At 61.2% G+C, this 115,343-nt stretch carries 103 protein-coding genes and 3 tRNA genes (2 of these 106 only partly in view); 54 read left to right on the forward strand and 52 right to left on the reverse strand.

Annotation, left to right across the window (positions count from 1 at the left end; translation table 11 throughout):
• Positions 1-117: the end of a MalY/PatB family protein gene (locus FPL22_RS08765; RefSeq protein ID WP_144229848.1), read on the forward strand. 1,053 nt of this gene lie to the left of the window's left edge; only the last 117 of its 1,170 coding nucleotides appear in the window; the start codon falls outside the window, past its left edge; it ends in the stop codon at positions 115-117.
• Here the strand turns inward: FPL22_RS08765 and FPL22_RS08770 are convergent.
• Positions 114-542 carry a thiol-disulfide oxidoreductase DCC family protein gene (locus FPL22_RS08770; RefSeq protein ID WP_144229851.1) on the reverse strand — a complete coding sequence of 143 codons (429 nt, stop codon included), beginning with the start codon at positions 540-542 and terminating at the stop codon, positions 114-116. The genes FPL22_RS08765 and FPL22_RS08770 overlap by 4 nt on opposite strands.
• Before the next feature lie 162 nt (positions 543-704).
• Between FPL22_RS08770 and dusB the strand changes: the two genes are divergently transcribed.
• Positions 705-1,814, forward strand: a complete 1,110-nt coding sequence (gene dusB / locus FPL22_RS08775; RefSeq protein WP_144229853.1) for a tRNA dihydrouridine synthase DusB — start codon at positions 705-707, stop codon at positions 1,812-1,814.
• Between the two features lie 4 nt (positions 1,815-1,818).
• Here dusB and FPL22_RS18105 read toward each other — a convergent pair whose 3' ends face one another.
• The 3 genes from FPL22_RS18105 to FPL22_RS08790 all read right to left on the reverse strand — a co-directional run bounded on the left by FPL22_RS18105 (position 1,819) and on the right by FPL22_RS08790 (position 4,990).
• Positions 1,819-2,922, reverse strand: a complete 1,104-nt coding sequence (locus tag FPL22_RS18105; RefSeq protein WP_144229855.1) for a flagellar basal body-associated FliL family protein — start codon at positions 2,920-2,922, stop codon at positions 1,819-1,821.
• A gap of 154 nt (positions 2,923-3,076) precedes the next feature.
• Entirely contained in the window at positions 3,077-4,402 is a 1,326-nt protein-coding gene (locus FPL22_RS08785; RefSeq protein ID WP_144229857.1) for a DEAD/DEAH box helicase, read from the reverse strand.
• 207 nt (positions 4,403-4,609) lie between these two features.
• Positions 4,610-4,990 (reverse strand): RNA recognition motif domain-containing protein, encoded by a 381-nt coding sequence (locus tag FPL22_RS08790; protein ID WP_144229859.1) that lies wholly within the window; start codon positions 4,988-4,990, stop codon positions 4,610-4,612.
• Positions 4,991-5,335: 345 nt separating this feature from the next.
• Between FPL22_RS08790 and FPL22_RS08795 the strand changes: the two genes are divergently transcribed.
• The 4 genes from FPL22_RS08795 (at position 5,336) to upp (ending at position 7,922) form a co-directional block, all read left to right on the forward strand.
• The gene (locus FPL22_RS08795; protein ID WP_144229861.1) at positions 5,336-5,554 is read left to right on the forward strand and encodes a hypothetical protein; all 219 of its coding nucleotides are present in this window, start codon (positions 5,336-5,338) and stop codon (positions 5,552-5,554) included.
• A gap of 10 nt (positions 5,555-5,564) precedes the next feature.
• On the forward strand, positions 5,565-6,503 hold the full coding sequence (locus FPL22_RS08800; protein WP_144229863.1) for a gluconokinase, GntK/IdnK-type: 939 nt from the start codon (positions 5,565-5,567) through the stop codon (positions 6,501-6,503).
• 77 nt (positions 6,504-6,580) lie between these two features.
• Complete coding sequence (locus FPL22_RS08805; protein ID WP_238991352.1) at positions 6,581-7,294, forward strand: nucleoside 2-deoxyribosyltransferase; 714 nt, start codon at positions 6,581-6,583, stop codon at positions 7,292-7,294.
• Positions 7,295-7,307: 13 nt separating this feature from the next.
• On the forward strand, positions 7,308-7,922 hold the full coding sequence (gene upp / locus FPL22_RS08810; protein ID WP_144229868.1) for a uracil phosphoribosyltransferase: 615 nt from the start codon (positions 7,308-7,310) through the stop codon (positions 7,920-7,922).
• Here upp and FPL22_RS08815 read toward each other — a convergent pair whose 3' ends face one another.
• On the reverse strand, positions 7,923-10,505 hold the full coding sequence (locus FPL22_RS08815) for a DEAD/DEAH box helicase (protein ID WP_144229870.1): 2,583 nt from the start codon (positions 10,503-10,505) through the stop codon (positions 7,923-7,925).
• A 134-nt stretch (positions 10,506-10,639) separates the two neighbouring features.
• Between FPL22_RS08815 and FPL22_RS18210 the strand changes: the two genes are divergently transcribed.
• Positions 10,640-11,530 carry a phage tail protein gene (locus tag FPL22_RS18210; RefSeq protein WP_203235132.1) on the forward strand — a complete coding sequence of 297 codons (891 nt, stop codon included), beginning with the start codon at positions 10,640-10,642 and terminating at the stop codon, positions 11,528-11,530.
• A gap of 191 nt (positions 11,531-11,721) precedes the next feature.
• Positions 11,722-12,681: a calcium/sodium antiporter gene (locus tag FPL22_RS08830; protein ID WP_144229872.1), complete on the forward strand. Its 960-nt coding sequence runs from the start codon at positions 11,722-11,724 to the stop codon at positions 12,679-12,681.
• 10 nt (positions 12,682-12,691) lie between these two features.
• Here the strand turns inward: FPL22_RS08830 and FPL22_RS08835 are convergent, their stop codons facing one another.
• On the reverse strand, positions 12,692-13,006 hold the full coding sequence (locus FPL22_RS08835; RefSeq protein ID WP_144229874.1) for a hypothetical protein: 315 nt from the start codon (positions 13,004-13,006) through the stop codon (positions 12,692-12,694).
• Positions 13,007-13,117: 111 nt separating this feature from the next.
• Between FPL22_RS08835 and FPL22_RS08840 the strand changes: the two genes are divergently transcribed.
• Entirely contained in the window at positions 13,118-13,849 is a 732-nt protein-coding gene (locus FPL22_RS08840) for a YebC/PmpR family DNA-binding transcriptional regulator (RefSeq protein WP_144229876.1), read from the forward strand.
• 74 nt (positions 13,850-13,923) lie between these two features.
• Here the strand turns inward: FPL22_RS08840 and FPL22_RS08845 are convergent, their stop codons facing one another.
• The 4 genes from FPL22_RS08845 to FPL22_RS08860 form a co-directional block, all read right to left on the reverse strand.
• Entirely contained in the window at positions 13,924-14,706 is a 783-nt protein-coding gene (locus tag FPL22_RS08845) for a succinate dehydrogenase/fumarate reductase iron-sulfur subunit (RefSeq protein WP_343160874.1), read from the reverse strand.
• Positions 14,707-14,776: 70 nt separating this feature from the next.
• Positions 14,777-16,762: a fumarate reductase/succinate dehydrogenase flavoprotein subunit gene (locus tag FPL22_RS08850; RefSeq protein WP_144229881.1), complete on the reverse strand. Its 1,986-nt coding sequence runs from the start codon at positions 16,760-16,762 to the stop codon at positions 14,777-14,779.
• A gap of 12 nt (positions 16,763-16,774) precedes the next feature.
• The gene (locus FPL22_RS08855) at positions 16,775-17,578 is read right to left on the reverse strand and encodes a succinate dehydrogenase cytochrome b subunit (RefSeq protein ID WP_144229883.1); all 804 of its coding nucleotides are present in this window, start codon (positions 17,576-17,578) and stop codon (positions 16,775-16,777) included.
• A gap of 264 nt (positions 17,579-17,842) precedes the next feature.
• Positions 17,843-19,570 (reverse strand): tetratricopeptide repeat protein, encoded by a 1,728-nt coding sequence (locus FPL22_RS08860; RefSeq protein ID WP_144229885.1) that lies wholly within the window; start codon positions 19,568-19,570, stop codon positions 17,843-17,845.
• A 220-nt stretch (positions 19,571-19,790) separates the two neighbouring features.
• On the opposite strand from FPL22_RS08860, the gene FPL22_RS08865 reads away from it, so the two are divergent.
• Complete coding sequence (locus tag FPL22_RS08865; protein WP_162525241.1) at positions 19,791-20,891, forward strand: PEP-CTERM sorting domain-containing protein; 1,101 nt, start codon at positions 19,791-19,793, stop codon at positions 20,889-20,891.
• 12 nt (positions 20,892-20,903) lie between these two features.
• On the opposite strand, the gene FPL22_RS08870 is transcribed toward FPL22_RS08865, so the two are convergent.
• The 3 genes from FPL22_RS08870 to FPL22_RS08880 all read right to left on the reverse strand — a co-directional run bounded on the left by FPL22_RS08870 (position 20,904) and on the right by FPL22_RS08880 (position 23,381).
• Complete coding sequence (locus FPL22_RS08870; RefSeq protein ID WP_144229889.1) at positions 20,904-22,160, reverse strand: phenylacetate--CoA ligase family protein; 1,257 nt, start codon at positions 22,158-22,160, stop codon at positions 20,904-20,906.
• A 66-nt stretch (positions 22,161-22,226) separates the two neighbouring features.
• The gene (locus FPL22_RS08875; protein WP_144229891.1) at positions 22,227-22,802 is read right to left on the reverse strand and encodes an NUDIX hydrolase; all 576 of its coding nucleotides are present in this window, start codon (positions 22,800-22,802) and stop codon (positions 22,227-22,229) included.
• A 60-nt stretch (positions 22,803-22,862) separates the two neighbouring features.
• Positions 22,863-23,381, reverse strand: coding sequence for a LysM peptidoglycan-binding domain-containing protein (locus tag FPL22_RS08880; RefSeq protein WP_144229893.1), 519 nt, complete (start codon positions 23,379-23,381; stop codon positions 22,863-22,865).
• 145 nt (positions 23,382-23,526) lie between these two features.
• On the opposite strand from FPL22_RS08880, the gene FPL22_RS08885 reads away from it, so the two are divergent.
• Positions 23,527-23,603: transfer RNA gene (locus FPL22_RS08885), tRNA-Pro, on the forward strand.
• A 60-nt stretch (positions 23,604-23,663) separates the two neighbouring features.
• Here the strand turns inward: FPL22_RS08885 and FPL22_RS08890 are convergent.
• The 5 genes from FPL22_RS08890 to FPL22_RS08910 all read right to left on the reverse strand — a co-directional run bounded on the left by FPL22_RS08890 (position 23,664) and on the right by FPL22_RS08910 (position 31,251).
• Positions 23,664-24,395 (reverse strand): tetratricopeptide repeat protein, encoded by a 732-nt coding sequence (locus FPL22_RS08890; protein WP_144229895.1) that lies wholly within the window; start codon positions 24,393-24,395, stop codon positions 23,664-23,666.
• Between the two features lie 92 nt (positions 24,396-24,487).
• Complete coding sequence (gene purU / locus FPL22_RS08895) at positions 24,488-25,351, reverse strand: formyltetrahydrofolate deformylase (RefSeq protein ID WP_144229897.1); 864 nt, start codon at positions 25,349-25,351, stop codon at positions 24,488-24,490.
• Positions 25,352-25,366: 15 nt separating this feature from the next.
• Positions 25,367-28,612: a carbamoyl-phosphate synthase large subunit gene (gene carB / locus FPL22_RS08900; protein ID WP_144229899.1), complete on the reverse strand. Its 3,246-nt coding sequence runs from the start codon at positions 28,610-28,612 to the stop codon at positions 25,367-25,369.
• A gap of 142 nt (positions 28,613-28,754) precedes the next feature.
• On the reverse strand, positions 28,755-30,014 hold the full coding sequence (locus FPL22_RS08905; protein ID WP_144229901.1) for a sigma-54-dependent transcriptional regulator: 1,260 nt from the start codon (positions 30,012-30,014) through the stop codon (positions 28,755-28,757).
• Positions 30,015-30,066: 52 nt separating this feature from the next.
• The gene (locus FPL22_RS08910) at positions 30,067-31,251 is read right to left on the reverse strand and encodes a type II secretion system F family protein (protein WP_144229903.1); all 1,185 of its coding nucleotides are present in this window, start codon (positions 31,249-31,251) and stop codon (positions 30,067-30,069) included.
• 157 nt (positions 31,252-31,408) lie between these two features.
• On the opposite strand from FPL22_RS08910, the gene FPL22_RS08915 reads away from it, so the two are divergent.
• From FPL22_RS08915 to FPL22_RS08925, 3 genes are all read left to right on the forward strand, one after another.
• Positions 31,409-31,482 (forward strand) — tRNA-Gly (locus FPL22_RS08915).
• A 61-nt stretch (positions 31,483-31,543) separates the two neighbouring features.
• On the forward strand, positions 31,544-32,533 hold the full coding sequence (gene mgrA, locus FPL22_RS08920; RefSeq protein WP_144229905.1) for an L-glyceraldehyde 3-phosphate reductase: 990 nt from the start codon (positions 31,544-31,546) through the stop codon (positions 32,531-32,533).
• On the forward strand, positions 32,530-33,255 hold the full coding sequence (locus FPL22_RS08925; protein WP_144229907.1) for an RsmE family RNA methyltransferase: 726 nt from the start codon (positions 32,530-32,532) through the stop codon (positions 33,253-33,255). The genes mgrA and FPL22_RS08925 overlap by 4 nt, the downstream gene beginning before the upstream one ends.
• Here FPL22_RS08925 and FPL22_RS08930 read toward each other — a convergent pair.
• From FPL22_RS08930 to FPL22_RS08970, 9 genes are all read right to left on the reverse strand, one after another.
• The gene (locus FPL22_RS08930; RefSeq protein ID WP_144229909.1) at positions 33,252-33,827 is read right to left on the reverse strand and encodes an RsmD family RNA methyltransferase; all 576 of its coding nucleotides are present in this window, start codon (positions 33,825-33,827) and stop codon (positions 33,252-33,254) included. The two genes, FPL22_RS08925 and FPL22_RS08930, sit on opposite strands and share 4 nt — an antisense overlap.
• Before the next feature lie 21 nt (positions 33,828-33,848).
• On the reverse strand, positions 33,849-34,610 hold the full coding sequence (locus FPL22_RS08935) for an MlaA family lipoprotein (protein ID WP_144229911.1): 762 nt from the start codon (positions 34,608-34,610) through the stop codon (positions 33,849-33,851).
• A complete protein-coding gene (locus FPL22_RS08940) occupies positions 34,607-35,215 on the reverse strand; it encodes a Tgt2/MlaC family protein (protein ID WP_144229914.1) in 609 nt (202 codons plus the stop codon). The genes FPL22_RS08935 and FPL22_RS08940 overlap by 4 nt, the downstream gene beginning before the upstream one ends.
• Complete coding sequence (gene mlaD, locus FPL22_RS08945; RefSeq protein WP_144229916.1) at positions 35,212-35,739, reverse strand: outer membrane lipid asymmetry maintenance protein MlaD; 528 nt, start codon at positions 35,737-35,739, stop codon at positions 35,212-35,214. Before mlaD ends, FPL22_RS08940 begins: the two co-directional genes overlap by 4 nt.
• Positions 35,736-36,560 (reverse strand): ABC transporter ATP-binding protein, encoded by an 825-nt coding sequence (locus FPL22_RS08950; RefSeq protein ID WP_144229918.1) that lies wholly within the window; start codon positions 36,558-36,560, stop codon positions 35,736-35,738. Before FPL22_RS08950 ends, mlaD begins: the two co-directional genes overlap by 4 nt.
• Positions 36,557-37,342: an MlaE family ABC transporter permease gene (locus FPL22_RS08955; RefSeq protein WP_144229920.1), complete on the reverse strand. Its 786-nt coding sequence runs from the start codon at positions 37,340-37,342 to the stop codon at positions 36,557-36,559. Before FPL22_RS08955 ends, FPL22_RS08950 begins: the two co-directional genes overlap by 4 nt.
• A 199-nt stretch (positions 37,343-37,541) precedes the next feature.
• Positions 37,542-38,975: a glucuronate isomerase gene (uxaC, locus tag FPL22_RS08960; RefSeq protein WP_144229921.1), complete on the reverse strand. Its 1,434-nt coding sequence runs from the start codon at positions 38,973-38,975 to the stop codon at positions 37,542-37,544.
• 54 nt (positions 38,976-39,029) lie between these two features.
• Positions 39,030-39,803, reverse strand: coding sequence for a sugar phosphate isomerase/epimerase family protein (locus FPL22_RS08965; protein ID WP_144229923.1), 774 nt, complete (start codon positions 39,801-39,803; stop codon positions 39,030-39,032).
• Between the two features lie 29 nt (positions 39,804-39,832).
• The gene (locus tag FPL22_RS08970) at positions 39,833-40,993 is read right to left on the reverse strand and encodes a Gfo/Idh/MocA family protein (RefSeq protein ID WP_144229925.1); all 1,161 of its coding nucleotides are present in this window, start codon (positions 40,991-40,993) and stop codon (positions 39,833-39,835) included.
• 117 nt (positions 40,994-41,110) lie between these two features.
• Between FPL22_RS08970 and FPL22_RS08975 the strand changes: the two genes are divergently transcribed.
• Positions 41,111-42,211 carry a substrate-binding domain-containing protein gene (locus tag FPL22_RS08975; protein ID WP_144229927.1) on the forward strand — a complete coding sequence of 367 codons (1,101 nt, stop codon included), beginning with the start codon at positions 41,111-41,113 and terminating at the stop codon, positions 42,209-42,211.
• A gap of 63 nt (positions 42,212-42,274) precedes the next feature.
• Here FPL22_RS08975 and FPL22_RS08980 read toward each other — a convergent pair whose 3' ends face one another.
• Positions 42,275-43,501: an argininosuccinate synthase gene (locus tag FPL22_RS08980; RefSeq protein WP_144229929.1), complete on the reverse strand. Its 1,227-nt coding sequence runs from the start codon at positions 43,499-43,501 to the stop codon at positions 42,275-42,277.
• Positions 43,502-43,670: 169 nt separating this feature from the next.
• On the opposite strand from FPL22_RS08980, the gene FPL22_RS08985 reads away from it, so the two are divergent.
• Positions 43,671-44,144, forward strand: a complete 474-nt coding sequence (locus FPL22_RS08985) for a type II secretion system protein (RefSeq protein ID WP_144229931.1) — start codon at positions 43,671-43,673, stop codon at positions 44,142-44,144.
• Between the two features lie 34 nt (positions 44,145-44,178).
• On the opposite strand, the gene argF is transcribed toward FPL22_RS08985, so the two are convergent.
• The 3 genes from argF to argB form a co-directional block, all read right to left on the reverse strand.
• Positions 44,179-45,129: an ornithine carbamoyltransferase gene (gene argF / locus FPL22_RS08990; RefSeq protein WP_144229933.1), complete on the reverse strand. Its 951-nt coding sequence runs from the start codon at positions 45,127-45,129 to the stop codon at positions 44,179-44,181.
• Positions 45,130-45,198: 69 nt separating this feature from the next.
• Positions 45,199-46,422: an aspartate aminotransferase family protein gene (locus tag FPL22_RS08995; protein ID WP_144229934.1), complete on the reverse strand. Its 1,224-nt coding sequence runs from the start codon at positions 46,420-46,422 to the stop codon at positions 45,199-45,201.
• Between the two features lie 7 nt (positions 46,423-46,429).
• Positions 46,430-47,314 carry an acetylglutamate kinase gene (gene argB, locus FPL22_RS09000; RefSeq protein ID WP_144229936.1) on the reverse strand — a complete coding sequence of 295 codons (885 nt, stop codon included), beginning with the start codon at positions 47,312-47,314 and terminating at the stop codon, positions 46,430-46,432.
• A gap of 148 nt (positions 47,315-47,462) precedes the next feature.
• On the opposite strand from argB, the gene FPL22_RS09005 reads away from it, so the two are divergent.
• Complete coding sequence (locus FPL22_RS09005) at positions 47,463-48,779, forward strand: bifunctional ornithine acetyltransferase/N-acetylglutamate synthase (protein ID WP_144229938.1); 1,317 nt, start codon at positions 47,463-47,465, stop codon at positions 48,777-48,779.
• 199 nt (positions 48,780-48,978) lie between these two features.
• Here the strand turns inward: FPL22_RS09005 and rpsI are convergent, their stop codons facing one another.
• The 3 genes from rpsI to FPL22_RS09020 all read right to left on the reverse strand — a co-directional run bounded on the left by rpsI (position 48,979) and on the right by FPL22_RS09020 (position 50,642).
• A complete protein-coding gene (rpsI, locus tag FPL22_RS09010; protein WP_144229940.1) occupies positions 48,979-49,377 on the reverse strand; it encodes a 30S ribosomal protein S9 in 399 nt (132 codons plus the stop codon).
• A 5-nt stretch (positions 49,378-49,382) separates the two neighbouring features.
• Complete coding sequence (gene rplM, locus FPL22_RS09015) at positions 49,383-49,811, reverse strand: 50S ribosomal protein L13 (protein ID WP_144229942.1); 429 nt, start codon at positions 49,809-49,811, stop codon at positions 49,383-49,385.
• Positions 49,812-49,943: 132 nt separating this feature from the next.
• Positions 49,944-50,642 carry a TorF family putative porin gene (locus FPL22_RS09020; protein ID WP_144229945.1) on the reverse strand — a complete coding sequence of 233 codons (699 nt, stop codon included), beginning with the start codon at positions 50,640-50,642 and terminating at the stop codon, positions 49,944-49,946.
• Between the two features lie 189 nt (positions 50,643-50,831).
• Here FPL22_RS09020 and FPL22_RS09025 point away from each other — a divergent pair, with 189 nt between their 5' ends.
• The 6 genes from FPL22_RS09025 to FPL22_RS09050 all read left to right on the forward strand — a co-directional run bounded on the left by FPL22_RS09025 (position 50,832) and on the right by FPL22_RS09050 (position 59,228).
• A complete protein-coding gene (locus tag FPL22_RS09025; RefSeq protein ID WP_144229947.1) occupies positions 50,832-51,218 on the forward strand; it encodes a DUF423 domain-containing protein in 387 nt (128 codons plus the stop codon).
• Between the two features lie 15 nt (positions 51,219-51,233).
• On the forward strand, positions 51,234-52,637 hold the full coding sequence (locus tag FPL22_RS09030) for a CCA tRNA nucleotidyltransferase (RefSeq protein WP_144229949.1): 1,404 nt from the start codon (positions 51,234-51,236) through the stop codon (positions 52,635-52,637).
• Between the two features lie 46 nt (positions 52,638-52,683).
• On the forward strand, positions 52,684-53,631 hold the full coding sequence (gene tal / locus FPL22_RS09035) for a transaldolase (protein WP_144229951.1): 948 nt from the start codon (positions 52,684-52,686) through the stop codon (positions 53,629-53,631).
• Positions 53,632-53,799: 168 nt separating this feature from the next.
• Positions 53,800-56,124 (forward strand): cation:proton antiporter domain-containing protein, encoded by a 2,325-nt coding sequence (locus FPL22_RS09040; RefSeq protein ID WP_144229953.1) that lies wholly within the window; start codon positions 53,800-53,802, stop codon positions 56,122-56,124.
• 11 nt (positions 56,125-56,135) lie between these two features.
• Positions 56,136-58,052: a family 20 glycosylhydrolase gene (locus tag FPL22_RS09045; RefSeq protein WP_144229955.1), complete on the forward strand. Its 1,917-nt coding sequence runs from the start codon at positions 56,136-56,138 to the stop codon at positions 58,050-58,052.
• Positions 58,053-58,118: 66 nt separating this feature from the next.
• Positions 58,119-59,228: a nitric oxide synthase oxygenase gene (locus FPL22_RS09050; protein WP_162525242.1), complete on the forward strand. Its 1,110-nt coding sequence runs from the start codon at positions 58,119-58,121 to the stop codon at positions 59,226-59,228.
• On the opposite strand, the gene FPL22_RS09055 is transcribed toward FPL22_RS09050, so the two are convergent.
• Together FPL22_RS09055 and purE are read right to left on the reverse strand one after the other, a co-directional pair.
• Positions 59,225-60,364 carry a 5-(carboxyamino)imidazole ribonucleotide synthase gene (locus FPL22_RS09055; RefSeq protein WP_144229959.1) on the reverse strand — a complete coding sequence of 380 codons (1,140 nt, stop codon included), beginning with the start codon at positions 60,362-60,364 and terminating at the stop codon, positions 59,225-59,227. The genes FPL22_RS09050 and FPL22_RS09055 overlap by 4 nt on opposite strands.
• 82 nt (positions 60,365-60,446) lie before the next feature.
• Complete coding sequence (gene purE, locus FPL22_RS09060) at positions 60,447-60,935, reverse strand: 5-(carboxyamino)imidazole ribonucleotide mutase (RefSeq protein ID WP_144229961.1); 489 nt, start codon at positions 60,933-60,935, stop codon at positions 60,447-60,449.
• 104 nt (positions 60,936-61,039) lie between these two features.
• Between purE and FPL22_RS09065 the strand changes: the two genes are divergently transcribed.
• Positions 61,040-61,435: a DUF3568 family protein gene (locus FPL22_RS09065; protein WP_144229962.1), complete on the forward strand. Its 396-nt coding sequence runs from the start codon at positions 61,040-61,042 to the stop codon at positions 61,433-61,435.
• Between the two features lie 106 nt (positions 61,436-61,541).
• Here the strand turns inward: FPL22_RS09065 and FPL22_RS09070 are convergent, their stop codons facing one another.
• Positions 61,542-62,981: an ammonium transporter gene (locus FPL22_RS09070; RefSeq protein ID WP_144229963.1), complete on the reverse strand. Its 1,440-nt coding sequence runs from the start codon at positions 62,979-62,981 to the stop codon at positions 61,542-61,544.
• A gap of 212 nt (positions 62,982-63,193) precedes the next feature.
• Here FPL22_RS09070 and FPL22_RS09075 point away from each other — a divergent pair, with 212 nt between their 5' ends.
• The gene (locus FPL22_RS09075; RefSeq protein WP_238991354.1) at positions 63,194-63,748 is read left to right on the forward strand and encodes a DUF456 family protein; all 555 of its coding nucleotides are present in this window, start codon (positions 63,194-63,196) and stop codon (positions 63,746-63,748) included.
• 8 nt (positions 63,749-63,756) lie between these two features.
• Here the strand turns inward: FPL22_RS09075 and hemN are convergent, their stop codons facing one another.
• From hemN to FPL22_RS09090, 3 genes are all read right to left on the reverse strand, one after another.
• Positions 63,757-65,166 carry an oxygen-independent coproporphyrinogen III oxidase gene (gene hemN, locus FPL22_RS09080; protein WP_144229964.1) on the reverse strand — a complete coding sequence of 470 codons (1,410 nt, stop codon included), beginning with the start codon at positions 65,164-65,166 and terminating at the stop codon, positions 63,757-63,759.
• Between the two features lie 171 nt (positions 65,167-65,337).
• Positions 65,338-67,164 (reverse strand): phosphoenolpyruvate carboxykinase (GTP), encoded by a 1,827-nt coding sequence (locus tag FPL22_RS09085; protein WP_144229965.1) that lies wholly within the window; start codon positions 67,162-67,164, stop codon positions 65,338-65,340.
• A 121-nt stretch (positions 67,165-67,285) separates the two neighbouring features.
• On the reverse strand, positions 67,286-68,185 hold the full coding sequence (locus tag FPL22_RS09090) for a cation diffusion facilitator family transporter (protein WP_238991355.1): 900 nt from the start codon (positions 68,183-68,185) through the stop codon (positions 67,286-67,288).
• A gap of 150 nt (positions 68,186-68,335) precedes the next feature.
• On the opposite strand from FPL22_RS09090, the gene FPL22_RS09095 reads away from it, so the two are divergent.
• From FPL22_RS09095 to FPL22_RS09120, 6 genes are all read left to right on the forward strand, one after another.
• Positions 68,336-70,117, forward strand: a complete 1,782-nt coding sequence (locus FPL22_RS09095; RefSeq protein ID WP_144229966.1) for an ABC transporter ATP-binding protein — start codon at positions 68,336-68,338, stop codon at positions 70,115-70,117.
• Positions 70,118-70,143: 26 nt separating this feature from the next.
• Complete coding sequence (gene creC, locus FPL22_RS09100; RefSeq protein WP_144229967.1) at positions 70,144-71,586, forward strand: two-component system sensor histidine kinase CreC; 1,443 nt, start codon at positions 70,144-70,146, stop codon at positions 71,584-71,586.
• Positions 71,587-71,665: 79 nt separating this feature from the next.
• Positions 71,666-73,675, forward strand: a complete 2,010-nt coding sequence (locus FPL22_RS09105) for a VIT and vWA domain-containing protein (protein ID WP_144229968.1) — start codon at positions 71,666-71,668, stop codon at positions 73,673-73,675.
• Positions 73,672-74,466 carry an archaeosortase/exosortase family protein gene (locus FPL22_RS09110; protein ID WP_144229969.1) on the forward strand — a complete coding sequence of 265 codons (795 nt, stop codon included), beginning with the start codon at positions 73,672-73,674 and terminating at the stop codon, positions 74,464-74,466. Before FPL22_RS09105 ends, FPL22_RS09110 begins: the two co-directional genes overlap by 4 nt.
• The gene (locus FPL22_RS09115) at positions 74,463-75,002 is read left to right on the forward strand and encodes a hypothetical protein (RefSeq protein ID WP_144229970.1); all 540 of its coding nucleotides are present in this window, start codon (positions 74,463-74,465) and stop codon (positions 75,000-75,002) included. The genes FPL22_RS09110 and FPL22_RS09115 overlap by 4 nt, the downstream gene beginning before the upstream one ends.
• Before the next feature lie 42 nt (positions 75,003-75,044).
• Positions 75,045-75,500, forward strand: coding sequence for an acetolactate synthase (locus FPL22_RS09120; protein WP_144229971.1), 456 nt, complete (start codon positions 75,045-75,047; stop codon positions 75,498-75,500).
• A 22-nt stretch (positions 75,501-75,522) separates the two neighbouring features.
• Here FPL22_RS09120 and FPL22_RS09125 read toward each other — a convergent pair whose 3' ends face one another.
• Positions 75,523-77,382: a hypothetical protein gene (locus tag FPL22_RS09125; protein ID WP_144229972.1), complete on the reverse strand. Its 1,860-nt coding sequence runs from the start codon at positions 77,380-77,382 to the stop codon at positions 75,523-75,525.
• A 93-nt stretch (positions 77,383-77,475) separates the two neighbouring features.
• Here FPL22_RS09125 and FPL22_RS09130 point away from each other — a divergent pair, with 93 nt between their 5' ends.
• Both FPL22_RS09130 and FPL22_RS09135 read left to right on the forward strand, forming a co-directional pair.
• Positions 77,476-78,849, forward strand: coding sequence for an acetylxylan esterase (locus FPL22_RS09130; protein WP_144229973.1), 1,374 nt, complete (start codon positions 77,476-77,478; stop codon positions 78,847-78,849).
• Between the two features lie 22 nt (positions 78,850-78,871).
• A complete protein-coding gene (locus FPL22_RS09135; RefSeq protein ID WP_144229974.1) occupies positions 78,872-80,032 on the forward strand; it encodes an FAD-dependent monooxygenase in 1,161 nt (386 codons plus the stop codon).
• On the opposite strand, the gene FPL22_RS09140 is transcribed toward FPL22_RS09135, so the two are convergent.
• From FPL22_RS09140 to FPL22_RS09155, 4 genes are all read right to left on the reverse strand, one after another.
• A complete protein-coding gene (locus FPL22_RS09140; RefSeq protein WP_203235133.1) occupies positions 79,998-81,026 on the reverse strand; it encodes a hypothetical protein in 1,029 nt (342 codons plus the stop codon). The two genes, FPL22_RS09135 and FPL22_RS09140, sit on opposite strands and share 35 nt — an antisense overlap.
• A complete protein-coding gene (locus tag FPL22_RS09145) occupies positions 81,023-81,841 on the reverse strand; it encodes a fatty acid desaturase family protein (RefSeq protein WP_144229975.1) in 819 nt (272 codons plus the stop codon). Before FPL22_RS09145 ends, FPL22_RS09140 begins: the two co-directional genes overlap by 4 nt.
• Positions 81,842-81,986: 145 nt before the next feature.
• Positions 81,987-85,214, reverse strand: coding sequence for a tetratricopeptide repeat protein (locus FPL22_RS09150; RefSeq protein ID WP_144229976.1), 3,228 nt, complete (start codon positions 85,212-85,214; stop codon positions 81,987-81,989).
• Positions 85,215-85,296: 82 nt separating this feature from the next.
• On the reverse strand, positions 85,297-86,421 hold the full coding sequence (locus FPL22_RS09155) for an alpha/beta hydrolase (RefSeq protein WP_144229977.1): 1,125 nt from the start codon (positions 86,419-86,421) through the stop codon (positions 85,297-85,299).
• Positions 86,422-86,504: 83 nt separating this feature from the next.
• Here FPL22_RS09155 and FPL22_RS09160 point away from each other — a divergent pair, with 83 nt between their 5' ends.
• The 6 genes from FPL22_RS09160 to FPL22_RS09185 all read left to right on the forward strand — a co-directional run bounded on the left by FPL22_RS09160 (position 86,505) and on the right by FPL22_RS09185 (position 92,841).
• Positions 86,505-87,200, forward strand: a complete 696-nt coding sequence (locus tag FPL22_RS09160) for a pseudouridine synthase (protein ID WP_144229978.1) — start codon at positions 86,505-86,507, stop codon at positions 87,198-87,200.
• Positions 87,190-89,208: a TonB-dependent receptor plug domain-containing protein gene (locus tag FPL22_RS09165; RefSeq protein WP_144229979.1), complete on the forward strand. Its 2,019-nt coding sequence runs from the start codon at positions 87,190-87,192 to the stop codon at positions 89,206-89,208. The genes FPL22_RS09160 and FPL22_RS09165 overlap by 11 nt, the downstream gene beginning before the upstream one ends.
• 98 nt (positions 89,209-89,306) lie before the next feature.
• Positions 89,307-90,089 (forward strand): SGNH/GDSL hydrolase family protein, encoded by a 783-nt coding sequence (locus tag FPL22_RS09170; protein ID WP_144229980.1) that lies wholly within the window; start codon positions 89,307-89,309, stop codon positions 90,087-90,089.
• 55 nt (positions 90,090-90,144) lie between these two features.
• Positions 90,145-90,453, forward strand: a complete 309-nt coding sequence (locus FPL22_RS09175) for a YhbY family RNA-binding protein (RefSeq protein ID WP_144229981.1) — start codon at positions 90,145-90,147, stop codon at positions 90,451-90,453.
• A 53-nt stretch (positions 90,454-90,506) separates the two neighbouring features.
• On the forward strand, positions 90,507-91,622 hold the full coding sequence (gene rsgA / locus FPL22_RS09180; RefSeq protein WP_144229982.1) for a ribosome small subunit-dependent GTPase A: 1,116 nt from the start codon (positions 90,507-90,509) through the stop codon (positions 91,620-91,622).
• Between the two features lie 166 nt (positions 91,623-91,788).
• Entirely contained in the window at positions 91,789-92,841 is a 1,053-nt protein-coding gene (locus FPL22_RS09185) for a PRC-barrel domain-containing protein (RefSeq protein WP_144229983.1), read from the forward strand.
• A gap of 123 nt (positions 92,842-92,964) precedes the next feature.
• Here FPL22_RS09185 and FPL22_RS09190 read toward each other — a convergent pair whose 3' ends face one another.
• Positions 92,965-93,177: a hypothetical protein gene (locus tag FPL22_RS09190; RefSeq protein WP_144229984.1), complete on the reverse strand. Its 213-nt coding sequence runs from the start codon at positions 93,175-93,177 to the stop codon at positions 92,965-92,967.
• Positions 93,178-93,244: 67 nt separating this feature from the next.
• Complete coding sequence (locus FPL22_RS09195) at positions 93,245-93,988, reverse strand: BON domain-containing protein (protein ID WP_144229985.1); 744 nt, start codon at positions 93,986-93,988, stop codon at positions 93,245-93,247.
• 276 nt (positions 93,989-94,264) lie between these two features.
• Here FPL22_RS09195 and FPL22_RS09200 point away from each other — a divergent pair, with 276 nt between their 5' ends.
• A complete protein-coding gene (locus FPL22_RS09200; protein ID WP_144229986.1) occupies positions 94,265-94,804 on the forward strand; it encodes a DUF4118 domain-containing protein in 540 nt (179 codons plus the stop codon).
• A 14-nt stretch (positions 94,805-94,818) separates the two neighbouring features.
• On the opposite strand, the gene FPL22_RS09205 is transcribed toward FPL22_RS09200, so the two are convergent.
• Positions 94,819-96,894 carry a DNA gyrase/topoisomerase IV subunit A gene (locus FPL22_RS09205; protein ID WP_144229987.1) on the reverse strand — a complete coding sequence of 692 codons (2,076 nt, stop codon included), beginning with the start codon at positions 96,892-96,894 and terminating at the stop codon, positions 94,819-94,821.
• 18 nt (positions 96,895-96,912) lie between these two features.
• Positions 96,913-98,754 carry a DNA topoisomerase IV subunit B gene (locus FPL22_RS09210; RefSeq protein WP_144229988.1) on the reverse strand — a complete coding sequence of 614 codons (1,842 nt, stop codon included), beginning with the start codon at positions 98,752-98,754 and terminating at the stop codon, positions 96,913-96,915.
• 129 nt (positions 98,755-98,883) lie between these two features.
• On the opposite strand from FPL22_RS09210, the gene FPL22_RS09215 reads away from it, so the two are divergent.
• From FPL22_RS09215 to FPL22_RS09235, 5 genes are all read left to right on the forward strand, one after another.
• Entirely contained in the window at positions 98,884-99,651 is a 768-nt protein-coding gene (locus FPL22_RS09215) for a DUF748 domain-containing protein (protein WP_144229989.1), read from the forward strand.
• A 144-nt stretch (positions 99,652-99,795) separates the two neighbouring features.
• Positions 99,796-100,698 (forward strand): TrhA extension/companion domain-containing protein, encoded by a 903-nt coding sequence (locus FPL22_RS09220; RefSeq protein WP_144229990.1) that lies wholly within the window; start codon positions 99,796-99,798, stop codon positions 100,696-100,698.
• 262 nt (positions 100,699-100,960) lie between these two features.
• A complete protein-coding gene (locus FPL22_RS09225; RefSeq protein ID WP_144229991.1) occupies positions 100,961-101,179 on the forward strand; it encodes a hypothetical protein in 219 nt (72 codons plus the stop codon).
• Complete coding sequence (locus tag FPL22_RS09230; protein ID WP_238991356.1) at positions 101,176-102,417, forward strand: aminotransferase-like domain-containing protein; 1,242 nt, start codon at positions 101,176-101,178, stop codon at positions 102,415-102,417. Before FPL22_RS09225 ends, FPL22_RS09230 begins: the two co-directional genes overlap by 4 nt.
• Positions 102,418-102,473: 56 nt before the next feature.
• Positions 102,474-103,052: a DUF2937 family protein gene (locus FPL22_RS09235; protein WP_144229992.1), complete on the forward strand. Its 579-nt coding sequence runs from the start codon at positions 102,474-102,476 to the stop codon at positions 103,050-103,052.
• Between the two features lie 40 nt (positions 103,053-103,092).
• Here the strand turns inward: FPL22_RS09235 and FPL22_RS09240 are convergent, their stop codons facing one another.
• Positions 103,093-103,395, reverse strand: coding sequence for a DUF3817 domain-containing protein (locus FPL22_RS09240; RefSeq protein WP_144229993.1), 303 nt, complete (start codon positions 103,393-103,395; stop codon positions 103,093-103,095).
• 195 nt (positions 103,396-103,590) lie between these two features.
• Between FPL22_RS09240 and FPL22_RS09245 the strand changes: the two genes are divergently transcribed.
• Positions 103,591-103,676: transfer RNA gene (locus tag FPL22_RS09245), tRNA-Leu, on the forward strand.
• A gap of 53 nt (positions 103,677-103,729) precedes the next feature.
• Here FPL22_RS09245 and FPL22_RS09250 read toward each other — a convergent pair.
• Positions 103,730-105,136, reverse strand: coding sequence for a glycoside hydrolase family 30 protein (locus FPL22_RS09250; protein WP_144229994.1), 1,407 nt, complete (start codon positions 105,134-105,136; stop codon positions 103,730-103,732).
• Positions 105,133-106,416, reverse strand: coding sequence for a glycoside hydrolase family 2 TIM barrel-domain containing protein (locus FPL22_RS09255; RefSeq protein ID WP_162525243.1), 1,284 nt, complete (start codon positions 106,414-106,416; stop codon positions 105,133-105,135). Before FPL22_RS09255 ends, FPL22_RS09250 begins: the two co-directional genes overlap by 4 nt.
• A gap of 263 nt (positions 106,417-106,679) precedes the next feature.
• On the opposite strand from FPL22_RS09255, the gene FPL22_RS09260 reads away from it, so the two are divergent.
• The 8 genes from FPL22_RS09260 to FPL22_RS09295 form a co-directional block, all read left to right on the forward strand.
• Complete coding sequence (locus FPL22_RS09260) at positions 106,680-107,747, forward strand: LacI family DNA-binding transcriptional regulator (RefSeq protein WP_144229996.1); 1,068 nt, start codon at positions 106,680-106,682, stop codon at positions 107,745-107,747.
• 155 nt (positions 107,748-107,902) lie between these two features.
• Positions 107,903-108,427 (forward strand): beta-glucanase precursor, encoded by a 525-nt coding sequence (locus FPL22_RS09265; protein ID WP_144229997.1) that lies wholly within the window; start codon positions 107,903-107,905, stop codon positions 108,425-108,427.
• 102 nt (positions 108,428-108,529) lie between these two features.
• Positions 108,530-109,957, forward strand: a complete 1,428-nt coding sequence (locus tag FPL22_RS09270; RefSeq protein ID WP_144229998.1) for an ABC transporter substrate-binding protein — start codon at positions 108,530-108,532, stop codon at positions 109,955-109,957.
• Positions 109,957-110,862, forward strand: a complete 906-nt coding sequence (locus FPL22_RS09275) for a carbohydrate ABC transporter permease (protein WP_144229999.1) — start codon at positions 109,957-109,959, stop codon at positions 110,860-110,862. The genes FPL22_RS09270 and FPL22_RS09275 overlap by 1 nt, the downstream gene beginning before the upstream one ends.
• Positions 110,859-111,731, forward strand: coding sequence for a carbohydrate ABC transporter permease (locus FPL22_RS09280; protein ID WP_144230000.1), 873 nt, complete (start codon positions 110,859-110,861; stop codon positions 111,729-111,731). Before FPL22_RS09275 ends, FPL22_RS09280 begins: the two co-directional genes overlap by 4 nt.
• 4 nt (positions 111,732-111,735) lie before the next feature.
• On the forward strand, positions 111,736-113,043 hold the full coding sequence (locus tag FPL22_RS09285) for a glycoside hydrolase family 2 TIM barrel-domain containing protein (protein WP_144230001.1): 1,308 nt from the start codon (positions 111,736-111,738) through the stop codon (positions 113,041-113,043).
• Positions 113,044-113,070: 27 nt separating this feature from the next.
• Positions 113,071-114,366: a glycoside hydrolase 5 family protein gene (locus FPL22_RS09290; RefSeq protein WP_144230002.1), complete on the forward strand. Its 1,296-nt coding sequence runs from the start codon at positions 113,071-113,073 to the stop codon at positions 114,364-114,366.
• Positions 114,367-114,630: 264 nt separating this feature from the next.
• On the forward strand, positions 114,631-115,343 hold the 5' portion of the coding sequence (locus FPL22_RS09295) for an AAA family ATPase (RefSeq protein ID WP_144230003.1). The gene runs 358 nt beyond the window's last position; the window shows 713 of its 1,071 coding nt (coding positions 1-713); it begins with the start codon at positions 114,631-114,633; its stop codon lies beyond the right edge, outside the window.

The following is a 115,343-nucleotide window of genomic DNA, read 5'->3' on the forward strand; positions in this document are numbered from 1 at the left end:
TGCGCTTTCTTCGGCGCAAAACGTGGCAGCCACGTGCGCATCAACTTCGGTTGTCCGCGCGCAACCCTGACCGAGGCGCTGAAACGCATGAAAGCCGCCGTCGACGCTCTCCGTTAATCGAGGATCCGCTTCCGCCATGCCGGATCGGGCAACGGCGTGGGGTGATAACGCCCGAATATCCGGTAACGCGTTCGCGCGATGATTTTGTAAACCACGTCGCGTAAGGAAGCCGGCACGACGCTCAATACTCCCGCCAGTTTTCCATAAAAACCACCCAACGTTCCCAGCGCTTTCAACGCACCGGTCGTCCGCAAATAAAACGGGGTGTCGGCACGCCCGAGGTCCTCAATAAATACAATGCTGTCGAAATTGCCGGCATCGAGCCCATGTCCACGCAGAAAATCCTGCCCCGTGCGGCCCTGCAGCGGCGCAAACATCAGAACGCCCCGGCGATCATTTTTGAGCATAAAACGCATCACTGCATTACAAAGCCCGCATTCCCCGTCGTAGAGTAAAACGGGTTGTGACGGGGCGGCTTCCATAAAGCCCGACAGTGATCGTTTCACTAACGACGCGCCAATGTCATTTTTTAGGGCCTCTGCCGCTGATCATCCTAGCTCGCGGCGGACGATCCGTCCGGGCAGATCGGATTTTGCATTTGTCGCGCGCGTTCCAAGGGGCAACGTGCAAGACGATCTTCGTCCATGCGCATTGGCCCTCACCTCCTTTCCTCCAACTTATTCCTGTCTCCGCTGGCCGGATACACGAATCTCCCCATGCGGCTTACCGTGCGGGAACTGGGCGGGCTTGGCTGGGCAACCACCGACTTGGTCAACGCCCGTTCGCTCATCGAGCGTAATCACGTCGCCCTGAAACTGGTCGAATCCAGCGCTGAAGATCGCCCGCTCGCCATCCAGCTCTTTGGCTCCGTGCCCGAAGAAATGCGCGATGCCGCCGTCATCTGCGAGCAACTCGGAGCCCAGTCGGTGGACATCAACATGGGTTGTCCCGTGAAAAAGGTCGTCAAGATCGGCGGCGGTTCCGCCATGATGACCGAACTCGATAAAACCGCCGCACTGGTCAAAGGCATGATCGACGCCGTCAAAATCCCCGTGACCGCCAAGATGCGCCTTGGCTGGGACGACGACAACCTCACCGCCCCCGATCTTGCGCGCGTGCTTGAGGACACCGGTGTCGCCGCGATTTTTGTCCACGGCCGCACGCGTGCCCAAGGATTCGCCGGTCAGGTCAATCTCGCCGGCATCCGGTCCGTCGTGCAGGCCGTGAAGACGATTCCCGTGATCGGGAATGGCGATGTCACCACACCCGAAGCCGCCAAACACATGATCGAGCAGACGGGCTGCGCCGGCGTCTCCATCGGACGCGGCGCGTTCTACGATCCTTGGATTTTCCGCCGCACCGACCACTACCTGCGCACCGGTGAACTGTTGCCCGAGCCCTCGCTCGACGAACGACTGCGCGTCCTTCGCCGCCACTTCGAGCGTTACTGCGAATTCTACGGTGAGGAGCGCGGCTCCGTGCATTTCCGCAAAGTCGCGCCGTGGTATGCCAAGCGTTTTGGTCCGGCCAAGCCCTTCAAGGCGCGCATCATCACCATCAAATCGCGCGCCGACTTCGAGGCCGCGATCGCGGAGTTCCTCGAGTGGCGCAAGCCGTTCTGCGATGAGAACGGTGTATTGAAACCTCAATACGCCCCGGGCGCGATGATCGCGTCGTTCATGCGTGATCCCGACGATCCTGTATTCTCCCGCGAATCAATCCCCGTGCCCAAAGGGCCGGTGGATACCTGGTAAGCGCTCAATACGATTTCTCGGCAAAAACGCCGGACGCTGTGCGGAAAATCAACTTCTTCCGCCCCACATCCAGTCCGTCAAAAATGATGCCTTGAGTGGCATCGACCATTTCACCCGGGCGAACCAGACGATTATTGATGATCGCGCGCGGCGAGGCACCGTCGACGACACCGGTGATACGCGCCTCTTCCACCCAGGCACGGAGGGCCGCGGTCTGCGCTGCATTGGTCGGCCCCCTGGGCTTATTAGACGACAAAACCGGAGCCGGCATCTGCGAAGGTTGAATGGGCAGCGGGGCGATTTGCGGACCGGCGCCCTGAGTGTCCGTCCCGACGACCTTAATAGCTGCCGGCTGCGCTGAAGTGGCCGCGGGATTCGTCGAGGCAGACGCTCCCGCCGGCGACGCATCGCGATACATGAAAAAGTAAATGGCGGCCCCAAAAATGACCGGCACGGCAATCAGCACGCTGATCACCACCACCATTTTTTTAGGTGAACCTTTGGCCGGAGGTTTGGATCTCGCACCGGCCGGAGGTAAAACCACGGGAGGCGGCGGCATCACCGAAACCGCACGCGGGATCGGCGGCGGTGCCGAGACCGGTTTCACGACGACAGGCGGCAAAGCTCCGACCAGCAGTGATCCCGGAATCTCGGCCGGCAGCTGAATCGATGCCGCAGATACAATCACCGGTGGCGGCGGAGGAATAGGCGGCACCGGCGGCAATGCGGGCAGCGGCGCACCCGACGGCGCTTCGATCGCACCCGGAGCCAGTGACTTAAGCTTCAACCTCGGCACGCCCGCCGAATCTTCGACAGGGGGCATGGTGAACAATGAAGGCGTCGTGGCAGGAACGCTCGGAACCGATGGTGCAGGCTCAATCACCGCGTCGACCTTTTGTGCTTCGGGCTCGGATGTAAGCTTGGGCTTAAGCCGAAAACGCACGGGCGCATCCGTCGATTCAGCAGGAGCCGCTATCACCGGCGTTTCGACGGGAGCTGGCGTGGCATCCACGGCAACCGGTGCGGCTGGCGGGACAGGCAGAGTCGGCTCGTCATCACGCTTGCGGGGCCGCAGGCGTAGTTGAGGAGGTGGTGACTCGTCGCTCATGATGGCAGGAAAATAGGTTTTTTAGAGATGAGCGGAATCAAATTATTAGCAGAACCGCCCCATTCGCATTGATTTTCGCGAGAAGAGAGAGCCATTGGCGTGCCGACCAAGGGCTCTCTGCGATGATTCCTCTCAGGGACGATGCCTGTCCGCGTTAGCGACGGCCGCGAAACCCGCCTCCGCCCGAACGGTTGCCACCACCGGGACCACCGGATTGACCACCTCCGCCCCCTCCACCGCGCTGACCAGATGAACCCTGCTGCGGACGACGGCCGCCACCACCGCCTCCGCCGCCACCACCAGCGGGTCTACGCTGCTGTTGCTGGCCTTTTTTCGGATACGAGGGGTTCATGACAAACGGCTGATAAGGGAAACCCTCAAGACGGAGCTCGGGGATCTTCGCACCGATGAAGCGCTGGATGTCACGGATGTCGTCGGCGTTCTCCGGCGAGACGAGCGTGAACGCATCGCCCACGGCCATCGCACGACCCGTGCGACCGATACGGTGGACGTAATCCTCCGGGTTTTCCGGCACATCATAGTTGATGACGTGGGTTACGCCGGCGACATCGATGCCGCGTGCAGCGATATCCGTGGCGACCATGATTTCGTATTTGCCGCTTTTAAAACCGGCGAGCGCCTCGATGCGCTGATTCTGGGAACGATTCGCGTGAAGCACCGCAACGGTGTGCTTGGCAGCCTTGAGACGGGCGGCGATTTTATCGGCTCCGTGTTTGGTGCGGCTGAACACCAGCACACTTTGGAAATCGGTTTTTTCGAGCAGCGCGACCAACAGGTCGAACTTCTGGGCCCAGGCGACGGGATAGAGAGCGTGATTGACCGACTGGTTGACGGAGCGATTGACGCCGCATTCGACGCGATCGGGGTTCTTCAACGCGAATGATGCGACGGCAGCAATCTCCGGAGGAACGGTCGCCGAGAAGAACAGCGTCTGGCGGCCTTTCGGGCAGCGGGCGATAATGTCTTTGACCACAGGAAGGAAACCCATGTCGAGCATGCGGTCCACTTCGTCGAGAACGAGAATCTCGATGGTGTTGAGCGAGAGTTCGCCGCCCTTGATGTAGTCCATCAGGCGACCCGGAGTGGCGGAGATCACATCGACGCCGCGCTTGAGTTCGTTGCGCTGGGCACCGTAACCAACGCCGCCGAACAGGGCGACCGTGCGGATATCGGTATGGCGTGCGAAATCGCGGAACGCCGTCTCGACCTGCGCAGCGAGCTCACGCGTGGGCTCAAGGACGAGCACACGGGGCGCGCGGCCGTGGGTGCCGAGCCGGGAAAGAATGGGAAGGGCGAACGCGGCGGTCTTGCCAGTGCCGGTTTGAGCGGAGGCGATCAGGTCGCGTCCGGAGAGCACCACGGGAATGGCGCGCAATTGAATGGGAGTCGGATCGGTGTAACCGGCCGAGACAACGCCTCGGAGGATATCCGGAGCGAGATTGAGATCTTTAAAGGACATGGATGCAAAAACGGGTCGGACTGAATACCCGCGCACAAAGGCGCCGGCAGAGGGACGCGCGACCCGCGCGCCCACGGACAGGCGAAATGCCCATCCTAAAAATGTGACCACCGAAGCGGTCGGAATTTGAAAAACAAAAAGGGCGAGTCGCAGTTAGGCGACTCGCCCTCGAAAAGTTCGTGATCAGCCATTTAGGCCGAAACAGAATTAGTAACGACGATCGCCGCCGCCGGAGCGGCCGCCACCACCGAAGCCGCCACGGCGTTCGCCGCCGCCGCCGCCACCGAAGCCACGGCCACCGCCGCCGCCGCCACCACCGAAGGAACGGCCAGCGCCTTCCTCTTTCGGACGGGCTTCGTTAACAGTGAGAGCGCGGCCGCCGAGATCGACGCCGTTGAGCTTCTCAGCAGCAACCTTGGCCTCTTCAGGAGAAGAGAAAGTGACGAACGCGAAACCGCGGGGGCGGCCGGTCATTTTGTCCATGGCGACATAGACGTCGGTGACGTTACCGAACTGGCCGAAAGCCGAGCGGAGCTCGTCTTCGGAGGTTTTGAAGGACATATTGCCAACGTAGAGTTTGGAACTCATAGGATGATTCGTCGATTCCCGTCCGCTGCCAGTCCGTTCCCGACTATCGGGTTTCAAATCATCCCGGGTCCAATACCCACTGACGACTCACCAGTTCCTGTCATCTAACGCTTCTCTGACGATAAGCCTCATGAGATGAGCTGTAATTTCATAAACGCAATAAAAATCGCGACATACCATATCCATGTTCACTGAATAAAGAGCAGCAACACGTTTGAAATCAGGCATTCCCTGATTCTTGTAGAGCCTGTTCGCCACGCCGCGATTTAATCACCGCGAGCACATATTTTGGCCTTATTTGCGCCATTCCGCCTCTATTCTTTTATTTTAATCCCATCTAGCTTTGTGAAAACCATTCACACTTCCCCTCAACCTGCCCCAGAAGCTCGCAGCCAACGCTCGGAACGCTGGATTGTCATCGGCTGGGCCTTGATCGCCGTAAAATGCACCGCCCTGTGGTGGCTGATCGAAACCTATCACGTGCCGATTCATCCCATGTGGCTGGTCGGCCCCACCGTATTATTCGGTTTACTGGCGACCGCGCTGTATATCTGGAGAGATTAATTCGCCCAACATGCCCCACGTTCCCGGACTTCGCAGCGAATACTCACTCACCGGCCGTCTGGTCCATTTCGGCCGGATGCTCGATAAAATCCGCCTTCAATCAGAAGGCCGGCTGCCGGCGGATTATCAGTCCAACCTCGGCATCGGGTTTGACGGGCGCACCTGCAGTTTCCTTGGGATTGATTACGCCACGCTGAAAACACGCACGCTCGCGGAGGGCTGCGATGAAGACGTCTTGCATTGGGCTCACGCCGAAGGTGGCTCACGTTCGGACGAACAGTGCACCATCTGGAACCGTTTCATGATGAAGCTGGGTTGGCGCGACGATCGCACGCCCGTCCTGCTCGAACGCATCGCTTCGAGCGGTCTCATCGGCAAACAGATCGAGACCATGTTTGATTTTAACGATTTCGACGAAGGTCGTGATCCCGTGACTGCTCGCTCGTGGGAACTCAATGAACCTCGCGTGCTCCTCCTGATGGGCGTCAGCGGTAGCGGCAAGTCCACGGTCGGCCGGCTGCTCGCCGATTCGCTCGGCTGGGCATTCATCGATGCGGACGACCTTCACCCGCCCGCCAACATCGCCAAACTCTCCGCCACCATCCCGCTCACCGACGCCGACCGCGCACCTTGGCTGGCAAATGTCCGACGCCACATTGATGCTTCGATCGCCGCGCGCAAAAACACCGTGCTCGCCTGCTCTGCGTTAAAAGCAACCTACCGTGAGTTGCTGGTCGACGACCCCGGCTGCGTGAAACTCATTTATCTCAAGGGCTCACCCGAACTCCTCGCTGCGCGTCTGTCCGCCCGTGCCGGACACTTTGCACCGCCGGCTCTGCTCACCAGCCAGCTCGAGACCCTTCAAGCGCCCCGGCATGCATTGACGCTCGATGTCTACGCGAGCCCTGAAGCTCTCGTCTCGTCGGTCCGGCGTCACTACGGGATCTGAGCTGTGTCCGCCGGCATGGTAAAAAACATTGTGCGCTCCATCGGCGTGCCGCTTGCTGTGCGCTCATGGCACGCGGCATGAAATCCAACAAGAAGAGCTACACCGTTTATTTTGCGAGCGAGCTTTTCAGCCTCAAGCACCTCATCGGCAACGCCTATCTGGCCGAGGCCATTTACGAGAAATCCCACGGGAAATATCTCTGCGTTCTCCCGCAAAACATCGAGCAACGCCGCACCACCGCCCACAGTATCCGCGACGTGGATATCCGCACGCTGCTGGCCTGCGATCTCGCGCTCTTCAACTACGATGGCACCGAACTCGATTCGGGCACGGTGATCGAATTCATGTTCGCCAAGTTCGCCGACATCCCGGCGGCGATTCTTCGCAGCGATTTCCGCCACGGCGGCGACCAGGTCGGCGACCCGTGGAACCTCATGTCGAGTTTCTATCCGCGCACGACCAGCGTCGTGGTCAACAGCATCGGCCTCTACAAGACCGCCACCCAGACCCGCCGCCGCGCCACGACTAATCGAGCCAAGGCCGACGAAGTCGTGCGCCTCGCCGGACAACACAGTTCGGCCGATGCCCAAAAGATGTGTGAACACATCGCCGAGGCCTGTGTGCGCGCCCTCGATAAAGTCACCGCCATCGAGCCCGTCATGCCCAAGCATCTGCGCGAGGAAGTCTATCAATGGCTCGCCCTCATGCCGAATCTCAAAGGCAACAAAAAGGATCTGCGCCGCGAACTGGAGATCATCCTGAAGAACAAAGTGGAGCGTGACTTGCTCTGAGCGGTCTACCGCCATGCTGCACATTCTCAATCATCCGCTCGGCGCCCACATCATCACGCAGCTGCGTGATCGCACCACGCCACCGGCCACGTTTCGCACGCTCTGTTACCGCATCGGACTCTTGCTCGCGCTCGATGCCACGCGCGATCTCGCTTTGAAGGATGAGGTCGTCGAAACCCCGCTCGAAAAACACACCGGGCAAGCCCTCGCCAAGCCGCTTGCCGTCATACCCATCCTCCGCGCGGGTCTCGGCATGGTCGAACCCTTCACGGATTTGTTTCCCGATGTGAGCGTCGGCTATGTCGGTCTGGAGCGAGACCATGAAACCGCGCTGCCGCGCAGTTACTACCAGAAGCTCCCTCCCCTCGCCGATAAACGCGTGCTCGTCGTCGACCCCATGCTCGCGACGGGCGGTTCCGCCGTGCTTGCGCTGGATGCGTTGATCGCCGCCGGCGCCACCGATATCAGCCTCGTGTGCATCGTCTGCTCGCCCGAAGGCGTAAAGGTCGTCGAAGCCGCTCATCCGACCGTGCCGATTTTCACCGCCGCCCTCGACCGCGAGCTCAACGCGAAGAAATACATTCTCCCCGGCCTCGGCGATTTCGGCGACCGCCTCTACGGCACCTGATCACGCGCCAATCGCGACCGCATCGTCGAACCGCACCACCGCCCTCGCCTGCGCACGCGACTCGGCCAGCGACACCGTGAAACGCACTTCCCAATCGTTAAGCTCATCCTTGTCCACGAGCATCTGGGCAACCGGCCACGACAACACGCCATCCGCATCGCGCTCCTCCGCGAAATGCGTGTGCTTCGCCGCACGTCCTTCCGGGTCCAAGCGGAAACGTCCGCGCGCATCGAAGTAAGCGCCAAACGCCTTCTCAATCCGTTTCGCCTCGGGTGACATCAACGTATTCTCACCCTCGGCCAACGCCTCTCCCGTCGTGAGCCGGGATGCCGCGCTTTCCCAATCCCGCGCCGCGACTTCCTGCAAAAACCCAAAGATCGCCGTGCGCACCAAGCGTCGGAACGCCACCGCATCCCGCGTGATGTCGTAGCTCGAAGGACGCGCCGGCTTATCGCCCGCCAGCTCCGCCGCCACGTAATCCGGATCACGCAACCGCTCCCACTCTTCCAGCAGACTCGAATCGATCCCGCGGATCAGCTCGCGGAAATACGTTTCCATTTCCACGACTTCCTCGGTCTTCGCGTCATCCGGCACCGTCTGCGCGAGCACCTTCCACACCTGCGACAGATGCCGCAACAACAGCCCCTCGCCGCGTTGCAACCCGTAGTCGCGCACGTAATCGGCAAACGACATGTAGCGCTCATACATTTCGCGCGCGATCGACTTCGGCCGCACGTTCTCCTGCCCCACCCACGGATGCACCGCCGCGAACGCATTGAACGTGTCGTATAGGAATTCCCGCAGCGGCTTAGGATGCTCGATGGTCTCCAACTTCTCCATACGCTCCTCGTAAGGAATCCCCTCCGCCTTCATCTGCTCGACCGCATCGCCCTTCAAGCGGCTGACCTGCTGCCTTAAAATCTGATCCGGATCCTCGACGATGGCCTCGCACAACGTGAGCACGTCATACGGATAATCCGGCGACGCCCGGTCCAGCAGCTTCACCGTATCGAGCAGGTAGAGCGACAATGCCTGGTGCAGCGAAAAGTCATCCTGCAGTTCCACGTTCACCCGCAGCTTGCGCCCCGTCGCCGTCACCGGAATCCACGACACGATCTTCCGCTCCAGCAACGCGCGAAACAACTGGAACGCCCGCTTCCACAGCCCGCGTTTTTTGTGCGGCGTCTCATGACAGTCCGCGATCAGCTGCCGCATCACTTTGCAGCCGTCCTCATCGCGCCCGAGCACCTGCAACAACATCCCATGCGATACATCAAACCGCGACACCAACGGCTCCGACGGCGCGACCATCAGCTTCTCGAATGTCTTCGCGTCCCAACCCACCTCGCCATCCGGTGCACTGCGTTTGGCCGCTTTCTTTTTCTTCGGATCCTTTGCCGCCTTTTCCTCCGCGCGTTTGTTTTCGATCACGTGCTCCGGCGCCTGCACCACGACATAACCCACTGTGTCGAATCCACGTCGTCCCGCGCGTCCCGCGACCTGACGAAAATCCCGCACGCTCAAAATCGCCGCTTTCTTCCCGTCGTATTTCCACAGCTGAGTAAACACAACCGTTCGGATCGGCACGTTGATCCCCACACCGAGCGTATCGGTGCCGCAGATCAATTTGAGCAGTCCCTTCTGCGCGAGCTGCTCCACGAGGATGCGATACTTCGGCAGCAGCCCCGCGTGATGCACGCCCACGCCATGCCGCAGCCAGCGCTTCACTTCCTTGCCATACGGACTCGTGAACCGCACGCCCTCCAAGGCAGTCGCGATAGCCGCCTTTTCGTCCTTCGAACACACGTTGAGGCTCATCAGGCTCTGCGCCGCCTCCGACGCCGCGCGCTGCGTGAAATGCACCAGATAAACCGGCGCACGCTTATCCTCCAACAACGCCGCCAGCCGCTCGACCAGCGGCGTCTCCGAATACTCGAACTCCAACGGCACCGGACGCCGGTCGCTTTTCACCGTCACCGTCGGCGCGTGAGTGATCCGTGTGAGTTCCTTCTCGAAAAACTCCGTCGATCCCAGTGTGGCCGACATCAGCAAAAACCGCGTCCACGGCATCGTGAGCAACGGCACCTGCCATGCATAACCACGCTCCGCATCCGAGTAGTAGTGAAACTCGTCCATGATCACGACCTTGATGGCCGCCGCGCGCTCGCCTCCCGCCAGCGCGAGATTGGCCAAGATCTCCGCCGTGCAGCACAAGATAGGCGCATCGGAGTTCACACTCGCATCACCCGTCATCATGCCCACGTGATCGGGACCGAATTCACGACACAGCGACAAAAATTTTTCGTTCACCAACGCCTTGATCGGACACGTGTAAACCGACCGCTGCCCCGCACAGATCGCCTTGAAATGAAACGCCGCCGCCACGAGCGATTTCCCCGACCCGGTCGGCGTGTTGAGAATCACATTCCGCCCCGCAAACAGCTCCAAAATCGCTTCCTCCTGCTCGGCATAAAGTTCAAGCCCGCGCTCCTTCGATGCCTCTATGAAACGGTCGAGCACGACATCCGCCACCGGAAACCCGGTGAGAGGCGTGAGAGGAGCAGGTGCAAGCGGCAAAGACATGTCGCCCCACAAGGGCGGGCCTCCGCCGGAGTGACAAGCTCGGTGGTATTTTAGCTGCTACCGCAAAAAGTTTTTCAGGATTTGGGATCGGCATTGCATTCACCCAACGTTGTCACACAGGTCGTTGTTAACCAGTGAGCAATCCAGCCCCCACTAAATCCCTACCCTTCGAGATTGTCCTGCCGCCCGACTCCACGTTGCCGCCCGGACACTTTTTTTGCGATGGCCGGGAGTTGCTCATCGCCGATCATTTGGCGCTGTTCGCGGTTTTGGGCCCGACCCACGGCGGTAATGGCGTAACGACGTTTGCACTACCGGATAGACGAAAAGAGGAGCAGGATTTGGCGGGTAGTCGTTACGCTATTTGCGTGACCGCCCCTTCCACCGCCGACGGGCAGATACCAAACACCGGCCAAACGCCGCTGCGAAATGGCCATCTCGAAGGCGCACTCGCAATCTGGCACTCGTTGTCTCCCCGAGTGGGCCTCGCGGCATTTAACTTCGCTCCCGCCGGGTTTGTCTCGTGTGACGGCACTCACCTGGAGGTAGAAAAATATCCGGACTTGTTCGGTTTATTGGGTGCGCGATTCGGCGGCGATGGGGTGAGCACTTTTGCGACGCCCGACTTGAGCGCACTGCGTGAATTCACGGCGACGCTTCCGATCATCTCAACCGAGGCGAACAACGATCAGGATGTCCTCGGGGTGATCCGCAACGCGGGCGGTTGCGGCAATCTAGCCGCTTATCACCGATGCGATGGCACTCTGCTCGATATCACCGCCAACACCGCGCTTTACGCTCTGCTTGGCCATGCCTACGTCGTCGCGCCGCTTGCGATGCCTCCCGTCGCCGCCGAGCCGAATCCGCCTTGGTGGAAAAAATGGCTGGGCGCAAAACCCCAGGTCACTCGGCAGACAGTGCAGAGCACTTTCGCCCTGCCGGATTTGCATGCGCTGGAAGCTTTGTCGGGGGAGCGTTACTTGATCTGTATTTCGGGATTTTTCCCCTCGCGCACCTCCACTTAAGGGAGGCAGCACTGGACCGGATCGTGGTGTAAAGCCGCGCCAACAGTTGGATAGACCGATGACGAAATCCCCATCGCCAACACGGGAGCAGCACATCTGCATGGTTCCCCCGGTTATACTCGTGCGCGAAATTTCCACGCGCCCGTCCGCCGGTTGACACCGTGTGCACCGACCCGCTTCGTCAGCGGCTTATGAATCCTTGGCTGGCTCTCGTTATCGGTCTGGTCGTTCTCTATTTCGGCGCGCAAGCGCTCGTCAAAGGTGGTGCAAGTCTCGCGCTGCGGCTCGGGCTTACGCCTCTCGTGATCGGGCTCACGGTCATGGCGTTTGGCACCAGCAGTCCCGAGATGGTGGTCAGCGTGCAGGCCGGTCTCACCGGCAACGGTGCGATCTCCATCGGAAACGTGGTCGGCTCCAATATCTGCAACATCGCGCTGATCCTCGGCCTGTGCGCGCTGGTCACTCCGCTCACCGCAACCGCACAGGTGATCCGCCGCGAAGTGCCGATCATGATCGGCGTGTCGGTTGTCGCGTTGCTCATGTTGATGGACGGACACCTCGCCCGCTGGGAAGGCGGCATCCTGCTGGCCGGCCTCCTCGTTTATACCGTGCTCACGGTGAAACAGGCGCGCGCCGAAACAGCCGCCACCAAAGCCGCCAAAGAATACACGGAAGAGATCGGCCCCAAACCCGACGGGCTCGCCAAAAGCATCGCGCTCGTCATCGGCGGACTCGGGGCGTTGATCGTCGGCTCGCACTTCTTCGTAACCGGTGCGGTGACGCTCGCCGAATCGTGGGGCATGAGCCAGGTCGCCATCGGCCTGACCATCGTGGCGGTGGGCACCAGTTTGCCCGAGCTGGCGACTTCGCTCGTCGCCGCGCTCAAGAAGGAAAGCGACGTGGCCATCGGCAACGTGGTCGGCTCAAACATTTTTAACGTGCTCGGCATTCTCGGCATCGCCGCATTGATCAAACCGATCGACGCACCCGGCTTGGAATGGGGTGACTTGATTGTGATGCTGGTGATCGCGATCGCCCTGTTGCCACTCGCCAAATCCGGCGGACGCGTGAATCGCTGGGAAGGCGCCGCGCTGCTGGCGTCTTACATCGGCTACACGACATGGCTGCTGCTGCGCACGGGCGGGAGTTGAGCCAAGCGCGTCAGGGCACGGAGCGGCCGCCGTCATCCAAGGTGAATTCATAAACCCGGGTGTCACCGATTTCAGAGTTCAGCAAACGCATCACATCCGTATGGGACAGTGGAATGATTTCTTCGTGCGCGGGCCGGCCATTCATGTCGCTACGCTCGGGATAGCTGACCACAATCTCGATCTTCACAATACCTTGGTTGGTGGGCAGCTCATGCACGCGAATCGTGCCCCGTAATCCGACGGCATTCTGATCGTCCGGACGGGCCGGTTTGACCAACACGTTACAGCCGTCCAAGTGGCGGAATTTTTCGAAATCAATATCCATGGGAACGAGGAGTTGTTCCCTCCATGGTGGCCCAAGAGACGACGAGGTTCCCGCCATGCCCCTATTCCGCATTGATTCGCAGGACCTGATTCGTTAATTCCTTGGCTTCTTATGGGACGCCAATGGCTTCACGCGAAACGCGCTATCGTTAACAACAAAAAAGGTCAGCTCGTCGGCGGGCTGGTGAAAGAAATCACGGTCGCCGCCAAAATCGGCGGCCCCGACTTGGGCGCCAACTCCCGACTGTCTGCCGCGGTCGAAAAAGCCAAGAAGGCCAGCGTCACCCGCGACGTGATCGAACGCGCCATCAACAAAGGCGCTGGCATCGGCGGCGAGAAGATGGTCATGGACCACATTGTTTTCGAGGGCTATGCCCCGCACAAGGTGCCGATCATCGTAGAAGTTTATACCGACAACGTGCAGCGCACGACGCCCGAGATGCGCGTCTTGTTTAAGAAGGGCATCCTCGGCACGGCCGGCAGCAACAAGTTTTTGTTTGAGCACGTCGGAATCGTCGAAGCGCATACGGTGGCGACCGATGTGGATCTGGAAGGCGCGGCAATCGAAGCCGGCGCGAACGATTTTGAGGCCATCAGCCACGAGCAGAACGACGACATTCCAGAAGGCACAACCGGCGCGCGTTTTCACACGGATCGCACGCAAGTCCACGCCGCCTCGACGTGGTTGAGCGCGAATGGCTGGACGGTCGTCACGAGCGAAATCGGTTACGTCGCCAAGATGTTTCCCGAACTCACTGACGAATATCGCGTCGAAGTCGGCGAGTTCCTCCAGGCGCTGGAAGAGCACGAAGACGTGCAGCGTGTGTGGGCGGCGGTGAAATAATTTAGTCCGCAAAAAAGCCGCGTCGTGAATGACACGGCTTTTTTGTGCACGGATGCAAAGCGAACTCTGACGGATCAAGCGCCGCCGCTGCCGCCGGCGGGTTTGTGTTTGAAGGCGGCACGGAAGCTTGCGGCGATGTAGTCGCGGTTCATGCGGGCGATGAAGTCGTGGCTGATGAGCTTCGGGCACGCGGCGCTGCACTCGTATTGGTTGGTGCAGTTGCCGAAACCAAGCTCGTCCATCTTGGCGACCATGTTGAGCACGCGGGTGTCACGCTCGGGCTGGCCTTGCGGGAGGAGTCCGAGCTGCGAAACCTTTGCCGAGACGAAGAGCATCGCGGAGGCGTTTTTGCAGGCGGCGACACAAGCGCCGCAGCCGATGCACTGGGCGGCATCCATCGCGAGGTCGGCGACGTCCTTCGGGATGGGCGTGGCGTTGGCGTCCTGCGCAGAACCGGTGCGGATGCTGATGAAGCCGCCGGACTGCTGAATGGCGTCGAACGCGGAACGGTCCGAGATGAGATCCTTGATGACCGGGAACGGCTTGGCGCGGAAGGGCTCGATGGTGATGATCGAGTTGTCCTCGAAGCTACGCATGTAGGTCTGGCAGCTGGCGACACCGGTGTGCGGGCCGTGGGGCTTGCCGTCGATGACGAGCGAGCAAGTGCCGCAGATGCCTTCACGGCAGTCGTGGGCGAAGGCGATGGGGTCCTCGCCGATGCGCTCGAGCTGGTCGTTGACGACGTCGAGCATCTCGAGGAGCGACATGTTCGGGTTCAGATCCTTGGCGGGATAATCGACGAACTTGCCGGCTTGGTCCGTGGCGGCTTGGCGCCAGACGCGGATGGTGACGGAGATGTTTTTGGAAGTTTCGGCAACCATGATGGGTGTGCTTTTGAGTGGTTAGCGTTGGGTGTGGCTGCGCGGCTTACTTGTAAGAGCGCGTGCTCATCTTGGTGAACTCGTAGTTGAGCGGCTCGATGTTGCGGAGCGGGATGTTGCCTTCGCCTTGGAATTCCCAGGCGGCGACGTGGGCGTAGTTGACGTCGTCACGTTTGCACTCGCCGTCCGGATACTGGTGCTCTTCACGGAAGTGACCGCCGCAGCTTTCTTCGCGGGTGAGCGCGTCGCGGCACATGAGTTCACCGAGCTCGATGAAGTCGGCGACGCGGTTGGCGCGCTCGAGAGCCTGGTTCATGTTGTCGCCGGAACCTGGGACGTTGACGTTGCTCCAGTATTCCTCGCGAAGGGCCTGGATCAGGCGAATGCCTTCTTCAAGGCCCTCCTTGGTGCGGGCCATACCGCAGTGGTTCCACATGATGAGACCGAGCTTCTTGTGGTAGTAATTGACGGGCTCTTTGCCCTTGGCGGCAAGGAGGCGCTTGATGATGGAGGAAGCGTTTTCCTCGGCGGCCTTGAACTCGGGCGCGTCGGTGGACGGGCGGGAGTTGGGCTTCACGGTGGCGAGGTAATTGCCGATCGTGTAGGGAACCACGAAGTAACCGTCGGCCAGACCCTGCATGAGCGCGGAGGCGCCGAGGCGGTTCGCGCCGTGATCGGAGAAGTTGGCTTCGCCGAGCACGAAGAGGCCCGGGACGTTGGACATGAGGTTATAGTCCACCCAGAGGCCGCCCATGGTGTAGTGCACAGCGGGATAGATGCGCATCGGCTGCTTGTAGGCGCTCTCGTTGGTAATCTCGTGATAGATATCGAAGAGATTGCCGTAGCGTTCCTTCACGGCGGCTTCACCGAGTTCGAGGATCTTTTCGTCGGAGGGGTTGTGAAGGTTGGCGCGGTTGGCGACCTGCTTGCCGTAGCGCTGGATGGCTTCGGCGAAATCGAGGTAAACACCGAGGCCGGTTTCACCGACGCCGCGGCCTTCGTCGCACATGCGCTTGGCGGCACGGGAGGAGACGTCGCGCGGGGCGAGGTTGCCGAAGCTCGGGTAGATGCGCTCGAGGAAATAATCGCGGTCGGCCTCGGGGATGTCGGCCGGCGGCTTTTTGCAGTCGGCGGCTTTCTTAGGAACCCAGATGCGTCCGTCGTTGCGGAGCGACTCGGACATCAGCGTGAGCTTCGACTGATAATCGCCGGACACCGGAATACACGTCGGGTGAATCTGCGTGTAGCACGGGTTGGCGAAGCAGGCGCCGCGCTTGTAGGCACGCCAGATCGCAGTGCAGTTGGAACCGCGCGCGTAGGTGGAGAGATTGAAGACGTTGCCGTAGCCACCGGTGCCGAGGATGACGGCTTCGCCGGAGTGACGGTGGAATTTGCCCGTCACGAGGTCACGTGTAATGACGCCGCGGGCGTGACCATCGACGACGACGAGATCAACCATCTCGTGCTGCGTGATGAGCTCGACCGCGCCCGCGCCTACCTGCTTCGAGAGCGCGGAATAGGCGCCGAGCAGGAGCTGCTGACCGGTCTGACCGCGGGCGTAGAACGTGCGGGACACCTGCGCGCCACCGAAGGAACGGTTTGCGAGGAGACCGCCGTATTCGCGGGCAAAGGGGACACCCTGCGCAACGCACTGGTCGATGATGTTGACGGACACCTCGGCGAGACGGTGGACGTTGCCCTCGCGAGCGCGGTAGTCGCCGCCTTTGAGCGTGTCGTAGAAAAGGCGGTGAACGCTGTCGCCGTCGTTCTGGTAGTTCTTGGCGGCGTTCACGCCACCCTGTGCGGCGATGGAATGCGCGCGGCGGGGCGAGTCGTGAAACACGATGCACTTCACGCGATAGCCGAGTTCGGAAAGCGTGGCGGCGGCGGAAGCGCCGGCGAGACCGGCGCCGATAATGACGACCTCGTATTTACGCTTGTTGGCGGGGTTGACCAACTTGAGGTTGGACTTGTAGGTGCGCCATTTGTCAGCGAGCGGGCCGGGGGGAACGTTGGAATTGAGAGTGGCCATGACGGGTAATGATCAGTTGTGGGCGGCGGGGGCGGTGACGGGGAGGCCGGCGGAGATCTGCGCAGCGGCAGAGCCTTCAGCAGGTTTCGCGATGCCGGTGAGGATCGCGCCGGGGATGATCAGGTTGCCCAAAAAGTAGAAGACCACGATGAGGGTAACGACTTTGCGGAGGCAGCACGCCCACGTGCCGTTGCGCCAGCCGATGGTCTGGAAGAGCGACTCGATGCCGTGAAGGAGGTGCACGGAAAGCAGCGAAGTGGCGACGATGTAGAAAATCGAGACAACCGGGTTTTGAAACCCGAGGAAGATCATGCTGTAAACGTCGTGAACAACCTCGCCCTGCTTCGCGAGGGTGATGCCGAGTTCCTTGGCGTCGTGCTGCATCGTCCAATTAAAATTGGACTTGAAGGTATCGTGGTCGACGACGCCGAGCGTGAAGTGCGCGAGGTGATAAAGAATGAAGAAGAACACGATCACACCGGACCAGCGCATCGCGCGGGAAGCCCAGGTGGCCTTCAGCCATTTCTTGACGCCATAGGCTTCATGACCGCGGGCGGCGCGGCTTTCCATGGTGAGGACGACGGCGGCCCAGATGTGGAGAGCGGCGGCAATGAGCAACACGATGCGCACGATCCAGAGCGCCGGCCCGAGCGACTGCAGGAAGTGCGCGTAGCCGTTGATGTGGTCGGGCGACAGGAAGATCTGGAGGTTGCCCACCAGATGGCCGAACACAAAGCCCACGAGCACGAGGCCCGTGATGGCCATGATGAATTTTCGTCCGATGGACGAAGAGAAGAGGTTACCGATAAGGCTCATCGCGAAGGTTGGTCAGGGTCGAAACAGGGTCAGTGGGTCAACAGATTCAGCCGGACATTCCTAGATGTCGACTGACGTGTAACCCGTAGGGCGCACGCCCAACCTTGTAAAGGCATCGCTCAGCAGGCTTTGACAATCATCTCGTGTATTAGTCTCACTAACCTGCCCAAGAAGCCTGCATCCCGATGCACGATCACACACATCCTGATTTAAACAGGCAGGGCGCGTCGTGTTGCCTTCGTCCGGCAAGCGACGCGACGTGGTTCACGGCACACCCTGACGCGGGCCGTTTTTTATTTGGTTAAACAATTTGATATCTTCATCCAGCGTGAGTTGCGCGGCATTAATACCGGCGGCCCAACGCGCACTGTTCGCAGTATCACCCGCGCCAGCTAGAAGATAAGCCACCACCAATCGAACGCGCTGGGGGTAAGATGCAACGGGCTGCGAAAGCCCCTGAATCATCTCCAAGGCCGCCGGCCTTGAGCCCAACTGATAGCTTCTCAACGCACGGGCCGCGATCATCGCTGGCTCCGTCTTCAGGGTCTCATCGGTCAACCATTCACGGGTAGGAGCATCCACGGACCCCACCAGCACGCCCAACAAAGCCGTCCGTGCTTTCACGGACGACGCAGCCAACGGAGTGCGCGCCCAATTACGGTAATGCTCCAGTGCGGCATCTGCCTCACCCAGACTTTCCGCAACCGCTATTAAGTCGGCCCGCACAGTCTGGTCTTCAGGCTTCAACACCACAATACGCGCCAGCGTCACCTCCAGCTGTTCCATCCATGAAAACACATGGGCCAGACGCACCAGCACCTGAAGCGATCCGACGGATTTGCCCGCCGCATCGATTGCCCGCTGCCATGATTTGGCCTCGGCCTCGGCGGCGGCCGAACCGCCTTCCTGCCGGATATCTTGAGCGGCAAACGCATGATCGACCAAGCTCGGCGGCAACACGCCCCACGCCCCGGCCTCGAGTGTTTTTTTCAAGACCGGCCAATCCCTGGCGCTGGCGGCACACTCCGCCCACACGCTCAAAATCACCGGATGGCTGCGCGTCGCCTCCGGCAGTGTTTCAATCCACGCCAAGGCAACCACGCCCCTCCCGTTCGCCTGCAACCAACGGCATAAATCCGCTGCATCCTGTGACGATGGATCCGGCTGTGCCTGCATGTGCTTCACGAGATCATCCAACCCGGCTCCGTTTTTCGCGGGCAGAACGGCCTGCGCCACCTCGGTAATCGTAACAGATAATCTGCCCGCTTCCATCAGGCGTAACAAAACCAGCGTGGCCTTGATCTGCATCGGGCCCGTGCGGGCGAGTTTTTCCAATTCCTGCCTGGCCGCGCCACGATCCTCGGCGCGGGCACTCAAGATATCGAGCGCAGCCAGATTGAACCGCGCACGCACGTTGGCCGGATCGCTTTGCACCAGATCGAGCAAAGCCGCCCTCAACGCCACCTTGTCGCCCTCGGCCAGCGCCAGCGCGGCGACATAACGCTTGTAGTCGATTTGAGTGCGCCCGGCGGAGGACACGCCTGCCACGGCCTCACGCACCGTCTTGAGATCGCCAAACTGTAACGCCGTGTTGGCCAGACCCAACCAGTTGGCATCATTGCCGGGTTCGCGCCTCGCGACTTCACGCCACTGGAAGAGTGCCTCGGGAGATTTTCCCAATGCATAAAAATCCGCCAGCAACCGCCTCGCTTGAAAATGATCGGGGTGCAGCTGGACGACTTGCTCGTAGAGCAACTGGGCCTGTCGGTAATCCTTGGATGCGATCAACTCGCTTGCCCGACTCAGCGCTTTCTCGGTTCCGCGCTCCTGGAGCTTCGGCCATCCCCAAAAGACAGCTAGCAACACCAGTAATACAACGCCCCCCAGCAGTCCCAAACCCCACTGCCAAGTGCGGTCGCCCTCCTCCTGCATATGATCCGCCGCGTCCGGAAATCGGGACCAAGGCAAACGGGGCAAGCGAGGAAAACGCATGATATCAAAGACCTATGAGGGCACTTGATCACTTCAATCACGATCTTGGAGTCGCATTTCAGGACTCAAACTCAAACCCTTGTTCCCGTAAAAAAATATAAATAACCCGCTCATTTTAAATCTCATACAAAAGCAGCCCATCACTTTAAGGCCGTTGCCTGATTTTTATCTTCACCCTAACAACCCACCAATACTAGGGTGTATTACCTAGATGAACCTTATGAAGCATAACTATGACTTTGGATTTCTGCGCAGCTGCCGCGCAGGGATGCTGGTCTGTGGTGCACTGGGTGCTCTGTTGTCTTCAGTTCAAGGTCAGACGGCTGTCACGGGCGTCACGTATGGAACCACCGTGGACAGCAGTAACTCGACAGCGGACAACATCCGTTATCTTAACACCTATACGCCAGTTGCTACGATCTCGACTGCGGCGGGCTCGTATAAATTCGATGGGCCACTGGCCGACAGCGTTTACATCCGCCGGAATACGAGCTCGGGCAATCCCAACAACTCCAGCGTTTTTTACCAGTATCAGAGCGATAGCAACGGGGTCACCAGCGTGTATTCCAAGGGCGACACCACCCCGACGCTGAGCGAAGTGATGTTGAGCAACGACCTTACCCAAGGCTTGCGCAACCCCTTCGCCAACGATGGCGGCACCGAGTCGCTCACCAGCAACATCGAGCGTATCGATTTTCGCTACAATGGCGGCTATACCGTGCAAGCGGGTGATTCGCTTGTATTCTTCGATTTGGAAAACGTCGGAAATTTCGGTGACGGTTTTCGCATCGCGGCGGTTACCTCATGGGGAACTTACAACGGCACCTCTGCCCCCACCGCTTACGCCAATTCAGGACTGCTGATCGACCCCGATTCTTACGGCTCACCGGTCGCCACGCCCTTGGGCGGCAATGCCAGTTACGTCCGTTCCACCACCACCAACGGTGACAATATCTCCAGCAATCAGTCCGTCACCTTTCTCGACTCCAACACCGGCAGCGCAAACAGCAGCGACCTTTACCTGGTTGGTATCATGATCACTTTTGCTGATCTCGGCATCGCTCCAGGCACGGTCATTCAGGGCTTCTCCTTGATGGCGGGCGATGTCGCCGCGACCACTTCGGGCAGCCTGCTCAACTGGAACAACTCCAGTGTTTATAAAACCGACACCGATGCCACCACTTGGGGCAACGTGGACTTCATGGGCTTTGGCGGACAGATTTCCCGCCCCGTGCCGGAGCCGGCCACCTATGGAGTCATTTTCATGAGTCTGTGCACCGGCGGATTTCTGCTGCGCCGCCGTCATTTCGCCCGCCGTTAAGCGGGAACGAAATCAACGGGCCAGCGGCTTCAGCAGTGCGAATTTCCCACTCGCGGCCGGAGCGATGAACCGGCGGCGAAACGCCACCACACGCGAGCCTGCCCCGAGGACGGCGGCCAACGCAGATTCCACCGAAGCGGGCGCGACTGCATCGGCCACGTAATGGAAATCCCAGCGGTTTTCCGACGTCTGGATCAGGCTATAATGCCAGCAGGCGAAATCTGCCGGCAGCGCTGCATCGATCTCGGACGGCGATACCAACGAGCCATCGGGACGGAAATAAAGTCCGCCTTCACGACCTAGCAATCGATACCCCGTCGGCGTGCGGCGAACGATGTCGCCCGTATGATAACGTAACAGCGGCATCGCCTCGCGGTCGCGCGTGGTCACAAAAATCTGAAACACATCGGGCAGATCCCGGAAGGGCGCGAGCTCGACAAACACGTTCTCGTCGATGACGCGAGAGTCGTCCTTGAACGCCTCGCCAATAAAAATGTAACCCGCCTCGGTCGATCCATAGAGATCGACCTGCGGGGCGGGAAACGCCTCGGCGATCCGCTTTGCATGCTGAACACTCGCCTTGCCGTAAGTGAGGATGACGACCTTGACGCTCGGGACCTTGACTCCGCGCTTTTGCACGGCTCTCGCCAGCAGCGAAAGGTAAACCGGCTCGCCCTCGATCACCTCGGGCTGCACCGCTTGAACCTCGGTCACGATGCGATCCCATTCGCTTTCAGGAAACACGAACGGATCGCTCGTCAGATTGAGATACACCGTGCCGTCGAAATACCGGTGCGGGAACGGCTGATCCTCGTAAGGACAGATGTTGCTGGAGCAACCCACCGGCGCGAGAACGCACTTGCGATAGGGTCGATCCGCATAAGCCGCGAGCAACGCATGCGCCCGATAAGCCCGGGCGGTCTGTGAGTTCCACCAGCCGTCCTCCATGATGACGGTCATCGGCGACTGCGTGGTGCCGCCGGTCGACTCGTATTCAAACTTCCGTGACGCGAGACCGCGTTCGATCACCGCGTAATCGTCAAAAAATGCCTGATGCCCGCGCTCGACGATCTCCTTCTTGGAGAGAGCGGGAATCTCGCGATAGCAACCCCATTGAAGAGGCTCGGAGTGCAGAGGAAAGCGTTGCGTGTAGAGCGGGCTGCGCTCGTAGATCTTGCGGATCTCCGACTCTAGGGAAACAGGCAACCGACCATCGGTGACGGTCTCCAAAAGGTCGGGGTGATTGGCAAACGTGGGCGCGGACTGCATGTCAGGAAGAGCGCAGGCTATCCCTCGTCACAAGCCTGTCAAATGCCGCAGGCCGATGGTTGGCACTTACCGGCCGGCCTTCATTTCCGCCCACACGGGAGCGAATAACAGCAAGGCGTTTAAGACCAGTGAATGCGTGATGCGGCCTGACCGGGCCCAGGCGTATGCTTCGTCCACAGGTAAAGTCGTCACCTCGATTTCCTCATCCGCATCCCACTCCTGCTCAGTGGTGCGCACGCAGCCCTCCACCAATACGAGATGGCAGCGATTGTTCAGAATCGCAGGATTGGGATTCACCGAGCCCAATAACCGCGAGGACTTCCCTACGTATCCGGTCTCCTCCTGCAGCTCTCGCACGCCGGCCACGACCGGATCTTCTCCCTTATCGATCACACCACCCGGAATTTCCCAGGAAAAATCATTCGTGCCGTAGCGGAACTGATTAACAAAAACGAGATGCCCGTCCGGTGTCAGCGCGAGCACATTGACCCAATCCGGTGCATCGATGACCACGAACTCGCGTTGCGTGCCGCGCACCGGATGGCGGAATTCGACGCCACGCACATCAAAAATGCGAGTGGCCGCGAGCGAACGACTGGCCCCTTTTTCCCAACGAGACGGCGATCCTGATGAATGATTCATGGGCAAAAAAAACCTCCCGGCCTTGCGGGGCGGGAGGTCGGAAATTTCGGAGGGCCGAAATTACTTTTTGGCGGGCAGCTTGATCTTCTGACCGACCTTGAGCTTTCCAGCGTCAACACCGGGATTCACAGCCTGCACATCGGCGAGGGTCGCACCTTGGGCGCGAGCGATCTTGGCGAAGGTGTCACCCGATTTGATGATGTATTCATCGGCACCGGCGACCACCGGACCGGCGGCAGCTTTGCCAGGGGCGGCCTTGGTAACCTTGGCTTCCTGAACCTTGGTGATCTCACCACGGATGTTGCCCAACTCTTGAGCGACCTGCTGGAAAGCGGACTGGGTGTCAGTCGCGAGCTTGTTGATGTTGCCGGAAGCCTTGTCGGCGGAGGCGGCGGCATTGCGGGCCTGGCCTTCAGCTTCGTCGATCTTGAGGCTCAGAGGTTCGACTTGGGCGGAAATTTCCTTTTTGGCCGAGGAGATCTTGGCCAGAGCCACGCCGGAAAGCACGAGGGCAAGAACGCCGACGATTACGCCAGCGACCGGCAGATAGCTGTTATTCTCACGAGAGATGGTATCCATTTAGATAAAGAAGATTGAACGGTGAGCGTTAGGTGAAAAAAAAGCCTAAGCAAGCAGAGATTGGGTCAACTTGTTCAGACCAACATCATATAGCCCAGAGTTTACGTTGACAGGTCGTCTTTTACAGGGCCCTTATCTGCCCCCTCGGGGTGTAGCTTAGCCTGGTAGAGCGCCTGGTTTGGGACCAGGAGGTCGTAGGTTCGAATCCTATCGCCCCGACCATTTCCCACAAAAAAGCCCGCCATTTGGCGGGCTTTTTTGCGAATAGAGGGCCAAGCAAGATCACTTAAAGCTAATCGAAGGAACGCTTTCCGTAGATTTAACTGAAGCCGAATCTGTCGCGGCAGGCAGAGACGTGCGCAGCATGGAAGCGCGATCAGCCCACTGGCCTTCGGGATCGATCACCGTAACCTGTTCGATCAAACGAACGGCTTCAGCCGTGTTGCCTGTAACGGCAGCCATGGAAGCGAGATGGTAGGTCGCTTCGGAACGGATGACTTTCCCGAACGAGAGATCGGCCGAGATTTGCTTCAAGGCGGCTTCGCCATCGGCGTTCGCACCGGTCTGCACGGCGGCAATCGCCGAGCCAAGCCGGGCGCGCTGGCCAAATGTATCGGATTTCAGGATACCAGCGGCCTTGTCGTAGGCGGAGCGGGCATCGGCAAAGTTGCCGGCGGCATACGCCTGGTCGGCGAGGCGGAGTTGGGCGAGCCCGCCAAGGATATGGTCACCATGCGAGGCGACGAAGGACTTGAGCTGATCGTCGGTGGTCGCAGCCGCGTAATCGGCGGCCACAGCCTTCTCTTGACGCGCGTGGATGACCTCATAAGCGCCCTTGCCGAGAATCACGACCAGCACGAGTGCGCACGCAGCCAGAACGGAGCGGGAGTTTTTGCTCCAGAAGATGCGCAGGCGGTCTTCAAACGTGGGAGCCAGGTAGTTTTCATCGATCGAAACGAGATTGCGGTCATCGCCGGAGGAAGGGGAAGAGGCGTGCTGGGGGTGCGTGGACATGTCTTAAAATTGAATGAACCGTGACCGAAACACATCGGCCGGATGGCGTAAAGGCGGGATTCTCCCCTGCCCCCCTGCAATACCGCGGAAACTCAGTCGAACACGACCGTCTTGTTTCCGTAAACGAGCACGCGGCTTTCGAGATGCCACCGCACCGCCTGGGCGAGCACGATTTTTTCGAGATCTCGACCTTTGCGCACAAGATCTTCGACGCCGTGACGATGGGTCACCCGCGTCACGTCCTGCTGAATGATCGGACCGTCATCGAGCACGGCGGTCGCATAGTGCGCGGTGGCTCCAATGAGTTTCACGCCTCGCTCGGCCGCTTGGTGATAGGGCTTTCCGCCGGCAAACGCGGGCAGGAATGAGTGATGAATATTGATCACCGAGCGTGAAAATTCCTTCAAGAAATCGTCCGACAACACCTGCATGTAACGCGCAAGGATCACCAGCTCGACATCCAGCGAGCGCAACAAGGCGAGTTGCGCAGCCTCTGACTCCGCCTTCGTCGCCGCAGTGACGGGAATATGGTGAAACGGAATTCCGTAGCCTTGAGCAATGGATTCGAGCTCCCGGTGATTGGAAATAATGGCGACCACGTCACAGGTGTATTCGCCCGATTTCCAACGGAGCACGAGGTCGTGCAAACAGTGATCAAACTTGGAAACAAAGATCGCCACACGAGGGCGATGAATCGACGAGATCACGCGGGCCTGCATGCCGATGGACGCGGCAAACGCATAGAACGCCACCGTGTCGGCCGAAGCAGCGCCCTCTGACGGAACCCATTCAATACGCTGAAAAAAAACACCGGAGACCATATCCCGATGCTGGTCTGCGTGGATGATGTTGCCTCCCTGTTCAAAAATCCAGCCGGCCACACGCGCCACCAAGCCCGGCCGGTCAGGGCCGTGCAACAAGGCGACTAACATGGGCGCGGTGGTGGCGGACGACATCGAGACGACGAACCGTTAGACGAACGCCACGTTGCCCACGTATTTCTGGATGGGGCGAACGCCCACGCGCTTGTTCTTGAGCGCTTGGATACCCAGAACCGCGGCTTGCGCGCCGGTGATCGTCGTCATGATGCACACACTGTGGGTGTAGGCGGCCTGACGGATCTTGTTTTCATCCTTACGGGGAATCATGCCGCCGGGCGTGTTGATCACGAGCTGGATCTGACCGTTCTTGATCATGTCCACGGCCGTGGGGCGGCCCTCATCGATTTTGCAGAGGCGATTCACCTTCACGCCGCTGGTCGCGAGATGATCGGCGGTGCCGCTGGTGGAATAGATGGAGAACCCGAGGCCTTCGAGCTGACGGGCGATGTCGACAACGCGATCCTTGTCACTGTCTTTAACGGAGAGGAACACGTTGCCCTTGACCGGGAGGCCGGGCTTGGCGGCGGCCTGAGCCTTGGCGAAAGCAATACCCAGATCTTCATCGAGACCCATGACTTCGCCGGTGGAACGCATCTCGGGCGACAGCACGATGGCGGCACCCGGGAAACGAACGAACGGGAATACGGCTTCTTTGACGCACCAGTGCTTGGGCGTCTGCTCGCGGGTGAAACCGAGATCCTTGAGCTTGGCGCCGGTCATCACCTTGGCGGCGAGTTTGGCGAGGGGAACACCGATAGCCTTGGCAACAAACGGCACGGTGCGGGAAGCACGCGGATTGACTTCAAGGATGTAGAGTTGGTTGTCCTTGATCGCGAACTGGACGTTCATGAGGCCGATGACCTTGAGCTCCTTGGCGAGCGCGTAGGTGGCCTGGCGAACGGTGTTGAGCATGTCCTTCGACAAGGTGTGCGGAGGCATGACCATCGAGGCATCGCCGGAATGCACGCCGGCGAACTCAATGTGCTCGAGCATACCGCCGATGACGGACGTCTCACCGTCGCTGATGCAGTCCACATCAAGCTCGATGGCATCTTCGAGGAACTTGTCGATGAGCACGGGCTTGCCGGGCATGACATCGAAGGCCTGGCGCACGACATCGCGGAACTCCTGTTCGCTGTAGACGATGAACATGCCGCGTCCGCCGAGCACGAAGCTGGGACGGAGCAACACGGGGAAACCAATCTCGTGGGCCGAGGCCAACGCGTCGGTTTCATTGAGCGCGGTGCGGTGCGCGGGGGACTTGAGGTTGGTCTTTTCCAGAATGGCGGAGAACAACTTGCGGTCTTCGGCGGCTTCGATCGATTCGGGGGAGGTGCCGATGATATTGACGCCATTGGCCTTGAGCTGGGTGGCAAGGTTGAGCGGGGTTTGTCCGCCGAACTGCACGATCACACCGTCGCACTTTTCCTGCTGATAGATTTCGAGGACGTCTTCGAGCGTGAGCGGCTCGAAGTAGAGACGATCAGAAGTATCGTAGTCGGTTGAAACAGTCTCTGGGTTGGAGTTCACCATCACGGTCTCGAAACCGATCTCACGAAGGGCAAACGAAGCGTGGACGCAGCAGTAATCGAACTCGATACCCTGACCGATACGGTTGGGGCCGCCGCCGAGAATCATGATCTTTTTCTTTCCGTCCTTGGACGGCATGACCTCGTTTTCGTCGCCGTAGGAAGAGTAGTAATAAGGCGTGAAGGCCTCGAACTCCGCCGCACATGTATCCACAAGGCGATACGTGGTGTTGATGCCGCGCTTCTTGCGGTCGGCGCGCACGGTATTCAGGTCGCTCTTGAAGAAGTGGGCGAGCTGCACGTCGGAAAAACCAAATTGCTTGGCGCGACGGAATGCCTCGGGCGTGACGGATGCGAGCGTCTCTTTCTTGAGCGCCTGCTCCATCTCGAAGATCTCGTAGAGTTGCGTGAGGAACCAAAGATCGATCTTGGTGAGATCGAAAACCTGCTCGACGTTGTAACCGGAGAGGAAGGCGTAGCGGATGTAGTAAACGCGCTCGGCATTGGGCGTCGCGAGTTTGCTGCGGATGGTCTTTTCGTCCGGCAGTTCATCGCCGCCCCATTTGCCACCGCCGCCGCCAAAGCCGCGCGCGCCGGTTTCGAGCGAACGCAGGCACTTCTGGAAGGACTCCTTAAACGTGCGGCCAATGGCCATGGCCTCGCCCACGGACTTCATCGCGGAAGTGAGCGTGGCGTCGGCATCAGGAAATTTCTCGAAGGTGAAGCGCGGCATCTTCGTGACGACGTAGTCGATGGTCGGCTCGAAGCTGGCAGGCGTGAGGCGCGTGATGTCGTTGCGCAGTTCGTCGAGAGTGTAACCGACGGCGAGTTTGGCCGCGATTTTCGCGATGGGGAAACCGGTGGCCTTGGACGCGAGCGCCGAGGAGCGGGACACGCGCGGATTCATTTCGATCACGACTTGGCGGCCAGTCGCGGGATCGAGGGAGAACTGGATATTGGAGCCACCCGTCTCGACGCCGATTTCACGGATAACCGCAAACGAGGCGTCACGCATGACCTGAAATTCCTTGTCGGTCAGGGTCATCGCGGGAGCAACCGTGATGGAATCGCCCGTATGCACGCCCATCGGATCGAAGTTCTCGATGGAACAGATGACTACGCACTGGTCCTTGTGGTCACGCATGACCTCCATCTCGTATTCCTTCCAGCCGAGTAGACACTCTTCGACGAGCACCTCGTGGACGGGAGAAAGATCGAGGCCGTTGGCAGTGATGCGCTCGAACTCTTCGCGATTATAGGCGATACCGCCGCCTTGTCCGCCGAGAGTGAATGACGGACGGATGATCAGAGGGAAATTGCCGATTTTTTCGGCGGCGGAGCGGGCTTCATCCATCGTCTTGACCGTGAGGGAACGGGCGACGTCGAGGCCGATCTTCACCATAGCCTGCTTGAAGAGCTCGCGGTCCTCGCCCTTGTTAATTGCATCGGGCTTGGCGCCGATCATCTCGACGTTGTGCCTCTCAAGGATGCCCGCCTTGAAGAGCTCCATCGAGAGATTCAACGCAGTCTGTCCACCGAGCGTCGGGAGCAGAGCGGAGGGCTTCTCTGCCTCAATGATTTTCTCAAGACTGTCGATGGTAAGCGGCTCGATGTAGGTCACATCGGCGAACTCGGGATCGGTCATGATCGTGGCCGGGTTCGAATTAACCAGAATAACACGGTAACCCTCTTCCTTCAAGGCCTTGCAAGCCTGGGTTCCGGAGTAATCGAATTCGCAGGCCTGACCGATAACGATAGGGCCGGCGCCAATGATGAGGATGGACTTAAGATCGGTGCGTTTGGGCATGGACGTGAGTGCTTGCGAGGTTGGGACGCACCTGCGGCGGGGCAAGCGGAAAGGCGGGAAGTTCCCACCAAGTCACATGACTGTAAATTAGCCCTATGGAAAAAGGGTGCCATCCAGGCAGGCCACCCCGGATACCTAAGCCTTACTTGAGCAAGCGGGCCATATCCACGCCCAGCACTTTGGCGGCAGATATTTTGTCTCCGCGACAGGCATTGAGCACCATCTCAACATACTGGGCTTCCTGCACCGCGAGATAATCGACCAGCTTGGGCCAGTCCTTGACCTCTTTAAGGCGCAGGGGAAGCTGCTCCGCAGAGACGCGACGGGTCGCGGTCGTGGCGGCGATTTTAGTCACCAACTGGCTCAGCTCGGATAAATTCCCCGGCCAATGATAAGCCTGCAACGTGTCGAGCGCGTCCTCGGTGAACTCGATCAGATTCGCATCGAACGCGGGATTAGAGGCCGTGCTCAGGAAAAACTTAACCAGCAGCGGAATATCCTCCAACCGATCCCGCAGTGGCGAAAGCACCACGGGAAGGGAGGCGACACGATAGAACAACTCGTCGTTAAAATTACCCTCGTCGGTGAGTTTTTCGAGATCCTCGGTCGTGGTGCAGATCAAGCGGAAGCCATGAGCCGTATTGCGCAACACGCCCACGAGCTCCTGTTGGGTTGCCAACTCAAGCTTATGGAGATTTTGCAGCAAAAGGGTGCCACCGCGGGCCTTCTCGACCCAAGCGCCGCCGGCGCCGTTATGGCCAAGCAACCCATCGCGGAAATCTCCCGCCGAACTCAGACCGCAGTCGATGCGCACCAAGGGCGATTCGGGAGACGCACTGCCGGCATGCAGAATTTCCGCCACCGTCGTGCGACCCGTGCCGCTCTCGCCTTGAAGAAGCACCGGTGTGCGAACCGTCACCAGTTTTTTCACCTGCTGAACCAGTCGTTTGTTCGCGGTGCTCTGCCCCACCAGACGATTTTCAACGTCACCCGCCTTGATCGCGGGAGAAGAAGACGCATTGGCGCGCTCGGCGTGGAATTGCTTGAACTCCAGTCCTCGCTTCAACGTGGCGATCAGCTCGTCCACGCGAAACGGTTTCTGCATGTAGTCGAACGCCCCGAACTTCAAAGCTTGGATGGCGCTCTCGGTGCTCGCGTAAGCGGTCATGATCACGATCACCGCGCTGGGATCGTAGATCTTGAGTTGCTTGAGGAGCGTAATGCCGTCCATCGGCTTCATGTCGATATCGGCCAGAACCAGATCGAACTTCTCGATCTTGTAGCGGGCGAGCGCCTTTTCTCCATCCGTGGCGAAAGCGGTGCTGAAGCCGGTTGGCTGAATCACCGCATCCAGCATTTCGTGGATGGAAAGAAGGTCGTCGACGATGAGAACGGAAGGCATGGAAAAACGCTGAAAAGGCGTTAACGAATCGAAAAACGCAAGGGCTTAGAGCCTACTGCAGGCCACCGGCGACAGCACCGAGTTGGAAGATGGGGAGGAACATCGCCATAACGATGCCGCCTACGACAACACCCAGGAAAACAATGAGCATCGGCTCGATCAGCGAAGTGAGCGATGCGACGGTGGCCTCACTCTCCGTATCATAGAAGTCGGCGATCTTATTCATCATGCCATCCACATTACCCGTGGACTCACCCGCCTTGACCATGTGCTTCATCATCGGAGGAAAGAAGGTATTGGTGGCAAGAACGTCCGACACTTGCCCGCCCTGGCTGACATGCTTGGAAATTTCTTCGCACGCATCCTCGATTTGCACCTTGTTACTGGCGGATGCGACGATCTCAAGCGTGCGCAAGATCGGCACACCTGAGCGCATCAGCGTGGCGTAAGTGCGGCAAAAACGGGAAAGCGCAATTTTGTGGGACAATCCGCCAATAATGGGCGCCTTCAGCATCATCACATCCTTCATTCGACGTCCCCTCGGAGTGGCTATAAATTTGGCCCCGAAATAATAAATTCCAAACGCGCCCAATCCCAGTGCCCACCACCAAGCCCTGAGGAAGTCACTCAGATCAATGAGCATTTGCGTGGGAGCGGGAAGCTTGGCTCCGAAGTCCGCAAACATCGCGGCAAACACTGGAATAACAAAAATCAGCAGCACGTTCACCAGCGCGACCGCCAAACCGATAACGGCGATCGGGTAAGTCATCGCCGATTTCACCTTCTTGGTGAGCTTGACGGTGGATTCAAAATAGACCGCAACCTTGCTCAAAATCTCGGCCAACGCGCCGGAGGCCTCACCCGCCTCGATCATTGAAATGAAGAGCGAATTAAAAGCGCGCGGGAATTTTTTGACCGCCGAGGAAAATGAATTACCCGCGGAAATATCGATGCGCACATCGCGAATGATAATACGGAACGCGGCATCTTCAGTCTGGTCCTGCAAGGCCTCCAAGCACTGCACCAACGGCAGACCGGCATTGAGGAGCGAAGCGAGTTGTTGCGTGAAAAGCGCGAGTTCACCGAGAGGCAATTTGTATCTAAGTGCCTTTTTCTCGAGCGCCTTCTGCTTGGCGAGCGTCTGGGCTGCTTTAAAACCCTGCCCCTTTTGAGTAGAACTAACCGTAGGACGAGCCGCCGTGCTCTGACCTGCAGGTGCGGAAGTGATGAAAGCCATTGCCTGCACAAAAAAGCGCGCCCCCTCGTATCTCGCAATCCCATTCCCCTCGGCATTCTGTAAAAAACCCCTGAGAAACGGTCCAACTTCTTGATATGGAGGCCAGCCAAAGCTTGACCTGCTCCCCTGCCCGTTGAAGCTCTGCGCCGAACTCTTCGCGGTCGTAGTTTAGAGGTAAAACTCCTTCCTTCCAAGTAGGTGTCCCGAGTTCGATTCTCGGCGACCGCACCAATTCTCCCCTATTCCTGAGGGAGCTGCGCCCAGGCGCTTTGGAGTTACCGTATTTTATTTCATGCATTCCCCTGCCCCTACCCGTTACGACACGCCTTCGATCTATCGCCGCTGCGGTCGCTCCGGCATCCAGTTGCCCCTGATTTCCCTCGGACTTTGGCACAATTTTGGTGGTGTCGACACCTTCGAAAATGGCCGCGCCATCGTGCGCCGCGCCTTCGACCTCGGCATCACCCATTTCGACCTCGCCAATAACTACGGCCCGCCGCCCGGCTCCGCCGAGGAGAACTTCGGTCGCATCCTCGCCGCCGATCTCTCCGCACATCGAGACGAACTCATCGTATCTACCAAGGCCGGCTACCATATGTGGGCCGGCCCCTACGGCGAATGGGGCTCGCGCAAATACCTCCTGTCATCCCTCGATCAGTCGTTAAAGCGGCTAAAGCTCGATTACGTCGATATCTTCTATCACCACCGCCCGGATCCGAACACCCCGCTTGAAGAGTCCATGGGCGCGCTCGCCCACACCGTGCGCTCAGGCAAAGCCCTCTACGTAGGGCTTTCCAACTACAAACCCGAGGAAACTGCCCGCGCCTCCAAAATCCTCCGCGATCTCGGCACGCCCGCACTCATCCATCAGCCGGTTTACAACATGTTCAACCGATGGATCGAGCCCGCGCTCCTCGATACGCTTGAGACCGAGGGCATGGGCTGCATCCCGTTCTCTCCGCTCGCCCAAGGTCTGCTCACCAACCGCTACCTCACCGGTATTCCCGAAGACTCCCGCGCCGCCAAAGCCCACGGCTTTCTCAAGACCGAGCAAGTTTCCCCCGCCGCCCTCGCCAAAATCCAAAAGCTTAACACCCTCGCCCAGGCCCGCGGCCAGTCCCTCGCGCAAATGGCGCTCGCCTGGACCGTGCGCGACAAGCGCGTGACCACCGCCCTCATCGGCGCGAGCAAGGTCTCGCAGTTGGAAGATAACTTCGCCGCGCTCAAAACCTTGGATTTCACCTCGGACGAGCTGGCTAAAATCGATTCGATTCTCGCTTGAATCTGGTCCTTTTCGAAGCCGACGAACTGAACGCGCCCCTGCCGCGTTCCGATCCACGGGCGCGGCATATTCTGGATGTTTTACGTCGCGGAGAAGGCGATGTTTTTGACGCCGGCTTCGTCAATGGACCACGCGGCAAAGCCACCGTCGCCGCGATCAATCCCGACTCCCTCGCACTCACCTTCGCCTGGGACGCCCCGCAGCCTCCCCTGCCCCCGACCACGCTGCTAATCGGCCTCCCGCGCCCGCAGACTGCCCGCGACATCCTGCGCGACGCCACGACCCTTGGCGCAACATGTATCCACTTTATCGCGACAGAGCGCGCCGACCGCAACTACGCGACCAGCTCCCTCTGGACCTCCGGCGAATGGCGGCGACACTGCCTCGCCGGAGCCGCCCAAGCCTTTGACACCCGCGTTCCCGAAGTCACCTGGACGCACACCTTGGCCTCCGCCCTCGGCACCCTGCCCGACTCCTCCACCCGCCTAGCCCTCGATAATTACGAGGCTTCCACCCCCCTGCAGGTTTGTAAATTAACAAGTTATAAACCTTCTGAAACCAATGCTGATCAAATTCTTGCATTTGGTCCAGAGCGTGGATTCGGGAGCTTGGATCGAGACAATCTTCGCGCCACAGGGTTTGCACTGGTTCATCTCGGTCCGCGCGTGCTGCGCGTCGAAACCGCGGTCATCGCCGCCTTGGCGATCCTCCGAGCCCGTTAAAGCATCGCCGTCCGTCGGAAAAAAACCGTCGTCGGCTGGCGCGCCCCCTTGCCCAATCGCTTCACGCATTCCCAGCCGGCCGGCGGCTCCAGCGTGACTTCACCGGGCATCTCGAACACGACCACCGGGTCGGCATCGGTCGACCACCAGCAGGCCATGCGCGCAAAGAGCTTCGGGCCGACATCGGAGATCACTTCATAAGGCGGATCGATGAACACGAGATCGGGCGCCTCTCCGGCGGCCGGTTCCCACGTGAGCACATCCATCGCAAGGAGCTTCAAATTGTCCGCCTGACGCGCGGCGCTTTTGGCTACCGTCGTAATATTTTTCCGAATACAATCCGCCGCCCTCGGGTTCTTCTCAACAAACACGCCGCTTTGTGCACCGCGACTGAAGGCTTCCAGCCCGTAGGCTCCGCTACCGGCAAAAAGATCCACGAAACGCGCGCCTGGCAACCGTGCCGCCAGGCTGGAAAACACCGCCTGCCGCATCCCGTCCGTTGCCGGACGGGTCACGTCGCCCTTGGGCACCTGCAACGTGACTCCGCGCGCGGCTCCTCCACTGATGCGCATGACTCGTGAACCGCCTGACCCTTACTGCTTCACCGCCGCCTCGCGATACTGGATGTAGGCGCTGCGCACCGCGATATAGGGATCGATCGCGTCTTTGCGCGGCGCGTCGTAGGCGTTGAGGATGTCGGGCAGAGAATTGAGTCCGCTGACGACCTGCACACCCGTTTGAATTTCCCAAGTGTAGCCTTCGACGTTTTCACGCAGGTTCCAGTTGATCGGATTCAGGAAGTAATCGCCCACAAATCCCACGGTGTCACGCGCCGTGCCCGGACCAAACACCGGGAGCACCAGATAGGGTCCCTTGCCGATGCGCCACACACCGAAGGTCTGGCCGGTATCCTCGCGCGGAATCTGCGCCAGCGAAGGGACATCGTCCGAGATCCGAATGAAGCCACCGAGACCGGCGACGGTGTTGACGGCGAACTTGCCGGTTTCGAGGCCGGCGCGCTTGAACTTGCCCTGAAGCGCACTGTTCACGAAACGAATCGGAAAGCGGATGTTGTCGAAAAAGTTCCGGATGCCGGAGCGCACCGGTGTCGGCACAACCTTGGTGTAGCCCTTGGACACAGGGCGCAGCACGTAATCGTAGAGACCGTCGTTGAATTTGAAGACCGCGCGGTTGACCGGTTCAAAGGGATCCGAGACCTGCACGACCGTGTAGTCATCCATGTCATCAACCACCGCGGGATCCGGCTGGGCGGGAGTTTCTTGGGCAAACAGAGCGGGCGCGCCGGCGAGCAAACAGCCGGCGGTGAAGATGAATGGACGAATAAAAGACTTCATTTGGCAGGTTCCTGGGAAAGGTTTTTCTCGAGTGCGGTGATGACGGCGGCAGCGCCTCCTTTTTGGAAGATCGGGTCGAGCTGGGAGCGCCAGTTGGCGATCATGCTCACTCCTTCGATGATCACATCATAAATGCGCCAGCTGTCACCGGCTTGCTCGACGCGATAAGTCACCGCGTATTTTTTACCCGCATAATCGATGGTGGTGGGCAATTCGCGCAACGCAGGGCGCGCCGGATCGGGAACGATCGCCTTCGAATAGGTGATGCCGGGACGCTCGCCAGCTTCGAACCGGTTCGCGTAGGTGCGGATGACCAGATCGGTGAACAGGTGCGTGGCGGTCGTTTTCTGTTCGGCGCTGAACTGGCGCCAGCCCGGTCCGATCGCACGGCGCGTGATCGTCTCGAAGTTGAAATATTTCTCCAGCACCGGACGCACGCGCTCGGCCAACGGTGCGGCGGAGGCCTGCTTGTCGTAAGCGATGGCCATCACTTCATCGACTGCGGTGTTCAACATCTCCGCGGCCTCGGCGGCACGGGCCTGCGGCAATGAAACGAGCGAGACGGCGACAACGGTCGCGAACGAAAGACAATGACGGAGGTTCATGGAGTGGTCGTGGTCGGAGGAGTGGTCGTCGAAGGAGTCGTTTCTGCGGCTGGTTCGGCAGCCGTCTTGGTCTTGTCGCTAACATTGCCGAAGGCAAAGCGGCTGATGAGCGACTCGAGGTCGACGGTCGACTCGGTGTCGCTGATCATCGCGCCGGATGGAAGCATTTCATCATCGGAGCCGGGAGAAAGCGCGAGGAACTTATCACCGATCAGTCCGCTCGTCTTGATCGAAGCGATGGAGTCGGTGGGGAGTTTGACGTCTTTACGCACGCTCAGTTCGACGACCGCACTGTAGTCCTCGGGATTGAGCTTGATGGAATCGACACGGCCCACCGGCACACCGGCGATGAGCACATTACTGCCGGGATTGAGACCACCGGCGTTGGTAAAGCGCGCCTTCAACGTGTAGGTGTCACCGCCCAGCATCGCGCCCGCGCCAATGCGCAGCGCGAGGTAGGCCACCGCGAGGAGGCCTGCGAGGACGAATACACCAACGATCAGTTCCAATCTGGACTGTTTCATAAATCTTCTCCCGACATTACGGTTTCACCACGACGGAGCGCCGCGATGGAGTCTCGCAGGCTCGCCGCGCTGTCGCGGAATGCGCACACGGTAGGATCGGCGGACCTGCTAAAGGCCTCCGGCGTTCCCTGAAATTGCATGCGACCTGAATCGAGCAAGGCAACCTGATCGCTGGCGACGAGCGCCTCGGGCAGATCGTGGGTCACGAGCACCGCGGTGAATCCGAACTGGCGCTGATACTTCACGATCATTTCAAACACCCGGTTGCGACGGATCGGATCAAGGCCGGCGGTCGGCTCGTCAAAGAGCACCAGTTCGGGACGCGTGACGATGGCACGGGCCAGGGCAAGGCGCTTTTGCATGCCTCCGGAAAGCTGCGCCGGGAAACGGTCTTTATGCTTTTCCAAGTCGAGTTGACGCAGCGCTTCGAGCGAGCGCTCGCGAATTTCCCGGTTGGGAATCTGCGTGGTCTGCTCGAGCGGAAGCGCCACGTTTTGCAGAGCCGTGAGTGAATCGAGCAACGCATTGCTCTGGAAAAGATAACTGCAGCGACGGCGAAATTCCACGCGCGACTCCGCGTCCTGGGCGTTGAGTGAATGGCCGTCGAAACAGATGTCACCCGCGTCCGGCCGCACGATGCCGGCGAGACATTTTAAGAAGACGGATTTGCCGGTCCCGCTCTTGCCGAGAACCGTGACCACGCTGCCACGCGGCACGGCGAGATCGACGCCGGCCAGCACGACATTTTCGCCGAAGCGCTTGTGCAGGCCGCGGACGTCGAGAAACAGATCGGTGCCCGTGGCGGTATCCGCGGTGCTCATGGTGTTTTCACCAGCAGCGAGGTGATCAAGTAATCAGCGGCCAGCACGGTGATGCTGGACAACACGACGGCACGAGTCGTCGAGGCGCTCACGGCGCGGGCACCGGTGGAGTTGCGGCGCAGGTGGGCGTTGAAACCGTTGTAAGCGCAGATCGCGATCGTCAGCAGTCCGAAGACCGCCGCCTTCGTGAAACACTCGCGCACATCCTGCGGACCGACGGCGTTGTGCACCGCTGACCAATACACGCCTGGCTGCAAGTTCAACAGCACCGAGCCGGAAAGATAACCGCCAAATAAACCGACGAGGGAGAACACCGCCGCATGCACGGGAAACACGATCAGCGCGGCGATGAGTCGGGGGGAAACCAGATAAGCATGCGTGCTGGCACCCATCGTCTCGAGCGCGGCGATTTGCTCACTGTTGCGCTGAATGCCGAGTTCGGCGGCGAGCGCGGAACCGGCCTGGCCGACCAGCATCAACGCCGCGAGAACCGGCGCGAGTTCACGCACCAACGTCAACGAGACCAACGTGCCGAGCAGCCCCTCCGAGCCGAATCGATTGAGCACATAATATCCCTGCAAACCCAGCACAAGCCCGGTGAACAAACCCACGATCAGGATGACCGGCAGGCAGCGCACGCCTTGCTCGTAGATGGCACGGATGACGCGTCGCCCGAGCTTGCGCGAACCCACGGCAGCCGTGAACGACCGAGCCGTGAACAGGGTAAAGTCTCCCAGTTCATGAACTACGGAAAGCGTATGCTGGCCTAGAAAGCGCGACATGAAAGCGGTCAGCAAAGCCAACTCATTGGCGACACGCAAGATCGCGCGCGCCGATTCATTTCACCCTTCCCAACTACCGACGGACAATGGCATTGGGCTAAATTTATGCACCGTCTGAACCCCTAAACGCCCACGCGAATGATGAAATGCTAGAGGCATCAACCGGATCGAACGGATGATGCCTGCCTCGCCAGCCGGCTCAGGAGTTGAACGAGCCGGCTTCGAGGGCGAAGTAAGCGGCGGCGTTGTCGTAGCAGATATCGCTCACGAGTTTCCCCACCGATGCTTCGTCGGCCGGAATGAGACCCGCCTCAACATCCGCCCCGATCAATGCACAGAGGATGCGACGGAAATATTCGTGACGCGGATAACTCAGGAAGCTGCGCGAGTCCGTGAGCATGCCGACAAACTTGGACAACAAGCCGAGTTGGGAAAGCGCGTTAAGCTGCATTTCCATGCCCTCTTTTTGGTCGAGGAACCACCAACCCGAGCCGAACTGAATCTTGCCCGGGGTAGTGCCATCCTGAAAATTTCCGGCCATGGTCGCGAAGACGTAGTTGTCGGCTGGATTCAAATTATAGAGCACGACCTTCGGCAGCTGGTTGTCGCGGTCGAGCGCGTCGAGGTAACGCGAGAGCGCGCGCGCCTGCGAAAAATCACCGATCGAATCCACGCCGGCATCGGCACCGAGGCGTTTCAACAGGCGGCTGTTGTTGTTGCGCAGGGCTCCCAGGTGGAGCTGCTTCGTCCAGCCGCGTTTCGCGTCGAGCTGGCCGAGGTAAATCATGATGAACCAGACCCACTTCGCGGTATCCGCAGTCGTGGCGGCGGCACCGGAACGAACAGCGTTGAAAATCACCTCGGCTTCGGCGCGCGTGCAGTCGGCGTCGGGAAGATTTTCTAAACCGTGGTCGGAGAGACGTCCGCCGATGGAGTGGAAAAACGCGTGGCGTTGATCGAGGGCCTGAAGCAGTGAATCAAGCGAGTCGACCTTCACGTCGGCGCGGGCGGCGAGCTGGTCGGCCCAGGCGTTGAACACGGCGGGCGCGGCGACGGCCATGAGTTTGTCGGCGCGGAAGGTCGGATACACGCGAGTCTCCAGACCGGACTTCGCGATGGCGACGTGGTGCTCGAGCGAGTCGGCGGGGTCGTCGGTGGTGCAGACGACGGCGACTTTGTTCGCGGTGAGGATGCCGTGGGTCGAGAGCGCGGGCTTGGCGAGCTCGGCGTTGGCCAGTTCCCAGATGAGCGGGGCGTTGGTCTCGTTAATGAGAAGATCGATGCCGAAGTAGCGGCGCAGTTCGAGGTGCGACCAGTGGTGCAGCGGATTGCGGAGGAGCTGCGGAACGATGCGGCAGTAGGCCAGAAACTTATCGTAGTCGGACGTAGTGTTGCCCGTGATGAAATCCTCATTCACGCCGGCCGCACGCATCGCGCGCCACTTGTAATGGTCACCGGCGAGCCAGATCTGCGTGAGGTTTTCGAACTTACGATTCGCGGCGATTTGATCCGGCGGGAGGTGGCAGTGATAGTCGTAGATCGGCTGCGGCTTCGCGTAGGTGTGATACAACAAACGCGACCATTCGGTGGTCAGCAGGAAATCGTCGTGGAGGAAAGCGGAGGCGACGGACATGGGAATAAAATGAAGGGGCTTCGAATTAACGAAGCCCCCAAGGGGTTAAGTAAATCAGGAGACGAGGTTCGCCTTGATATAATCAAAGCTCTGCTTGATGGAGACGAACGGATCACCCGGGCAGGTATCCTGCTCGACGATGAACCACTCGCAGCCACCGGCCTCGGCCTCGGCGATGATGCGTTTGAAATCGAGCGTGCCGGAACCGACTTCGCAGAAGTTGGCTTCACCCGATGGGTTCACCTTGAAGTCCTTCAAGTGAATGAAAGGCGTGCGGCCTTTAACGCGTTTGACCCACTCGACGACATCGCCGCCGCCGCGCTGGACCCAGAAAACGTCGAGCTCCGCGACGATGTTTTCGGGCGAGGTTTCATCATAGATGCGCTCGAGGAAGGTCTTGCCGCCGGCGGGACGGTAGAACTCGTGGGCATGGTTGTGGTAGCCGAGCTTCATACCGGCGGCGCGAAACTTGGCGCCGGCGATATCGAGCTTTTTTATGAGCGTGTTGACGTGCTCCGGATTGTCGAAATCGATACCGGCCGGAAACGGATACGCGGTGAGTTTCGTGCCAAGCGCGGCGAGGCGGGCGATCACGGACTCGGTTTCATCAAGAATCTTTACGCCCGGTTCGTGCGTGGCGCAGATGGTCAGTCCTTCGGCTTTACACATGGCGACAAGCTCGGTCTCGGGAATCGGGCCAACGCCGCTGATCTGCACGGCGGTGTAACCGATCTCGCGCACCTTCTTCATGGCGGCGGCGAACTCGGGCGCGGTTTTGCAGAAATCGCGGAGTGTGTAGAGCTGGATGGCGACTTGGGAAATTTTCATGGGATTAAGGATAGAGGATGGCGGACGTTTTATTTGACCATGGACTTGGCGAAATCGTCGTTGGTGATCTTAACGACCTTCTTCTTTTTCTTCGAGGCCTTGGAGGTGGCGATCTTCGCCTTGAGGAGACGCTCGTATTTTTTCCCGTCGATCGGAAAGGTGACGGCCTTGTCGGTCCAGGCGGACATCAGCATGGCGTTGGCGAGCTCGACGGAGCGAATGCCCTCGGCCGCAGGGGCGACCAGCGGAGTGCCATCAAGAATGGCATCGGTGAAGTTTTTCAGAATGCCGTTGTGCTGATCGCCGTGGCTCGGAGCCGGGATGTTGACTTCCCAGACTTCGGGACGGCCGAACGCCTGGTCCGTCGTGCGGCTGAATTCGCCCATCTCCTGCACGTTGCGGGTATAGGTGATTTTGTCTTTCTCATAGACGACCTTGCCGCGCTCGGCGGTGATCTCGAGACGGTTGGTGCCGGGGGCCTCGCCCGTCGACGTGATGAACACACCGGTGGCGCCGTTCTTAAAGGTCATGATGGCGGTGACGTCGTCCTCGACCTCGATGTCGTGATATTTGCCGAACTGGCAGTTGGCGCGAAGGGTCACGGGCAGGCCGAACATCCATTGGAAGAGGTCGAGATTGTGCGGACACTGGTTGAGCAGCACACCGCCACCCTCGCCGCCCCAGGTCGCACGCCAGCCGCCGGAAGCGTAGTAGGTCTCGGTGCGGAACCAATCGGTGATGATCCAGTTGACGCGGCGGATTTCCCCGAGCTCGCCGCTCTGGATGAGATCACGGATCTTAAGATAATAGTGATCGGTGCGCTGGTTGAACATCGCGGCGAACACCTGTTTTTTATTGGTGTGGGCAGCGATGAGGCGCTCGCAGTCGGCGCGATGCACCGAGATCGGTTTCTCAACCATGACGTGCAGGCCGGCCTTGAGCGCGGCGATGCCGATCGTGGTATGATCATAGTGCGGAGTCGCGATGAGAATCGCGTCAATGAGGCCGGAAGCCATCATCTCGGCGGCAGACGAGAAGCCCTTGACCTGCGGAACGCGGGCCAGCTTCGCGGGATCGGAATCCGCCACGGCGGTGAGCTCGAGACGGCTGATTTTGCCGGCGAGAATTTGATTGGCGTGGGTCGAGCCCATGTTGCCAAGACCAACGATACCAATGCGAACTTTGCTCATGATGGATAGGTTGAAGAAAAACGAGAGGGGGAATAAAATGCCGTCTAGGGGAAAGGCAGAGTGCTATCGAAAATCTTGCCTTGGCGAGCGCGACGGCGAGTATCTGCAAACAATTTCATGGCCGACCCCATTCCTGCGATCCCCGCCAGAATCACCTTGAAGCAAGTCGCCGCCGAGGCCGGCGTGCACGTCTCCACGGCATGGCGTGCGCTCAAAAACGACACCTACGTCGACCCCGTTAAACGCGCACACATCCGCGCAATCTCAACACGCCTCGGCTACGTGCCCGACCCGATGCTGACGGCCCTCAGCCACTACCGGCGCAAGCAGCACACGCCGGCCTATCGTTCGACTTTTGCGTGGGTGCACACGTTCGCCGAAAAACACGGCTGGCAGGACTCGATTCATCTCAAGGCTTACCACGAGGGCGCGACGGCGTTTGCCGCATCGATGGGTTACAAACTGGAGGAGTTCTGGCTGACTGAACCCAACCTGAGCCCAAAGCGCGCACGCGAAGTCTTGCTCGCGCGAAATATCCGCGGGCTGATTTTCTGCCCGCAACCTTCGGCCAAAATGGAATTGAAACTGCCCGTCGAAGCGTTTGCCGGCGTAGCGATTGGCTATTCGGTTGAGTCACCACGACTGCATGTCGTGGCCAATCACCAGCACAGCTCCACGCTCACGTGCCTGCGTGAGTTGTGCCGGAAGGGCCACAGTCGCATCGGCATGGTGAGCGCGTCGGAAACGCTGCGCCGCGCCGAGCATAACTTCGAGACGCCCTACTGCTTGTTTCGCGACGCCCAGGAAGATCATGCAAAGATTCCGCTCTTCATGATCGATGGCCGCGACGAGCCGGCCGTGGTCAACCCGTGGCGCGATCGCTTTCTCGCCTGGGTGGATAAATACCGTCCCACCGCGATCGTCTCCACGGTATCGGAAGTGAAGACCTGGCTCGAGGGCGCGGGCTACGACGTCCCCGGCGATATCAGCATCGTGACGCTGTCGCGCATTTTTGATTCCGATTGGTCGGGCATCGACCAGCAGGAAAAGGAAATCGGCGCGCGCGCGGTGGAGTTGCTCATCAGCTTGTTTCAATCCGGCGAACGCGGCGTGCCCGCAACACCCCTGCGCCTGCTCATCGAAGGTCGCTGGATCGAAAACGGCACGGTGAAAAAACTTGGTCCGCCGGTGACCGAACTACTGAAGCGGCTCTCGTAGGCACAAAAAAGCGCGTCCGGCATGGACGCGCTTTTTTCATGCAGTAGTCGCTGCCCGTCCTGTTCAGACTTTCGGGCCACCCTGCGCCAGACTGCGGGCGCGGAGACGGAGGCCGTTAAGGCGGATAAAGCCGGTGGCGTCGCTCTGGTTATACCAGCTCTTCACACCTTCCATCGAAGCGATCTTGTCGTCGTAAAGTGAATACTTCGATTTGCGACCGACGGTGATGATGTTGCCCTTGTAGAGCTTGAGACGGACGGTGCCGGCAACGAATTTCTGACTCTCGTCAATCATGGCCTGAAGCATTTCGCGCTCAGGGGAGAACCAGAAGCCGTTATAAACAAGCTCGGCGTATTTCGGAATGAAACCGTCGCGAAGATGTTCAACTTCGCGGTCAAGAGTGAGACTCTCGATTTGTTTGTGGGCCTGCATGAGGATCGTGCCGCCCGGGGTCTCATAGACGCCACGGCTCTTCATGCCGACAAAACGGTTTTCAACGAGATCCACGCGGCCGATGCCGTGTTTGCCGCCGAGCTTGTTCAGGGTCTTGAGCACTTGCCCAGGGGTGAGCTTCTTGCCGTTGACGGCAACCGCATCGCCCTTGGCGAACTCAATCTCGACGTATTCAGGCTTGTCCGGCGCATCCTCAGGCGAGACGGAGAGTTTAAACATCTCCTTGTTGGCTTTGGTCGTCGGGTCGAACCACGGATCCTCGAGGATGCCCGCCTCGTAGGAAATATGGAGGAGGTTACGATCCATCGAATAGGGCTTTTTGAGCGAGGCTTCGACCGGGATCTTGTGCTTGGCGCAGTAGGCGATCATCTCGGCGCGACCGGGGAACTCGGCGCGGTAGTTCTCCATCTTCCAAGGGGCGATGATGTCGAGATCGGGGGCGAGCGCCATGTAGGTGAGCTCGAAACGGCACTGGTCGTTGCCCTTGCCGGTGGCACCGTGGGCAACCGTATCCGCTTTTTCCTTACGGGCGATTTCAACCTGGGCCTTGGCGATGAGCGGGCGGGCGATGGAGGTGCCGAGGTAATACTGGCCTTCGTAGACCGCGTTGGCGCGGATCATCGGGTAGATGTAGTTCGTGGCGAACTCCTCGACCAGATCGAGGGTGTAGTGCTTGGAAGCACCGGTGGCCTTCGCCTTCTTATCGAGGCCCTTGAGTTCCTCTTCCTGGCCGACGTCGGCCGCGAAAGTGATGATCTCCGCATCGTAGGTTTCCTTGAGCCACTTGACGATGACGGAGGTGTCGAGACCACCCGAGTAAGCGAGAACGATTTTCATGGTAAAAGAGGAAGCGGTTGTGAGCCACCGCACGCAGCTGCGCAAAGCAAAACAGAGCCGTAACCATCCTGTCTCAATCCACCGCCCTACCCGCCGCCAAGAACTCCATGAATAACACCGATGTAAAAATGGCGTAAAAAGTGCTTCTACCAGAAAGCCCGTTCCGAGCATGCGTTCTCCTTCACGCCCCACTCTTTCCGCCGCCGGATTTACCCTGCTGGAGATCATGGTGGTCGTGACGATGATCGGCCTGCTGTGTGCCATCGCGGTTCCGGCCTACCGCAAATTACAGCGTCGCAGTGTTAATACATTAACGAGCAATGAACTGCGGGTCGCCTCCGGAGCGTTGGAATATTATGTGACCGATAAAGGCATCTGGCCGCCCGATGGCGATGGCGGCATACCAGCCGAGCTTATCGGCTACCTGCCTCCACCTGATCGCTGGAATAAACCGACGCCGATAGGCGGATCCTGGTCTTGGTCCATCAACACCGACGGAGCCGCCGCGGCCCTGCGCATCAATAATTTTACGGCTCTGGATGATCAGATCGCGGCTATTGATCAGATGATCGACAACGGCGACACCTCCAGCGGCACGTTATTCCGTTCCGGCCAGTCGCTGATCTACGTTTTGCAACAATAGACCAGCAGTCCTGAAAACAGCGCGCCGCGCCCTATCAGCCGCGAGCCTGATTGGACGCCAGAGTGGCCATGATGGCCTTCTGAATGTGCAGCCGGTTTTCCGCCTGATCAAAAATGATCGAGCGTGGATTATCCAAGACCTCCTGGCTGACTTCCTCGCCTGGATGGGCCGGCAGGCAGTGCATGAACCACGCGTCCGGCTTGGCGGCAGCGAAGACCTCGGCCGTGACGGCATAAGGCGACATTTGCGCGATGCGCTGCTTGGTCTCCTCTTCCTTGCCCATGCTCACCCATACGTCGGTGTAAACGACGTCGGCATCCTTCACCGCCTCGAGCGGATCGGTCGTGAAATGGTAATCCTTGGCGAGCCCCTCCTGCTTGAGCAGCGCATCGATTTCGGGCGACGGCTCGAAGCCTTTGGGGCCGGAGAGCGAGATCTTCATTCCGAAGAGCGCCGCACCGAGGATCCAGGAGTTGGCCATATTGCAGGCCGTATCGCCCAAGAACGCGATCTTGCGACCTTTGAGCGAACCGAGGAGATCGCCGCCCTTTGGCGCCCAGCGTTCGGCCAGCGTAAAGGCATCCGTGTAAATCTGGCACGGGTGCAGAAAATCCGTCAGCGCATTGATCACCGGAATGGTGCCGCTGGCCGCGAGACGCTCGACTTCGGCGTGTTCGTAGGTGCGAACGATCAAGCCGTGCACAAACCGCGAAAGCACCTTGGCCGTGTCCTCAACCGACTCACCACGGCCCAGTTGGATGTCGTTCTTGTTCAGGAAAAGCGGATTGCCGCCGAGTTCGTGAACACCGACTTCAAAGGACACACGTGTGCGCGTGGAAGACTTCGAAAAGATCAGCGCCCACGTCTGATGCTGAAGCACCGGGGGCGTATGACGACCCCGCTTGGCTTTAAGGTCACGTGCCAGCGCGAAAACTTCCGCCACTTCGTGTGGCTTGAAGTCGGTCTCTTTGAGGAAGTGCTTCATGAAAAAAATGAAGCGGACAGGCTTGGCCATTCGCTCCGCTCCTACGAGAGCAAAATACAGGCCGCTTGTTTACTTTTTCGCGACAAACACCGAGCGCAGAATCTCGACGGAACTCGCGAGCTCGTCAGCCGTTGCATTGAGCGGAGGCAGGAGCCGAATCACATTGCCGCCAGCGGAGGGCACGAGCAGGCCCGCATCACGCAACGCCGCGACATACGGAGCCGGATCACTGGCCAGCTGAATGCCCACCATGAAGCCACGTCCGCGCACGCCCAGCACTTGCGCCGGAAAATCCGTCGCCAGTTCCGTTAAGGCCTCGATCCACGATCCGCTTGCGCGGCTAACCTGCTCCATGAGCTTCTCCTTCTCGATCACGTCGAGCACGGCAAGCGCCGCGGCACAGGCCAGCGGAGTGCCGCCAAACGTCGTGCCATGCATGCCCGGCTGGAAGAGATCAGCCGCTTTTTCGCCGATCCAGATCGCGCCGATCGGGAAACCGCCGCCCAGCCCCTTGGCCATGCCGATCGCATCCGGACGCACTCCGGCATGCTCGTAGGCAAAAAACTTTCCTGTGCGACCCACACCGCACTGCACTTCGTCGAGCATGAGCAGGAGATTGTGCTGGTTGCACAGTTTGCGCAGGCCCAGCAGGAACTCGGTCGTGGCGGAATTCACGCCGCCTTCGCCTTGGATCGTCTCGACAAAAATCGCCGCGGTCTGGTCGTCGATCAACGCCTCGAACGAGGCGAGATTGTTGAGTTCGCCGAATGCGAAACCGGGCACAAGCGGACGAAATCCTTTCTGGATTTTTTCCTGCGGGGTCGCACTCATGCCGCCAAACGTGCGGCCGTGAAATGCGCTCTTCGCGCAGATCACTTTGTAGCACTTGCCCTCTTCGCCACCGGCCTTGGTCGCACCATGCAAACGCGCGAGCTTGAGCAGACCTTCGTTGGCCTCGGCTCCGCTGTTACAGAAAAATACCCGGCCCGGTCCGGCATAGCCGACGAGACGGCGTGCGAGTTCGCCTTGGTTCGGATTGCGGAAAAGGTTGCTCGTGTGAATCAGCTCGCCGGCCTGGCGCTGCACCGAGGCCACCCAATGCGGATGGCAATGCCCGAGCGCGCTCACCGCGATGCCCGAGGTGAAATCGAGGAACTTGCCGCCCTGGTCATCCCAGACATGCGAGCCGCTGCCGCGCACGAGCGTGAGCGCGGGGCGTCCGTAGTTTTTCAGAACGTGCGCGTCGTAGAGATCGGCCGTGCTGGTGCGAACGACATCGGGGCGGTTGCTCATGGCTGAATCAACCGTGCACGATCTCCGTGCCAATGCCGGAGTCGGTGAAAATTTCCATCAACAACGAATGCGACTGGCGCCCGTCGATGAAGTGGACGCGCTGCACGCCCTCTTGAAGCGCGCGCACGGCGCTCATGACTTTCGGGCGCATGCCCTTGTCGATGACACCCCTCTTCTTGAGGTCGTCCACTTGGGAAATTTTGAGCGTGGAAATCAGCGACTCCGGATCCGACGGATTCGAAAGCAGGCCGGGGACGTCGCTCATGTAAACGAGGCGGCGGGCGCGCAGGGCACTGGCCACGCGGCCGGCAACCAGGTCGGCATTCACGTTGTAAGGTTTGCCGTCGAGCCCTTCGGCCACCGGCGAGATCACCGGAACGTTGCCGTCGGCGATTTCCTTTTTGATGAGCTTCACCTTCACCTCGGTGACTTCGCCCACATAGCCGAGATCAACGGCGTTGCCATTGTCGTCAACGAGCAGCTTTTCGCACACGAGCACGCTGTCGCCGGCGAGCCCCTTGGGCTTGGCCTTGGCCAGCGAAATGGCATCGCACACGTCCTTGTTCACAACTTCATCGAGCGTCTTCTTGACGATCTGCACGCTGGCCTCGTCGGTGATGCGCATGCCATTGGGCGCGAACTGCGATTTCAAGCCCGAGGCTTCGAGCGCCTTGGTGATCGCTTTGCCACCGCCATGGACAACGACGACGTTGATGCCCACGGCTGCGAGGAACGCGATGTCGTAGGCCACGCGGTTGCGCACCGCGGGATCTGGGTCGTCCATAAAGCTGCCGCCGTATTTGACTACGAAGGTCGAGCCGCGAAAATCTTGGATGTAAGGCAGGGCTTCTAGGAGCACCTTCGCCTTGGTGGTGATTTCAGTTACGTTCACTTATCGGTGTTGGAGTAAACACGGGTAAATCACGCGTGGCCGGCATTTCCATCTTATTTCTCAACCCGACGCGGGAATTAACGCCTTCGGCACGCGCCAATCAAAGAATCGGCTTCACTCCGCGCGCCGTCGCGCCACTTCTGAACGCGTGCCCAGCACCGCCCTTTCCTTCTCTTCCCGTGACGAACATCGTGCGTGGCTCGCCACGCAATCCGCCCTGCCACTCGGCTTCCGCGTGGGCACGGCACGCTTCGACTTCATGCCCAAGGAAGCACCCAAGCCCGCGAAGATGACGCTCACGCTCATCGCGTTGGATAAACCCACGCCGGACTTCGCCGCCATGTTCACCAAAAACGCCTTCCCCGGCGCCCCCGTGATCGTCGGCCGCCAGCGCCTCGATGAACCCCTGCTCGGCGCGATCATCGTTAATAATAAAATTTCCAACGTGTGCGCGCCCGGTGGCGTCGAAACCTCGGAACGCGTGTGCGTCGAGACGGCAAAACTCCTCGGCCTCCCCGCGACCGCTGTGCTGCCGAGTTCCACCGGTGTGATTGGCTGGGGCCTGCCGGCCGACGACATCGTGGCGAATCTGCCCAAAGCCGCCGCCGCGCTCGCCGCCGGTTCGATCATGCCCGCCGCCGAAGGCATCGTGACGACTGATCTTTACCCCAAAGTCCGCAGCGCCGCCGTCGGCGCGGGCCGCATCGTCGGCATCGCCAAGGGCGCGGGCATGATCGAGCCCAACATGGCGACGATGCTCGTTTACATCCTCACCGATCTCGCCGTGCCGCGGGACACGTTGCGCGCACTGCTTACGAAGACGGTCAACGCCAGCTTCAATCGCATCAGTATCGACAGCGATACCAGCACCTCGGACACCGTTGCCCTCGTCTCGTCGAGCCTCGTGCCCTGCGATGACCTCGCCGCGTTCGAAAACGCACTCGCGCTTGTGTGCCGCGACCTCGCCGAAGACGTCGTGCGCAATGGCGAAGGCGTGCGTCACGTAATCCGCGTCGAGGTGAAAAATGCCGCGACCGCCTCGCTCGCTTGCGCGCTCGGCAAGGCGATCGTGAACGCGCCGCTCTTCAAATGCGCCGTCGCCGGTAACGATCCGAATGTCGGCCGCCTCGTGCAGGCCATTGGTAAACACGTCGGCGCGCATGCACCCGAAACCGATCTTTCCAAGCTGCGTGCAAGCATCGGCGGCATCGAGATTTTCGCCAAGGGTGCGTTCCGGCTGAATCCGGAAAAAGAAACCGCACTGGTCGCCCACTTGAAAAATGCGGAACTTTACACGAGCAAGCCGTCCGCCGATGGCGTGTTCGCCGCGACGGTGGATTATCCGCCGCACGAACGCTGCGTGGAGATCGAGGTCGACCTCGGGAGCGGTCACGCCGCAGCCACGATTTTTGGTGGCGACCTCACACATGAATACGTGAGTGAGAACGCGGATTACCGGAGCTGATCCTCCCAAAACGGCGGCGAATTTAACGCAGAGGCGCAGAGGACGCGGAGACACGCAAAGCACGGACGCGCTGTTGTCGCCGCGTGCGTCTTTCTTGAGTCTCTGCACCTCTGCGTCTCTGCGTTAAAACCTCTTTCGCTCTAGGCACAAAAAATCCGCCCTCTTTTGAAGGGCGGATTTTGAAAACGTTCCTGACAGCTTAGCGCTTCGAGAACTGGAAACGCTTGCGGGCGCCGGGCTGACCGGGCTTCTTGCGCTCTTTTTCGCGCGGGTCGCGCTTGAGGTGGCCGGCCTTTTTGAGGGCGGCGCGAAGCTCGGGATTGAGCTTCTGGAGGGCGCGGGCGATACCGTGGGCGGTCGCACCAGCCTGGCCGGTGACACCACCGCCGGCAACGTTGACGTCAACGTCAACCTTGTCGCGGAGCTCAACAGTTAGCAGGGGGCGGAAAGCCTGCTTCGAGAAGTTCTCGTGGGAGAAATAGGTGTCGAAGTCGCTGCCGTTGGCAGTGAGCTTACCGGTGCCTTCAGAGAGGCGAACGCGGGCAGTGGAGGTCTTGCGACGGCCGGTGCCGAGATAGATGGTCTTTTCAGCGCTCATGGTAATCAGACGGAGGTCTTAACGGGGCTCTGGGCCTCGTGGGTGTGGTTCGGGCCGGCGAACACGCGGAGCTTGGTGAGCATGTCACGGGCAATGCGGTTCTTCGGCAGCATGCCTTTGACGGCGTGCTCGATGATGAAGGCCGGATTCTTCTCACGCATCTGCTGCATGGTCTTGTAGCTCTCGCCACCGACGAAACCCGAGAAGAACATATACTTGTTCTGCTCTTCCTTCTTGCCGGTCAGGACGACCTTCTCGGCGTTAATGATGACAACGAAGTCGCCGGTATCGACGCTCGGGGTGTAGGAAGCTTTATGGCGGCCGCGGATAAGGTTGGCGGCTTTGACCGCGAGACGGCCAAGGACGGCGCCCTCGGCATCGATAAGATGCCATTTGGCTTGCACAGTCTCTTTTTTGGCGAGGAACGTTTTCATGAGAAAAGAGGCGGATTGCGAAGGTTTGCCCGAGAGGTGTCAACCCCTCTTTTGGCCTTGTGAACAAAAAACCCGCCCTGCCGTTGCCGGCAGGACGGGCCCGAGGGTTTTCGATCCGTGAATCGATCCAGATTAGAAACCGACCGACAGGCCGAGGAAGAAAACGACCTGATCCTGGTCAGGATTGAGGTTCTTGTCGTCAACCGAGGTGTAGTTCACGCCTAGGGTGAGCTTGGCGGTGTCGCTGACCTGATAAGGAAGCGCCACCCCGGCGCCCCAGTAGGTGTAGTCATTGCCCGGGATCTGGACGTAGCCGAGAATGGCCGAGAAATCCAAGGACACGCCGAGCTTGGGGATCGGGAGCTTGTAACCGATCGAGCCAATGTAAGAGGACACTTCGAGATCGAAGTCGTAGTAGTAGTAAACGCTGGGGCTCAGGAGCAGGTTGGTCTTGATGCCGGCGGAAACCTCCGTGGTGTCACCCTGGCTGCCACCATTGTAGGTGTAGCGGGTCACGCCGAGGTCGGCGGAAAAGATTTCAGTGATCGGGCGGGTGTAGCCCAGATAAAGATCCGCTTCGGAATCGAAGGTAGCCGTGGCGTTATTCTGGCTGATGGCGTCGGAATACCACACGCCGGCATAAAAATCGCCATAAGAAGCCTCGATGGAAGGCTGGATGGAGGCATCGGCGAGCTTGGCGCCACGGAACACGTAATCGCTAACATACGTGACATCAAGGCTAACGGCCAAGGAGGAGGCGTTGGAAGCATCCTGAGCGGAGGCGGACACACCGGCCGCAAGAGCTGCGACAGCGAGGATCATCTTTTTCATTTTGGTGTAGTTCTTTGGTTTAGTGGTTCTGTCGGGTTTCCGGTCAGGGACCCAGCAAACGCATGCAAAGAACTACCAAGCATCCTTCAAGTCTTTACTCGGGGGTCACGCCGCCACCGCCACGAGGTAAAATCCACTCTAGGCGCAGAACCCTGTGGCAATCGGGCAGGTATCTCTCAACTTACCGCCATGCGTAGCTATTTATATTTAACTGCCGCTGTGGGAGCCATTGGCGTGATGGCAGGTGCCTTCGGTGCCCACGCCCTGAAAGATACCCTGATCACCCATGGAACTACATCCACTTGGAACACAGCAGTGTTATACCATTTAATTCACGCCCCGGCCTTGCTCGCAGTTTGTTTTCAGGCCTTGGACAAAAATGCCGCGACTTCATGGCTGAACAAGGCCTGCGCCGCCTGGATCACGGGCGTGGTCCTGTTTTCGGGATCGCTATACTGGCTCTCACTGGGAGGTCCTCGCTGGCTGGGACCCGTGACTCCGCTGGGCGGACTATTCTTAATTTTAGGCTGGCTGTGCGTGGCCGTCGCCGCCGCCAAGCACCCAAAAACGTCATAAACCCCGCAGCGCTTCATGGAGTTGCCCGCTGATTTACTGTCCGTGCTGGAAGCCGTGCGCCAGACTGCCCGTCCCCGACTGGCCGGAGGGTGCGTGCGGGATTCACTGTTGGGATTAAAACCGAAGGACTTCGATATTGAGGTCCAAGGCGTGGATTTTGATGAACTTCAGGCCATTTTATCACCTTTCGGCGCCACCGACGTGGTCGGCCGCAGTTTCGGGGTGATCAAGCTCCGGCTCGGCTCCATCGAATACGATTTCAGCCTGCCCCGGCGTGAATCCAAGACCGGCGCCGGTCATCGTGGATTTGCGGTCACGCCCGACCCGTTGCTCAGCGATGCCGATGCCGCCGCCCGGCGCGATTTCACGATCAACTCGATCACCTGCGATCCGTTCACCGGCGAATTGTTCGACCCGCATGGTGGCCAACGTGACCTGAACGACCGCGTCCTTCGTCACACCAGCTCCGCTTTCACCGAAGACCCGCTGCGCGTCCTCCGCGCCTTTCAATTCGCCGCACGCTTCAATTTCACCCTCGCTCCAGAAACCGCCGCGCTTTGTCGCAGCATGGTGGATACCTATAGCGAGCTTCCCGTCGAACGCGTCTGGGGTGAATGGGATAAATGGGCCACGCAATCCATCCGTCCTTCCCGCGGTCTCGATGTCCTCGAAGAAACCGGCTGGCTCGTCCACTTCCCCGAGGTCGCCGCTCTGCGCGGCTGCCCTCAAGACCCCGAGTGGCACCCTGAGGGCGATGTGTTCACCCACACCCAACATTGCTGCGACGCCCTCGTGCAACTTCCCGAGTGGCGCGACGCCCCGCCCGCCCGCCGTCGTATCTTGCTCTTCGGCGTGCTCGCCCACGATTTCGGCAAACCCGCCACCACCGCCCAATCCGAGGTTCGCGGACGCCTGCGTTGGCGCAGCCTTGGTCACGAAGCGGCCGGCGGCCCCATCGCGGATAACTTTCTCCGTCGCATCGGCTCGCCTCACGCCATTCCAGAAGCCGTCCGTCCGCTGGTCGTGCTGCACCTCGCCCACCACCATGGCGCCGACGAGTTCAGCGACAGCCACATCCGCCGCCTCGCGCGCAAACTCCACCCCGCCACCATCGACGATCTCTGCGCCGTGATGATCGCCGACAGTCTCGGCCGCCCCCCGCTCACCGGCCCCGAGAACCTCGTCCTCATCGAAAAACTTCGCACCCGCGCCCACCAGCTTTCCCTCCGCATCGCCCCGCCCCGCCCGATCTTGCTTGGCCGACATCTCATCGCCCTCGGCCACCGCCCGAGTCCCGGTTTCACCGCCATCATTCACGCCGCCTTCGAAGCCCAGCTCGACGGCGCTTTCGACGACGAAGCAACCGCCCTCATCTGGTTGAGAAATTATTTGCAGAACAACCCCGGCTCCGAGCCGTGACAAACCGTGCATCCGCGCTTACCTTGATCCCACTTTTTTTAAAATCATGCCCAACCAACTCGACCAGCTGAAACAGTTCACCGTCGTCGTTGCCGATACCGGCGACTTCGCCTCCATGAAGGAATTCACCCCGCGCGATGCGACCACGAATCCCTCGCTCATCCTGAAGGCCGCCGGCATGGCCGCCTATGCGCCGCTCGTAGATCAAGCGATCAAGGACGCCGGCTCCTCCGCCGACATCGGCCACGTGATTGATCGCCTCCTCGTTAATTTCGGCCTCGAGATCCTCAAAATCGTCCCTGGTCGCGTGTCCACCGAGGTCGATGCCCGACTTTCCTTCGACACCGCCGCCACCATCGCCAAGGCCCGCGAGATCATCGCCCTCTACGAAAAAGCCGGCATCGGCCGAGACCGTGTTCTCATCAAGATCGCCTCCACTTGGGAAGGTATCAAAGCCGCCGAGCAACTCGAGAAAGACGGTATCCACTGCAACCTTACGCTCCTCTTCTCGTTCGCCCAGGCCGTCGCCTGCGCCGAGGCCGGCATCACGCTCATCTCGCCTTTCGTCGGCCGCATCCTCGACTGGCACAAGGCCAAGAAGCCCGACGCCAACTTCGCCGGCGCCGCCGATCCGGGCGTGATCTCCGTCACCCATATCTACACCTACTACAAAAAATTCGGCTACAAGACCGAGGTCATGGGCGCCTCCTTCCGCAACACCGGTGAGATCGTCGAACTCGCCGGTTGCGACCTCCTCACCATCGCACCTCCGCTGCTCGCCGAGCTCAAGGCCTCCGAAGCTCCGCTCGTCCGCAAACTCGACCCCGCGAAGGCTCCTTCCGCCGACCTCAAGAAGGCCACCTTCACCGAGGCCGCCTTCCGCTTCGCCCTCAACGACGACCCGATGGCCACCGAAAAGACCGCCGAAGGCATCCGCCTCTTCTCCGCCGACATCGTGAAACTCGAACAGCTTATCGCGCAAAAGCGCGGCTGAGTCTGTCGCACGCGATCCTCGCGTCCAACCAAAGCCCGGCGTTTCCACACGCCGGGCTTTTTTATGGCCAAAGACAGAAGTCACGTTGACAAGCACTCCCCGCGGGCCTGCCTTCATGCTCACCTCGCGGACGCGATTCCCCTTCGACGTTTGCAGGCATTTTTCGACATGGAAGACGGTATCAATTTTATCCAGGACCTCGCCATCGTGCTGCTCGCCGCCGGCCTCGCCGGTTCGCTCTGCAAACGCATCGGCCTCTCCGTCATCGTAGGCTACCTCGCCGCCGGCCTTGTCATCGGCCCCTACACGCCGCCGTTCTCTTTCGTCACCGACGTCGCTCGCATTCAAACGCTCTCGCAGGTCGGTCTCGTGTTCCTGATGTTCGCGATCGGTCTCGGGCTGAGTCTCACCAAGCTCGGCCGCATGGGCCTTCCCACGCTCATCGCCACCGGCCTCGGCGCGTTTCTGATGCTCAACCTCACGCAACTCCTCGGCGTGTTCGTCGGCTGGACGTCCATGCAGAGCCTCTTCATCGCGAGCATGTTTGTCGTCTCCAGTTCCGCCGTCATCGCGAAGATTGTGAGTGAACTTAAACTCACTCACGAAGGCGCCGCTCAACGCGCCCTCGGCATCACCGTGATGGAAGACGTCGTCGCCGTCGTCATGCTCACCATCCTCGCGAGCCAGACCCAGTCCGGCGGTGGTGACGGCGCCAGCGTCGGCACGCTGCTTGCCACGATGAGCGCCTTCGTCGTGCTCCTCGTCGGCGCCGGCCTGCTTTTTGTCCCCCGCCTGCTTCGCCGCCTCGAAGCCCGCGCCGACGCCGAACTCCAGACGATCATCGTCGCCGGCGTTCTTTTCCTTCTCTCCATCGCCGCCGCCAAAGCCGGTTATTCGCTCGCCCTCGGCGCCTTCCTCCTCGGCGCCATCGTCGCCGAGATGCCGCAAAAAGTCGGTGTCGAAAAATCCTTCGCCGGCATGCGCGATCTCTTCAGCAGCGTCTTCTTCGTGTCCATTGGCATGATGATCGACGTCCGCCTGCTGTTCGGCGTCTGGCCGCTCATCCTCGGCCTCTTCGCCTTCGTGATGATCTGCCGCCCCATCGCCTGCGGGCTCGCCATGGTCATCTGCGGCACGCACCCGCGCGAAGCCCGCCGCGCCGGCCTGCTCCTCACGCCCCTCGGCGAATTCTCATTCATCATCGCCCAGCTCGGCGTGAGCAGTGCCGTATTGCCCGCTTCGTATTACCCGCTGGCCGTCGGCGTCTCCATTCTCACGGTGCTCGCCACCCCGCTCATCAACCGCAACGCCGGTCCGCTCCTACGTTTTGCGGAACGCATCGAACCCCGCTGGCTCACCCGCGCCCTCGAAGCCTACCACGGCTGGCTCCAACAGGCTCAAAACGGCAAATCCTCCCCGCTCGCCTGGAAACTCATCCGCAGCCGCATCCCGCAGATCGCCATCGAAATGCTGGTCACCTCCGGCCTGCTGATTTTCTCAGGCCAGATTCTGGCGTTTATCGAAGGTTCATTCTCTTCCGAGTGGATCGAAACCGTGCGTCTCAACTACATCTTCTGGGGTGTCATCGGCCTGATCGTTCTCGTGATGCTCGTCGCCCTCTGGCGCAACGTCACCGCCATCGTCATGATCCTCGCCGAGAGCCTGGGCGAAGGCACCCGTCTTCCCGCCAGCGTGATCTACAACGGTCTCCGCGCCATCTCCGCCGTGCTCCTCGGCTACTGGCTCTACGCCATCCTGCCCATCAACGCCCTGCCCGGCTGGGGTTGGGTCGTCATCGGCGCGGCCGCCCTCGTGGTCGTCGCGATCTTCTCCAGCCGCCTCGTTTACTGGCACAGCACGTGGCAATCTTCCGTGCAGGACGTCCTCCGCGAAGACCCCGACCGTCCTTCCGGCGTGCGCACCGAAGCCCGCAACGCCCTCGACCAGGGCCTCGAAGGCTGGGACATGCGCCTTGACGACTACACCGTGCCCGACGACGCCGCCTACGCCGGCAACGACCTCGCCCAGCTCGCCATCCCGTCCCGCTTCGGCTGCTCGGTCATCGAGGTCGAGCGCAACGGCTACGTCATCACGCGCACCGGCCCCGACCTCCGCATCTATCCGGGCGACAAACTTCTCCTCCTGGGCAAAGACCAGGGCCTCGCCGCCGCCCGCGATTTCCTTCAAGGGACCACCAAGACCGTCGATGAAACCTCCGACGAATTCAGCGGCTCCATCCTGCAAACCCACGCCGTTCCCGCCGGCCCGCATACCGGCAAAACCCTCGCTCAACTCCAGATCGCCCGCGAAACCGGCGTGCGCGTCGTCGGTATCCACCGCGACAATACCAAGATCATCAACCCCGACGGAAACCAGTCCCTCCAGTCCGGCGACAACCTCCTCGTCGTCGGCACGCTCGAAGAACTCCGTTCCTTCCGCCGCTGGCTGCGCGGCGGCGGCGAAACCATCCCGCCGTTCCCCGTTTCCGCATAACCCGCTCCGGCATGATCCGCGCCTTCCAATGGGACCTCGGCCGCCAGGTCGAGCGTCTCGGCTTTCTCCTCGACCAGCTCCCCCGTTACGCCGACTGGGGCTATCAGGAACTCTACCTGCACCTTGAGGACTCGGTCGCTTACCCAAGCCTGCCCGGCGTCGCCCGGGCCGACGCCTACACGACCCGCGAATTCGAAAAACTCGTCCGCGCCGCCACCCGCGCCGGCATCAAGGTCGTCCCCATCGTCAACCTCCTCGGCCACACCCAATACCTCATCAAAGACCCGTCGCTGCGTGACCTCAACGAGCTCCGCGCCCCCGACGGCACTCCGCTCGACCGCGGACAAATCTGCCCGCTCCACCCGCGCACACTCGAGGTCGCCGAAAAACTCCTCCGCGACATGGCCCCGTTCTGCACCGCGGGCAAAGTCCACGTCGGCCTCGACGAATCCTTCCACCTCGGCAAACACCCGCTTTCCCGCGCCGAAGTGAAACGCATCGGCCTTGCGTCGCATTTTTCTGGATACGTAAACCGCCTCCACACGCTTGTCCAGCCGCTCGGCCTCCGCATGGGTCTGTGGGCCGACATGCTCGCGCTCATCCCCGACGCCATCCCGCAACTCCCTCGCGGCTTGATCGCCTACGATTGGTATTATTATCCGTTCCCGCGCCACCCGCGCATGGAGCTGCACAACTACGCCGACTACGACCTCGCCCCCGCCTTCGCGAAACAAGGCATCGAATACTGGGGTTGTGCGATGAACGGCGGCTTCCGCCACGAACCGCTCCCCGTTTTCGGCGAACGTCTCGCCAACGCCCAATCCTGGTGGCGCCGCTGCCGTCAAACTCACGCCGGCGGTTTTCTCATGACCGGCTGGGAACCGCAACGCCTCGCCTTCGAAATGCCCATGGTCGTGGACGCCGCCGCCGCCTGCCTCTGGTTGAATCCCGAGATCGACGACCACGCCGGCATGCTGGCCAAAGGCTTCGAACGCGTCTTCGGCAAATCTGGCTCCCGCGAAGCCGCCCGCGCCGCACTCGCCTGTGACGAACACGCCTTCGCCGGCTACGCGAAATGGGAAACCCATGATCGCTGGGACAACCTCGCCGGCCCCGAAGGCCCCGGCCGCGCCGAGCGCAGCGCGAAGTTTTTCACCCGCCTCGCCGCGAAGCCCAACCTCCCCGCCCCCTTCTCCGCCAGCGCGTCGCTCAACGCCTACCTCGCCGCCCGCGAATCTTTCATCCGACAAGCGACCCGCGACGTCCAAAAACTCCGCCGCTACCACACCACCGGACAAAAGCAGTTTGTAACTTATTACGTTACAAACTGTCTTAAGCCGCTCGATTTGTTTGAATTAAAACTCTCAAAAGCGCGCCTAAATGCCCGTGAAATCTGGGCCCGCACCCGCGATCCGCGTGTGCAATCGCCCTACGCCGATATCCTTGATCGCGACGCAGCGCGTTTGAAAACGTGGCGCGCCTGGCTCAACGCTACCGCCAAAAATTCCGCCCGTGCGCTCGACGCCTCGCCCGTCCACGGACGCTGGCAGCTTACGTTCATCGTCCACAACCACGCGCCCGCGCTTCAGAAAATTCTCGTCGAACAACAGTCCGCCGACGGCACGTGGAAAACCCTCGCCGAACGTTTCACCATCGAGTTCCGCGCCAAAGCCGCCCGACCCCGAGCCAACCTCAAACGCGAGTTTTCCGTCTCCATCGATTCACCCGCGCTCCCACTACGCATCGCGTTGCGCGGAATCGGCGAAGTCACCGTCGGCCAAGTCACGTTCACCGACGGCGTCATCATTTTGCGCCCGCAAGACTGGCCCGTGCGTGAACGCCGCGCCCTCGGCACGCCGGCACCGACTTCTGGCTTTCCCGATCTACACCTCGGCAGCAACCGCGATGCCGTGTCGCTCGTATTCTAGTTCGCATTCCCACCGATGTCAGGCTGCCCGTTTAACTCTACCCCTTCCGCTACTCCGCCACCACCGGTGTCGGCTTCCGTCGAAGACGAACTCGCCTTCCTCTCCGAAGCGCATCACGGCCACATCCTCGACGAACGCCTTGCCGTCTGCCGCGCCGCCCTCGCCGCGCAACTCCCCGCTCCGCTCACGTCCGCCGAACTCACTTGGGCCGGCCGTATCGCGTGGCGCAATCACGCGCGCTGCATCGGCCGTCACTACTGGCGCAGCTTGAACGTGCGCGATCATCGCCACCTCGACTCCGCTGATCAGATCGCCGCCAGCCTGCGCGAGCACCTCGAATTCGCCCAGGCCGATGGCAACGTGCGCTCGGTGCTCACGGTTTACGCACCACCCGACCATCCCGGTGGCCCCGCGCCGCGCATTTGGAATCACCAGCTCTGCTCCTACGCGGGCTACCGTCACCACGACGGCACCATTCTTGGTGATCCAAAAACCATCGCTCTCACCGACCACGCCCGCGCGCTCGGCTGGGAACCACCCTCAACTCCCGGACGCTTCGATCTGCTCCCTTGGATCGTCTCGGGACGCGATGGACGTCCGCACCTTTTCCCGCTTCCCGCCGGTCTCGTGCGCGAAGTGCGCCTGCGTCATCCGCAGTTCGCCTGGTTCGAGCAACTCGGCTTGCGCTGGTATGCCGTGCCCGTGATCAGCGACATGAGCCTGCATGCCGCCGGCACCGATTATCCGGCTGCGCCGTTCAACGGTTGGTATATGGGCACGGAGATCGGCGCGCGAAACCTGGCCGACACCGACCGCTACAATCTCCTGCCGGTCATCGCCGAAAAACTCGCGCTCGATCAGCGCAATCCTCGCAGCTTGTGGAAAGATCGCGCGTTACTCGAACTCAACGCCGCCGTGCTGCACTCCTACGAATCCGACGGCGTGAAACTCGTGGACCACCACACCGCCTCCGCCGAATTCATAAAATTCTGCGAACGCGAAAAGACCGCCGGCCGCGAGGTGTCCGCACGCTGGGACTGGATCGTGCCGCCCATGTCGCCCGCGACCACGACGGTGTTTCACACGCCGATGGCCGAGTTTCCCACTACACCCGACTTCCACGCGCAACCGTCCGCATGGGCATCGGCGGGCGCGACGGCCGCGGAGAAATCTTAAAGCTTCGCCTTGATCGCTCGCGCCGCTTCAAGCGCGGCATCCGGCGTCTTCGCAGTCACCGTGAAGTGGCCCATCTTGCGGCCGATACGCGGCTCTTTTTTTCCGTAGAGATGGAGCTTCGCGTGCGGTTCGGCCAACACCGCGGACCAGTTGGCATCGCCCACGAGCGCGCCGTTGTCCCACTTCCAGGCGTCACCCAGAATATTCACCATAACGACCGGCGCCACGACCGACACGTCGCCGAGCGGCAGTCCGCATACGGCGCGCACGTGTTGCTCGAACTGCGAGGTCACGCAAGCATCGAGCGTCCAGTGTCCGGAGTTATGCGGACGCGGCGCGAGTTCGTTGACGAGGAGTTCGCCGCGATCCGTCAGGAACAACTCGATCGCCAGCAGTCCGACCACGTTGAGCTTTTCCACGATGGCGAGTGCCAGCTTTTCAGCATCGGCCTTGACCGCATCGCTGATGCGCGCCGGCACGATGGAAAAATCCAAAATGTGTTTCGTGTGGATGTTTTCCGCGACGGGGAAAATCTTCACTTCACCGTTGCTGCTGCGCGCCACGAGGACCGACAGCTCGCATTTGAAATCGATGAACTTCTCGATGACGCAGCGCTGCTTCGTGAACGACTCCACCGCCTTGGACAGCGTCGCGTCGTCGGAAACCTTGATCTGCCCCTTGCCATCATAGCCGAAATCGGCGGTCTTCACGACGCACGGCAGGCCGATTTTGCGGATGGCGGCGGCGAGGTCATCACCCGCTTCTACCTCGGTAAACGGCACAGGAGAAAAGTCGTTTTTGCGCAGCCAGTTTTTCTCGCGCATCCGGTTCTGGCAGGTCTCGAGGACGTTCCAGTGCGGATGAAGCTGCACGTATTTTTCGATGCTCCAGAGCGGCTCGGCCGGGATGTTTTCGAATTCGTAGGTGAGCACGTCGACGCTCTTGGCAAAGGCCGTCAGTGCCTCGATGTCGGTGTAAGGTTTGTTCGTCTCCAGTGCCGAGACTTCGCCGGCCGGACCGTTGGCCTCAGGCTCATAAATGTGCACGCGATAGCCGAGACGCTCCGCCGCATGGGCGAACATGCGGCCAAGCTGGCCGCCACCGAGAACACCAATCGTTTTGCCGGGATGAATCATTTTAACGCAGAGGCCGCAGAGCACACGGAGAAGACTTCAGAAGATCAATCCCTCTGTGCTCTCCGCGCACCTGGTGTTTAAATCAGGGCAATTTCGCCGCCAGCACCTTGCTGGTCTGTTCGGCACGGAAAGCATCGAGGGCCTTCTTCACCTTTTTGTCGCCACCCGTCGCGAGGATGGCGGCGGCAAACAGCGCGGCGTTGATCGCACCGGCCTTGCCGATGGCAAAAGTCGCCACGGGAATGCCGCCGGGCATTTGCACGATTGAATATAGTGAATCGACGCCCTTTAGCGTGTGCGACTCCACAGGAACACCGAGCACGGGCAGCGGCGTGAGCGCGGCGGTCATGCCGGGCAAGTGAGCGGCGCCACCGGCACCGGCGATGATGACCTTGAGGCCGCGTTTTTCGGCGGTTTTCGCGTAGTCATACATCTTGTCGGGCGTGCGATGCGCCGAGACGACGTGATGCTCGGCGGCGATGCCGAGGGCTTTGAGCGTCTGCGCGGCATGCTCCATCGTGCTCCAGTCCGACGTGCTGCCCATGATAATGCCGACAAGTGGCTTGGCCATAGACGAGAAGCGATAAACCATCCGGCGCCTCCTCCGCAAACCGGTTTTCACGGTGACAGCGCGAACCACCCCGTTAAGGTGGGGTCTTACCTGTTCGATTCAGCATGAAAAACATCCGCTCCACCCTCCTCACCTCTCTCTCCCTTGCCTCGCTGGCATTCGGCCTCTCCGGCTGCAGCACCGTCGCCCTCGACGAATCCGGCGATAAATCCGCCGTCTATCAGCTCAACGAATTCCGCATGGTGCTCAACACCACCGCGCCCGTCGCTTTCGCCGCCACTCAAAAGGCCTTCCGCGAATATGATCTCTTCGAAACCAAGAGCGAACTGAACACCTACGATGGCGAGCTCTACGCCCGCTCCCGCACCGACGACAAGGTCTTCGTGAGCGTCTCCGAAATGAACAGCAAGCAGACCTTGCTGCGCATCCGCTGGAGCACGACCGGCGACAAAAAGAACTCCCGCGCCCTCTACGATCTCATCGAGCGCAACCTGCGCTAATCGATTACGATCATTCCCGTGGCCTTTACGGCCGGCATGAGTGCACAAAAAAACCGCGGACATGACGTCCGCGGTTTTTTGTTGTCAGGATGAAACGGTCCGGCGCTTAGCCGATGTAGCCTTCTTCGCCGTGTTCGGAGGTATCCAGACCGGCGGCCTCGACCTCGGGGGTCGGACGCAGACCGATGGTTGCCTTGACGATGAGGGCAATGATGGCGGTGGCCACGACGCTCCAGACGATGGTCAGGGCGCAGGCTTTGAGCTGGGCCATCACGAGACCTTCCTTGAGAGGACCGACCACGGAGTTGATCTTCTCGTCGGCAAACACGCCGGTGAGGATAGCACCCATGGTGCCGCCGACGCCGTGCACGCCGAAGGTGTCGAGCGCGTCATCATAGCCGAGGATCTTCTTCAGATAGGAAACCGCGATGAACGGAACGATACCGGCGAGCACGCCGATCAAGACGGCCGAGTTCATGGAGACGAAACCGGCGCCGGGGGTGATGACCACCAGACCGGCAACGATACCCGAGCAAAAACCGAGGACGGAGGGATGGCCCTTGAGGACCCACTCAGCCATACCCCAAGTGAAACCGGCGATGGCGGCGGCGAGGGTCGTGGTGGCGAAGGCGTTGGAAGCGATCGCGTCGGCGCCGAGGGCGGAACCGGCGTTGAAACCATACCAACCGACCCAGAGCATACCGGTGCCGACGGTGCAGAGCACCAGCGAGTGCGGAGGCATCGGGACTTTGCCGAAGCCGTTGCGCTTGCCGAGGATGATACAGAGAACCAGTGCGGACCAACCCGAGGTCATGTGCACCACGGTGCCACCGGCGAAGTCGATCGCCTTGATGCCGGCGCCGGCGTTAAGGATGCCCGACATAAAGCCCGTGCCGCTCCACACCATGTGCGCGAAGGGGAAATACACCGCGAACATCCAGAGCGTCACGAACACAAGGACCGAGATGAACTTCATGCGCTCGGCGATCGCACCGACGATCAGGGCCGGCGTGATGATGGCGAAAGAGAGCTGGAACATCGCCCACATCGAATCGCTGATCCAGTAGTAACCGGCGCCGACGTTGCCTGGCTCCACGCCCTTCAAGAACGCGAAGGTGGCGTCACCGATGAACGCATTGCCGCTGCCGAAGGCCAGGCTGTAGCCGATAGCCCACCACAGGATGGTGACCAGACCGGCGACGCCCATACACTGGGCGAGGACAGAGAGGACGTTCTTCTTGCGAACCAAGCCGCCGTAGAAGAGAGCCAAACCGGGTAGCGTCATGAAAATGACCAGCGCTGTGCTGACCATCTGCCATGCATTGTGGCCGGGACCCGGTCCGGGGATCTTCGACGCGACGTCAGGCGTGCGCGCCGTGTTGTTCACGTAGGCCTCGAGGTCGGCGAGGCGCTGTTCAATGGTCGGCTCAGCCGGCGCGGCGGCGGGTGCGGCTTCCTGAGCCTGCAAACCACTGGCGCAGGCCAGCACAGATACAAGTAGAGCCCCGAAAACCAGGGATTTTAGACGATGCAGGGATTTTAACATGATGTTATTGAGTTAATTGAAAATAAAAACGTTCCCCTTCACACCCCGATACCGGAGATGAAAATGGCATGCTTCAATTTCATAAAATGAACAATTTTCATACAGCAGCACAAATGCCAGCCGCCGCCACACTGCGATTTTTGAGCAAAAATCATCTCAATTACTCATCTAATGCAGCTATCGGGCACTTATTTGAGTCATCGCGCATTTTCATGTATCCCTTCGCGCAACTCCGCTGTCTTCGGAGCACGATGGAAATCTACCTGGTTTGGACCCTCACGATTGTGCTCACCGTCATCGGCCTCGCCGGCGTGGTGCTGCCTTTGCTCCCGGGAACCACGCTGATCCTGATCGCGATGGTCGCACACAAGCTCCTCCTCCCGGGCGATGTCTCGTGGGTGATCATCGGCTGGATCGCCGGCGTGTGGCTGCTCTCCGTGATCGTGGATTTTGCCGGTGTGCTACTCGGCACCCGGCTTTTTGGCGGTGGCAAATGGGGTATGATCGGTGCCGGCGGCGGTGCGATGATCGGCATGTTTTTCTCCCTGCCCATGCTGATCCTCGGAACCGTGATAGGCGCGGTGGCCGCGGAAAAACTCATCGCCGAAAAATCCAACCGCGCCTCGCTACTCGCCGGTGCGGGCGCTGCCGTCGGCTTTTTAATCTCAACCATCGGCCGCCTCATTTGCGCGGTGGTGATGATCGCGATTTTCCTACTCGGCGTGTGGCACGCCTACGAAGCCACCAGCCACACTCCCACGTTCTAAAAAATCGCTCACACCGCGCGGGCATGAACGACTGCCCCGCGTTTTAAGTAAGCATCGAACCGCGAGGCCACCACGCGCACGAAGGGCAGTCCGGCCTCGGTGATGTAAACACCGTGCTCATCGCGAACCACGATTCCATCCGCCTCGAGATCGGCCAACGACGCCAATTCCGGCGCATAGCGGATCGACACATCCACGCCGAGCTCCCGCGAAAGCGCGTAAAAATCCAACCGGTGATCACACATCAGGCGCATAATCAGCATCTGCCGGCGACGATCCTCATCACTCAGGCACCAGCCGCGCGCGACGGGCAGTTCTCCCTTGAGCAACGCCATACGATAAGTCGCCAGGCTCTTGTGGTTCTGCCGGTAGCCATCGGGCGTCGTTGAAATCGCCGAGATCCCAAAGCCATACACCGACGCACCGGCGCGCGTGCTGTAGCCTTGGAAATTACGATGCAGCGTATGATCGCGCACCGCGACGGCCAGTTCGTCCCGCGGACGCGCGTAGTGATCAATGCCGATTTCCACATAACCGGCGGCGAGCAAACGCTCCTTGGCGAGGAGTTGCATCCGCAGCTTTTCATCGACGCCCGGCAACTGTCCCTGCTGGTCGAAGATCCGCTGCGCCGGTTTGAGCCCCGGAACATGCGCGTAACTAAAAACCGACAACCGCTCCGGAACCAGCCCCAGCACATCGTCAATCGTGCGGGCAAACGTGGAGACCGTTTGTTTGGGCAAGCCGTAGATGAGGTCGATGTTGATCGAGTTGAATCCCGCATGCCTCAACAACGTGACCGCGCGCTCATTCAACACCTGCGGCTGCACGCGATGAATTGCTGTCTGCACGGCCGGATCGGTATCCTGCACACCAAGTGATGCCCGCCGCGCGCCGAGATCGCGCAACGCGTCGATTTGATCGAGGTCGAGATGACGCGGGTCGATCTCGACCGCGATTTCGGCCGTGTCGTTGAACTTAAAGGCATCGCGAAAAATACGGCCGAGCCTCCGGAGCTGCTCAGCCGATAAAAACGTGGGCGTGCCTCCGCCGAGATGCAGCTGGGTGACTCGCCTCGCCGGATCGATCAACGGCGCGGTGAGCGCGATCTCGCGCTCCAGATCATCGAGATAATCATCGGCCGCGGACTGGCGGGTGGTGACGAGATTCGTGCAGCCGCAGAACCAGCAACGACTGGCGCAAAACGGCAGATGCACGTAGAGCGAAAGCGGACCCGCACCGAGCTGGTTGTCGCATGCAATCAAATCCACGGGATCAAACACGGCACGATCAGTCGTAAAAAGATTCGCCGTGGGATACGAGGTGTAGCGGGGAACAGGACCGGAGTATTTCCGCAAGAGATCAAAGTCGGCGGCGGCCGGCGTGACAGAAAACGCATCAGTCAAAAGGGAGGAGACCATGGTGGTGTCGGTAGGACGCCCGGCATCTTGCCTGAAATACCTTTCGCCGGCTCCGCAGCCATTGAAAATGGCTGCGCGGTTTTTGCATCCCCCGCGCGCACAAAAAAAATCGCCGGCATCCATAATTATGGATGCCGGCGAGTCGGGCTTTTCTTCTTCGGTGAAGTCGGATTACAGGCGGCAGATCAGCAGCTCGCGCTCGTAGATCATTTCCTTCGGCAAGTGATCGTGGAGATCGATGAAGAGTTCTTCATGGCCGATCACCTCGGTGCGCCAGGCGGCACGATCGACTTCCTGCAGCGCCGTGAACTGTTCACGGGTGAAATCACTGCCGGTCCAGTCGATCTCGTCGTAGCGCGGCTGCCAGCCGATCGGCGTCTCCTTCGCGAGGGCACGACCGCGGGCGCGTTCAACGATCCACTTGAGGATGCGCATGTTTTCACTGAAGCCCGGCCAGAGGAACTTACCCTCCGAGTCCTTGCGGAACCAGTTCACATTAAAGATACGCGGCGTCTCGCTGAGCTTCTTCTGCATCGAGATCCAGTGGCGGAAATAATCGCCCATGTGGTAGCCGCAGAACGGCAGCATCGCGAAGGGATCGCGGCGCACTTTGCCAATCGTGCCGGCGGCGGCGGCCGTCATCTCGGAACCCATCGTGGCGCCCATGTAAACGCCGGCACTCCAGTTGAAAGCCTGGTAGATGAGCGGCATGGTCGTCGCGCGGCGTCCGCCGAAGATGATCGCGCTGATCGGCACGCCCAAGGGCGACTCCCAATCCGGATCGATGGTCGGGCACTGCACGGCCGGCGCGGTGAACCGCGAGTTGGGATGCGCGGCCTTGGCGCCGGTTTCCTTGGCGATGGCGGGAGTCCACTTGTTGCCCTGCCAGTCGGTGAGCTCGGCCGGAGCCTTGTCGGTCATACCTTCCCACCACACGCCACCCTCGGGCGTGAGCGCGACGTTGGTGAAGATCGTGTTCTTCGCGAGCGCGGCCATCGCATTGGGGTTGGTCTTGTCGGACGTGCCGGGAGCGACGCCGAAGAAACCGGCCTCGGGATTGATCGCGTGCAGGCGGCCGTTGGCATCGGGTTTGATCCACGCGATGTCATCGCCGACGGTCCACACTTTCCAGCCCTTGTCACGCAGGGGCGCGGGCGGGATGAGCATGGCGAAGTTGGTCTTGCCGCAAGCCGAGGGAAACGCGGCGGCGACGTAGGTTTTTTCGCCCTTCGGATCCTCGACGCCGAGGATGAGCATGTGCTCGGCCATCCAGCCCTCGTCGCGCGCCATGTTGGAGGCGATGCGGAGCGCGAAACACTTTTTGCCCAGCAGCGCATTGCCGCCGTAGCCTGAACCGAAGGACCAGATCTCGCGCGTCTCGGGAAAATGGACGATGTATTTCTCCTTGTTGCACGGCCACGAGACATCCGCCTGACCTTCGGCCAGAGGCGCACCGACCGAGTGCACGCAAGGGACCACGCGTTTCTCGTCCTTGTCGATTTCCTTGAACACCGGCAGGCCGATGCGGGCCATGATGCGCATGTTGACGACGACGTAAGGTGAGTCGGTCAGCTCGACGCCGAGCTGCGAAAGCGGGGAGCCCACCGGACCCATGCTGAACGGCAGCACATACATCGTGCGACCGGCCATGCAGCCCTTGAACAGGCCCTTGAGGGTTTTGCGCATCGCGAACGGATCGACCCAGTTGTTGGTCGGGCCGGCGTTGGTTTTGGAAAGCGAACAAATGAAGGTGCGGTCCTCCACACGGGCGACATCGCTCGCATCGGATCGTGCGTAATAACAGCCGGGCCAGAGCTTTTCGTTGAGTTTCGTCAGCGTGCCCGCCTCGATCATCTGAGCGCACAGCGCGTCGTTTTCCTCCTGCGAGCCGTCAACCCAGTGAATGGCGGCGGGCTGCATCAAGTCGGCCATCTTGGTCACCCACTTGAGGAGATTGGGGTTCTTGCTGAGCGGCTTGGAGTGTAGGCGGGCTTTCATAAGGAGGTGGTTATACTGGTTTCGGTTGGTCCCTTGAGTAAACCGGAATCGGACCCGGTTGACTGCGTAGAATTAGCCCATCCCTACGCAGTATTTGTCCTACCTTCAGAATCAACCCGCCTCAGGGCGCCGGCTCGATGTGGACTGACACGTCCGAGATATGCAGCGTCGAATGCACCAGCGCATCCTTGACCGCATGCGCGATGTCATGACCGGCATACACGGTAAGCTCCGGATCCACTTCGACGTGAATATCCACCAGATGGCTCAGACCGCTTTTGCGCACACGACATTTATCGATGCCATGCACACCGGCCACCGCGGACGCGACGGCCCGCACTTCCTTTTCGAATTCCACGGGCACCGCCGTATCCATCACATCGCGGAGCGCGCGGTTGAAAATATGCACGCCATTAAAAACCACGACTGCGCACGCCACCAACGCAGCCCAGTCATCTGCCGCCTCGTAACCGGGCCCACAGATGATCGCGATCGCGATGCCGATAAACGCCGCGGCCGACGTGATCGCATCCGAATAATGATGCCACGCTTCCACGCCGAGTCCCGTGCTGCCCTCGGCCTCGCCGGCACGCGCCATGCGTCGCGAGAACCACCACTTCACGGCGACAATCCCCGCGAGCAACGGCAACGTGGCCCAGTGCGGCGTGCGATGCGGGGTCACGATCTCATGCACCGCATGCACCCCGATCCACGCCGCCGCCGCAAAAATAAACAAGGCGACCGCCATCGCCGCCAGCGGCTCGGCCTTGCCGTGACCATACGGGTGATCCTCATCCGGCGGTCGCGCCGCCACGCGAAACCCCGCCCACACCAGCACCGAAGAAAACACATCCATCAATGACTCCACGCCATCCGCGATGAGCGCATAGGTGTTGCCGAGAATGCCGCCGGCGAACTTCACGACCGCCAGCAGCAGATTCAGCGCAATGCCCCGCAGCACCAATGCCGCGCTGGCTTCGGCGCGGTGCTGGATGCTTTTAGGCGTGGATCGTTCGGCCATGTGCCGACGAAAAACGTCCAGTCGATTTCTCAACGCAAGTTGTTTAGGCATGACTAAGAAACCTTGGTCACCCGCTCGTTTGCGACAGTGTGAATTCCGCAGCCATTGACCGTCCAAGGACGCTCGCGCAGGCTGCCAGCTTCCTTCTCCATGACCCCGCCCGTCGCTCCGAGTGCGTCCTCCAGTGCCTTTCGCCGCCATCTCTGGCCGCTCCTGCGACGCCACCGCTGGGCCATTATCGCAGCTGTCATTTTGGTAAGTCTCCACGGCGGCGCCATGACGCTGCAGAACGTCTATCCGAAGTGGCTTTTTTCTGAAGTCTTGGAGCCCAAAAATCTCGCCACCAGCGAACGCTGGCACCGACTCGCCTGGCTCATCGCCGGATACCTCACCGTATCGATTTTCCTGCGCATGATCCTGTGGCATTGCGGCTACCGGATTTTCACCTGGGCTCGCGAACGCATCGTGTTCTCGTTGCGCGCGCAGTTTTTCCGCCACGTCAACCACCTGTGCCTGCGGTTTCACGGCGAGCACCACTCGGGCGAATTGTTCAGTTATCTTTTCGGCACACCGCTGGCCAACGTCATGCAGTTTTTCCAGCAGACTTCACTGCTGGCACCCGGCGCCGTCATCGTGATCGTCTCGACGCTCGGCCTTTTCTGGCAATGGGACTGGCCGATCGCAGTGCTGCTCACCGTGCTGTGCGCGCTCAGCTTTTGGATCATGATCTATGCGCGCAACCGCATCAAAATCATCCAGACCGATTACCAAAAAACCGAAGGCGCGGTCAGCGGTCGCGTGGCCGATCTGCTCCGTGGCAACAAGGCCGTGAAGCTCCACTCGATGGAATCTTCCATCAGTGTCGATTTCGAACAACAGGCCGAGCTCATCGGCCGCAAATCCTATGAGCGCGACGTCCGCAGTCACGTCGAGTGGATGAAGCAGGAAACCCTCACCTACTTCGGCTACGTATCCTTGCTCGCGCTGTGCACGTGGCGGTATCTCGACGGCCAGATCGACCTTGGCATCGTTGCCGCCTGCCTCGCCGCTTACAGCGGGCTCAACTGGCCGCTGCAGCAGATATTCAACTCCGTCACCTTGTGGGCCGGTTGCTCCGCATCGCTCGATCGCATAGGCACCGTGCTCGACACCGCCAGCACCACACCCGATCCGGTCTCGCCCGTGCCCGTCCCGAAGGAGCCGGGCGAACTTCGTTTCGAACGCGTCTCATTCCACTATGCCGACGGCTCGCCGATCCTGCACGAGCTCGATCTGGTGATTCCCTACGGGCATCGCGTGGCCATCGTCGGCCCTTCCGGCGCGGGCAAGAGCACGTTGTTGCAACTCCTCCTTCGTCTCTACGATCCGGCACAGGGGAACGTCCGCATCGCCGGTATCGATGTCCGTGATATCGCCGGTCGCGATCTGCGCCGTCTCTTCGGCGTCGTGCCGCAGGACACCTTCGTATTCCGCTCCACCTTGCGCGACAACATCCGCCTCGCCCGGCCTGATGCCGATGACGCGGCCATCCGGCGCGCCTGCGAACAAGCCAACGCCTGGGAGTTCATCTCACGCCTGCCCGAAGGTCTCGACACGCCCGTCGGCGAGGGAGGCTCGTCGCTTTCCGGCGGCCAGCGCCAACGCATCGCCATCGCGCGTGTTTTCCTCGCAGATCCGCCCTACTTCGTTTTCGACGAAGCCACCAGCGCGCTCGACACGCTCAGCGAGCAGCTCATCCAGGAAGCCATCGAGAAAAACCTCACGGGTCGCACCGCGCTTTTCGTCGCCCACCGGTTGTCCACCGTAAAGAACTGCGACCGCATTCTCGTGATGGAAGCAGGCTCCATCGTTCAAGACGGCAGCTACGACGAATTACTCGGCCGCCCCGGCCTGTTCCGCGAACTTGTCCACGGACAACAATTGCGCGAGTAACCGCACGCCGCTTAATAACCGCCTTCGTGACGATCCGCACCCGCATCCTGCTTGTTTACCTGCTGTTGATCGGCGGCAGCTATCTCTACCTGGTCTCGTGGATTCTCGAAGGCATTCGTCCGCGTTACCTCGAATCCATGGAGGAGTCGCTGGTCGACACCGCCGCCTTGCTCGCCTCGGTCGTCGAAACGAGCTCCACCGGCACCACGCCCGATGCCGCGCAACTGCGCACCGCGGTCGATGGCGCCCATCGCCGCCAGCTCGACGCACTCATCTACGGCATGCGCAAAACCTCCATCGACCTGCGCGTTTACGTGACCGATGCACAGGGCATTGTGCTCTACGATTCCGACGCGGGTCACGACGAAGGCGTGGATTATTCCCAGTGGCGCGATGTGGCGCGCACCCTCGCCGGCTCTTACGGGGCGCGCGCCACCCGCGACGATCCCGACGACGAATCCTCCCTCGGCATTTACGTCGCGGCGCCGATCCGCTCCGGTGACGCCATCATCGGCGTGCTCGCGGTCGGCAAACCCACGCGCAACATCAACGAGCTCGTCGCCGTCGCTCGCACCCGCGTGTTGCTGGCCGGTTTGATCGGCGGCGTGTTGGTGATCAGCGCCGGCATCGCGTTCTCCGTGTGGCTGACGACGCCACTAGAAAAACTCACCGCCTACGCCCGCGCCGTGCGTGACGGACGCCCCGCCACCCTGCCCCGCCTCGCCGGCCGCGAGGTCGGCGACCTGCGCCGCGCCTTCGAAGAAATGCGCGCCGCCCTCGAGGGCAAAGACTACGTCGAGCGTTACACCCAAACCCTCGCCCACGAGATCAAAGCCCCGCTCTCGGCCATTCGCGGCGCCGCCGAACTGCTCGCCGAGGACGCCGACATGCCGCCGGACCAACGCGCCAAATTCCTCGCCAACTTGCGCTCCGAGTCCGCCCGCATCCAGCAGATCGTGGACAAACTTCTCCAACTCGCCGCCCTCGAAGCGCGCAAGCATCTCTCGGACGTGGAGCCCGTTGATCTGAATTCGCTGGTGCGCGAAGTCGCTTCCTTCGGCGAACCCACCCGCACCGCTCGCGGACTCACCTTGATCCTACCCTCCGCCGATACCGAAAAGCTCATCGTTAAAGGCGAAAAATTCCTGCTCACCCAGGCACTTTCCAACCTCCTTCAAAACGCCGCCGAGTTCACGCCCGCCGGCGGAACGCTGACATTGTCGCTCACCCGATCCGCCCGACACGCCGTGATCACGCTCGACGACACCGGCACCGGTATTGCCGACTACGCACTACCCCAGGTATTCGACCGGTTTTATTCGCTGCCGCGTCCCGCCGGCGGAGCCAAGAGCACCGGCCTCGGCCTGAGTTTTGTGCGCGAGATCGCACACCTGCACGGCGGCGAGATCACCGTCGCCAACCGCCCCGACGCACGCGGCTGCCGCGCCGTGCTCACGTTGCCGGTGTAGCGCGATTTTCAGTTTAATTCATCGGGACTTCACGCCCGCTTCATACGCGTTTCACATAGCTCGGGCAGACTTCGCGGCGATGAAACGCTTTGCCCTCCTCCTGCTCTTTCTCCCGGCCGTCTTATTCGCCCAAAACGACGACTCGGCCGATTCCACGCGCGACAAAAACCTCTCGCCTTACTTCTGGGTGCGCAACGCCTCGCCCGGCGCCGACACGCTTCCGCTCAAGTCAACGCACGTCGAGGCCACACTCGCCGGCGTCATCGCCGATGTGAGCGTGACGCAGGTTTACACCAACACCGGCACCACGCCCATCGAGGCGATCTATGTGTTTCCCGGCTCCACCCGCGCCGCCGTGCACGGGCTCACGCTCACCATCGGCGAGCGTCGCATCGAAGCCCGCGTGCAGGAACGCCAGCAAGCCCGCCGCACTTACGAGGCCGCCAAATCCGCCGGAAAAACCACGTCTCTCCTCGAACAACAACGTCCCAACGTTTTCCAAATGAACGTCGCCAATATCCTCCCCGGCGACGAGGTGCGCGTGGAGTTGCGCTACACCGAACTGCTCGTCCCGACCGACGGCGTCTACGAATTCGTTTATCCCGGCGTGGTCGGCCCTCGCTACTCGAAGACCGCCGCCGCGAACGCCTCGACCGACGACACGTGGGTGCAGAATCCTTATCTGCCGACGCAGACCAATGATCCCACCGCGTTCACGCTCACGGTCAACTGTCTCACCGGCGTTCCCCTGCGCGAAGCCGCCTGCTACACGCATCGCACGTCGATTGTGTATGCCGATCCCTCGCGCGCCCGCATCACGCTCGATCCGTCCGAGACCACCGGCGCCAATCGCGATTTCATTCTGCGCTACCGGCTCACCGGCGAAGCCCTGCAAGCCGGTCTCCTCGTGAGCGAGGGCGCGAACGAAAACTTCTTCCTCGCGATGATCCAGCCGCCCGCGCGTCCGGTCGCCGCCACGTTGCCACCGCGCGATTATCTTTTTGTCGTCGATGTCTCCGGCTCGATGCGCGGCTTCCCGCTTCAGACCACGCGCACGCTCCTCCGCCAGCTCTTCCCCGGACTCCGTCCGCAGGACACGTTCAACGTCCTGCTCTTCTCCGGCGACAGCCGCACGCTCAGCCCGCGCTCACTGCCCGCCACGCCCGCCAACCTCGAAGCCGCCCTCAATCTCCTCTCCGGCCAGGACGGCGCCGGCGGCACCGAATTGCTGCCCGCGTTGCAGGCGGCCTTTGCATTACCGCGCCAAGAAAACCTTTCGCGTATCATCACCGTGATCACCGATGGCTACGTGGACGTGGAGGCCAAAGCATTCGATCTCGTGCGCTCGCACGCCGATAAGGGCAACGTTTTCGCCTTCGGCATCGGCTCCAGCGTCAACCGTCACCTCATCGAGGGCATCGCGCGCGCCGGTCAGGGCGAGCCGTTCATCGTGACCGATCCCGGCGAGGCCGAGACCGTCGCCAAGGCCTTTCACAACTACATCGCCGCGCCCGTGCTCACCGCCGCCAAACTGGAGATCACCGGTCTCGACGCCTACGACATCGAGCCGCGCAGTCTCCCCGACGTGTTTGCCCAGCGCCCCGTGATCGTCTTAGGCAAATGGCGCGGTCCGCGCACCGGACAACTCACCTTGCGCGGTTTGACCGGTGCCGCTCCGTTCGCGGCCACGCTCGATCTCGCGAAGGCCCAAAGTATTTCCGGCGGCGGTCTGTCCCACCTGTGGGCGCGCCATCGGATCAGCCAGCTGATGGACGACATCTCCCGCGAATCGACGCCCGAACGTATCGCCGAAGTCACTACGCTCGGTCTCAGCTACAACTTGCTCACGCGCTACACGTCATTCGTCGCCGTGGACGAAATCGTGCGTCGCACCGGCGCAAATCTCACCACCGTCAACCAACCCGTGCCACTCCCCCAAGGCGTTGCCGCGAGCGCCGTCGGCAACAGCGGCGGTGGCAACATCCCGACTTCGCCCGAGCCCGGCACGTTCGCCCTGATGATCACCGCCGCACTGATCATTCTCATCCCGGTCTATCGTCGTCATCGCAGCCAACGCCCGCAGGCATGATCCGTTTTTTCCAGACCCGCGCCTGGGTCGCACTCGCCCTGCTCGCCGCCGGCTGGCCCGTGTTGAACTGGTATGCGCTGCGCCTCAACGACGGCTCCGACGAACCGTGGGGACTCGCCGCGCTCGCCGCCGCAGCGTTGTTCGCCCCGTGGCGTGGATGGCGTGAGCCGCTGTCGCCGCGACGGCTCGCGTGGCTCTGCGGATTTCTCGCTCTCTACGTCGTGGCGTTCCCGTGGATGCCGCCGCTGATCCGTGCGTTGCTGCTGGTCACGGCACTCGGACTTGCCGCATCGGATCGCGGTTTTCCCGCCGCGTGGTGGGGACTGTTGGTGTTGTCACTGCCCGTGGTCGCGACGCTGCAATTCTACCTCGGCTATCCGTTGAGATTGCTTACGACCCAGCTCTGCGTGCCGTTGATCGCCCTCGGCGGACACACCGCGCGCGCCGTCGGCACCACGCTCCACTGGGCTGGCGAACGCGTCGTCATCGATGCACCGTGCAGCGGCATCCGCATGCTGTGGACCGGTCTTTTCTTCGCCGCGTGCCTCGCCTGCTGGCACCGGCTCGATGCGAGGCGCACGTTCACGCTCATGCGCATCGCCGGCCTCGCGCTGTTTCTCGCCAACGTGGTGCGCGCCACGCTGCTGTTTTTTATCGAGACCGGTTTATGGTCCGCTCCCTCCGGCAGTCATGAGGGCGCCGGCCTGCTCTGCTTCTGCCTCGCCGCCGGCGTGGTGCTCTGGATCGGAGAACGTCTCGCCCATCGCCCGCACGTGCACGCCATCGCATGAAACTCTACCTCCTCTTTTTCTGCGCGTGCATTGTCGCCTCAACACGCCCGATCTGGCCGGACGCCGATGCCGACTCCACTCGCTCGACGGCTTCGCGCGCATCCTTCCCCGGTTGGGCCGCGGGACCGGTTTCGCCCGATTGGGAAAAACTAACGCCCTCCGCCCGCGACGCCCGTTTCGCCAAAGATTTCCCCGGAGAAACCGGAATCTTTAGCGATGGCACCACGACGTTTGTCGTCCGCTGGCTCGATCATCCGACCCGTCGTCTGCACCCCGCGTCCGATTGTCTGCGCGCGCTTGGCTACGACATCACCCCGCGACCGCTCCGCGAAAAAGCCGACGGCACGCTCTGGAGCACCTGCGAAGCCACGCGCGACGGCGCGACCGTGCGCGTGCACGAACGCCTGCTCGGCTCCGACGGACGCAGCTGGACCGATGTCTCCACCTGGTTCTGGCACGCGAGCCTCCGGCGCGCCGCCGGACCGTGGTGGGCGGTGACGGAAATCACCCCGATCTCCGGCCCGAGTCGCCATTGACCGCGTCGCCTGCGCCATCATGCTGGGGTTAACCAGCTCACCATGGCGTCCACGAATATTTCCATCGGCACCGATCCTGTTAAACAATTCTCCGTGTTTGCGGAGAACCGCGTCGGCCGTCTCTACGACCTCACATCGCTCCTGAAGGACAACAACGTCCACATCATGGCGCTCACCGTGCTCGACACGACCGACAGCTCGATCCTCCGCCTCATTGTCGATGATCCGGACAAGGCCCGCGAGCTGATGATCAACAATGATTTTCCTTACACCGAGGTCGACGTCCTCGCAGTCGAAATCAGCGACGAAGCCGATCTGAAGGAAGTGCTCAAGGCGCTCCTCGAGGCCGAGATCAACATTCACTACATCTACAGCTTCATCAAACGCCCCGACGGCAAGTCCGCCCTCGCGATGAACATCGAGGACGCCGACGTCGCCGCGCAGTCGCTCAACACGCACGGCTTCAAAGTCCTCACTCAGCGCGATATTTCGCGCTGAGTGTTTTCCGCGCCACAGCGATTTACTCCGCTGCCCTCGGTGCTTTTTTTGCCTTGGGTTTGGCCGCCGCACTTCCGGCGGCTTTTTTAGCGCCGGCCTTCGATGTCTTCGCGTTGATCCACACCGAGCCGTCCTTCGGGTTTTTGTTCAGCCAGAAGATTTCGTCCGCATGTTCGACGAATGTCGGCTTGTGTTCCTCGGTCGCGGGCAACGCCAGGCCCAGTTCCGAAATGACCACGAGGAAGTGCTGCAAGTCCTGGCCGAGCGTTTTCGCCAGATAACCGACTTCAGCCGACACACCGGTGCCGCGCTTGTTGGGGTTCAACAAAAGCCTAATTCCGGCGAGCGCCGAGTCCCCCGAGAAGGGAACGGCCTCGGCGGGAACAGCCGGTGTCTCCGTAAGGGCCAGCTCAGGCGCAGCTTCCGGTGCAGATTCAACCACTGCGGAATCTTGGGTAATCGGCTCAACCATCGCCGCCGTTTCAACCGCCGGTGCTCCGTCTTCCGCCTTCTGTTCTCCGTCCTCTGTATTCCGTCCTCCGTCCTCCGTCCTAGGCGCACGCACTTCATCCCCGTTGATCCAAATCGCGTTACGGCTGTCCTTGTTCAACCAATACACAAACTCACCGATCGCCGTCTTGACCGGCTTATCGTTGGCGGTTTCCGGCACCGTCAGACCGACGGCGATGAACATTTCCACGAGATCGTTTTCCGACTGCTTAAAGGCGCGGGCGAGATAAGTGATGCTGCCCGAATAACCCGGTCCGCGACGATTACGGCGCATCTGCGCACGCACGGCGGCCAGAAACTCCTCGGCTTCGGGTGGCAGTTCTTCCGTCGAAACCGTTACAACTTCCTCCGCCTGTCCTCCGTCCGTCTTTTGTTCTCCGTCCTCTGCCTTCGGCCCGTCCTCAGTCTTCTGTCCTCCGTCTTCCGTCAGCTTGGCAGCCCGGGCCGCAGCGGCGGCCTGAGCGGCTTCGCGGGCGGCTTGCGCAGCCGCCTGCTGCGCCAGACGACGCGCTTCGTGTTCCGCACGACGGGCGGCTTGCTCGGCTTCACGGGCAACACGGTCAGCCTCGCGCTTCGCCTTCTCCGCCTGCTCGGCGGACGCTTCCCCGGCCAGCAACACGGCGGTCGGATCGCTCGGATCAAGCGGCTTCGCCTGGGCGACACGAAACACCGGACGCGGTTTTTCTCGGGTGTTCAAGAAGAGCTCGTGGCGGTTGTTAAGATTGAGCCAGTAGAGTTCGCCTTCGAATTCCAGATGCACCGGCGCGTCGTCTTCGCGCTCGGGGATGACGAAGCCGCACTCCTTGAGCGCGCCAATGAGATCGCCTTCCGATTGCTCCCAGCGCTTCGCCAGGAACGTGACGCCGACCGACTGGCCCGGACCGCGCTGGTTTTTGCGGAGGTGAGGTTTGATCGCCTCGAAGAACGTCGGCAGGTCGTCATCGAGATTGTCCCAGTTGTCCCAATCGTCGCCCTCTTCGGCGGCATCCGGATCGGCGTCGCGCTCGGTGTCGCGCAGCTTGCGAAAACCATCCTCGGGCGCGGCGGTTTCAGAAACGAGCGTGGACGGTTTTTCAGCGTGCGCATCACCGGCCGCACCGGTGGCGTTGCCGGCGAATTTCGCGGCGAACTCGGCACGGAGTTTCTCCGCCTCGATCTTCGCGGCGGCTGCGGCTGCGCTTTCGAGCGTCCAGTCGCGCAACGTGGTGCGGCGGGCGACGCCGTTGAAGGCCAGTGCGTTGTTCGAAAGCGTCTCGTAGCTGATGATCTCCCACTCGTCCTTGCCGAGCTGGTTCAGGTAGGACTCCAAAAGTGCGGGAGTAGCGAAGCCATGCGGGCCGCTGGTGATATGCTTATATTCCCAAAGAGACATAAAAGTGGTGTTGCCGGGGTAGCGCTAACAACGCATCCCAAATGACTTCCCCCTTGCGAGCCTATAATCCGGCTTAAGCCCGTTCCTAAACCCATGAAATCGCTTCGTTTTCTCCTCGTCGCCGCCCTCACCGGCACTTTTCCGCTCTTCGCGCAGGACGCCACTCCCGCCCCGTTCACCATCACCGCCGTGCCCGTGCACGCCCAGGCCCGCGTCGCCGCCGTGCAGGTGCGCGTCACCCCCGACCACGCCGACTGGACCTACGCCACCGGTGAAACCGCCAAATTCACCGTCACCATAACCGCCGACAATGAACCGCTCACCGGTGCCACCGTGCGCTACAAGGTTGGTCCCGAGATGCTTCCCACCGACGAGAAAACCTCCCCGCTTCCCGCCGGCGGCCTCGTCATCGACGCAGGCACCATGAAAGAGCCCGGTTTCTTGCGTTGCGCCGTCACAGTCGAGGTCGCGGGCAAAACTTATCGCGGCCTCGCCACCGCCGGTTTCTCGCCCGAAAAAATCCAGCCCACGCAGACCGATCCCGCTGACTTCGATTCGTTCTGGGATTCCGGCAAAGCCGAGCTCGCCAAGGTTCCGCTTGAGGCGCGCCAGACGCTCCTGCCCGACGCCTGCACCGACACCGTCAACGTTTACCACGTCAGCTTCCGCAACATCGGCGGCACTCCTTGGAATAAACTCACCGCCCGCGTCTACGGCATTCTCTGCGTGCCCAAAGCCCCCGGCAAATACCCCGCCGTCCTCGGCGTCCCCGGCGCTGGCGTGCGTCCCTACACCGGCATGAAGGATCTCGCCGCCCGCGGCGTCATCACGCTCCAGATCGGCATCCACGGCATTCCTGTCAACCTGCCTCAGGAGCTCTACGACCAGCTCGGCACCGGCGCGCTCAACGGTTACAACAGCTTCAACCTCGATAACCGCGACACCTACTATTACCGCCGCGTTTATCTCGGCTGCGTCCGCGCCAACGATTTCCTTGTATCCCTTCCTGAATACGACGGACAAAACCTCGCCGTCACCGGCGGCAGTCAGGGCGGACAGCTCTCCATCGTCACCGCCGCCCTCGACTCGCGCGTGAAGGCGCTCGCCGCCTACTACCCCGCGTATTGCGACGTCACCGGCTACCTCCACGGCCGCGCCGGCGGCTGGCCGCACATGATGCGTCCCAACGACAAGACCGGCGCCCCCTCCGGCGCGGCTACCCCCGAGAAAATCGCCGTCACCGGTTACTACGACGCCGTCAACTTCGCCCGTCGCCTCAAGGTCCCGGTGCACTTCGCCTGGGGCTACAACGACGAGGTCTGCCCGCCCACCTCGCTCTACGCCGCCTACAACACCATCACGTCCCCCAAGCGCCTGCTCCTCGCCCTCGAAACCGGCCACAACACCGTCCCCGAGGAAAACGCCGCCAGCGACACCTGGCTGCTCTCCCAGCTCGGCGTGAAGTAAACCTGCGGATCGCGCACCTCCGATGCTTCAAAACGGTAAATCTCCCAGCGCTATTCTGATAGCGGGAGCCGGCATCGGAGGTCTCGCCACCGCGCTTGCGCTGCAACAGCGCGGCATTCCCGCAATCGTGTGTGAACGCGCACCCGAGCTTCGTGAAGTGGGCGCTGGATTACTACTTTCGCCCAACGCCGTTCGAGTTCTTCAACTATTCGGGATTTTCGAGGATGCAGTCTCACGCAGTCGCGTGATCAACGAGTGGCAGATTCTGAATCCGCACGGTCGCCCGCTTCATCGACTTCGTCCGACCAACCGCGACCAACTGCCAGCCCTCAGTCTGCACCGTGGAGATTTGCAAAACCTCCTGCGAAGCCATCTCTGCGCATCTTCAACGAAGCTCGGCGTCGAAGTGAGTGATTTTTCCGAAACGCCGGAGAGCGTTCAACTCACCTCGACCGGAGGTGAACAGCTTGAAGGCCCCGCGCTCGTTGCCGCCGATGGCCTCCGGTCGCGTGTGCATCACATCACCGAAGGAGGCGACCACTTGCGCGATTGCGGCTACTCCGGCTGGCGCAGCGTGGTCCCTTTTATTCCCAAAGGATATGAAGGCGATTCGCTCAGCGAATCCTGGGGCGAAGGAAAACGGTTTGGCATTTCCCCGTTGGGTGACGGCCGCTGTTATTGGTATGCGACCGCCAATCACCCGGCCGGCCTCGCTGCTTCCCCGTCCTCTCGCAAACAGGAATTGCACAAATTATTCGGCCACTGGCACGCCCCGATTCCGGAGTTGATCGCCGCCACCGAGAACGACCAGATATTGCTCAACCCGATTTTTGACCGCCCCGCCCGCATGAAAGCAACCGGCGCGTCCCGCGTGACTTTGCTCGGAGACGCCGCGCATCCCATGACGCCCAATCTCGGCCAGGGTGCCTGCGCCGCGTTGGAGGATGCCTGGATTCTGGCTCGTGAAATCGCCGCGGCACCCAACGTCATCGACGGCCTGCGTCGTTATGAGACGCTTCGCAGCGCACGCGTTAAATGGATTTCTCGCGCATCACACGCTCTTGGCACCGTCATCCAACTGGAGAACCCCTACGCCACGTCCGTGCGCGACTTCATCCTGCGACTCACCCCGGGATTTCTTAGCACGACTACAATGCGTCCGCTTTTTTCGTTTCGAGGCTGAACGGTTCACGCGTGTCCGCGCCACCCGGCGCGAACGAGGTCAACGCCCATCCCGCCAGAAAGATTGCCAGCCCCGCAAAGGCCGGAGCGATGTGCAGCACATCCAGATAGCCGATGATGAAATGCACACCGATCGCCGTGGCAAAGCCGGTGCCGCCCGCGAACAACATCACTTGCTTAAAACTCCTCGTTGCCGGCGCGTGGAAAACCACCGCCAGAATCACGATGCCGATGGATAACAACCCGCCGCCAAAACCCGCCCGGTCATGCGCGATCAACGGAACCAGCCGGTTCGATACTCCGCAGATTTCCAGGCGCGTCATGCCGATGTAGCGGAGATCCGTCATCACAAAAACCTGCGTCATCCCCGTGATCGAAATGACTATTCCCGCCGCAACCAGCCCGCCTCCGTAAAGCAGTAACAAGCGCCGCCCGAGCAAACCCGTGCGACCTTCCTCAACGAATCTCCGCTTGCGCAAAAACGTCCCCACGCCGCGCTCTTGCGGGAGCCGGCTCCAGGCCTTCGCCATACCGGCCACATAAATTGGCAACAGACACAAAGTGGCCACGCCGTGCCATTGATCGAGATAGCCGTAAGCCAGATACGTCAAAAAGCTTCCGAAGCCCGTCCCGCCGGAAACCGCTAGCGTCCACCACGCCCAAGCCTCGCCTCGTCGAAGAGGGAAGGCCACCAGCCACAAATAAAGCGCCCCCATCGATAAGAGGGCCCCGCCAAACGCGGCCCGGTCATGAAACATGAAATTCACCAATTGCGGATTCGAGACCAGCGCCAGTTGTTTCGCATCCATCCCCAAGTGCGCCACATCATGCGGGAGAAAATGTCCGGTGAGGCAGAGAAAGAGCGCAAAACCTCCCGACCCCGCAAGCGCCACACCGGTCAACGCCAGCAAGAAATGTCCGTCGCCCAACAAGGCTTCGATCACACCGCGTTCATCCCGCGAACTCTCTCCGCTGATCTCTCTGCGATGACTCATGGCACACGCAGCGGTTTCACCCCGTGATCCAAAAGATAGGCATCCAGTCGCCTGGCGAGCACCGGCCACTGATGCGACGAAACCGAAGGATAAAGATGATGCTCCAAATGATACGTATGCTGGAGGAAAATTTCCGGAATCCACCGGCCGCGCACGGCATGGGTTTGCTGAAGCACATTCTCACCCTCGGCCCGATGCGGCAGCCAGACCGTGGCCAGTGGATACAGCCAGCTGCTCGTGAAAACCAAGCCCACATAAACCAGAAACACCGGCGTATGAGTCCACAGCAGCAGACTCATGCCCACCGCGCCTACGATGAATGCAGCCTCAACCAGCATCCACCGGCGCTCGTCCAAACGTGCCCTCCCCCAGGCCCAAACAAACAAACGCGGCTGCAAGGTCACGCCGTCCAATAGCGCGCGCCACCAAGTCATATGCGCAGCGCGGCCCTCGATATCATCGTGCTCGGGAAACCTCCGGTGATGCTGCAAATGCGCAAGCCGAAACGCATGACCGCTGCGCAACACCAACCCTTCGATAACCGCCAGTAAAAGCTCATTGAGCCAGCGCGGTAATCCCAAGGTGCGATGCACCAGATCATGCGAGGTCGAAACGTAGGTGATAAACATCAGCCCCGCTACGGACAACACCGCCGGCATCCACCAGCCTTGAGTCGCGAATAAAACATACGCTGCAAAACAAACCAGAGGTCTTGCCACGGACAATATCCGCTGACCGTCCGTGACGTGGAGCAGGTCGCGCCCAAGATCCTCAATTCGTGGTAACACCACCTTGGTATCGATGGACGATTCCATCGCCGGAAGCTGAGTGGTTTCTCCTCACGCGCCAAGTCATCACTTCGTGGCCTACCAGCTCGGCGTGAAGTAAGCCTTTCCTGCTGACGCAAAAAAGGCCGGACCCGAGAAGGGTCCGGCCTTTTTATTTAACTGCGCGCCGTGCTCAGTGACTCGATGCGACCCATTGATAGATGGAGTCTAGCGCCTGCGTCACCTGTTGCAGCACGTTATGCTTCGCCAGTCGCTCCGCAGGAGTCCGCGCCTTGTCGGGATTCATCATGCTATGCATGTAGTCATTATTGGATGACTTCGCTTTTTTCGCCTTGTTACCGAGCGGGAACAGCTTGTCAGGAACGATCAGCCCGCTCTCTCGCGCGACCGAGTAAGCCTTCCACAACGCGGGAATGTCGCGCACCTGTTCATCGCCCGCGCCACCGTGCTTTCCAGCGGGATCAAGCTCCAGCAAACGGAACGCCACGCGGTCCTGCTCCGAACGCGGACGCGTGGTGTTAGGCAGCACGTCGGCCAGTTTTTTCCAGGCGTTTAAATAATCGGGGTCAGCAGCGACCGCCTTCGTGAAATACTCCGCCGCTTCCTCCCAGCGCTCCTGTTCCATGCGCAGGTAACCGAGGAGATAATGCACCTGCGGTTTCGCATCTGGCTTGGCCGCCATTTCCTTGAAGACGCGCTCAGCCACCGCTTGCGCATCCTCGCCTGCGAAGGCCTGTTCGCAGCCGAAACAATGGCTTTCAACGCGACCGAAGCTGTCGGGCATCAGTTCAAACGCCCGCTTGTAGTGCTCCATCGCCTCGGGAAGGCGGTTCTCTTCGGCGAGCTTTCGCGCCAGTCGTGACTGGATGCAATACGCGTCGGAGAACGACTCCAGCGCCCGTTCGTATTCCTTGATCGCGCGGTCGATAAGTCCAGCCTCCGCGATGTCATCGGCGTCCTCCGAACGGCGGATGGCTGCCAGCACACCGGCGAGGAACTCGGCCTGTTTGGCGTCGTTTTTCGCCAGCGCCACATCGCGCAACACCGCGTAGGCCCGCATACGATCACCCTTGGGTTGCTCACCGTCGGAGGGATCGGTCGCGATCGCTTTTTTCACCGTCGTCTCGGCGTCGGCGATTTTTCCGGCGGCCAGTTGCAACGACGCCAGCCAGATCAATGGACGCTCCTGATAGTGATCAGCCGCCCAGAGTTTTTCCAGAAACGGGATCGCCTTGTCGCCCTGCAAACGCGTGTAGAGCGCGTAAGCCGGATCATAGCCGGAGTTGTCGATCAAGTAAGCTTCCAGAATCGCGATCGCTTCGTCGCCGCGACCCGTGGCTTGCAACGACTCCGCCGTCACCAGCGCCAGCGGACGCCAGTTTCCGGAACTGCCGCGATTCAGATAATGCACCAGATCCGCCTGCTGCCAGTTGGGCGAATCCGCGAGCAACGCAAGGACTCCGGCATGGTTGCCGCGACGCGCCATCACATCGGCCAGGTCCATCGTCAGCTGCTGCAAATCAACGCGCTCCTCATAACTATCGCCCTCGGAATCCGCATCCACGCGCATGCCGCCACGCTCGCGAGCCTTGGGTTGCACCGCGAGGCGGCCGCGCAGCATGTCTTCGATCAACGCATAGTTGCCCGCCTTCAACTGAATCGCTGCGTAGGTGTTGAACACTGACCCACCCTGCGCCCAGAGCGGCGACGAGGGATCCTTGAAATCGACGGTCAGCTTATCGCTCCATTCCTTCTCCAGCTCGGGGCGGGACAAGACCTTCGCGAGAAGCAGCAGGCGGCCGGCCGACTCCCGCCACTCCGCGCTCCATAATTTTTCCTGGTTCGTCGGACGCGACGCCAGACTCGCGGTCAGCAGCGGCAGGCCTTCGTCGATTTTTTCTTCGCCGATCAACGCCCACGCATGCCTTGCGTGCCAGATGCGCGCCGGCTCCGAATCCTTGGGCGCATCCCCGGCCTGTTTGGCGGCGAACTCCGTGAGCTCCGAACTGCGGCCCGCCATACCGGCCAGATGGATCAACTGGCTCCAGCCTGCGGTTTTTTCTCCACCGGCCGCGGTTCGCAGGGCGAGATTCCACACGGCCACCGCCGCATCCGGCGTCAACCGCGCATGATAAGGCAGACCGGACTCAGCGACTCCGTAGGTAGTCATAAAAACCGTCGCTTCATCCACGCGTCCCGTGATCGCCAGCGCATACGCCACCGAGGCCAGCGCGCGCTTCTGCTTCCAATCAGATCCACCGGTCTTTTTCTCCGTGAGGTCGGGGAACTGTTTTTTCAACCCGTCGAACAACGCGACCAGTTCGGCGGCCGCCGCTTTATTCACCGATGAACCCCGCCAGCCGACCAACGACCACGGCACACGCTTCGCCGGCAGCTTGCCCTCCAGCAACAGACGCCGTGCTAGTCCGCCCGTGCGATTTTCCGGCTCCAACTGAACGTCGACCGGCAACTGGTAAACCTCGGTCAACAGTTTTGCAGCCTCGGCTTCATCCACCCACGACAACAAGTCGGGCACCGTGATGCTGCGATAATCCATTCGGGTTTCGCCGCCGAATTCACCCGCCAGATCAGGATCCTGCATGGCCTCCTGCCACTGCCGTTCCTGACCATTGAAACCATAAAAATATCCCAACGCCCCGCCCGCCTTGCGCAGCGCCAGCTTGCGCTCCGCCTCGGGCGAAACCGTGTCCTGCTGCGCCGCTTGAAACTCGGCATTCAGGCGTGCGTGTTCTTTTCCAAGCTTGATCAGCTCGGCCAGTTTTTCCTCGCCGCCGTAGCGCGCCGCGATCTGCGCACGATCGGCCGGACGATACGATTCGATCTCCTCGCGAAACGCCGCCACGCGGTCCGCCGGAGAATCCGCCAGCCACCGGCTCAAACTTTTCTCCAATTGCTGCAACTGCTCGGATGCATTGCGCGCCTGCCAGTCGGAGCCATCGGCCGATTTCATCGCCCGCAACGTGCGGACGGTTTCAACGAGTGATTTCCGCTCCACTCGCAATTCCTCAAGCACCTTCGGATCCGTCACCCCCAGCACCAGCGCCTCGATTCGAGCGAGTTTGCGTATCAGGTGATCGGTGGGATTTTCCGCCAGCGAAGGAGCCGCCGCCGCCCACGCCGCCGCCTGATCGCGCGCCCCGCTCCATTGCGAAGGCTCGCTGCCGACCCCGAACACCGATCCCGTGCGATAGGGCTGATAATCGCCCTCGGGCAACGGCTTCCAGCCCAGCGAAACGCTCAAGGGCTCCGGCACCGAAATCTCTGCTTTGTTGGACTGGGCCGGACACGCCGGCCCAGCCAGTAACGCTACGCCCAAAATCGGTCCAGCCAGACGATTCATCCATCCTCCGCCCAACTCCATCATGCGATAATTGCTCATAAATCAGGGGGTTAAAAAACGCATCCCTACTACACCAATCCACGCAATGAATTGGCAACAATAACATCCGCGTCCCGTCGTTTTATTTCGTTACCGCCGCCAAAAACCACTCGAGCGAATACCACGCCAGCTGCCCCGACGGTCCGTGAGGATTAAAATCACACGCGTGCGTCGCCCACGGCAGCGACACGAACGCATTCGGCACGCCGAGCCCGTCAAGTTTCGCGTGCAGGCGTTCGCTCTGCTTGTTCCACACCATTGAGTCCATCTCGCCGTGCACCATCAGCGTCGGCAGCGCGTTTTCCTTCGTCGCGATCAGATAAGCCGACGCCGTCCGATACGCCTCGGGAGCCTCGTCCGGCGAACCGCCGAGATATTGGCGCAAGAGTTTCACCGCATTCAAAATATCGTCCTCCCGCGAAAAGCCCCACGCGAACACCTGGTCGTGCGGACCATAAAACGACACCACGCCGCGCACCGCCGGATCCGGCCGACCATAGCCGACCGACGACGCGATTTGCCCGCCCGCCGAACGTCCCATCAACACCAGCCGCGTCGGGTCAATTCCGAGTTCGGCCGCATGCGCCTTCAAATAAGTGATCGCCGCGACCACATCATCCGCCTGCCCCGGCCACACCGTTGCCGGAGCCAGCCGGTAACTCACCGCCGCCACCGCATAACCCAGCCGCGCGAGATGATGATTCACCGCCGGAAGTTGCCCGCGATCCCCGCTGTCCCAACCGCCACCGTGAATCATTACAACACATGGCGCCGGCTTCGTGCGTCCCACCGCCCGATAAAAATCCATCGGCAATCCCGCCGCCACATCACGCGTCTCCACTGCCACCGGTTCGTCCGAACGCGCCACCAAGCCGCCCAGTGAAAACGGCGCGCGGTTCATCTCCACTTTGCCAAACGCCGACCCGAGTTTCGCCGGCAACGTCTGTCCGATCACCGCCGCCAGCACCACCGGTCGCCACATCCCCACCGCCGCCACCACGCAGATTCCGATAATCACGACACGCAGTTCCCCGCCCCACACCCACGCACACCCACCGACCGCCACCGGCAGTAAAAACAAAAAATGCCCGAACTCACCCACGAGGATCGACGTCATCCAAAGCCAGATCGTCGGCGCGCGAAACCACGTCAGAGAAGCCGCCCCCGCCAACACCACCGCCAACACCAGCAACGTCCATCGCAACATATATGTTGCTACTACGCCCTGAAACCACCTGCGGGTGCAAAATGTTTTGTGCCTCGGCCCCCGCCCGCGTTCACTGCCCCGCCATGCGCCGCCTCGACCAGCTCCTCGCCAACCTCGGTTACTGTTCCCGCCGCGAAGCGCGCGACTGGATCAAGAAGAACGCCGTCACCGTGAAGGGCAAAGCCGTCCGCGATCCCTCCGACAAAGCTCACGCCGCCGACGTCCTCATCAACGGCGAGCCGCTCGACCACCCCGAAGGCATTCTCCTCGTCCTCAACAAACCCCTCGGCTTGGTCTGTTCCCACGACGAACGCGAAGGCCCGCGCGTTTACGATCTACTCCCCGAACGCTGGCGCGCCCGCAATCCCCAGGTCACTTCCATCGGCCGTCTCGATAAGGACACCTCGGGCCTGATCCTCCTCACCGACCAGACCGAGCTCGTCCACAAATACACGTCGCCCAAGCACAAGGTCCCCAAGCTCTACCGCGCCACGACCGACCGCGATCTCACGTCCGACCTCATCCCGCTCTTCGCCGCCGGCACACTCGTCCTCGAAGGCGAAGACGATCCCTGCGCTCCCGCCGAACTCCGCCTCTTTCCCGACGCACCGCGCACCGCCGACCTGATTCTCACCGAGGGCAAATATCACCAGGTCCGCCGCATGTTCGCCGCCACGGGTGCAACTGTCCTCACGCTCCACCGCGTCCAATTCGGCAACCTCACCCTCGGCGATCTCGCCCCCGGCGAATTCCGTTCCGTGACCGTCGATGAGATTTAAATCTCTGCTCTTTCTCCCCGTCACCGTCTGCGCCCTCTTCGACGACGAATCCGCCGTCAGCCTCTCCCCCGTCGTCGTCACCGCGACCCGCAGCGCGCAATCCACCGACACCCTGCCCGTCGCCGTCACTGTCTTCACCGCCGACGACCTCCGCTCCTCACCTTCGCTCGCGATCGACGACACGCTTCGCACCGACCCGTCCTTCAGTCTTTTCCGTCGCACCGGCAGCCTCACCGCCAATCCCACCGCGCAAGGCGTCTCGCTCCGCGGACTCGGCCCCAGCGGCGCCAGCCGCTCCCTCGTCCTCCTGGATGGCGTGCCGCTCAACGATCCCTTCGGCGGCTGGGTCGCCTGGACCAAAGTCCCCAAGCTCGCCCTGTCCTCCGCCGAGATCGTTCACGGAGGCGGCTCCGGCGCCTGGGGCAATTCCGCCCTCGGCGGTGCCGTGCAACTCCTCACCACCCCGCCCTCCGGCAACCACGCCACCGTCGAAGCCTTTGTCGGCGACTTTGACACCCGCGGCGGCGAAATTTCCGCCACCGGCTCAACCGCCGACAACCGCCACAGCGTCACCGTGAACGCCGCCGCCTTCGCCACCGACGGCGTTTACCTGATCCGCAATCCGGGCGCCATCGACCGCCCCGCCGACCTCGACTATCAACGAGTCCAAGCCTCCTGGCGTAGTGCCATTACCGATACACTCGACCTCACCGTCACCGGTCGCCTCTACACCGAAGACCGCGGCAACGGCACTCCCTTCCAGCGCAACTCCTCCGACGAAGCTTTCCTCTCCGCCGCGCTTACCGGCTCCGACACGCGCGCCTTCACCTGGTCCGCCGTCCTCTACATCCAAGACCAGTCGTTCGCCTCCTTCTTTTCCTCGGTCAACGCCCTCCGCACCGCCGAAACTCCCGCCAACGACCAATACGACGTCCCCGCCACCGCATTCGGCGGCGCCTTCACCGCCACCTGGATCGCCGACTCCGATGCCGTCACCACGCTCGGCATCGACACACGCCACGTTGAAGGCGAAACCCGCGAGCGCTTCAACTTCGCCCTCGGCCCCTTTGATCGTCGCGCCGGCGGAGAACAAACCTTCGCCGGCCTCTTCGCCCGCCACGACCGAGCGCTGACCTCCACGCTGCACGCCTCCGCCGGCGCCCGCCTCGACACCTGGCAAAACACCGACGGCTTCCGCCGCGAGTCCGGCCCCGTCCCGCTCAACCAAACATTCCCCGACCAAGACGGCGTCGAGTTCAGCCCCAACCTCGGCCTCGTCTGGCAACCCGCGCCCGACTTCCGCGCCCGCGCCTCCGCCTACCAGGCCTTCCGCGTTCCCACGCTCAACGAATACTACCGCCCCTTCCGCGTCGGCACCGTCACCACCAACGCCAACCCCGACCTCGTCCCCGAAACGCTCACCGGCTTCGAAACCGGTCTCGATTTCGGCCGCCCCGACGCACCCTTGGGCGCCTCGCTCACCGCCTTCGTCAACGAGCTCTCCGACGCCGTCACCAACGTCACCATCGCCCCCAACACCCGCGAACGCCACAACCTCGACCACGTCCGCGTGCAAGGCCTCGAAGCCTCCCTCCGCACCCGCCCCCACGCCACACTCGAACTCTCCGCCGCCTACCTCTTCACCGACGCCCGCGTAACCTCTCCCGGCCCCGCCGCCCCCGCGTCGCTCGACGGCAACCGCCTCGCCCAAGTCCCCCGCCACACCCTCACGACCTCGGCGACTTGGAATGCTCCGTTCGCCTTGCATCTCACCGCCCGCGCCCGCTGGTTTTCCGCCCAATACGAAGACGACGAAAACACCCTCCGCCTCGCGCCCGCCACCACCGTCGATCTCGGCGTCTCGCGCCGTTTCGCGAAGTGCTGGGAAGTTTTCGTGGCCATCGAAAACCTCTTCGACACCGAAGTCGAAACCGGCCGCACCACCGCCGGAGTCGTCAGCATCGCCCCGCCCCGCTGGTCCCGCGCCGGCCTCCGCTACGACTGGTAAAACTCAAAAACCAAAACACGTAACCCATTAAAAATCAAAGACCCAAGCCTATTTGTAACTTAATAAGTTACAAATAGGCTCGGCCCGTTTTCACCGCCATGTCCGCCGTCCCTCCCCGTTCCTTCGCCCGCTATGTCGCGCTTGGCGACAGCTCCACCGAAGGCATCGACGATCCCGACGGACACGGTGGTTATCGCGGCTGGTCACAACGTCTCGCCGAGTGTCTCCACGCCACCACGTCTCCAAATCTCCACTACGCCAACCTCGCCATCCGCGGACTCACCACCGCTCAAATCCGCGCCACCCAACTCGACGCCGCCCTCGCGATGCGCCCCGACCTCGCCACCGTCTTCTGCGGCACCAACGATGTCACCGCCCCGCGCTTCGACTCCGCCCGCGTCGCCGCCGACATCGCGCATATGCAGCGAGCCCTTGTCTCCTCCGGCGCCACCGTCCTCACCTTCACGCTTCCCGATCTCACGCCGCTCATGCCGCTCGCGCGCCTGATCGCCCCGCGCATCGCCGCGCTCAACCACACCCTCGCCGAGGCCTCCCGCGCAACCGGCACGATCCTTGTCGATTTCGCCGCGCACCCGGTCGCCACCGACGCCCGCCTCTGGAGCGAAGACCGCATCCATGCCAACTCCGCCGGTCACGCACGCATCGCCGCCGCCCTCTCCCACGCACTCAATCTTCCCGACTCCGACGCCACCTGGAGCGCACCCTTTCCCACGCCTCTCAAGTCCACCTTCGCCACCCGCCTCGGCGCCGAAGCCCGCTGGACCACCCGCCACCTCCTCCCGTGGTTCGCCCAAAGTATCGCAGGCCGCTCCTCCTCCCAAGGCCGCACCCCCAAACGCCCGCACCTTACTCCGCTCTGAAATTCCCCGCAGGGCTTTACGTCGCGCAAGCGGACTGTTTATGTCTGCGCCACACATGTATGAATTTCCTATCACCGGCGCGCAGAAAACCTTTCTCCGCGGCGTCGGCCAAACTCTCGATGCTTCCGTCAAAGTGGGCAAAAGCGGCCTGACGCCCGAGTTCTTCACCGAGCTTCAAAAAAATCTCAACGCACGCGAACTGGTCAAAGTCCGCTTCGTCGCCGCCGAGCGTGACGAACGCGCCGAACTCGCCCCCCGCATAGCCGATGAAGGTCGTTGCCTCTTCATCAGCGCCGTCGGCGCCACCGCGCTCTTCTTCCGTCAGAATCCCGATCCCGCCCGGCGCGTCATCGATCTGACCTGATCGGTCAGGATTCCGTCTTAGCGCCTTCGCGTCTTTGCGTTAAAACTTCGTCCATGTCCGCTGATCCCTCCAACGTCCTCAGCTCCTACGGCTGGGATGACGCTTGGGCCGCCGCCTTCGCTCCTCACGCCGCCATCGGTTACGAACCCGCCCGCGTCGTCGTTGAGCTGCGTCGCCACTACTATGCCGTGCAAACCGCCGACGGCGAAGTCCTCGGCGAACTCACCGGCAAGTTCCACCACGCCGCCGACCGCGACGCGCAATCCTACCCCGCCGTCGGTGATTGGGTCGCCGTGCAAATCGCCTCCGACCGCCAGCGCGCCCAGATCCACGCCCTCCTCCCGCGCCGGTCGTGCTTTTCCCGCCAGGCCGCCGGCGAACGCCAGGTCGAGCAGATCGTCGCCACCAATATCGACACCGTGTTTCTCGTCAGCGGACTCGACGCGAACTACAACGCCAAGCGTATCCAGCGCTTCTTCGTCGCCGCCCGCGACAGCGGCGCGCAACCCGTCATCATCCTCAACAAGTCCGACCTCTGCGAAGACGCCGAAACCATCCGCGCCGAGATCGAACTCCTCGTCCCCGGCATCCCGGTCGCCATCACCAGCACCTACACGCGTAAAGGTTTAAAAAGCCTCACCGAAACCTACGCGCTCCCCGGTCGCACGCTCGCGTTCGTCGGCTCCTCCGGCGCCGGCAAATCCACGCTCATCAACCGCCTCCTCAAAGACAGCGATGCGATGCCCACCGCCGAGGTCCGCGAAAAAGACAGCCGCGGACGCCACACGACCACCCGCCGCGAACTCACGCAGACGCCCACCGGCGCCCTCGTGATCGACACGCCCGGCATGCGCGAATTCCAACTCTGGGACGCGAAGGAAGCCGTCGAAGACGCCTACCCCGACATCGTCAACCTGGCCGCGCAATGCCGCTTCAGCCGTTGCACCCACCTCACCGAACCGGGCTGCGCGATTCGTGCCGCCCTCGACGCCGGCACGATCCCCGCCGAACGCCTCGACAGCTATTTCAAACTCAAAGCCGAACAGGCCGCCAAAGCCCCCAAGCAGTTAAAACCCGGCGCCCACGCGAGTGCTCCGGGTTGGCGCAAAAAGGCCGCGGAAGCCAAAACCCGCCCCTTCCGCCACCGCCAGCACAACGAGGACGAATAAGCCGGCCTTGGCGGGTTACACCCCATACGCCACGCCGAATTATTCCGTTATGCTCAGGGCACGGAACGCTGCGGGCGGTGCTATACACACGCCCATCCTGGGGTGATTCACGTCTCCCTTCTGAAGACGCGAACGCCTCACACGGCCTTATCCGGCTTAAACATCCATGAAATTCACATCTACCGTCGTCGCCGCCTTTCTCGCGTGCTGCGCCAGCCTCGCCACCCACGCCGAAACGGAACGCCCCAAGGAGGACTTCGGCCCCGAAAAAACGATCCAGGACGTATCGCATATCTACATACAAAATCTGCAGGGCGAGAAACTGGGCCGCATCAAGGATCTCGGCATCGATCTCACCAACGGCCGCATCATCGAGGTGTTCGTCGTCTCCGGTGAATTCCTCGGCATGGGCGGCAAGGTTGTCGCCGTGCCCCCGCTCGCGCTCGTCACCAACATGACGAAGGCCGTCTATTACCTCGATGTCACCCAAGAGGAGTTCAAGGCCGCTCCAGGCATCAATCTCAAGAAATGGACCGACTACGGCCGCAGTGATCGCGTCACCGCCACCTACAAGCATTTCGGACAGGAGCCTTATTTCCTGCAACCCGGCGAAGTATCCGATCGCTCTGCCAGCCGCCCCAAGGTGCCGCTCGGTTACGTCCAGCGCTCCAGCAAGATTCTCCGCCTGCCCGTGAGTAATCTTAATAACGAAAAGCTGGGCTCCGTCGCGTCCCTCAAGCTCGACATCGACCACGGCACCATTGGCAACGTCATCGTGCGCGGACCCGGCTTCGACAAGACCAAGAGCGTCATCTCCCCCACCGCGCTGAGCTTCAATGCCACGCACACCGGTCTGCTGCTCGACGACACCAAGGAGGAATTTGCGAACCAGCCGCAAATCGTCGTCACCCCGGCGGGCAACGGCCAGGAAGCCAGCTCCGTCGAAGAGGCATACAAGGGCCCGCGCACGTCCTCCGCGCTTGAACAGGGTCGCTCCTACGCGGACATGGATCGCACGGCGTTGATCACCCGTAACCTCCGCTCGGCCCGCATTCAGGGACTCGCCGTGAAAGTCGGCACGCTCGATGGCCGCATCACCCTGCGCGGCACGGCTAACTCCGAGAATGACAAGCGTCGCGCCGGCGAAGTCGCCATCGCCGCCTCCAGCATCGAAGTCGTGGACAACCAGCTCACCGTCACCGCTCCCGCCCGTCGTTAATTCCCCGGGTCCGATGCGTATCGGTAAAATAAAAAGGGCCGGGCAACCTAGCGTTGTCCGGCCCTTTTTGTGTCCGCCTGAAGCGGAGGTGCTGAAATCTAACCGCGCGCCCCCGATGAATCCCTAGCCCGCCTCGTCCCAACCATCTGCGGCAGCCGGCGCCTCACCCATCACCTCGCGCTTCGCCTGCTCATAATCCACCTGCAGAACATGCGGCGGCACGCGTCCCGCATCTAAGGCCAGCTCCCGCGTGCGCACACGCACGCGCTCAAGACCCTCATCCTCTGCGACGGGATGTAAGTTTGTGTCGAAGTTCGGTGACGAAAGGAGGGACATAAAAAAAAGCGACCGCCCGAAGGCGGCCGCACAACTCTGACGGAGAGAGGACGCGAGGGCCGTTGATTTACGACTTAACCGTCATCTCGTTGTTGACCGACTTCACGCCGCGCACGTCTTGCGCGAGTTTGGTGACGAGGGATTTCTCGGCATCTGAGGAAGCGACGCCCGTGATGGTGACGACGCCGTCGTTGGTCGTGACCTTGGTCTTCAGGGCGCTGGTCGCCTTGTGGCTAAGCAGGGCATACTTCAACTGGCTGGTGATGGAAGCGTCGTCCATTTTATCACCGACGGTTTCGCCGGTGGCCGGCTTGTCTCGGATGACGATCTCGTTGTTGACCGATTTCACCCATTCGATCTCGGCGGCATAAACACCGGTGAGCGTCTTTTGGGCGAGGTTATCGGCAAAACCGGTGAGCGTCACGACGCCATCGATCACGGCGACCTTGGTATCGGCGGCGCTGACGTTGGACTTCACCAGCAGGCGGCTGCGGATTTTCAGCGCGATCCACGAATCCGAATGCACGGGATGCTTGGGCTTCACGACGATTTCATTTTCCACGCTCTTCACGCCGGGAAGATTCTCCACCGTGTCGGCGGCGAGGTCCTTCTCTTCCTTGTCCTCGACGGTGCCGGTCAGCGTGACGACGCCATCATGGGCCTTCACCTTCACATGGTCATCAAGAATGGTGCGATAATTGTAGGACGCCTTGGCGGCATCCTCGATCTTGCGATCGTTTTCCGACGAGGCGAACAGCACGACGGGCGCAGAGGCCAGAACGAGCAAGGCTGACAGGGTTTTGATTTTCATAGGCTAAGACAGAACAGCCTACAGACTTCGCCGGCCGGACCATATGGGGCCTTGCCCTACCATCCTTCAAATAATCGTGCGTAAGAGAGAACCGACCGTTTCCGCGCTGCAAAATCCGTCCTTTTCACGATCAATATCGACAGCGTTAAACCTCAGCCAGACCGCCCAGATCCGGAAAACCCGCCGCTCAAATTGAAGGCTATTCGCAATTTTCTATCCGGAAGAGAGATTTTGACGTTGCGGCCTCTAAAAATAAAACGAGTTCCTAGCACAGGCATGAGCATAACTCCGCAGACGATACCACCTTTCGGCCCCGGCGCCAAAAGCCGCCCGAATCCGGCACGGGTGCTGGTCTATTCCGCCTTGCTGGTGATTCTGGATTTCGTCTCGGGTCCGCAATACGCCGTGTCCGTCTTTTTCGTGCTGCCGGTGATTTATGCAGCCTGGTATCAGGGCTTCCGGTTCGCCTGCTTCCTCGCGGCCGGACTGAGCATCATGCGCTTCATGTCCAATTGGGCCTGGGGTTTCCCCATGAGCCACGACACCGCACTCGTGAACAACGTGCTGCGCGCCGTGACGTTGATACTCGTCGCCTTCCTGACCGAGCAACTCGCCTCCCAGATGCGCGCACTCAAAACGCGCCAGGAGCGCCTCGAATCGCAACTCCCCATCTGCCCTGAATGCGGACTCGCCTGCCGCCACGACGGCCAGTGGGTGCCGCTCGAAGACGGCACCATGAATCTCTCAAAAACCACGCCGCCCAAGAGCCTGTGCCCTGAGTGCGAGCGCCGTAACTACGACGTGCAGCCCGGCTAAAAGCCACCCGGCGCTTAGGCGCGGGTGACTTCTTTGACCGGATACTGGGTGACGGTGAGGCCCTTGGCGCCACGGCTGCCAATCGCGAGATCCTTCAAGTCGAACTCGAAGTCTTTCACGCGCGCCGAGCAGCGTCCGCTGAGCTGGATGCGCACCTTCGTCGGAATCGAATCCTGATTCTTCGTTTCGTCGAAGAACACCAGCTTGGAGCCTTCGCTCGCGGCGAGGTTGTAAACCTTCTCGCGCGTGGTGCCGCCGAGTTGGAAGCGCTTGGCGAAGGCTTTGCCGCTTTCCTTGTCCTGATAGATGACGGTGTAGAACCGGTCGTCGCCATCCTTCGGCAAGATGTGCAGATGGCGGATGTCTTTTCCGACAAACACCTTGTCGGCGACCTTAACGACCTTGCACGTCGCGTCGCCCATGAAGGCGACCACGTCATCCAGGATCGTGCACTCGACCACGAACTCATGCTGGCGCCAGTTGAGACCCACGAATCCTTCCTCGCGGTTGACGTAGAGTTTCTGGTTGGCGACCACGACCTGCGCGGCGCTGATCTGCTCGACTTCGTCGCAGGTGGTGCGGCGCTTGCGGCCCTTGCCGTATTTTTCCTGCAACGTCTCGAACCACTTGATCGCAAACTCGGTGAGGTGCGCGAGGTGGTGCTTGGTCTGCTTGATGTCGTCCTCGATGGCCTTGATGGCTTCGTCGGCCTTGAAGCGGTTGTAGGCGGAGATGCGCTTGATGCGGATTTCCGTCAGTCGCGTGACGTCCTCGTCGGTAACCGCGCGGCGTAGTTTTTTCACGAAGGGTTTTAATCCCTCATGGATCTCGGCGAGCACGCTTTCCCACGTTTTCGAAGTCTCGATGCGGCGGTAAACGCGTTCTTCGATAAAGATGCGTTCCAGGCTGTCCCAGTGCCACTGCTGCTCGAGTTCGCCGAGCTTGATATCGAGTTCCTGCTTGAGGAGCTGGACGGTCTTGTCGACGGAGCGGCGGAGGATTTCGGAAACGCCGAGAAACACCGGCTTGTCCTGGCCGTCGATGGTATCGATCACACACGCGGCGGGCGAAATGGACACCTGGCAGTCGGTGAACACGTAGAGCTGGTTCATCACCTGGTCGGCGTCGGCACCCTGCGGCAGGTGGACGATGATCTCGACCGACTCGGACGTGTTGTCGTCCACGTGCTTGACCTTGATCTTGCCCTTCGCGTTGGCGGCGAGGATCGACTCGATCAGCGAGGTCGTGGTGACGCCGTAAGGCAGCTCGGTGATGGCGATCTGGTGTTTGCCACGCGACTCCATCTTGGCGCGAACCTTCACCTTGGCACCGCGCTCGCCGTCGTTGTAGTCGGCGAAGTCGGCGATGCCGCCCGACGGGAAATCGGGGACGAGTTTGAAGCGTTTACCCTGGAGGTGGTTGATCGCGCAGCGGCAGATATCGTTGAAATTGTGCGGCAGAATCTTGGTCGAGAGACCGACCGCGATGCCCTCGGCTCCGTCGAGGAGGACGATGGGGAACTTGGCGGGCAACGTGACCGGCTCCTTGGCGCGTCCGTCGTAGCTGGACTGCCAGACGGTGGTCTTCGGATTGAAAAGGACTTCGCGGGCGAAAGCGGTCAGGCGGGCCTCGATGTAACGGGGCGCGGCCGCGTCGTCACCGGTGAGGAGGTTGCCGAAGTTGCCCTGCGGCTCGACAAGGTAGCCGCGCTGGCCCATGCCGACGAGGGCGGCGCCGATGGATGCGTCGCCGTGCGGATGGAAGCGCATGGCCGCGCCGACGATGTTGGCGACCTTGTGGAAACGCCCGTCGTCCTGCTCCCAGAACGTGTGAAGGATGCGGCGTTGAACAGGCTTCAGACCGTCGTCGATGTGCGGAACGGCTCGGTCCAGGATGACGTAGCTGGCGTATTCGAGAAACCACTTCTGGTAGGAATGCGCGAGCGGAGCGTTGTCGTTGTTCTTGGGAACCTCGGCTTCGGCGGCGACGAGTTCGACCGCCTCGACTGGAGGCGCGGCGGACTCGGGCGCAGGTTTACCGGCGAGCGGAAGCTCGGGCTGTTCGTCTTTGGGATCTTTGCGATTAGGCATCTACTGAAAGAAAAAGGTTCAGGCTTCGACGAGGTCTTTTTCGACCCGCAGGTTGCCAATGATGAAGTCCTGGCGGTCAGGCGTGTTCTTACCCATGTAGAACGTAAGCAGGCCTTCGACGTCGTGGAGGCGGTCGAGGGTGACTTTCTCGGCGCGCATGTTTTCGCCGATGAAATCTTTGAACTCGGCCGGGCTCACTTCGCCCAAACCCTTGAAGCGCGTGATCTCGGCGCTCTGGCCGAGTTTCATCAGCGCGGCCTGTTTCTCGGCCTCGCTGTAGCAGTAGCGCGTCTCCTTCTTGTTGCGCACGCGGAAGAGCGGCGTTTCGAGGATGAAGAGGTGGCCCTGCGTAATCAGCTCGGGGAAAAACTGGAGGATGAACGAGAGCAGCAGCAGGCGGATGTGCATACCGTCCACGTCGGCGTCGGTCGCGATGATGACCTTGTTGTAGCGCAGGCCGTCCATGCCATCCTCGATGTTGAGGGCGCTTTGGAGGAGGTGAAATTCCTCGTTTTCGTAGATGACCTTTTTAGTGAGGCCGAAAGTGTTGAGCGGTTTGCCCTTCAACGCGAAGACAGCCTGCGTCTGCACGTCGCGGCAGGAGGTGAGCGAACCGGCGGCGGAGTCGCCCTCGACGATGAACAGCGAGCTGTCCTCGGCGCGCTTGTCCTTGCCGTCGAGGTGCACGCGGCAGTCGCGGAGCTTGCGGTTGTGCAGCGAGGCTTTTTTGGCGCGTTCGCGGGCGAGGTTGCGGATGCCGGAGAGTTCTTTGCGCTCGCGCTCGCTGTCCTCGATTTTGCGCTTCATCGCATCGGCGGCCTCGGGGTTGCGATGGAGCCAGTTGTCGAGGTGCTGCTGGAGGAACCCGCCGATGAACTGGCGGATCGTCGGGCCTTTCGGGCCGAGGTCGGTGGAGCCGAGCTTGGTCTTGGTCTGCGACTCGAACACGGGCTCCTGCACGCGCACGGACACGGCGGCGATGATCGACTGGCGGATGTCGGCGGCGTCGTATTCCTTTTTGAAGAAATTGCGGATCGTCGCGACGAAGGCCTCGCGGAAAGCGGCGAGGTGCGTGCCGCCCATGGTGGTGTGCTGGCCGTTGACGAAGGAGTAGTATTCCTCGCCGTAGTGCGCGCCGTGGGTGATCGCGACCTCGATGTCCTCGGCTTCGAGGTGGGCCATCGCATAGAGCGGCTCGCCGGTGAGTTTTTTGGTGAGCAGATCCTTGAGTCCGTTCTCGGATTTGTAGGCCTTGCCGTTGAACGTGAGCGTGAGGCCTCGGTTCAGGTAGGCGTAGTTCCAGAGCATCTCCTCGATGAACTCGTTGCGGAACTTGAAGTCTTTGCCGAAGAGTGCCTCGTCGGGCGTGAACTCGATGATCGTGCCGTTTCGCTCGGCGGTCTTGGCGACTTTGTTGTCCTTGGTGATCTTGCCCTGCGTGAACTCGACGATCTTGGTGTCGCCTTCACGGATGGCCTGGGCGCGAAACGAAATGGAGAGCGCGTTGACGGCCTTCTGGCCGACGCCATTCAAACCGACGGATTTCTGGAACGTCTCGCTGTCGTATTTCGCACCCGTGTTGATGATCGAAACGCAGTCGATGAGTTTGCCGAGCGGAATGCCGCGGCCGTAGTCGCGGACGCGGAGGGTGCGGTCGTTGAGCTCGATCTCGATCTTCTTGCCGTGCCCCATCGTGTATTCGTCGATGGAGTTATCGATGGTTTCCTTGAGGAGAACGTAGATGCCGTCCTCGGCGTTGGAGCCGTTTCCGAGACGCCCGATATACATGCCGGGACGCAGGCGGATGTGCTCGAGCGGCGAAAGGGTCTTGATTGAATCTTCGGTGTAAGCGTTGGCCATGAGGGAGCGCGGAAATTTTTAACGACTGCGGCCAAGGCAGGGACGCTCCTCCGCTCTGACAAGGTAAAAGTTCCCGCGGGCAGCAGGCTTGCCGTTACCGTTCGCCTCATTACCCTGAGCCTACCTCCCATGAAAAAACTCCTGATCATCCTCGGCAGCCTGCTCGCACTTATGGTCATCGGCGCGTTCATCGCCTCGTTTTTCCTCGGCTCCATCGTCACCAAGGGCGTCAACACCTTCGCCCCCAAGATCACCGGCACCAAGGTCACGCTTGATAGCGCCTCGATCTCCCCGCTTTCCGGCTCCGGCACGCTCAACGGCCTGTTCGTGGGCAATCCCGAGGGATGGAAGAGCGACAAGGCGTTTTCCTTTGCCAAGGTCCACGTCAGCGTCGTGCCCGGCTCGCTCCTCGGCGACCACATCGTCGTGAAGGAGGTCCTCATCGACGGACCCGAATTCGTTTACGAGACCAAGATTATCAGCAGCAACATCAAAGAGCTCCTCAAAAACATCGAAACCAACACCGGTGGATCAGGCGATAAACCCGTGGCCGATCAACCTGTCAGCAAGGACGGTAAACCCCTCAAGTTTGAGGTGAAGAGCTTCCGCTTGGAAAACGCCAAGGTCACCCTCGGCGCCGGCCCCACCGCCATCACGGTTCCGATGCCCCCGCTGGTCCTGACCGATCTCGGCACCAAGGAAGGCGGCATCACCGCCGACCAGCTCGCCACCAAGGTCGTAAGCAACATCCTTAGCAACATCACCGTAGCCGTCGCCCAATCCGCGATGAATATTGGCAGCGCCAGCGGAGCCGCCGCCGGCGATGCTACTTCAGGAGCCGCCAAAAAAGCCGGCGACGGCCTCAAGAAGCTTTTTGGCGGCGACAAGGACAAGTAATCGCCACGCATCTGCATGGGCAGCGGTGCCGGCCCTTGTCCTGCGGCGGGACTGGCGGCACCGATTACGCTAGTCCCCTGCCACGATTGCTGATGGACTTTCCCTTTTAACGCCACCGACCACCTTTCATCCACGTCACCCACCATGTCCGATCATTCCCACGCGGGTAAACACGAGGAAAAGTTCTCACCCTGGCTCTTCATTGCCACGATCATCCTGTCGCTGGGCGCGCTTTACGGCGCGCTCGCCCTCATCGCACCCGGCGTCTGGGCCACGCAAATCGCCGCCGGCTGGGTGTCATTTGTCATCGTTTTCGCCTCCATCCACACGGTCGCGGGCATCTTCGAATACTTTTTCCACCGCTACATCCTCCACGCGCCGCTGATTCCCTTCCTCAGCTACTTCTACAAACAGCACACGCGCCACCACGCCCTCACCCACATCGGTTATCACCGCTCCAAGGTCACCAACGCCGAGGTCCCCGGGTTCATCGATAACGAGCCTGTCGCCGACAACACCCACATCGCGCGCAACACCTTCCCCATCGAGGAGGAAAAACAGCACGAGGCCTCTTATTTCCCGTGGTATTCGTTGATCATCTTCTCGCTGGTCGTCACTCCGCTGCTCGCCCTCGGCCAGTGGATTTTTCCCAACGCCCCCATGTTCCTCGCCGGCTACCTCGCGGTCGCCTTCTCCCTCTCGCTCTACGAACTCATCCACGCCGTCGAACACTGGCCGCAAGACACTTGGGACCGCATGATCGAGCACCCGCGCTACGGGCGCATGTGGCGCAAGGCCTACGCCTTCCACCTCCGCCACCACGCCGACATCCGGTGCAATGAAGGCATCTCCGGCATCTTCGGCCTGCCCCTCGTTGATTTTGTCCTCGGCACCTACGTCGATCCCGAGACGCTCTACACCCACGGCGAAAAGGTCCATGCCGACCAATTCAACAGCCCTGAGCCCCGTTTCGCCTTCATTCGCTGGCTCGACCGCAAGGCCGACGAAGCCGTGAAAAACCGCCGCGCCGCCGCCCGCGCCGCCTGAGCAAAACCACCGCAGACTTGACCCGCGCCCGTTTTCGGGCCTTTTCAATTTCGTCTCAATGAACCTCGGCACCACGACCATCGCTTCCCAAGCCTCCGCCTACTCCTCCGTAGTCGCAGTCGTCGTCGTGTCCGTTACGTGCGCGCCGCGAGGGGCTTGAGCGAATAACCATTTCGCCCCCTCCGGTGCCATACCGGAGGGGGCTTTTTTGTGCCCTTGTCCGGTCCGGCACACGAGGGGGTGGCCAACAAAACCACCCGCCATGAAAAAGACCGACCTCCTGCAAACCGCATTGCGTTTCACGCAACCGCTCAACCTCCGCACCGAACTCCGCCCGGGAATTACGCGTCCATTCTTCGAAACGCCTCGACGTCCCGCCGGACATGACATGCTCATGCTCACTACACATCCCGATCTCCTCCCCGAGACCGGCACCGCCCAACCACGCGACCTTACCTTCTTCAACCTCGACCGCCCGTGAATCCGCCCGACGACGTTCTTCCGCCCGTGACCTCCTCCCAACCCGTATATCGCTACGCCGCGCGCACCGCCGGCATGAAGCCCAGCGCCATCCGCGAAATCCTCAAGGTCACCGCCGCGCCCGACGTCATCTCCTTCGCCGGCGGACTACCCGCCCCCGAGCTCTTTCCCGTAGAAGCCGTCGCCCGCTCCGCCCAAGCCGTCCTGCTTTCCGCCGACGGTCCTGCCTCCCTTCAATACGGAGTTACCGAGGGCCACCTGCCTCTCCGCCAATGGGTCGCCGCCCATCTCGCCGAGACCGTCAGCCTCTCCGTCACGCCGGACGACATCGTCATCACCCACGGCTCCCAACAGGCGCTCGATCTCATCGCCAAGGTTCTCCTCGACCCGGGCGACCTCGTGGTGACCGAAAACCCCGCCTACCTCGGCGCCCTGCAGGTCTTCCAAGCCTATGAAGCCCACGCCGTCGGTCTCGCCTCCGACGCGCACGGCCTGCAACCCACCGCCCTGCGCGCCTTCCTGGAGTCATCACCCGTCCGTCCGAAACTGCTGTATTTGATTCCCAACTACCAGAATCCGACCGGCGTCTCGCTCACCGCCGCCCGCCGCGCCGAGATCGTCCGGATCGCCGCCCACTTCGGCGTGCCCGTCCTCGAAGACGATCCCTACGGCGCCCTGCGTTTCTCCGGCGAAGCCCAACCCGCACTCGGCACCTTTCCGGGCGCCCGCGACTGCCTCTACCTCGGCACCTCCAGCAAAATCCTCGCCCCCGGCCTTCGCGTCGCCTGGCTCGCCGTGACCGATGCCGGCCTCCGCGAGAAAATCACCTCCGCCAAGCAGGCCGCCGACCTGCAAACCTCCTCTTTCACCCAGCGCCTCGTGCACCACTACGTCAGCCAACCCGGTGCGCTCTCCGCGCATGTGGAAACGCTGCGCAGCGTGTATGCCCGCCGCCGCGACTTGATGCTCGCCGCCCTCGAACGCGAACTGCCCGCCGGCTGCACCTGGACCAAGCCCGACGGCGGACTGTTTCTCTGGGTCACCCTCCCCGCGTCCATCGACACGACCGCGTTGCTCCAGATCGCCGCCCGCGAAAAAATCGCCTTCGTCCCCGGCGCCCCGTTCTGGGTCGGCGAGCCGGTTCGCAACACCCTGCGCCTCAACTTCAGCAACTCCACCGAGGAACGCATCGAGACCGGCATGGCCCGTCTCGGCGCGGTCATCCGCGCCGCGCTCTAACCCGCGCCGCCTCGTGCGCGCTTGCGCTCGGGGCGCGGGAAAGCGAGCCTTTGCCCATGAGCTGGACCGCACCGTTACGCCCTCTTTTCCGCGCCGGCGAAGGCCTGCTTGATCGCGTGCTCTGCCTGCTCGGCGCCGTGGCGTTCTGCCAGCTGCCCGAGTTCATCCAGCAATACCTGCAACGCCTCGGCGGACGCCTCGACGAGGCCCGTCGCCAGCTGGCCGAGTTCGAAGTGGTCGCCCGCAGTTCCAACCTGACGCTCCCCCAATTCATCGAGCGCACGTCGACCAACACGGACACCGCCGTCGCCAAACTCGGCGGTGTCATGCAAGGCACGATCGACCGCGTCAACGAACTCGCCACCGCCGAGTCCTCCCTGCGCAACGCTTCCATCTGGGAAAAACCCTTCGTCTTCTTTGCGCACCTCGACCGATCCATCGCCAGCGCCACGCTCGACGTTTACCGCCCCGCCGTGCCCACGACCACGGAAGGCCTGATCTACGCCGCCGCCGGCATGATCACGTTCCTCTGCATTTATCACGGCTGCGTCCGCTACCCGATTTCCGCTGCAGTCAAAAAACGCGCTGAACGCCGGACCTCCAAAATCCAGGCACCGAAACAGCCGACGCCTTAATTTCGCAGCGCCGGATCTGCGGCGCACAGGGCGGGCACGATCAACGGCGCTCGCTGCGCAGCCATTTTACATCCGCGTAAAACGTCCCGAACGGCACGAGACTCGCGAGCATGATCAACGCCGCGCGTTTCCACGACCAGTCGTGTTCCAACCACGCCTGCACCGTTGCCGCGATGTAGGCGAGAAACAGCACGCCATGCGCCATGCCGACGACACGCACGGCCTGAGGCTCGCCCCAGAAATATTTCAACGGCATGGCGACGCCAAGCAGCACGAGGAATGAGACGCCCTCGAGAAAACCAATGACACGAAGACGACCGATGGTGGTGGTAAGCAGATTCATGGAACGCGAATACGAAACCACGAACGTCCGCATGTTCCCGCCAACCCTCAATGCCAAGTTTCCCGTGTCGCACGGATACAACCTGAGCAACGCGGGTTATTACCGCACGTTATCAGGATGCGGATGTGTGAAGGGATGAGTCGCAGCGTTGACCGCAGGCAGGCGGACACTTTCACTCTGCCCGCAGTGCCGCCCGCCCGGGTGGTGGAATGGTAGACACCAGAGACTTAAAATCTCTTGATCGTAAGGTCGTGCGGGTTCGAGTCCCGCCCCGGGCACCAGTTTTTAGATTGGCACGGCACCAATCGAAACCGTGCGCGCCCCCCTCGGCGTATCAGCTGCCGATGTAGGTTTGAATGGAACGCGCCGGAATCGTGCAGGCGAGTGCGTCGGCGTCGGTCTTCAGCGTGAACTGCACGGCATCGTCCGTTTCGTTCAGCACCACGATCGCCAGCGAACCATCGGGATTCATAAAGGCCACCGACGACACACCCGGATGCGGTTTGCCCGAGGCGATGCGTTTAGCACCCGGCTTCACGAAGCGGCTGAAATGCCCGATGTAATAAAACGAGCTCTGGTAATGCACCTCGCCCGTCTCGTGATCCACCAGCACCGGAGCATCACACCAGTTGCCGACGTGATTCGGGCCGCCGCGCGTATCCAGGACCATGTTCCAGTCGATCCAACCGCATACCCAGTTGCGAATGTCGCCGATCATGTTGCGCGCATAACGCTCGCCGCGGTCCCACTGGCCGAGCTTCACGCCGCCTTCCCAGCAACCTTCGGTAAACAAAATATGTTTGTCCGGAAATGCCGCGTGCAGTGCCGAGGACTGCGTGAAGTCTTCGCTCACATACCAGTGCAGCGCCGCGCCCCACACAAAACGCGCCGTCGCCGGATCCGAGAAAATCGGCGTCGCGCGCTCGACGAGCAGATCACGGTTATGATCCCACACCAGCAGCTTCACGTCCGCGTGTCCGGCCGCATGCAGCGCCGGGCCGAGATGGTCGCGCACGAAGTCGCGCTCCTCTTCCGCCGTGTAAAGGCACGACTCCCACGTCTGCTTGGCGGCCGGTTCGTTTTGCACCGTCACGGCCCAGATGGGGAGCTTTTCCTCGTCGCGCATCGCGGTCACAAAACGCGCCATCAAGCGCGCCCAGGCATCGCGGCATTCGGGCCGCAAGCCGCCGCCTTGAAGCATGGTGTCGTTGGTCTTCATCCACGCCGGGGGACTCCACGGAGAAGCGAGGAAACGCAACTTGTCACCGGCGATGGCGCGGGCCTCATGCAGCAACGGCAGCACCCAGTTACGCATGGGCGCGAGATCGAATGACTTCAGCTCGAAGTCTCCCGCCGTCTCGGCCAGTGACCAGGGATACAGCGAAAAATCGCAGCTGTTGATATGCGTGCGGGCGAGCGTGTAGCCCAGGCCGTCCTTGGTGTCGTAGTAACGGCGCAACACCTCGGCGCGCTGCGAGGGCGTCGTTTGCGACAACGCCCACGCGGCGGACTCGGTCAATGCTCCGCCAAAGCCTTCCATCGTCTGGAATTGCTCCGCCGGATTGCAATGCAACACGTGCTGGCCGGCGCTCAGACCGGGCGCGAGCAGGCGCGGCGGCGGCGCCACGGAAAGGCGGCGGCCGTTGTCACGCGCCGTCTCGACGACGGACCACGAACGACGGGAACCGGGAGCTGAGGACGCTTTGGCGACCGGGGTCGCGATTTCGGAAACGAGGCTCATTTTACAAGAAAGGGAACGTTATCGATGCTGGCGCCGCCCTTGCCGTCGCGAACCGTCGCGAATAGGCGGTAAGGACCGGTTTTCGTCGGAGCGACTCCGGCGACGGCCAGACCTTCACTGCGGGTGATGCATCCGGGAATGCTCGGCGGGACAGCCTCGTCATCGCCGCCTTCGCGACGATCGGTGCTCTCGGCCACGACCGTCCACTCGACGGTGAGCGTGTCCTTCTCCGCATCGGTCGCCTCAAGCAATCCGGTGAACGGCTGCCCGGGCTTCACAATCGCCTCGCGCAAATCCGTAGTAAATTTACGGATACGCGGGCTGCGGTTTTCCGGCCACTTGCCCGTCCAGGCATACGACATGGCGTCGATCGACGGCATTTTCTCACCGGTCGGCGCGAACATGCCATACCACGTCGAGGTGGTTTCCTGTTTGTTGCCCCACACAAAGGCGTAGCTGCCGATGCAGGTGCCGTGGCTGTCTTCCATCACCATCTTCTGGGTGCTGTAATAATTGGCCGCCTTCTCCTGGCTGGATTGTTCGATGGGCGCATTCCACGAGGTGTGACGCACCTCCCACGCTCCGACCGGACCGAATTCGGTGAGGACAAACGGCTTTTGCCAGCCCGCCTCCTGCAGCGCCTTGCCCACGCCGGCCGCACTACCGTAGGCGTTCACGCCGAGGATATCGATCGCGGTGTAATTTTCCATGAGCGCCTTCACTTTGGCGCCGCCGGCACCGGCGATGACCGTCATCACAGGATGGTTCGGGTCCTCTTGCTTGATGATCTGGGCGAGCACTTGAAGCTCCTTCCAAATACGCGTGTCGCGACCATCCGCGGTCGGACCTTCCATCTCGTTGCCCAAACCCCAGACCAGCAGGCTGGGCTCATTGCGATAACGGCGCACCAGGCCGCGGACATACTCGCGCTGCTTCTCCAGCTGCGCCGGGTCGCTGTAATTAAAACCGTGGCGCTCGTGCTGGAGCCAGATGCCGATGGTCACGGCAAGATCCAGCTCGCGCGCCTGATCAAGCAGGCTTTTGCCGTTGGGACCTTTGTGATCGAGGTCGTCGGCGCCCCAGGTGCGGAACGAGTTTCCGCCCATCTGAACGAGCAGCTCAAGATGACGCTGGCCACCGACGCCATTGATGACGAACGGCCGGCCGTTGCGTAGCAGCTGCCACTGACCATCCGCACGACGCTCCAGCGCGACCTTGGAGGATGGTTGCACGGCGGGCGCGGCCACGGCCGCAGGGGAAACGGGGGAGGAAAGGCTCATAATTAAACACGCGATGGGGAACACATGGGTGAGCACGGCAAAGCCGCGCATGACGGGGCGGGGAGGTAACATCTGGACTGCAACGTGCAGCTAAATCCGCAGCGAGTAAAGGAGTTTTTGATGCATAAAATTGCATAACACTTAAAACCCTCAAAACCTCGTTTTATTGCGGTAAATGCGACTTATGGTGCACAAAGTTTCCGGCCACATTTCGCATTGCTCCCCCGCCGGATGCATTCTTTCTTCACGGCAATCCCAACGGCATGCCCAAGCCCAACCAGCAACTCATCGCAACCAAGCTGAAGCTCTCCCGCGCCACCGTCTCGCGCTGCTTCACCAACCACCCCGGCATCAATCCGCAGACGCGCGCCAAGGTCTTCGCGCTCGCCTCCAAGCTGGGCTACTCCCCGCTCGAAAAAGCCAAGCCCCGCGCCCACGCCGAGCGCCTCAAACTGCTCGATGTCGCCGTGTTGATCTGCGTCGACCTGCCTAATTTCGACAACACGGCCTACGGCAATCCCGGCGAAGAAATCCTCACCGGCGTCACCGAGTTCGCCCGCACCAAGAAGATCAGCCTCGATCTCCATTATGTGAAGCCCGAGGACCTGAGCCTCGACAGCCCGTCCTACCGCCGGATCACCCCGATGCGTCGCCGACGCTGGAAAGGCGTGCTCTTTATTTATCCGTTTCCGCAGACAGTCATGGACGAGCTCATGGCGAAATACCCGTGCGTTTCCCTCGTCGAACAATACGGCACCACCGGCCTCGACTGCGTGGACGTCGATCACTTCCGCGGCGTCAACAAGCTCATGGATCGCCTGCTCGCGCACGGCCATCAACGCATCGGTTTCTTCACGCATCACTACGATGTCGAGGCCAGCTGGGCACTCCGCCGCCACAGCGCCTACATGGAAAAACTGTTTTCCCTCGGCATGCCCTACAACCCCGACGACGCGCTCAACATCGGCCAGCACAACAAGCTCGATTACGATGCCACCCACCAGCGCGCCCTCGAACTCACGCGCAAGGGAGTCACCGCCTGGCTGTGCGCGTCCGACTACGAAGCCTACCAGCTCGTGGAATTCTTCAAGAAGAATGGCCTATCCGTTCCCCGTGATGTTTCCGTCACCGGCTTCGACGGCATTCGCAAGCCCGCCGGCGCCCCTCTCCTCAGCACCGTGCAGGTCCCTTATCGTGAGATCGGCGTCACCGGCGTGAAACGCCTGTCCGACCTGATCAACCGCCGCTTCGATTCCACCCAGCACATCCTGCTGGACTGCGCTTTGCGCGAGGGCGAAACCATCGCCGCTCCGCGCAATTCAGCACTCTGATTTCGCGTTCGCGGAATCCTGCACCGCTCAAAAACCGGTCGCTCACCGCGAACATTGTTGCATAAAGTTGCAGAAATCAGCTTGACGCGCCCACGGCCATTACGCATGGTTTTTAACGTTAGCCGCCCCGTCTGTTTTCCAACCCTCATCCCCCCATGAAACCCGGCCTGCTTCTTTCCGTGACGTCCTGCGTCGTCGCCTCGCTCCTGCCCCTTTCCGCCCAAACTCCGGACGCCACCCCGGCGCCCGCCGCCGCCACCACCCCGGCCGCACCCAAGCTCGACTTTGGTGACAACGGCTCCGCCACCATCACCGGCAAAGCCTGGGCCGCCCACGCCGCCAAAAACGTCGCCGAGGTTAAGGGCTACGTCGCCCGCGTCCGCGAGCTCTACGAAGCCACCGCCATCCAGCAGCAGAATTCGCTGACCGCCCCCGTCCCCACCGACGACAAGGAAAAGGTTCACTCGTATTGGGCCCTCAATGACGTCGGCACGTCCCTCTTCATCCTGGGGCAGACGCTTGAGCAATCCGGCGACAAGGCCGGTGCCCTCGCCGCCTACAAGACGCTCGTGGACAAATTGTCCTTCGCCCAGTGCTGGGACACCAAAGGCTGGTTCTGGCGTCCGTCCGAAGCCGCCCGCGCCCGCGTGAAGGCCCTCGAGTTCGACGCCGCCGAATAACCTTCGCCGTTTTTCGTTTCCCTTCCCCAAGGCCGGACCGCGTGTCCGGCCTTTCTGCTCCCGCGCCCGCACCCCCATTTTCCCGCGGCATTGCTTCGCTCCATGTCCCGCCAGCCTTCACGTTTCAAAATCATCTTCGAAGCCGCATCGCCCGCGGTGTGGGTGCTGTTGGTGATCGCCGTGCTGACGACTCTCTACGTCTGGCAACGTCCCGCGCGGCGCTACGACGGTCTCATTTTCTGGACCTCCGCACGCGCCCACACACCTGCCTACGCACCGCTCATTGAAACTTGGAATCGCAACCACCCGGTGGATTCCAAGGTGAACATGTTGCTCCTCGATTACGGCGCCTTGGAGCGGCGCATGTTGTCGGGTTTTCTCTCCGGCACTCCCGTCTCGGATCTAATCGAGGTCGAACGCAACATCGCCGGCCGCGCCTTCACCGGTCCGGTCGAGGATGTCGGTTTTATCGACCTCACCGACCGCCTTCGCAACGAGGGCCTGCTCGAAAAAATCAACGCGCCGTCCTTCGGTGCGTGGACATCTCGCGGCCGCATCTTCGGCCTGCCTCACGATGTCCACCCCGTGCTCCTCGCCTACCGCGCCGATATCGTTGAAGCCGCTGGCATTGATGTCTCCACCATCGAAACCTGGGACGACCTCATCCGCGCCTTTCGTCCCCTCATGAAAGACTTCGATGGCGACGGCCGCCCCGACCGTTTCATTCTCAACTTCTGGCCCACCAACGCCGACATTACGTTCGCGCTTCTCCTCCAGGCCGGCGGTCAACTCTTCGACGAACACGACCGCCCCGTCATCGACTCCGAGATCAACGCCCGCGTCATCACCACGCTCGCCACCTGGTCTACCGGTTCCACCCGTATTTCCGTGGACGCCCCCGAGTTCTCCGCCGCCGGAAATCAACTGCGCCTCCAAGGCACTGTCATCGCTTCCGTCATGCCCGACTGGCTCGCCGGCGTCTGGAAAATCGACCTCCCCGCCCTCTCCGGAAAAATCAAACTCATGCCGCTGCCCGCATGGACACCCGGCGGCCGCCGCACCAGCGCGCAGGGCGGCTCCATGCTCGGCATTCCCAAAACCTCCCGCGACCCCGAAGCCTGCTGGGCCTTCGCTAAGGAACTTTATTTGTCCCCCCAGCTCGCCGCCGAATCCTACCGCGCCCTCAGCATCGTCACCCCCGTAAAGCAATTTTGGTCGCTCCCCGTGTTCGACGAGCCCGACGCCTACTTCGCCGGACAACCCGCCGGCCGTCTCTTCATCAACCAGGCTCCCAACGTCCCCGTCCGTTCTTCCTCGCCTTACGGCTCACTCGCGATGGCCCGCATAAACGACGCGATGCTTTCTCTCGTCACCTACATCGAGGCCACCGGCGAGACCGACGTTGAAAAACTCCTCCCCGAAACCCGCCGCCTGCTCGCCTTCGCCCAGGCCCAGGTCGTGAAGCAGATCGATCGCAACGTCTTCCTGCGCCCTGCAACGAACGCCGAGAAACCCGCCGCATCCAAGTAATGAATACGCCGGACCAACCACGTCGCCGCTTTCGTTCCGAGCCCGCCTGGGTGCCCTGGCTCTTCCTTTCGCCGTTCATCATCACGATCACCGTCTTCCTCGCGTGGCCGCTCCTCCAGTCGGTCCTGCTTTCGATGCAGCAAACCTACGGACCCAAAACATCCCGCTGGGTCGGCATAGACAATTTCACGTTCCTCCTCACCGATCCGCTCTTCTGGAAGGCGCTGCGCAACACGCTCATTTTCTCCTGCGGCTCCGTCTTCCTGCAGCTCCCGCTGTCTCTCGGCCTCGCCCTGCTGCTCAATCGCCCCGGTCTCAAGGGTCGCGCGTTCTTCCGCCTCATCTTCTTCGCTCCGTCGCTGGTGGGCCTTGTCTTCGTGGGCCTGATGTTCGCCCTCATGTTCGAGAAGCGCACCGGCATCATCAACGTCACGCTTCACGCCCTCTTCGCGTCGTTCAACCCCGAGTTCCCGTGGCTCCAGGAATACGTGATGCCCGCGCTCATTCTCGCCGCGCTCTGGCTCTACGTCGGGTTCAACATGATCTACTTCCTCGCCGCGTTGCAGAACGTGCCCGCCGAGCTCCTAGAAGCAGCCGCTCTCGACGGCGCCGGTCCGTGGGATCGTTTCCGTCACGTCGTCGTTCCTGAAATCATGCCGGTCGTCTCCTTCGTCGTGCTGCTTTCGCTCCTCGGCAGTTTCCAACTTTTCGAACTGCCGTTCATTCTGCTCAACGGCCCCGGACCCGACAACCGCGGCCTCACGATCGTGATGTATCTCTACCAGACGGGTTTCGTCACCGGTGACCTCGGTTACGCCAGCGCCATCGGCTGGATGCTCGCACTGATGCTCGGCACCTTCGCCCTCGGCCAGAGGCTCTGGATGAAAAAGGAGGAAGCCAAATGACCGGCGACCTCAGTTTCTCCGCCCGGCAAAGGCTCCTGCTCATCCCGGTTTACACGCTGCTCGTGATGGCCGCCGCGCTCACACTTGTGCCGTTCATCTGGATGGCTTGCGCCGCCTTCAAGGGTAACGCCGATTTTTTCTCCTCCGTTTTTCTTCCACGTGGCGACGGCTTTCTCGGCATCGCCTGGGACCGCCTCACCGTCGTCAATTTCAAGCGTCTCTTCACCGAACTCAGCATCGGCAACGCGCTGCTCAACTCGTTCTTCCTGTCATCGGTCAGCGCGATCGCCGCCACGCTTTGCTCCGCCGCCGGCGGCTACGCCCTCGCCAAGTTCCGCTTCGCCGGTCGCGGCTTCGTGCTGAATCTCGTGCTCGTCGCCCTCGTCATCCCCGGCCCGCTGCTCATGGCCCCGGGCTACCAGCTGATCTACAAGCTCGGGCTGCTCGACACCTACGCGGGCCTGATCCTCCCGGGCGTCGCGCCCGCCTTCGGCATTTTCCTTTTCCGTCAGGCCACCATGAACGCCATTCCGCACGAGCTCCTCGAAAGCGCGCGTATCGACGGCGCCGGCGAGCTTCGCATTTTCTTCACGTTGGTCCTGCCGCTTCTCCGTCCGATGATCGGTGCGTTTCTGATGATCACGTTCCTCGGCACATGGAACAACTTCATCGGCCCGCAGATCATCCTGCAGTCGCCCGAACTCTTTCCGCTTTCTGTCGCCATTAATCAACTACGCGGACTCTACGGCCAGGACTACGGCATGATCATGTCGGGCACGCTGGTCTCCATCGCGCCGGTGCTCTGCCTCTTCCTCCTTCTCCAGAAGGAATTCATCGCCGGCCTCACCAGCGGCGCCGTCAAAGGATAATTTTATGAAAACCCCACGTCTGCTCCTCGCCCTCGTTTTCACTTTCGCAGCCTCCATGCTCCCGGCCGCGCCGTCCAAGGTCGCCATCGTCTCCAAGGGCGCCGGCTACGAACTCCAGTTCAACGGCCAGCCCTACATCGCGAAGGGCGTCACCTTCAGCGGCAGCGGCGGCCCCGCCAATTATGAGAAGGACATGGCGCGTCTTGCCTCCATCGGCGTGAACTCCATCCGCACGTGGGGCGTTGGTGACGACACGCTACGCCTCCTCGATGCCGCCCACAAAAACGGCATCACCGTCATGGTCGGTCTCTGGCTTCGCCACGGCCGTCCCGGCATGGAGGGCGACGACAGTTTCGACTACACCAAGGACACGTCCGGCGTCCGCAAACAGCTCGACGACACCATCGCCGCCGTCCGCAAATACAAAGACCATCCCGCCGTCCTCGTCTGGGGCGCCGGCAACGAGGTCATCCTCAACTGCCCCAACGACGCCGTGAAGGAGGCCTACGCCAGGTTCCTCGAAAAGGTCGTGCAGGAAATCAAGAAGACCGATCCCAACCACCCCGTCGTCTCCGTCGACGCCTGGACCGTCGGCCTGTCCTGGTGGGAAAAATACGTCCCGTCCCTCGACGCCTACGGCATCAACGCCTACGGCCGCGGCCTCATCGGCCTCCCCGGCACGCTCGCCAAGGATGGCGTCAAAAAGCCGTGGTTCATCACCGAGTTCGGCTCCCAGGGCGAATGGGACGTGGGCAAGGACGACAACGGCGTTCCCCGCGAGCCCGACGACGAGGAGAAATACAACGTCATCACCGCCGTATGGTCCGAGGGCTTGAAACCGCAGATCGACGCCGGCCGTTGCCTCGGTCTTTACGTGTTCAACTTCAGCGCCTCCTTCGACCACACCAACCTCTGGCTGGGCATGTTGTCCGGCGAACGCTCCCGTCCGCCCTTCCACGCGGTCGAGGAAATCTACACCGGAAAAAAATCCGACGCCGTTCTGCCTCACGTTGTCGGCATCGCCGTGCGCGACGTGCAGGTTCTCTCCGACGGAACCTGGGCCACCGTGAAGTTCATCGTCAAAGATCCCGAGTCCAAGCCGCTCGACATCTCGTTCGCCTACCTCAACCGCAACGCCGCTTCCCGCCACGAGCGCGACGCCGTCAACATCGTCGAATCCAAGGCCGGCCCCGCCAAAAATATCTGGCTGGTAAAGATGCCCAAGATCAAGGGCTCCCTCAAACTCTACGCCATCGTGAAGGACACGCGTAACAACCTCGTGACCGCCACCACGTCGGTGAAGGTGCCGTAAGCCTCCAGTCATCTTCGTATCCACACCATGTCGCGCCTTCTCATCCTCCTGCTTGCCGCGTTCGCTTTGATCGCGCGCGCCGCGGCCGCCGTCGAAGTCGTTTCCACGGGCGAGGGTCGCTGGGAACTGCGCGCCGACGGCCGGCCCTACGAGATACGCGGCGTCACCTTCAGCGGCACCGGCGGACCCGCCGCCTACGATCGCGATTGCGAAAAACTCGCCGCCATCGGCGTGAATACGATTCGCACGTGGGGTGCCGGCAACGACACGCCCGCACTCCTAGATGCCGCGCACAAACACGGGTTGCGCGTCCTCCTCGGTCTCTGGTTCCGCCACGGCCAGCCGGGCGCGGAGGCGGATGACAGTTTCGATTACACGAGGGACACCGCCGGCATCGCCAGCCAGCAGGCGGCGATTCTGAAAAGCGTGCGCGCTTACAAAGACCATCCCGCGCTCCTCGCGTGGGGCGTCGGTAACGAGGTGTTCCTCAACCTTCCCAACGACGAGGCCAAGACCGCCTACGCCCTCGCGCTCGAAGCCGCCTGCCGCGAGATCAAGCTCATCGATCCCCATCATCCGCTCATCGCGGTCGACGCTTTCACGAAGGGCGTTTCCTGGGTCGAGCGTTTCTGCCCGTCCGTCGATGCGCATGGCATCAATATCTACGGGGCCGGCATTGCCGCGTTGCCCGCCGCCCTCGCCAAGGCCGGTTCCACGCGCCCGTGGTTGGTCACCGAATACGGATCACGCGGCGACTGGGACACGCCCAAGGACAAAAATGGCGTCAAACTCGAATCCTCCGATGACGAAAAATACCGCGTCATCACCGATGCCTGGAATAAAACCATCACCCCCCAGCGCATCGCCGGCCGCTGTCTCGGCCTGTTCGTTTTCAATTACAGCAACTCGCTGAGCTACACGAATCTCAAGCACGGCCTTCTCCTCGGCGAATCCACACGTCCGGCCTGGCACGCCGTCCGTGAAATCTACCTCGGCGAGAAACCATCGGCACCACTCACAAGCGTCACCCGCTTTCGCGTCATCTCGCGCGATGATGCGCCCGCCGGCTGGATGGCCGTTGAAGTCACGCTGGCTGAGGCCACCACAAAATTCCCCGCCATCACTTTCGCCTGCAACTTCCGCTCCGCCGCCACCCGCTCCAAACGCGACGCTATCATCTCGCTCGAATCCAGACCCGGACCCAGCCCCGACATCTGGTTTATCCGTCCGCCGGACATCAAGGGTCCTGCTAAAATTTACGCCCTGCTCACCGACGCGTCCCATGTCGTGGTGACTGCCACCACTTCGACCATCTTCCCGTGAACCGGCCTGACCACCTATATTTTTGATTTTCAGCATAGCATTCAGACCGCCTTAAACCGCCCGCTTTAACCCTCCCTCCCTCCCATCGCCCTCCGCCGACATAGCAATTGCCTAAACAATTGCTCGAAATGTGTTCGCTTCATTCATCAACCTGACTGGACAAGCACCGAGCTTCCCGCTCGTGTGTCTTAACCCCTCTTTTCCCACCCGCCCCGGGCACCCAACGTAGTCCTCCCCAAACTACACCCTTTACGCTTTCCCATCATGTCTGACTCCACCGAAGAATCCGTCCCCGCACCGGCCCCCGAGACCGCCGCTCCCGTCTCCTACGAAGCGTCACCCGTCGGCCCCGAACAGATTGATTACTGCCGCCAGGTTTACGCCGCCATCCAAGGCGAACTCTCCAAGGTCATCGTCGGCCAGCAACAGGTCGTCGAAGAGATCCTCATCGCCATCTTCACCCGTTCGCACGCGCTCCTCGTCGGCGTGCCCGGCCTCGCGAAAACCCTGCTCATCTCGACCCTCGCCGACACGCTCGCCATGTCGTTCAAGCGCGTGCAGTTCACGCCCGACTTGATGCCGTCCGACATCACCGGCACCGAGGTCATCTACACCGATCCGCTCACCCAGGAGCGCTCCTTCAAGTTCATCAACGGTCCTCTCTTCGCCAACATCGTCCTCGCCGACGAAATCAACCGCACACCTCCGAAAACCCAGGCCGCCTTGCTCGAGGCCATGCAGGAGCGCCGCGTTACTGTCGGTGGCAAAACCCACAAGCTCCCCGCCCCGTTCTTCGTGCTCGCGACCCAGAATCCGCTGGAGCAGGAAGGCACCTATCCTCTCCCCGAGGCGCAGCTCGACAGATTTATGTTCCTCATCCGCGTTGGCTATCCGTCCGACGAGGAAGAGCTCGAAATCATGAAGCGCGCCTCCGCCAAGGGTGAACAACCGCAGGTCGTCATCGACGCCGAGCAGGT

Source organism: Rariglobus hedericola (genome assembly GCF_007559335.1).
GTDB classification, from domain to species: domain Bacteria; phylum Verrucomicrobiota; class Verrucomicrobiia; order Opitutales; family Opitutaceae; genus Rariglobus; species Rariglobus hedericola.

Coding starts and splice junctions, on each gene's coding strand:
- FPL22_RS09250 (WP_144229994.1), bottom strand. CDS start 105,136: ATGAGCCTCGTTTCCGAAATCGCGACCCCGGTCGCCAAAGCGTCCTCA.
- FPL22_RS08930 (WP_144229909.1), bottom strand. CDS start 33,827: ATGCGCATCAGTGGAGGAGCCGCGCGCGGAGTCACGTTGCAGGTGCCC.
- FPL22_RS09190 (WP_144229984.1), bottom strand. CDS start 93,177: ATGTCCCTCCTTTCGTCACCGAACTTCGACACAAACTTACATCCCGTC.
- FPL22_RS08855 (WP_144229883.1), bottom strand. CDS start 17,578: ATGAGCCTTATCGGTAACCTCTTCTCTTCGTCCATCGGACGAAAATTC.
- FPL22_RS09025 (WP_144229947.1), top strand. CDS start 50,832: ATGCGTAGCTATTTATATTTAACTGCCGCTGTGGGAGCCATTGGCGTG.
- FPL22_RS09135 (WP_144229974.1), top strand. CDS start 78,872: ATGCTTCAAAACGGTAAATCTCCCAGCGCTATTCTGATAGCGGGAGCC.
- FPL22_RS09075 (WP_238991354.1), top strand. CDS start 63,194: ATGTATCCCTTCGCGCAACTCCGCTGTCTTCGGAGCACGATGGAAATC.
- FPL22_RS18105 (WP_144229855.1), bottom strand. CDS start 2,922: ATGAGCGACGAGTCACCACCTCCTCAACTACGCCTGCGGCCCCGCAAG.
- argF (WP_144229933.1), bottom strand. CDS start 45,129: ATGAAGCACTTCCTCAAAGAGACCGACTTCAAGCCACACGAAGTGGCG.
- FPL22_RS08890 (WP_144229895.1), bottom strand. CDS start 24,395: ATGTCCACGCACCCCCAGCACGCCTCTTCCCCTTCCTCCGGCGATGAC.
- FPL22_RS09195 (WP_144229985.1), bottom strand. CDS start 93,988: ATGAAAATCAAAACCCTGTCAGCCTTGCTCGTTCTGGCCTCTGCGCCC.
- FPL22_RS08940 (WP_144229914.1), bottom strand. CDS start 35,215: ATGAACCTCCGTCATTGTCTTTCGTTCGCGACCGTTGTCGCCGTCTCG.
- FPL22_RS08870 (WP_144229889.1), bottom strand. CDS start 22,160: ATGCAGTCCGCGCCCACGTTTGCCAATCACCCCGACCTTTTGGAGACC.
- FPL22_RS09290 (WP_144230002.1), top strand. CDS start 113,071: ATGTCGCGCCTTCTCATCCTCCTGCTTGCCGCGTTCGCTTTGATCGCG.
- FPL22_RS08805 (WP_238991352.1), top strand. CDS start 6,581: ATGAAATCCAACAAGAAGAGCTACACCGTTTATTTTGCGAGCGAGCTT.
- FPL22_RS09055 (WP_144229959.1), bottom strand. CDS start 60,364: ATGATTCATCCCGGCAAAACGATTGGTGTTCTCGGTGGCGGCCAGCTT.
- FPL22_RS09020 (WP_144229945.1), bottom strand. CDS start 50,642: ATGAAAAAGATGATCCTCGCTGTCGCAGCTCTTGCGGCCGGTGTGTCC.
- FPL22_RS08800 (WP_144229863.1), top strand. CDS start 5,565: ATGCCCCACGTTCCCGGACTTCGCAGCGAATACTCACTCACCGGCCGT.
- FPL22_RS09140 (WP_203235133.1), bottom strand. CDS start 81,026: ATGAGTCATCGCAGAGAGATCAGCGGAGAGAGTTCGCGGGATGAACGC.
- mgrA (WP_144229905.1), top strand. CDS start 31,544: ATGCATTCCCCTGCCCCTACCCGTTACGACACGCCTTCGATCTATCGC.
- FPL22_RS09150 (WP_144229976.1), bottom strand. CDS start 85,214: ATGAGCAATTATCGCATGATGGAGTTGGGCGGAGGATGGATGAATCGT.
- FPL22_RS09065 (WP_144229962.1), top strand. CDS start 61,040: ATGAAAAACATCCGCTCCACCCTCCTCACCTCTCTCTCCCTTGCCTCG.
- FPL22_RS08770 (WP_144229851.1), bottom strand. CDS start 542: ATGGAAGCCGCCCCGTCACAACCCGTTTTACTCTACGACGGGGAATGC.
- FPL22_RS09270 (WP_144229998.1), top strand. CDS start 108,530: ATGTCCCGCCAGCCTTCACGTTTCAAAATCATCTTCGAAGCCGCATCG.
- FPL22_RS09160 (WP_144229978.1), top strand. CDS start 86,505: ATGCGCCGCCTCGACCAGCTCCTCGCCAACCTCGGTTACTGTTCCCGC.
- FPL22_RS09235 (WP_144229992.1), top strand. CDS start 102,474: ATGAGCTGGACCGCACCGTTACGCCCTCTTTTCCGCGCCGGCGAAGGC.
- rpsI (WP_144229940.1), bottom strand. CDS start 49,377: ATGAGCGCTGAAAAGACCATCTATCTCGGCACCGGCCGTCGCAAGACC.
- FPL22_RS09240 (WP_144229993.1), bottom strand. CDS start 103,395: ATGAATCTGCTTACCACCACCATCGGTCGTCTTCGTGTCATTGGTTTT.
- FPL22_RS09095 (WP_144229966.1), top strand. CDS start 68,336: ATGACCCCGCCCGTCGCTCCGAGTGCGTCCTCCAGTGCCTTTCGCCGC.
- FPL22_RS08785 (WP_144229857.1), bottom strand. CDS start 4,402: ATGTCCTTTAAAGATCTCAATCTCGCTCCGGATATCCTCCGAGGCGTT.
- FPL22_RS09155 (WP_144229977.1), bottom strand. CDS start 86,421: ATGTTGCGATGGACGTTGCTGGTGTTGGCGGTGGTGTTGGCGGGGGCG.
- dusB (WP_144229853.1), top strand. CDS start 705: ATGCGCATTGGCCCTCACCTCCTTTCCTCCAACTTATTCCTGTCTCCG.
- upp (WP_144229868.1), top strand. CDS start 7,308: ATGCTGCACATTCTCAATCATCCGCTCGGCGCCCACATCATCACGCAG.
- FPL22_RS08955 (WP_144229920.1), bottom strand. CDS start 37,342: ATGTCGCGCTTTCTAGGCCAGCATACGCTTTCCGTAGTTCATGAACTG.
- FPL22_RS09285 (WP_144230001.1), top strand. CDS start 111,736: ATGAAAACCCCACGTCTGCTCCTCGCCCTCGTTTTCACTTTCGCAGCC.
- FPL22_RS09145 (WP_144229975.1), bottom strand. CDS start 81,841: ATGGAATCGTCCATCGATACCAAGGTGGTGTTACCACGAATTGAGGAT.
- FPL22_RS08815 (WP_144229870.1), bottom strand. CDS start 10,505: ATGTCTTTGCCGCTTGCACCTGCTCCTCTCACGCCTCTCACCGGGTTT.
- FPL22_RS09115 (WP_144229970.1), top strand. CDS start 74,463: ATGAAACTCTACCTCCTCTTTTTCTGCGCGTGCATTGTCGCCTCAACA.
- FPL22_RS08975 (WP_144229927.1), top strand. CDS start 41,111: ATGGCCGACCCCATTCCTGCGATCCCCGCCAGAATCACCTTGAAGCAA.
- FPL22_RS08875 (WP_144229891.1), bottom strand. CDS start 22,802: ATGAATCATTCATCAGGATCGCCGTCTCGTTGGGAAAAAGGGGCCAGT.
- FPL22_RS08965 (WP_144229923.1), bottom strand. CDS start 39,803: ATGAAAATTTCCCAAGTCGCCATCCAGCTCTACACACTCCGCGATTTC.
- FPL22_RS09260 (WP_144229996.1), top strand. CDS start 106,680: ATGCCCAAGCCCAACCAGCAACTCATCGCAACCAAGCTGAAGCTCTCC.
- FPL22_RS08995 (WP_144229934.1), bottom strand. CDS start 46,422: ATGAGCAACCGCCCCGATGTCGTTCGCACCAGCACGGCCGATCTCTAC.
- FPL22_RS08935 (WP_144229911.1), bottom strand. CDS start 34,610: ATGAAGTCTTTTATTCGTCCATTCATCTTCACCGCCGGCTGTTTGCTC.
- FPL22_RS08950 (WP_144229918.1), bottom strand. CDS start 36,560: ATGAGCACCGCGGATACCGCCACGGGCACCGATCTGTTTCTCGACGTC.
- purU (WP_144229897.1), bottom strand. CDS start 25,351: ATGTCGTCCGCCACCACCGCGCCCATGTTAGTCGCCTTGTTGCACGGC.
- carB (WP_144229899.1), bottom strand. CDS start 28,612: ATGCCCAAACGCACCGATCTTAAGTCCATCCTCATCATTGGCGCCGGC.
- FPL22_RS09030 (WP_144229949.1), top strand. CDS start 51,234: ATGGAGTTGCCCGCTGATTTACTGTCCGTGCTGGAAGCCGTGCGCCAG.
- FPL22_RS09090 (WP_238991355.1), bottom strand. CDS start 68,185: ATGGCCGAACGATCCACGCCTAAAAGCATCCAGCACCGCGCCGAAGCC.
- FPL22_RS09045 (WP_144229955.1), top strand. CDS start 56,136: ATGATCCGCGCCTTCCAATGGGACCTCGGCCGCCAGGTCGAGCGTCTC.
- FPL22_RS09265 (WP_144229997.1), top strand. CDS start 107,903: ATGAAACCCGGCCTGCTTCTTTCCGTGACGTCCTGCGTCGTCGCCTCG.
- FPL22_RS09175 (WP_144229981.1), top strand. CDS start 90,145: ATGTATGAATTTCCTATCACCGGCGCGCAGAAAACCTTTCTCCGCGGC.
- FPL22_RS09220 (WP_144229990.1), top strand. CDS start 99,796: ATGTCCGATCATTCCCACGCGGGTAAACACGAGGAAAAGTTCTCACCC.
- FPL22_RS09170 (WP_144229980.1), top strand. CDS start 89,307: ATGTCCGCCGTCCCTCCCCGTTCCTTCGCCCGCTATGTCGCGCTTGGC.
- FPL22_RS08880 (WP_144229893.1), bottom strand. CDS start 23,381: ATGGATACCATCTCTCGTGAGAATAACAGCTATCTGCCGGTCGCTGGC.
- FPL22_RS09275 (WP_144229999.1), top strand. CDS start 109,957: ATGAATACGCCGGACCAACCACGTCGCCGCTTTCGTTCCGAGCCCGCC.
- FPL22_RS09130 (WP_144229973.1), top strand. CDS start 77,476: ATGAAATCGCTTCGTTTTCTCCTCGTCGCCGCCCTCACCGGCACTTTT.
- FPL22_RS09070 (WP_144229963.1), bottom strand. CDS start 62,981: ATGTTAAAATCCCTGCATCGTCTAAAATCCCTGGTTTTCGGGGCTCTA.
- FPL22_RS09225 (WP_144229991.1), top strand. CDS start 100,961: ATGAAAAAGACCGACCTCCTGCAAACCGCATTGCGTTTCACGCAACCG.
- FPL22_RS09085 (WP_144229965.1), bottom strand. CDS start 67,164: ATGAAAGCCCGCCTACACTCCAAGCCGCTCAGCAAGAACCCCAATCTC.
- uxaC (WP_144229921.1), bottom strand. CDS start 38,975: ATGTCCGTCGCCTCCGCTTTCCTCCACGACGATTTCCTGCTGACCACC.
- FPL22_RS08985 (WP_144229931.1), top strand. CDS start 43,671: ATGCGTTCTCCTTCACGCCCCACTCTTTCCGCCGCCGGATTTACCCTG.
- FPL22_RS08865 (WP_162525241.1), top strand. CDS start 19,791: ATGAAGCATAACTATGACTTTGGATTTCTGCGCAGCTGCCGCGCAGGG.
- FPL22_RS08910 (WP_144229903.1), bottom strand. CDS start 31,251: ATGGCTTTCATCACTTCCGCACCTGCAGGTCAGAGCACGGCGGCTCGT.
- FPL22_RS09110 (WP_144229969.1), top strand. CDS start 73,672: ATGATCCGTTTTTTCCAGACCCGCGCCTGGGTCGCACTCGCCCTGCTC.
- FPL22_RS09215 (WP_144229989.1), top strand. CDS start 98,884: ATGAAAAAACTCCTGATCATCCTCGGCAGCCTGCTCGCACTTATGGTC.
- rsgA (WP_144229982.1), top strand. CDS start 90,507: ATGTCCGCTGATCCCTCCAACGTCCTCAGCTCCTACGGCTGGGATGAC.
- mlaD (WP_144229916.1), bottom strand. CDS start 35,739: ATGAAACAGTCCAGATTGGAACTGATCGTTGGTGTATTCGTCCTCGCA.
- hemN (WP_144229964.1), bottom strand. CDS start 65,166: ATGGTCTCCTCCCTTTTGACTGATGCGTTTTCTGTCACGCCGGCCGCC.
- rplM (WP_144229942.1), bottom strand. CDS start 49,811: ATGAAAACGTTCCTCGCCAAAAAAGAGACTGTGCAAGCCAAATGGCAT.
- FPL22_RS08860 (WP_144229885.1), bottom strand. CDS start 19,570: ATGCGTTTTCCTCGCTTGCCCCGTTTGCCTTGGTCCCGATTTCCGGAC.
- FPL22_RS09280 (WP_144230000.1), top strand. CDS start 110,859: ATGACCGGCGACCTCAGTTTCTCCGCCCGGCAAAGGCTCCTGCTCATC.
- FPL22_RS08840 (WP_144229876.1), top strand. CDS start 13,118: ATGGGACGCCAATGGCTTCACGCGAAACGCGCTATCGTTAACAACAAA.
- FPL22_RS09205 (WP_144229987.1), bottom strand. CDS start 96,894: ATGCCTAATCGCAAAGATCCCAAAGACGAACAGCCCGAGCTTCCGCTC.
- FPL22_RS09040 (WP_144229953.1), top strand. CDS start 53,800: ATGGAAGACGGTATCAATTTTATCCAGGACCTCGCCATCGTGCTGCTC.
- FPL22_RS09105 (WP_144229968.1), top strand. CDS start 71,666: ATGAAACGCTTTGCCCTCCTCCTGCTCTTTCTCCCGGCCGTCTTATTC.
- FPL22_RS09255 (WP_162525243.1), bottom strand. CDS start 106,416: ATGAGCCTTTCCTCCCCCGTTTCCCCTGCGGCCGTGGCCGCGCCCGCC.
- FPL22_RS09200 (WP_144229986.1), top strand. CDS start 94,265: ATGAGCATAACTCCGCAGACGATACCACCTTTCGGCCCCGGCGCCAAA.
- tal (WP_144229951.1), top strand. CDS start 52,684: ATGCCCAACCAACTCGACCAGCTGAAACAGTTCACCGTCGTCGTTGCC.
- FPL22_RS09185 (WP_144229983.1), top strand. CDS start 91,789: ATGAAATTCACATCTACCGTCGTCGCCGCCTTTCTCGCGTGCTGCGCC.
- FPL22_RS08830 (WP_144229872.1), top strand. CDS start 11,722: ATGAATCCTTGGCTGGCTCTCGTTATCGGTCTGGTCGTTCTCTATTTC.
- FPL22_RS08905 (WP_144229901.1), bottom strand. CDS start 30,014: ATGCCTTCCGTTCTCATCGTCGACGACCTTCTTTCCATCCACGAAATG.
- FPL22_RS08970 (WP_144229925.1), bottom strand. CDS start 40,993: ATGAGCAAAGTTCGCATTGGTATCGTTGGTCTTGGCAACATGGGCTCG.
- FPL22_RS08790 (WP_144229859.1), bottom strand. CDS start 4,990: ATGAGTTCCAAACTCTACGTTGGCAATATGTCCTTCAAAACCTCCGAA.
- FPL22_RS09165 (WP_144229979.1), top strand. CDS start 87,190: ATGAGATTTAAATCTCTGCTCTTTCTCCCCGTCACCGTCTGCGCCCTC.
- FPL22_RS08850 (WP_144229881.1), bottom strand. CDS start 16,762: ATGGCCACTCTCAATTCCAACGTTCCCCCCGGCCCGCTCGCTGACAAA.
- FPL22_RS09210 (WP_144229988.1), bottom strand. CDS start 98,754: ATGGCCAACGCTTACACCGAAGATTCAATCAAGACCCTTTCGCCGCTC.
- FPL22_RS09120 (WP_144229971.1), top strand. CDS start 75,045: ATGGCGTCCACGAATATTTCCATCGGCACCGATCCTGTTAAACAATTC.
- purE (WP_144229961.1), bottom strand. CDS start 60,935: ATGGCCAAGCCACTTGTCGGCATTATCATGGGCAGCACGTCGGACTGG.
- FPL22_RS08835 (WP_144229874.1), bottom strand. CDS start 13,006: ATGGATATTGATTTCGAAAAATTCCGCCACTTGGACGGCTGTAACGTG.
- FPL22_RS09125 (WP_144229972.1), bottom strand. CDS start 77,382: ATGTCTCTTTGGGAATATAAGCATATCACCAGCGGCCCGCATGGCTTC.
- FPL22_RS08980 (WP_144229929.1), bottom strand. CDS start 43,501: ATGAAAATCGTTCTCGCTTACTCGGGTGGTCTCGACACCTCCGTCATC.